The sequence below is a fragment of the Hydrogenophaga sedimenti genome (assembly GCF_051857515.1).
Taxonomy (GTDB): domain Bacteria; phylum Pseudomonadota; class Gammaproteobacteria; order Burkholderiales; family Burkholderiaceae_C; genus Hydrogenophaga.
Genome location: NZ_JBPZHA010000016.1, coordinates 1 through 84,699 on the forward strand (window position 1 = coordinate 1; position 84,699 = coordinate 84,699).

Consider the following 84,699-nt stretch of genomic DNA (forward strand, 5'->3'; position numbering starts at 1 on the left):
TGCGCGTGCGCCGCGTACTCAGATTCAGGCCAAGTTCTCGTTGGGTCATCACGCCATTGTTCCTGTCGTGCCTCGCTCATGCCATTCGGGCTTGACCGGGGGTTTTGAACACCATCCCTAGGCAATGCCTGGAAGTACACCGGCAACCAGGCCGAGGCGCAGATCTCGCTGACACGCACCGGAGAGGCCGACGGCCTGCTGACCTTCTGCGTGCGCGACAACGGGGCCGGTTTCGACATGAAGTATGTCGACCAGCTGTTCCATCCTTTCAAGCGCCTGCACCGGCAGGACGCGTTCGAGGGCACGGGCGTGGGGCTGGCGAGCGTGCAGCGCATCCTGCAGCGGCACGGTGGCGGCGTGCGGGGCGAGGGTGTGGTCGGTCAGGGCGCGGCGTTCCACTTCAGCCTGCCGGTCGAACCGGTGCGGCAGTTCGCGGACTCGACCCCGCCCGGGGGCTGATCCCGACGCCTTCCGGGCTCAGGCCATCGATCGCTCCGGGGCCGACTGGGTGGGCGCTGCCGGAGCTTCCGCGGTGCGGGTGGTTTCTTGCGGGGCTTGCGACCGGGTGTGCGCCGTCTGGTGGGCCTGCGCGAGATGCTGCTCGCTGGTCTGTGACTGCGCCTGGCGCACGCTGAATTCGCTCACCGGCGCGCCCTCCTGCACCATTGCCACGCGCTCACCGTCCTTGCTCAGGTGGAACGCACGCACCTCGCCACGGCGGGTGTGGGCCTGCGCGTGACTGACCGCTGCGGCGTTCACGCGGTCGACGGTCTCGGCGTCGTGGCCCCGGGCGCTCAGCGCGGGCGAGAGCTGTTCCTGCGCCAGGGCGTGGTGGCGCTGCTGTTCGGGCGTGAGCGAGACCTGGCCCGAGCGGGTGGGTGCCGCCTGCGGGTCTCTGGGCCGCAGCTCGACGGGCAGCTCGGGCGGTTGCATGCCGCGCTCCTGCATCGCATCGCGCACCGCACCGAGGTGGCCGGTGTCGCGCCAGAGCTCGTTGAGCCCTTCCTGCACGCGCCCGGCCTGGCGTTGCTGCGCCAGCGACCTGGGCCAGCCCTGGTCGAGGTTGTTCTGCGAGTCCTTGTTGGCCGCGAGGGCCTGCACCGACTGCCGGTCCTGCGCGACCTCGCCGGCAAACCGGCGGTGCTGCTCGCTCAGCTGCCGGCTGTCCATCGCACGGTAGTTCTCCAGCGGCTGGTGCGGCAGCGCACGCGGGTACTTCTCGTGCACCGCGTCGCTCCAGGCGCCACGCACGGCGTCGGCGGGCTTTTTGCCGGCGTCGATGTGCTTGTCCAGAGCGCCGTTGACCTCGTTCTTGTCGACCTTGGGAAAGCGCGCATGCATCTGCTCCCAGTTCTTGTCGATGCCGGCGCGGCCCTCGAAGTAGCGGCCATTGCGTTCGGTCTCCTTGCCGAAGGCCGTGCTGGCTTCGGCAAGGCGCCCTTGAAGCCGCGTGCGTTCGGCCGGGTCGGTGGTCTTCTGGAGTGCTTCGTTCAGTCCGTTGACCTGGCGCAGCAGGCGGCCTTCTTTGGACACGTAGTCGTAGCCGAGTTGACCGGCTTCGCGCCCCAGGTACTTGCTGAACTGCTGCAGTCGCGAGTCTTCGTAGAGCTTCTCGGCACCGTAGGCCGCCGCACCGCCGGTGATCACCCCGCCCGCGATCGGGCCGACGGGGCCGGTGACGGGGCTGGTGAGCGTGCCGGCCGCCGCGCCGGGAATGGCGCCCACGGTCGCGGCGCCGCCGGTGACGGCGGTCTTCATCGCCTGGTTGGCGCTCTCTTCACCCCCGCGCACCCACTGCTCCCGGTTGGAGCGTGCGGTGTCGATGGCGGCATCGACCTGGTGCTTGGCGTCGTAGGCGCCGTAGGCGGCACCGGCGATGCCGACGCCTTTGACGACAGACGGAGCTGCGCGCAGTCCGCCCACCTCGTTGTGCAGCCGTTGCACGCCCCGCTCGACCTGAAGGTGTTGCCGTTCGTTCAGCAGGTTGCGGGCGGTGTCAGGACTCACGCGTTCGTTGGGCACGCGTTCGGGCAGGTCGCGGTGCCACTGGCGCTGGGCGTCGGTGGACTGGTGGAGATCGTTCAGGCGCTCCGGCGTCAGGCGGGCGTTGCGTGCTGTCTCCAGTGCCTGCCCTGGGGAAGCCTTGGGAGAGGTGCGGGAATCGAAGTGCAGCTTGCCTTCGCGGTCGTAGATCTGGACCGGGACGCCGGTCTGTTTGGCGACATCGTCGAGGGCGGCGGGGAGTTTGTTGTAGACCGCTTCACGCACATCTTTGGGGACGTAGCGGCCGTGGCCTTCTTGATCCAAACCGCGACCAAATCTCTCATCCACCCCCAGTTCACTCTCCAATCGGTGAGTGGCGATGGCGCGGATTTCAACGTCGTAGCCCTTGGCTTGCAACTCCTTGATGACATCAGCCCTGGGCATGGTGGTGTCCAGGATGATGTTTTTGCGCTGTGCTATCGCAGCCTCGCGCAGCTCCCCTGCCCATTGGCTGGCATCGCCATGGGTTTCGCTGGACCAGGTGTAGGGGTGTTGCTGGCGAAGGGTGTTGGCTTGGGGATGCTGGCCCCTCAGTTCGTCAGGGTCCACGGTGACTGCATTGCCATGTAATTCGGCTTTGGCATCGCGAACCAGCCTTCCCTTGCCTGCCCCTGGCTGGCCCGCAGTGATGATCGCGCGAGGATTGTCTTGAGGTGTGGCGCTCAGAAACTCTCTTGGATCGCGCAGGATCTTTTCCTGGAGTATTCGCTGATGTTCGTCTGGATCGATCTTGGTGTAGTCGCGTGCCATGCCCTGATCTCCCGTCAGTTCAGACCTTGATCAAAAAATTTGATCAATTCATCGTAGCTGTCACGAAGTCCCCCCCCCCGGCAGCCGACCATCAGCATCTCCTTCTCCCTGGCCTTTTCGATCAGCGCGACATCGCCCGTGGCTTCGGCTTCACGAAGCTCCTGCGCTGTATTGGACAAGTAGGAGTCGAGCCTGTCTTCCAGTGATCCGATGGCCAGTTCCAGCAAGTCCGTGCGTCGGGCCTTGCTCATGCCCGGACGAACTTCAAGATCGCTGATGACCTCTTGGAGACCGTCAATCAACTCCGGATAGTCTTTCAGTGCTTCCCGCAGGACTTGGGGGAGGGGAGGGTATTGCACAGACGAGTTCATGGGTGTGTTTCCTGAACAAAGCGGTTAAAGCCAATGAGCGGTCGTGCAAACAGCCCTTCCTCGGTGTCAATAACCACATTGACGGACCACATCGGGTTTCCGCTCCAGTCCAGCAATTTGGACGCGGACAAGTGCGTCCTTGCGTTGGGAAATTCGACCAGATCCTCGTTGACGAGAAGGGCTTGAAACATCGCGTCGGTGTGTGCCTCCATGCCCTTGATCGAAAAGAAAAAGGTCACCATGCCAATCTGGTCTTGAGCCCAATACTCCGCCCGATACGGGTGTCCATCGGACAAGAACCCCTCTGCCCAGCCAATGTCCAGCACGTCGTTGTCTGCCGTTTTGACGAAGTTGGGAATCAGCTTTGAGCGATCAGGTTTTGGGTACGTTTCTGGATTCATTTGTTCTCCCTTTCAGAGCATCGTCGCAGTCGCCTCGTTCCATGAGCGAGCTCTGCAGTCTGGTCTTCGGTGATTGTGAATAGTCTGGCGAGATGTTCGCATACAGCCCATTTGGCACATATAGGTCTCAGACATCCGGTGTTCTCGATGAGCAGCAAATTGATCGGTTCGTTGGGCCTTGCTCATTCCAGGGTGGTCATGTTGGCTTCCCTGAATACGTGGTTCTGGTGACAAGGCGAGATGTTCGCACAGCCTACGACCTGGTGTTTGGAGCCGTAAGCGCCGTAGGCGGCGCACAGCACCCCGGCGGTTTTGACGGCTGGACCAACGCCATGCCTTTTGACCGGAAGGTGCAGTCTGTTGTCGACGGTCTTGACGAATTCGTGTGGTTCGTAGAGCTGGCGGTTGGGTGTCAAGTATTGGGGAGCCCCTCCAGGCTTGGTGACCTGTCCATGCAATTCGCTGGTGGGTGCGACGGTGTTGACGAAGACCTCGGTGGGAGCCTTGGGCCGGATCCTGTAGACGTCGTACTGTGGCGATTCGCTGCCCACCGGCAATGCGAAGTGTTGCGAGAGATTCTTGCCGTCTTTGATAGCTGCGTTCAGGTCACCTTCTTTTGCCCAGAAGGGCGAATGGGGAGACGGCTGACTGCCTTTCGGAACGATCTTGACCAATGGTTCGTTGATGGTCTCCATGCGCGGGAGTTCGCGGCCGGAGGTGATCTGGTCAACAGCTCGATCATTGAGCTTGTTCAGCGGTGTGCTGGGGGATGCTTCGATCAGTCGCTGCAGATACAGTTTTCCTTCTGGCGTCTCCAGTTAGTCAAGAGCGGCTTGGCGGCTGACCCCTTGAGGTTTGAAAGTCAGCGCTTCCTTGACTGTTTTTTCATCGTATTGCCGCCGGAGTTCATCAGGGGTCAAGCCTGAGTCACTCATGTTGGATTGCCTTTCAGAACGGCTGCCCGCCGTGCTTCCATGTCCGCAAGGATTCGCTGTTCTTGTTCAGACAGGCCGCCTTCCAGTTCAATCCCGAAGTCAACGTAAGCCCCCTCGACGTCTGGTTCAATGAAGTCTCGGTACAGCCCTTCGGAAGAGATAGCCCAGCGAAAGGGCAAGGCAAACCTGTCCGCGATCGGCGTCTGGATTCGGCCGGCCTTGGCATCCTCAATCCAGGAGCGCATGCCCTCCAGCAAGCTTTGCACACGGTCTTCGTTCGGATACTGCTGGCAAACCCATTCCAGATGCACAGCAGCCGCCTTCAACTTGGCGGTGTCGATTTTTCGCGTCATGTTGGCTTCCCTGAATACGTGGTTCTGGTGACAAGGCGAGATGTTCGCGCAGCAACTATTCAGCCGCTATTGGTCTGCGGCAGCGGGCAGTTTGAGCGCGTGCCGCTGTTCTTGCCATGCCGGAGTTTCCGGGGCGCTGTCTGCGATGTTCCGCTTGAATTCAGCGTTGGTTGCCGCAGTCAGATGCCTTTTCTGTCGAGCCTCGCCTCAGGCAAAGAACGCAGCCAACTCGCCGAGCGTGTCTGGAACGCTACTGCGGCAATCGAACATCAGCAGATCGTTGGCCTTGGCATCAGCCATCGCTTCCTCGTCGCCGGTGGCATTGGCACGCGTTCGTTCTTCTGCCGCTCGCATCGCGAACACGCCCAGCCGAGCCTCGAGCACGGCAATGGTCGCTTCGAGTTGATCGGTCAGTTGCGCCTTGCTCATGCCGGGTGCACGACCAACGGTCTTGAGTCCTTCCTGCAACTCCGCGATCAGTTCCGGATAGTCCTTCAGCGCTTCCTGCAGCACCTTGGGCACTGGCGGGTGTTCGGTGAATGTGGTCATGTTGGCTTCCCTGAATATGTGGTTTTGATGGCAAGGCGGAATGTTCGCACACCGCCCGTTCAGCCGGTATAGGTCTCCGGCAGCGGGCAGGTCGAGCGCTTGCCGATGTCCTTGCCATGCCGGTGCAGCCAGTCGTCGGCGGCGTGACGGCCGATCTCGTGCAGCTGCAGCAGGAAGGCGCGACCCGTCTGCAGCTTGCTCGACGCGCCGAACTGGGCGAGTTCGGCGTCGGCGTCCAGCCGGTGCAGGCGCAGGTCGTCGACGCGCTGGAACAGCGGGCGGCGGTAGGCGCTGTCGGGGCGGCCGGCGTCCTTGAGCAGTTCCTTGATCAGTGCGATGGTGCGCAGCTCCTTGAGCAGGCTGGCGTTGAAGGTGACTTCGTTGGCGCGGTCCAGGATGTCGCTGGCCTGGGTCGGCACCTCGTCGCGCCGGCGCGGGTTGATCGGCACCAGCAGCAGGTCGTCGGCGTCGGTCTCGCTGATCAGCGGCATCAGCGTCGGATTGCCGGCGTAGCCGCCGTCCCAGTAGGCCTCACCCCGGATCTCGACCGCCTGGAACAGCAGCGGCAGGCAGGCCGAGGCCAGCACCATCTCGGCCGTCAGCTCGTCCTGCCGGAACACGCGCAGCTCGCCGGTCGAGACGTGGGTGGCAGCGATGAACAGCTGGGTGCGGTGGCAGCCGCGCACGCGTTCGAAGTTGATGGTGTCGGCCAGGATCTCGCGCAGCGGGTTGAGGTTCAGCGGATTGAGCTGGTAGGGCGAAAGCTGGCTGCCCAGCGCCTTGGCGACCTGATGCCAGGGCGCGATCCAGGGCTGCAGCCAGGGGTTGTTCGGTCCGAACATGGCGCCCAGCGGACCATCGTCCAGCGCGGAAAACGGCGAGGCCTCGGAAACCCGTTCCCAGAAGCGGCGCAGCGCGGCGCGCGCTCCCGTGCGGCCGCCCTCCATCAGGCCGGCCGCCAGCGCCACGGCGTTCATCGCGCCGGCGCTGGTGCCGCTGACGCCGGCGATCTCCAGCCATTCCTCCTCCAGCAGCTGGTCCAGCACGCCCCAGGTGAAGGCGCCGTGCGAGCCGCCGCCCTGCAGCGCGAGGTCGATGCGGCGCTTGGGCGCGGGGCGCGTGCGGGTGGTCGCGGGGGTGGCCATGAATCCTCCTGAATCTGGGTGTTCGTGACCATTGTGGCTTGGCGGGGTCGGGTCCTCTGGGAGAATCGCGCTTTGCCTTTCGCGCCCATGTCCGAACCCGACGTCTCCTTCGATCCTTCCAGCCCGCCCCGCGGGCCGCTGGCGCGCGAGGCCCTGGCGCTCGGTGCCTTCGACCACGTGGTCTCGCGGCTGGACGGGTTCCGTTCCCGCGAGGGGCAGCGCGAGATGGCGGCCCACATCGCGCAGACGCTGAGCGTGGTCGACTGGCCGCCCAAGCCGGAAAAAGGCGAAGAGGCCGCCCCCACCGGGCCGCGCGCGATCGCCGTGGTGCAGGCCGGCACGGGCGTGGGCAAGTCGGCCGCTTACGCGGCCACCGTGATTCCGCTGGCGCTGGCACAGCAGAAGCGCGTGCTGATCTCGACCGCGACCGTGGCGCTGCAGGAGCAGCTGATGGCCAAGGACCTGCCCGCGCTGTCGGCGGTGCTGCCGCAGCCTTTTGCGTTCGCACTGGCCAAGGGGCGCGGGCGGTATGTGTGCCGGCTCAAGCTCGACCAGATGTCGGGCGGTGACGCCGGCAGTGCCGACCTGTTTGGCGACAGCGACAGCGACGGCGACGCCGGGCCGGCGCTCAAGGGCGATGCGCTGGAGCGGGTCTGGGCCGAACGCGGCCAGCTCTACGAGCGCTGGGGGCAGATGCTCGACGGCGGCGACTGGGACGGCGACCGCGACCGCCTGGCCGAGCCGCCCGAGGGCGATGTGTGGGGCGCGGTCGCGGCCGAGCGCCACACCTGCACCGCCCGCCACTGCCCGAGCTACAACGGCTGCAGCTATTACCGGGCGCGTGCGAAGCTGGCGCAGGCACAGGTGATCGTGGTCAACCACGACCTGCTGCTGTCCACGCTGGGCCTGCACGCGCTGCCCGATCCGTCCGACTGTTATCTGGTGTTCGACGAGGCCCACCACCTGGGCAGCGTCGCGCAGGGCCAGTTCACCGAGAGCATGGACCTGATGCGTGGCGGCTGGCTGGACAAGCTGCCGCGCGCGGTCACCGATGTGGCCGGCGCGATCGGCCATCCGCTGGGCGCCGATGTGGCGACGCTGGCACGCGAGCTCAAGGCCGCGCAGGCCGAGCTGGCGCGCCGCGCGATGGCGCGGCTGGCCGAGTCGCCCGACTGGCTGGCGATTTCCGGCAGACAGGGCGGCATGCGGCCGCGCAACGGCCGCGACGGCGGCGCCGGTTTCGAGTTCAACCTGCCGAACGCGACCGAGCGGCTGGAAGGTGGTCTGCTGCCGGCCGACTGGGCCGACACCGTGGGCCAGATCGCGCGCCACGCGGGCACCCTGCTCAAGGAGTTCGAACTGCTGGCGGCGCAGCTCAAGGTGCTGGCCCGCGACGACCCGGGCGATGCACCACGCTGCGCCCAGCTCTACAGCCGCATTGGCAGCTTCGCGCCGCGCGTGCAGCACATGGCCGCGACGGCCGAGTTGTGGCTGCAGGAGCCGCCCGCGAAAGACAGCGGCCAGGCGCCGATGGCCAAGTGGCTCGAAGCCGGCATCCAGAACGGCCTGGTCACGCTCAGCGCGCACGCCTGTCCACTCAACCCCGGCGGCCTGCTGCGCGCCCACCTCTGGAGCAAGGTGCGCGCCGCGGTCGCGACCTCGGCCTCGCTGGTGACCTGCGGCGGCTTCGACCATTTCCTGCACGAGAGCGGCCTGGCCTGGGACGACGATGTGCAGACGCGCGAGGTGCAGAGCCCGTTCGACCACGCGAACCAGGGCCGGCTGGTGGTGGTGCAGACGAAGAGCGATCCGAAAGACGTCGAGGGCTATTCGCGCGAGATGCTCGACCTGCTGATGGACGACCTGCGCGAAGTGCGGCGCGGTGCGCTGGTGCTGTTCACCTCGAAGGCGCTGATGAAGCGCGCGCAGGATTTGCTCGAACGCGGTTCGCACAGCGATCTGCGCGGCAAGGTGCTGGTGCAGGGCGAGGCCTCGCGCACGCAGCTGCTGCAGCGCCACGCCGGCCGCGTGGCCGACGGCGAAGCCTCGATCCTGTTCGGTCTGCAGTCCTTCGGCGAAGGCCTGGACCTGCCGGGCGAACTGTGCGAATGGGTGTTCATCACCAAGCTGCCGTTTGCCTCGCCCAGTGACCCGGTGGGTCAGGCGCGCGCCGACTGGCTCAAGGCGCAGGGCCGCGATCCGTTCAGCGAACTGGTGGTGCCCGCCACCGGGGCTCGGCTGCTGCAGTGGACCGGCCGCGCGCTGCGCACCGAGACCGACGAGGCGGTGGTGGTCTGCTACGACGCGCGGCTGTTGCGCCAGTCGTACGGGCGGCGCATGCTCAAGGGCTTGCCGCCGTACAAGCTGCAGCGGCGCGATGCGGGCGGTATGCTGTCCGACGTGTCTCGCTGAATCACCGGGGAAGTTCCATGCTCTACGCCGTCCTCAAACTGCTGCACGTCTTGTCCATCGTCGTCTGGGTCGGCGGCATGGTGTTCGCCGGGTTCTTTCTGCGGCCGGCCGCGATGCAGCTGCCGCCGCCGCAGCGCATCCCGCTGATGCATGGGGCCCTGCAGCGCTTTTTCTCGGCGGTGGTGGTCGCGGTGCTGGTGGTGTTCGTGACCGGCGGCTGGATGATCGGCCGCGCCGCCAAGGACAGCGTGCAGGCCGGGCTGCCGTTCAACATGCCGCTGGACTGGACCATCATGGCCGTGCTGGGCGTGCTGATGATGGCCATCTTCGGTCACATCCGCTTTGCGCTGTTCCGGCGCCTGTCCCGGGCCGTGGCCGCGCAGGACTGGCCGGCCGGCGGCGCCGCCCTGGCGTCGATCCGCACCTGGGTCAGCGTCAACCTCGTGCTCGGCCTGGTGATCATCGCGACCGTGATGCTGATGGCCTGACGCATTCACAGAAAGACCACTGCCATGTTCTCTGTCGAATTCCTCATCACCTCGCTCATCGTGGTGCTCGTGCCGGGCTCCGGCGTGATCTACACCGTCTCGACCGCGCTGCTGCAGGGCCGCCGCGCCGGTGTGCTGGCCTCGCTGGGCGGCACCATCGGCATCGTCCCGCACCTGCTGGCGACGATTTTCGGTCTGGCCGCGGTGATGCACACCAGTGCGCTGGCTTTCGAGGCCCTGCGGTATGCCGGCGTGGCTTACCTGTTCTACCTGGCCTGGGCCACCTGGCGCGACAAGGCCGCGTTCGCGGTGGACCAGGCGGCGGCGCAGCGCACGGGGCGGCAGATCGTGGCCAAGGGCATCCTGCTGAACATTCTCAATCCCAAGCTGACCATCTTCTTCCTGGCTTTCCTGCCGCAGTTTGTCGACCCGGCGGCCCGCTCGCCGCTGGCGCAGCTGGTGGCGCTGTCGGCGGTGTTCATGCTCATGACCTTTGTGGTGTTCGTGGTCTACGCCGCACTGGCGCACGCCTTCCGCCGCGCGGTCATCGAGTCGGCGACGGTGCAGGGCTGGTTGCGGCGCAGCTTCGCCGCCGCGTTCGCCGGCCTGGGCGCGCAGCTCGCCCTGCAGGACCGCTGAGCCCGCCGCCAGCGTTCAGCGCGGGGGCGCCGACAGCTCCAGGGCCACGCAGCGCAGGCCATGGTCGTCCAGGTCGCCCGCCGGGGTGGACTCCTGGAAGCCAAGGGCGCGCGCCAGCGCCAGCATGCCGGTGTTTTCGCTCAGCACGTTGCCGACCATGCGGTGGGTGCCGCGCTGGCGCAGGTGCGCCGCCATCTTCTCCATCAGCTGGCGGCCCAGACCGCCACCCTTGATGTCGCTGCGCACGATGACGCCGAACTCGGCGTCCTGGTTGTCGGGGTCGATCACCACCCGCACCGCGCCCAGCGTTTCCTCCCCGCCGCCCGCGAGCGGCCGCGTGGCCACGAAGGCCATCTCGCGTGCGTAGTCGATCTGCGTGAGCCGGGCCAGTTCGCTGTGTTCGATGTGGCGCCGGCTGTGGAACACACGCAGCCGGATGTCTTCGGGGTCGAGCTTTTCCAGGAAGGCCAGGTGCTGTGCCTCGTCCTCCGGGCGGATCGGCCGCAACGTGAGCGTCTCGCCCTTCCAGGGCCAGGTCTCGACCAGCTCGACCGGGTAGGGCTGGATCGCGAAATGCTCCGCGCCCGCGGGCCGCGCGGCGGACACCCGCACCCGCGCGTCCAGCGCGACCGCGCCTTCGTCGTTGGCCAGCAGCGGGTTGATGTCGAGTTCGGCGATCTCCGGCACGTCGGCCAGCAGCTGCGACACGCAGACCAGCACCTGCGCAACGCCGTCGACGTCGGTCGCCGGCCAGTCGCGAAAGCCCTGCATGAGTTTGTGCACGCGGGTGCGCGCGATCTGCGCCAGCGCCAGCGGCGTGTTCAGCGGCGGCAGCGCCAGCGCGCGATCGGCCAGCACCTCGACCGCCGTGCCGCCGGCGCCGAACAGGATCACCGGGCCGAACAGCCGGTCCACGCTGGCGCCCACGATCAGCTCGTGCGCGTGGCGCTTCTTGACCATCGGCTGCACGGTGAAGCCCTGCACGTCGGCGTCCGGCCGCAGCTCGCGCACGCGCGCCAGCATGCTGGCGCAGACCTGCTGCAGTTCGGCGGCCGAGCCGATGTTCAGGCGCACGCCGCCGACATCGCTCTTGTGCGAAATCGCGTGCGACAGGATCTTGACCACCACCGGGTAGCCCAGCGCGTCGGCCGCGGCCTGCGCGTCGGCCGGGTCCGGTCCGACCACGCGCGTGGGCACCACCGGCAGGCCGGCCGCCGCCAGCAGGGCCTTGGCTTCGGGCTCGGTCAGGATCTCGCGGCCGTCGGCCAGCACCGCGTCGACGATGGCGCGGATGGCGGACAGGTCGGCGGGGCGGCCCGCAGCGCGTGCGGGGGGCGTCTGCAGCAGTTCTTCCTGGTTGCGGCGGTAGGTGCGCAGCAGCGAGAAGGCGCGCACCGCGGCCTCGGGTGTCTCGAAATCGGGCACGCCGGCCGCGCGGCAGCTTTCGCGCGCCTGCTTCACGGCGGTGTCGCCCAGCCAGCAGCCCAGCACCCGGCGCGGCGCGGTGGTCAGCTGCGGCAGCACGGCCTGCGCGATCTGGGCGCTGGGCACGATCGCGGTCGGCGCGTGGATGAACAGCACGGCGCTGGCCGGATCCTGGGCCAGCGCGTCCAGCGCGGCCACGTAGCGTTCGGCCGGCGCGTCGCCGATGATGTCCACCGGATTGGCGTGCGACCAGTTGGCCGGCAGCACGGCGTCCAGCCGTGCCAGCATGGCGGGGTCCAGCGGCGCCAGCGGCACACCCAGGGCCGAGGCCTCGTCGGCGGCCATCACGCCCGCGCCGCCGCCGTTGGTCAGCACCAGCAGCTGTTCCGACGGCCCGTCGCGAAAGCGCGCCAGGGTCTCGGCCGCGAGGAACAGATCGTCCAGCGTCAGCACGCGAAGCATGCCGGCGCGGGCGATGGCGGCGTCGAACACGGCGTCCGACCCTGCGAGCGCACCGGTGTGCGACGCGGCAGCGGCCTGGCCCGCCGCCGAGCGGCCTGCCTTGACCACGATCACCGGCTTGTTGCGCGCGGCGGCGCGCGCGGCCGACATGAACTTGCGGGCCTCGTCGATGCTCTCGATGTACAGCAGGATCGCCCGCGTGTGCGGATCGCTGCCGAGGTAGTCGAGCATGTCGCCGAAATCGACGTCGGCGTGTTCGCCCAGCGAGACGAAGTGCGAGAAACCGATGTTGCGGGCGGCGGCCCAGTCGAGCATGGCGGTGACCAGCGCGCCCGACTGCGAGACGAAGGCGAGTTCGCCGGGCTGGGCGCCGATGTGCGCGAAGCTGGCGTTCAGGCCCAGGTGCGGCACCAGCATGCCGATGCAGTTGGGGCCGAGGATGCGCAGCGTGTGCGGCCGGGCCGCGTCGAGCATGGCCTGCCGGGTGGCCTTGTCCAGACCGGCGGTGACGACGACCGCGGCCCGGGTGCCTCGCTGGCCCAGCTGCGCGATCAGGCCGGGGACCGTGGCGGGCGGCGTGCAGATGACCGCCAGATCGGGCGCTTCGGGCAGTGCGGCGACGTCGCGGTAGGTCTTGCGCCCGCCGAGCGAGCTGTGTTTGGGATTGACCGGGTAGAGCGGACCCTGAAAGCCGTCCACCAGGTTGCGCCAGACGGTGGCGCCCACGCTGGCGGGGCGTTCGGAGGCGCCGAACACGGCGACGGAGGTGGGGGCGAACAGGGCGTCGAGGTGGCGGATGCTCATGGTGTCGAAGTTCCTTGGGTCACCGTTTTTCAGCATAGCAGCGGCGGCCGGCCCGGGCATGTGATCGCGGCGACAGGCGGCGCTTGATTGCGGCCACAATGCCTTCATCTGACAATTTCTTGTGTTGCCTCAAGGGAACCACCGGGCCGGACCGGACTCCCAAATCCGCATGAACCTGATTGCCGACGCCTTCTCGCGGCTTTTGCGCGCCGCCCTCAAACTCGTGCTGCTGCTGGCAGTCACTGTGTTCATCGTGAGCTTCCTGCTCGCGGCCCTGGTGGTCGTGGCCGGGGTGTCGCTCTGGTCGCTGCTGACCGGCCGCAAGCCGGCGCCGGTGGTCATGTTTTCGCGCATGCGCGAGCAGTCGCAGCGCTACACGCAGGGCGTGTGGCCGGGGCGGGTGCCCGAGGGCGAGGTGGTCGACGTCGATGCGACCGTGGTCGACGGGCAGGGCCGGGCGCAGGAGCCGCTGCAGCGCCTGCGCTGAGCCTCAGTCTTCCGGCGCTTCCTGCCGGCGCGCCAGTGCAGCCTGGTACAGCGCGTTGCGCGGCGCGCCGCTGATCTCGGCGCACAGTTTCACCGCGGTCTTGACCGGCAGCTCGGCCAGCAACAGGTCGAGCGTGCGCAGCGTGGTTGCACTGATTTCATCATCGGCGTCGGCAGCAGCCTGCGGATGCACCAGCAACACGAACTCGCCACGCGTGCGGTGCGGCCCCGCCTGCAGCCATGCGGGAAACTCGGCCGCCGCGATCTGCGCCACTTCTTCGAACTGTTTGGTCAGCTCACGCCCGACCGTCACCGGTCGCTCCCCCAGCACAGCGAGGTCGCGCGCCAGCGCCTCGATGCGGTGCGGGGCTTCCAGCAGCACACAGGCCCGCGGGTCGGCGCCGATGGCCTGCACCTCGCGCTGGCGCTCGGTTGCCTTGGGTGAGAGAAAACCGGTGAAGACGAAGCGGCCGTCGTGTCCGCCCGTGCCCGCCACGCTCAGCAGCGCGGTGATGCTGGAGGCGCCCGGCAGCGGCACGGCGCGCAATCCTGCGGCCGTCACCACGACGCACAGCCGCGCGCCCGGATCGCTCACGCCCGGCGTGCCGGCATCGCTCACGTAGGCGATGCGCTGGCCTTCGCGCAGGCGCTGCACCACCGTCTGCGCCGCCTCGGTCTCGTTGTGCTCATGCAGCGCCAGCAGCGGCTTGTGCAGGCCGTAGCTCTGCAGCAGCGCGGCGGTATGGCGGGTGTCTTCGCAGGCGATGGTGTCGACCAGCTCTAGCACGTGCAGCGCGCGCAACCCGATGTCGGCGAGGTTGCCGATCGGGGTCGCGACCATGTAGAGCGTGCCCTGCGGATAATGCTGCAGCCCCGCCAGTTCACGGGCGGCGGACAAGAGCGAAGGGGAGGGTGCGGACAATGTGGGATTCCCGGAAACAGGGGGCAGCGGTCACGACCAAGCAGCGTGGCGATGCGGCCGAGGACGCGGCGCTGGCGCATCTGCAGCGGCACGGCCTGCGGCTGGTGCAGCGCAATTTCCGCACGCCCGGCCGCGGTGGCGGCGAGGTCGACCTGATTATGCGTGAGCCCGATGGCACGCTGGTCTTCGTCGAGGTGCGCCAGCGCGCCAGCGCCAGCCGCGGCGGGGCCGGCAGCAGCATCACCGGCCTCAAGCAGCGGCGCATCGTGTTCGCCGCGCGGCACTTTCTGTTGCGGTTGGGGTCGGAACCTCCGTGTCGTTTTGATGTCGTTCTGTTGCAAGGTGCACAGGACGGCGGAGAAGGGTCACGCATCGAATGGCTGCGCGCGGCCTTTGATGCATCCGGTACGTTTTGACACCCGGCGCGCCGCTATCATCCGACCATGCTTCTGCAACGCATCCAGCAACAGTTCATCGACAGTGCCGATCTCAAGTACCAGTGCGCCCAGTCGCTGGCACCCATGGTGGAAGCCGCCACATCGGCGCTGCTGGCCTGCGTCACTGGCGGCGGCAAGGTGCTGTCCTGTGGCAACGGGGCATCGGCCGCGGCCGCGCAGCACTTCGCTGCCAGCTTCATCGGGCGCCACGAGCGTGAGCGCCCCGAACTGGCGGCGTTTTCCCTCTCGGCCGACGCGTCGGTGCTGACCGCACTGGCGACCGACTTCGATGGCCGCGCGGTGTTCGCGCGCCAGGTGCGCGCGCTCGGCCAGACCGGCGATGTGCTGCTGGTGCTGTCGACCTCCGGCAATTCGCAGAACGTGGTCGCCGCGGTCGAGGCGGCCCATGAGCGCGACATGATCGTGGTCGCCCTCACCGGCGCACGCGGAGGCCGCACGGCCCAGCTGCTGCGCGACACCGATGTCCACATCTGCGTGCCGCACGACGTGCCGGCACGGATTCTCGAAGTGCACCACCTGGTGCTGCACTGCCTTTGCGACGGCGTGGATGCCCAGCTGCTGGGCCTGCCCGAAGCCTTGTCCAATGAAACGGAGAACCCTGCATGAAATCCATTCGTTCCCATGGCCGTCTGACCCTTGCCATCCTGAGCGTGGCCACTGCGGCAGCCGTGTTGCCGGCCTGTGCGCCGCTTGCGGTGGGTGGTGCGGCGCTGACCGGTGCGATGGTGGTCGGTGACCGCCGCAGCTCGGGCACGCAGCTCGACGATCAGGGCATCGAACTGCGCGTCGCCAGCCGCCTGCGCGACCAGATGGGTTCGCGCGCGCGCATCAGCGCCACCAGCTACAACCGCCGTGTCCTGCTGACCGGTGAAGTGGCCAACGCCCGCGACAAGGAACTGGCCGAGTCGATCGTGAAGCAGGTCGACAACGTGCAGGTCGTCAACAACGAACTGGATGTGGCGAACAGCCCTTCATTCACCGAGAAGGCCGAAGACTCGCTGCTCACCGGCAAGGTCAAGGCCGGCCTGCTCGACACCAAGCAGCTCTCGTCCAATGCCTTCAAGGTCGTGACCGAGCGCGGCACCGTGTTCCTGATGGGCCGGGTGACCCAGCGCGAGGCCGACCTCGCCACCCAGGTGGCCCGCACCACCAAGGGCGCGCAGCGCGTGGTGCGTGTGCTCGAAATCATCAGCGAAGAAGAACTGCTGCGCATCGCTCCCAAGAGCGACGCACCCAAGCAGTAAGCGCGACGCGGGACTACTTCAGCCGGCGGATCAGGCTGGAGGTGTCCTGGCGGTGGCCGCCCATGGCCTGCACGTCGGCGTAGAACTGGTCGACCAGCGCGGTCACCGGCAGGCGTGCGCCGTTGCGGCGCGCCTCTTCCATCACCAGCCCCAGGTCCTTGCGCATCCAGTCGACCGCGAAACCGAAGTCGAACTGGCCGGCGACCATGGTCTTGCCGCGGTTGTCGAGCTGCCAGCTCTGGGCCGCGCCCTTGCCGATCACGTCCAGCACCTGGTTCATGTCGAGCCCGGCCTTCTGGCCGAAGGCGATGGCCTCGGCCAGGCCCTGCACCAGTCCGGCGATGCAGATCTGGTTGACCATCTTGGTCAGCTGGCCGGCGCCGCTCTCGCCCATCAGGGTGAAGGCGCGCGAGAACGCCATGGCGACCGGCTTGACGTTCTCGAACGCGACCGCGTCACCGCCGCACATGACGGTCAGCGCACCGTTCTGTGCACCGGCCTGACCGCCCGACACCGGCGCATCGACAAAGGCCAGCCCGGCCTCTTTCGCCGCCACGTACAGTTCGCGCGCCACGTCGGCCGACGCGGTGGTGTGGTCGACGAAGATGGCCCCGGCCTGCATGCCGGCGAAGGCGCCGTCGGCACCCAGCGTGACCGAGCGCAGGTCGTCGTCGTTGCCGACGCAGCAGAACACGATCTCGGCACCCGCAGCCGCCTCGCGCGGGGAGGGCCGGGCGGTGCCGCCAAACTCGGCTACCCAGGCCTGTGCTTTGGCCGGTGAGCGGTTGTAGACCGTGACCGGATGGCCGGCGCGCGCCAGATGGCCGGCCATCGGATAGCCCATCACGCCCAGACCGATGAAGGCGACGCGGCGGGAAGGGGTGGCAGAAGAATCGGAGGAACTCATGGCGGCGGTCAGTCGGTCTTGCCGAGCAGGCGGTCGCGCAGCTGGTGGTCGGCCGGCGAGGGGCCGACCCAGATGCGCAGGACCATGTTGAAGAATTCGGCGTCGCCCACCGGCGCGCCCTGCGGCTGGTCCTGGATGAAGAACTGCGTGCCCTTGCCGGGCACGAACTCCATCGCAAAGGTCTCGCCCGGCATCAGCTTGGGCTTGCCCGAGAAGATCTCGATCAGGCGGTTGGTCGAGACCACGTGCTTCTGCACCTGTTCCTTGGACGCGTTCGACGACAGTCCCTTGAGAAAGGCCAGGCCGAGGTCGGTGCCGGGCAGCTCCCGCAGCGCGACGAAAGACAGGCGCTTGGGCCCCGGCAGGGCCAGCAGCTGTTCGGCCGTGGTGACCGGTTTGCCCGTGTACAGCGCCATCTCGTAGACCTTGAACACCACGCGGTAACGCACACCCTGGCCGTTGAGCACCAGGTCGGTGTCGGCCAGGCGGGCGGTCGAGGGGAACGCGGCCCACGCCATCCAGGGCGTGACCAGAAGCACCAGCGCCAGCAGGGCGCGCCGGAAGTGGGGTTGGCGCACCATGGTCAGACGATCGTGAGGTGTTCGGTGCCGGCCGCCAGATCCTGCGTCTTGGCGCGCTGGCTGTTGAGCTTGATCTGCAGGCGCAGGTCGTTGACCGAATCCGCGTTGCGCAGGGCGTCTTCGTAGCTGATGAGGTTGGCTTCGAAGGCGTTGAACAGCGCCTGGTCGAAGGTCTGCATGCCCATGTTGGTGCTCTTCTTCATGATCTCCTTGATCTCGGAGACCTCGCCCTTGAAGATCAGGTCGGCGATCAGCGGGGAGTTCAGCATGATCTCGACAGCGGCGTGGCGCCCCTTGTTGTCCTGGCGCGGCACCAGGCGCTGGGAGATCAGCGAGCGCAGGTTCAGCGACAGGTCCATCAGCAGCTGCGGGCGCCGTTCTTCGGGGAAGAAGTTGATGATCCGGTCCAGCGCCTGGTTGGCGCTGTTGGCGTGCAGGGTGGCCAGGCAGAGGTGACCGGTTTCCGAGAACTGGATCGCGTACTCCATGGTCTCGCGGTCGCGGATCTCGCCCATCAGGATCACGTCGGGCGCCTGGCGCAGCGTGTTCTTCAGGGCGATGCCCCAGTCGTCGGTGTCCAGCCCGACTTCCCGCTGGGTGATCACGCAGTTCTTGTGCGCATGCACGAACTCGACCGGGTCTTCGATCGTGATGATGTGGCCGTGGGTGTTCTCGTTGCGCCAGTCGACCATGGCCGCCAGCGAGGTCGACTTGCCCGAGCCGGTCGCGCCAACCACGATGCACAGGCCGCGCTTGGACAGCGTGACGTCCTTGAGCACCTGCGGCAGGCCCAGCGAATCGATGGTCGGGAGCACGGCGGGAATCGTCCGCAGCACCATGCCGACCTTGCCCTGCTGGACGAAGGCGCTGACCCGGAAGCGGCCGATCGCCGGCGGCGAGATGGCGAAGTTGCACTCCTTGGTGCGTTCGAACTCGGCGGCCTGCTTGTCGTTCATGATGGCCCGCGCCAGCGCCAGGGTGTGCACACCGTTGAGTGGCTGCGGAGACACCTTGACCACCTTGCCGTCGACCTTGATCGCGGGTGGGAAGTCGGCGGTGATGAACAGGTCACTGCCGCTGCGGCTGAGCATCAGCTTGAGCAGATCGTTGATGAATTTGGATGCCTGATCGCGTTCCATGAAGTTTTACCTTTTTGTGTCTCGACGGGTCACATTGGTCACCGAAGCAAGGTGCTGGTCCAGAACGCGGCGGAACCGGCTTTGCCGGGCCGCACGCGTTGCCCCCTGGGGGGTATGCGGCTACGCGCAGCGAGCAAGCAACGGGGGGGATGCATCTACCCGGGGAAGTTTTCCGGAATCTTCGCCTTGCTGCGCGCCTCGGCGGGGCTGATCAGGTTGCGCTTGACCATCTCGGAGAGGTTCTGGTCCAGCGTCTGCATGCCGACGTTCTGGCCGGTCTGGATCGCAGAGTACATCTGCGCCACCTTGGCTTCGCGGATCAGGTTGCGGATGGCGCTGGTGCCGATCATGATTTCGTGCGCGGCCACCCGACCGCTGCCATCCTTGACCTTGCACAGGGTCTGAGAGATCACGGCCACCAGCGATTCCGACAGCATGGCACGGACCATGTCCTTCTCTTCGGCCGGGAACACGTCGATGATCCGGTCGATGGTCTTGGCGGCGCTGGAGGTGTGCAGCGTGCCAAAGACAAGGTGGCCTGTTTCCGCGGCGGTCATCGCCAGCCGGATGGTTTCCAGGTCGCGCATTTCACCCACCAGGATCGCGTCCGGGTCTTCGCGCAGCGCCGAGCGCAGGGCGTTGGAGAACGACAGGGTGTGCGGCCCGACCTCACGCTGGTTGACCAGGCACTTCTTGGACTCGTGCACGAACTCGACCGGGTCTTCAATGGTCAGGATGTGGCCGTACTCGTTTTCGTTGAGGTGGTTGACCATGCCGGCCAGCGTGGTCGACTTGCCCGAGCCGGTCGGGCCGGTGACCAGCACCAGGCCGCGTGGGCGCAATGCGAGATCCCCGAAGATCTTGGGCGCGTTGAGCTGCTCCAGGGTCAGGATCTTGCTCGGAATGGTCCGGAACACGGCGCCGGCACCGCGGTTGTGGTTGAAGGCATTGACACGGAAACGCGCCAGACCTTCGATTTCGAACGAGAAGTCGCACTCCAGGAACTCTTCGTACTGCTTGCGCTGGCTGTCGTTCATGATGTCGTACACCATGCTGTGCACCATCTTGTGGTCCAGCGGCTCGACGTTGATGCGTCGCACGTCACCGTGCACCCGTATCATGGGTGGGAGCCCGGCCGAGAGATGGAGGTCGGACGCTTTGTTCTTGACGCTGAAGGCGAGCAGTTGGGTGATATCCATCCCGGGGTCCCGTGCAGTGTTGGTGTAACGGACTGATTATGACGACGATTGCAGGCAATCTCCAAGGGGTGAGGGAGCGGCTGGACCAGGCTTGTGCAGCGGCCGGCCGCGATGTGCGGTTGGTCACTTTGCTGGCGGTGTCCAAGACATTCGGCCCCGACGACGTGGCCCAGGCGGTGGACGCCGGGCAACGGGTGTTTGGCGAAAACTACATCCAGGAAGGCGTCGAGAAGGTGCTCGCGTTGCGGCACCTGCGCCCGGACCTTCCGTTGCAGTGGCACTGCATCGGCCCGGTGCAGAGCAACAAGACCAGGCTGGTGGCCGAACACTTCGACTGGGTCCAGTCGGTCGACCGTCTCAAGATTGCACAGCGGCTGAACGACCAGCGTCCGGACGGGTTGCCGCCGCTGCAGGTGTGTCTGCAGGTCAATGTGGACGGTGGGATCAACAAGTCGGGTGTGGCGCCGGAAGAACTGTCCGCCTTGGCACAGGCGGTGGCGGCCCTGCCACGTCTGCGTCTGCGCGGGCTGATGTGCATCCCGGAGCCGGCCGAGGGCTTCGAGGCGCAACGGGACCTGTTTGCCCGCGCCAGGGCGCTGTTCGACCGGCTCAACGCACAAGGGATGGCGCTCGACACCCTGTCCATGGGCATGAGCGACGACCTGGATGCGGCCGTGGCCGCCGGCTCGACCCTGGTGCGGGTGGGCCGGGCGGTGTTCGGCTACCGCGCGCCCAAGCCCGCCGCGGCGGCCTGAGCGCGCCTCGCGCTCATTGCTTGGGTGCGGGTGGCACCTGGATCGGCTTGACCGCGCCGCAATCGGCGCCCAGCCACTTGCCCTGACCGTCCACGGTCATGCTGTGGGGCTTTCCCTCCTGCATCGACTCGATGGTCATGTGGGTCGAGTAGCCGGTGTCGCCCTGCAGGGTGTAGGTGCCCTCGCCCTTGGAGGGCGGGTTCTTGCAGGCGAAGGCCATCTTCATGGTGCTGCCGCTGCGCGAGGTGATGTTGGTGGTGCAGTCGCCCTGGGTCTGGGTCGGCAACTGCTGGCGGGCGGCCATCTCGGGCGTGATGCAGATCTTCATCGTCATGCCGCCGCCGGCGTTGACCGACATGCCCTGCTTGCCCATCATCGCTTCCATCTGCTTGCGCTGGGCGGGCGGCATCGACTCCAGCTGCTTCTGCATCTGGGCCATGGCCTTTTCCATTTCGGGGTTGCCACCCATCTTGCTCTGCACCTCCCAGAGGCCGGGCTTGACGTTCTGGGCGAATGCGGTGGCAGAGCCGAGCAGCAGGATGCTCAGCAGCAGTCGGGAGGGGCGCGCGGTCATGAATAAGCCTTTCGGGTGGTTGAAGACGGGGAGCTTTTCCAGCGATTGTGCTGCGGCCCGGTCGGGGCGGGAATAGGGCATCTGGTGGGTATGGGCGTTGCCGCAGCGGCGTTTGATGGCCGTCAAACGCTCACAGCGGCAGCCGGCTGCTGTTCTTCACTTCTTCCATCACCGCGTAGGTGCGGGTTTCGCGCACGCCGGGCAGTTGCCAGAGCACGCTGCCGGCGAAGTCGCGGTAGGCGGCCATGTCGGCCATGCGGGTCTTGAGCAGGTAATCGAAGCCGCCGGCCACCATGTGGCATTCCATGATCTCGTCGCGCACCTGCACCGCGGCCTTGAACTCGTTGAACACATTGGGGGTGGTGCGGTCCAGCAGCACCTCCACGAACACCATCATCCCGCGGCCGAGTTTGAGCGGGTTCAACCGCGCCTCGTAGCCCAGGATGTAGCCGTCACGCTGCAGGCGCTGGGTGCGCGCCAGCACGGCGGTGGGCGAGAGCGCCACGGCCTCGGCCAGCTTGAGGTTGGCGATGCGGCCGTCGGCCTGCAGGACATTCAGGATGCGCAGGTCGATGCGATCGAGTTCGTGGGTGGCTTCGCTCATGGGTAGTGAATTATCCGGTTGAAGTTGAAAAAACAGCGAAAAATTCATCGCAAGCTTCTTCAGACTCCGGACATTCACCACCTTGTCCCGTTTCAGGAGACCCGCCATGCCCCGCACCACCGACCGCCTGCCCTTTCCCTACCGGCCCGAGGCCGAGACCGTGGCCCAGCGCCTGGCCGCGCTGCAGGGTGCGATGGACTGGGCGGCGGCCGCCCACGTCGCGGCCCCCTGGGTGCGCGCGGTGCGCGAGAACCCGCCGCCCTTCTGGGCGATGGAAAGCCTGCTCAAGGAGTACCCGATCTCCAGCGCCGAGGGCCTGGCACTGATGCGGCTGGCGGAAGCCTTGCTGCGCGTGCCGGACGCCGAAACCGCCATCGCGCTGACCGCCGATCAACTGGGCCGCGCGGACTTCGACGGCGCCGCCGATTCGACGCTGGCGCGCCTGTCGTCCACCGCCATTGCGATGTCCAAGCACTTCCTGCCCGACGCGGGCCACGAGCCAGGCCTGATGGCCAAGCTGGGTGCGCGCACCGTGGTGGCCGCCACGCTGCGCGCGGTGCAGCTGCTGGGTCGCCAGTTCGTGCTCGGCCAGACGATTGGCGAGGGCATGAAGGAAGCGACGGCGGCGCGCAAGAAGCAACCCAACCTCCAGTTCAGCTACGACATGCTGGGCGAGGGCGCGCGCACCCAGGCCGACGCGCTGCGCTACCAGGCCAGTTACGAGAACGCCATCGCCGCCATCGCCCAGGGCGCGGACCCGGCGCGCCACCCGGCGAAAAACGACGGCATCTCCATCAAGCTCAGCGCCCTGCACCCGCGCTACGAAGACGCGCAGCACGAGCGCGTGATGAGCGAACTGGTGCCGCGCGTGTGGACGCTGTGCCGCGCCGCGGCGGCGGCCAACCTCAACCTGACCATCGACGCAGAAGAGGTGGACCGGCTCGAACTCTCGCTGGACGTGTTCGAGGCCCTGGCCGCGCTGGTGGCCGAACATTGCCCGCGCTGGGAAGGCCTGGGCCTGGCCATGCAGGCCTACCAGACCCGCGCGGTGGAACTCATCGGCCACATCGCGGCGCTGGCCCGGCAATACAAGATCAAATTCATGTGCCGCCTGGTCAAGGGCGCCTACTGGGACGCCGAGATCAAGCGCGCGCAGGAACAGGGCTTGGCCGCCTACCCGGTGTTCACCCACAAGCACCACACCGACGTGAGCTACCTGGCCTGCGCCAAGGCCTTGCTGGACGCACCGGATGCGATCTTTCCGCAGTTCGCCACGCACAACGCCGGCACCATCGCCGCCATCCTGCAGATGGGTTCGCGCCAGGCGGTGCCGTTTGAACTGCAGCGCCTGCACGGCATGGGCGAGGGCATCTACCGCGAGGTGCTGAAGAACCCGCTGGTGAGCTGCCGGGTCTACGCGCCGGTGGGCGCGCACCGCGACCTGCTGGCCTACCTGGTGCGCCGTCTGCTGGAGAACGGCGCCAACTCGTCCTTCGTGCACCAGCTGGCCGACGAGTCGGTGGGCATGGATCAGCTGCTGATTTCGCCGCTGCGGCTGGAGCCGATGGCTTCGCTGCCGTTGCCGATGGACCTGTACGGCGCCGCGCGCGCCAACAGCAGCGGGCGCGACCTGACGGTGATCGCCCAGCGCGACGAGCTGCTGGCGGCCCACGCGGCTTGCACCGTGCCCGTGGTGGTGGAAGCGAAGGCCGGTGACGCCACCGAGGCCGTCGCCCGCGCCGTCGGCGCCTTCGGTGCATGGAACCACACGCCGGTGGCGCAGCGCGCGGCTGTGCTGCGCTTCGCCGCCGACGCGCTCGACACGGCTCTGCCGCGCTTCTGCGCCCTGCTGGTGAAAGAGGCGCACAAGACCTGGGGCGACGCCGTGTCCGAGGTGCGCGAGGCGGTGGATTTCCTGCGCTACTACGCCAACGAAGCCGAGCGCATCCAGGCGCCGCAGACCCTGCCCGGCCCCACGGGCGAGAGCAACACCCTGCGCCTCGAAGGCCGCGGTGCCTGGGTCTGCATCAGCCCCTGGAACTTCCCGCTGGCCATCTTCATGGGCCAGGTCGCGGCCGCGCTGGCGACCGGCAACACGGTGCTGGCCAAGCCGGCCGAGCAGACGCCGGCCGTGGCGCTGGAAGCCGTGAAGCTGCTGCACACCGCCGGCATCCCGGCCGACGCGCTGCAACTGCTGCACGGCCCGGGCGAGACCTTGGGCGCGGCGCTGGTGGCGGCGCCCGGTGTGGCCGGCGTGGTGTTCACCGGCTCGACTCAGGTGGCCAAGATCATCCAGCGCGCGCTGGCGGCCAAGGACGGCCCCATCGTGCCGCTGATCGCCGAGACCGGCGGCATCAACGCCATGCTGGTCGACAGCACGGCCCTGCCCGAACAGGTGGCCGACGCGGTGGTGCAAAGCGCCTTCCGCAGCGCCGGCCAGCGCTGCTCGGCCCTGCGCCTGCTGTGCGTGCACGAGGCGATTGCCGACGGCGTGATCGAAATGATCCAGGGCGCGGCGAAGGAGCTGGTGGCGGGCGATCCGTCGCGGCTGACCACCGACCTGGGTCCGGTGATCGACGCCGAGGCCTTCGACAACATCCAGCGCCATGTTGCACGCCTGCGCGGCAGCGCCAAGGCTTTGCTGCCCGAAGCCTCCCCGGCGCAGGCCCTGCCCAACCTGGTGCCGCCGCAGATGTTCGAGGTCGGCGCCATCGCCGAGGTGACGCAGGAAATCTTCGGCCCGGTGCTGCAGGTGGTGCGCTGGGGCGGCGACCCGCTGGACGTGGTCCGCCAGATCAACGCGCTGGGTTATGGCCTGACGCTGGGCATCCAGACCCGCATCGACAGCCGCTCGCAGGCGCTGGCGATGGCGGCGCGCGTGGGCAATGTCTACGTCAACCGCAACATGATCGGCGCGGTGGTGGGCGTGCAGCCCTTCGGCGGCGAAGGTCTGAGCGGCACCGGCCCCAAGGCCGGCGGGCCCAACTACCTGCTGCGCTTCTGCGCCGAACAGACCCTGACCATCAACACCACCGCCGCGGGTGGCAACGTGGCGCTGTTCGCGGGCTGAGCGCCATGGTCTGAGCGCCATGTCGCGCGCTTGACCGGGGGCGGCAAGGCCCGGCGGAACAATGCCGCCATGAACCCCTTTTGCGCTCCGCTGCAGTCCCAGGTCGTTGAGGTGTGCGTTGCCGTGGGCGACACGGTGCGTGCGGGTGACCCGGTGGTGATCGTCGAGGCCATGAAGATGGAACACGAGCTGCGCGCCGACGCGGACGGCTGCGTGGCGGAGGTGTTGTGTGTCGCCGGGGACGTGGTGCACGAGGGTGACGCCCTGCTGGTGCTCGCGCCGGTCGCGGCAGGCACGCCAGCGGGGGAGCCGGCCCGGTCCGACGCGCCTGCCGTCAACGCCGAGCGGGCCGATCTGGCCCGGCTGCGCCAACGTGAGCGATTCCTGCACGACGCCGCGCGACCGGATGCGGTCGCCAAACGCCACGCCCTGGGCCTGCGCACCGCGCGCGAGAACATCGCCGACCTGTGCGACGAGGGTTCGTTCCTCGAATACGGCGCGCTGGCGGTGGCGGCGCAACGCAGCCGCCGCAGCGCCGAGGACCTGATCGCGAACACGCCAGCCGACGGCATGGTCACCGGCATCGGCTCGGTCAACGGGGCGGCGTTCGGCGCCGAGCGCTCGCGCGCCGTGGTCATGGCCTACGACGCCACGGTGCTGGCGGGCACGCAGGGCATGCGCAACCACGCCAAGACCGACCGGCTGCTGGGCATTGCGCTCGAACAGCGGCTGCCGGTGGTGCTGTTCGCCGAAGGCGGCGGCGGCCGGCCCGGCGACACCGACATGCCCATCGTCGCAGGGCTGTACGTCGGCACCTTCGCGGCGTTTGCGCGCCTGTCCGGCCAGGTGCCGGTGGTCGGCATCGCGGCCGGGCGCTGTTTTGCGGGCAACGCGGCCCTGCTGGGCTGCAGCGACGTGGTCATCGCCACGCGCGGCAGCCACATCGGCATGGGCGGCCCGGCGATGGTCGAGGGCGGCGGGCTCGGCGTGTTCCGGCCCGAGCAGATCGGTCCGTCGGACGTGCAGCACGCGAATGGCGTGATCGACATCCTGGTGGACGACGAGGCCGGGGCGGTCGCGGCCGCGAAGCACTATCTGTCGTTTTTCCAGGGGAGCACGACCGGCTGGACCGTCCCCGACGGCGAAGCCTTGCGCGATGTGGTCCCCGAAAACCGGGTGCGCGCCTACGACAGCCGCCCGGCGATGCTGGGCCTGGTCGACGCGGGCAGCCTGCTGCCGTTGCGCACGGGGTTCGGCGTGGGCATCCACACCGCGCTGGGCCGCATCGAAGGCCGGCCGGTGGGCCTGATGGCCAACAACCCGCTGCACCAGGGCGGCGCCATCGACGCCGACGCGGCCGACAAAGCCGCGCGTTTCATGCAGCTGTGCGACGCGCACGGGCTGCCCATCGTCAGCCTGGTCGACACGCCCGGTTTCATGGTCGGGCCGGCCACCGAGGCGACCGCCCAGGTGCGGCACGTCAGCCGGCTGTTCGTGCGCGCGGCGCACCTGCGGGTGCCGGTGTTTGCGGTGGTGCTGCGCAAGGGCTACGGGCTGGGGGCGATGGGCACGACCGCGGGTGGCTTTCACGCACCGGTGTTCACGGTCGCCTGGCCCTCGGCCGAGTTCGGCGCCATGGGGCTGGAGGGCGCGGTGCGGCTGGGTTACCGCAAGGAGCTGGAGGCGCTGCCTGATGGCCCGCAACGCGAGGCCCTGTTCCAGTCGCTGCTGGCGCAGATGGTGGCGCGCGGATCGGCCATCGAGATGGCGACCACGCTGGAAATCGACGCCGTCATCGACCCGGCACACACGCGGCGCTGGCTGGCGCAGGGCCTGGCGGGCGCGCGCGTTCGCGAGCCGCAGGCGCGGGGCGGCATCGATCCCTGGTGAGTGGAGTGCGGGCCGCCCGGTCGGGGCGACCACCGGCTCAGTTCAGTTCGCCGAAGGCGGTGGCGCGCACGCCGGCGCTGGGCGACTGCGGGGCGGTCTGGTTGATGTTGATCCAGAACTCGCAGACATGCTTCATCGCACCGAGGAATTGCGCGAATTCGGTCGGTTTGGCGATGTAGGCGTTGGTGCCGGCGTCGTAGGCGCGCTGCAGGTCGCTCGGTTCCGTCGACGAGGTCAGCACCACCACCGGGATGTTGCGCAACGCGTCGGAGCTCTTGATTTCCTTGAGCACGCCGATGCCGTCGAGCAGGGGCATTTTCAGGTCCAGCAGCACCAGCACCGGGTTGCCGCCGGGCCGGTCGGCGAAGGCGTCGCGGCGGTAGAGGTAGTCCAGGGCTTGCATGCCGTCGGATACGTGGGTGACACGACCGTCCAGACCGTGGCGCGCCAGCGCCAGTTTGGTCAGTTCGGCATCGTCCGGGTTGTCCTCGACGAGCAGGATGGCTTCTGCGTTCTTATTCATGGTTCCAAGGCGGCGGGTATGGAGTCTGGTGACGTCTCTGAAGGGCTGCAGCCTTCAAACGGCAGCGAGAAGTGAAACACGCTGCCCTCCCCCGGTTGGCTTTCTGCCCAAATGCTACCACCGTGCCGTTCCAGAATGCGGCGAGTCAGGGCCAGGCCGATGCCGGTGCCCTCGAAATCGGAGGCACGGTGCAGCCGCTGGAACACGCCAAACAGTTTCTGCGCGTATTTGGTGTCGAAGCCGACACCGTTGTCCTTCACGTAGAAGGTGTAGCCCACCGCGGGATCGACGCTCCAGCCGATCTCGATGCGGGCCCGTTCCCGGGGGCGGGTGTATTTGAAGGCGTTGCCCAGCAGATTGGCCCAGACCTCGCGCAGCAGCAGCGCGTCGCCCTGCACCACAGGCAGGTCGGAGGCGATCACCCAGTCCACGACGCGGCCTTCGGTGTCGTGGGCAATCTGGCTGACCACGGCCTCCACCAGCATGGTGAAGTCCACCGCCATCACATTGACGGCTGCGCGGCCCAGGCGCGAGAAGGCCAGCAGGCCGTCGATCAGCTGGCTCATGTGGCGCGCCGAGTTGCCGATGGTGCCCAGGTAGCGCAGCGTGGTGTCGTCGCCGTTTTGCGCCAGGTGTTCTTCCAGCAGGCTGACGAAGCTGGAGATGTGGCGCAGCGGCGAGCGCAGGTCGTGCGAGACCGAGTAGGAGAAGGACTCCAGGTCCTTGTTGGCGGCCAGCAACTGCTCGGTGCGCTCGACGACCCGGTTTTCCAGTTCGTCGTTGATGTTGCGCATCAGGTCGTCCAGCCGCTTGGCGTCGGTCATGTCGCGGCTGATCTTGGCAAAACCCTTGAGTTCGCCCGCGTCGTCGCGCAGCGCGATCAGCAGAGAGTGTGACCAGTAGCGCGAACCGTCCTTGCGGGACTGCCAGTTGTGCAGCTCGTGCTGCCCGCGCGAAGCGGCCATGCGCAGCATCTGTACCGCGCCTTCCATCGCGCCCTCGGGGTTGTCCTGCTCCAGCAGCTTGGCGTAATGCTGGCCGAGCATTTCGGAGGGCGAGAAGCCTTCCATGCGCTGGGCGCTGTCGGTCCAGTCGGTGACCCGGCCCTGGTCGTCCATGAAGAAGATGCAGTACTCGCGCAGGTTGTCGGCCATCAGCCGGAACCGCTGCTCGCTTTCCAGCAGTTCCATCGAGCGTTCGCGGATGCGCACTTCCAGTTCGTCGTTGTGCTGGTTCACGCGCTCTTCGGCCCGCTTGCGCTCGGTGATGTCGATGATCTGCACGATCACGCCCTGCACCAGCCCGTCGATGGTGTTGGGCAGGAAGGTGCCGCTGATGTAGAACGAACTGCCATCGGGCGCCTTGCGCCAGGCTTCGTAGTGCTGGGTATGGCCGTCCAGCGCACCCTGCAGCCTGGGCTGGATGTCGCGCCAGATCTCTTCCGGCAGGCATTCGCTCGCATGCAGACCCAGGATCTTGGTCGGGTCCATGCCGTAGAGGCGCTTGTGTTCGTCGTTGGCGAAGCGGTACCGCAGCATCGCGTCCAGGTAGGCGATCACGCCCGGGACGTGGTTGGTCACCGTCTGCAGGAACCGCTGGTTCTCGCGCAGGGCCATCTCGGCCTGCTTGCGCTGCGTGATGTCGACCACCGTGGTGTTGCTGCGCAGGAAGTTGCCCTGCTCGTCACACACCGCCGCCGACGACAGCAGGGCATGGAACACCGAGCCGTCCTTGCGGCGCATCTCGTATTCCGCGCCCGAGAGCACGCCGTCGCGGATGAGGGTGTCCATCCGGTTTTCCAGCAGCGGAACCCGGTTGGGCAGCACCACATCGCGGAAGCTGAGCTTGCCGATCACTTCGTCGCGCCGGTACCCCAGCCACTGCAGCTCGGTGTCGTTGATCGACACGTACTTGCCTTCGCGGTCGAGCGAGTGGTAGCCGCAGGGGGCCAGGTTGTAGAGCGTCTGAGCCTGCGACAGGGCCTCGGCCAGCTGCAGGTTGGCCTGCTGCACCCGGTCTTCGGAGGCCTTGCGCTCGGTGATGTCGACCAGCTGGATGAACAGTCCATTGACCTGGCCGTCCTGCCAGTACGGCGTGTACTGGATGCTGGCGTAAAAGCTGTGGCCGTCGGGGAAGGTGCGTGACCCTTCGAAGTGTTGCGCTTCACCGGCCAGTGCGGCCTTCAGCCGCGCCTGCGCACTGGAATACGTCTCGGGGCTGGCGATCTGGCTCAGGTGCAGCCCGACCATGTCTTCGGAGCGGGTGCCTGTCCAGCGCGCGTAGGCCGCGTTGGCGAAGCGGCAGATCAGGCCGGTGTCGAAGAACGCGAACTGGACCGGAATGCTGTTGGTGATGGTCTGCAGGAACTGGCCCTGCGCCACAAAGGCCTGTTCGGCCGCCTTGCGGGCGGTGATGTCCACCAGGGTGTTGTTGGTGCGGACAAACCGGCCTTCGTTGTCGACCACCGCGGTGCTGCTGAGCAGCGCCACGAAGGTGGACCCGTCGCGCCGGAGCATGCCCACTTCGGCCGCATCCAGCTTCTCGCCGGCCACCAGCTTCTTCAGCCGGTCCTGGATCACGTGCTTGTGTGCCGGTTGCACGAAATCGCGGAAGCGCACCTTCCCGATCACCTCGCCCCGCGTGTACCCGAGCCAGTCCAGTTCGGTCTGGTTGATCATCACGTAGAGGCCGGTGGCGTCCACCGAGTGGTAGCCGCAGGGCGCCTGGTTGTAGAGGGTCTGTGCCTCCTGCAGTGTCTGCCGCAGGCGCTCGTTGAGCGCCGCCATCTCGGCCGTGCGCGCCTGCACCCGGGACTCCAGGTCGGTATTGAGCTGCTGGATCTGCTTTTGCTGCTCGTGGGTCTCGGTGACGTCGCGGGACACCGCCAGCAGCATCACCGCCTTGCCCTGGCTGTCGGTGATCTGCGAGACCACGGTGTCCCACCACTTGGGTGTGCCCTTGAAGGTGGTGCCGGCGGCGATGAAGCGGGCACTGCCGGTCCTCTTGGCCTGCTCCAGCGCGTTGCGGGCCAGATGCCGGGTGGCTTCGGGCCACCAGGTGGTCCAGTCGCTGCCGCGCACCTGCTCGAAGTCGTCGACTTCCACCAGCCGGCATCCCTGCGCGGTCATCTGCAGCACATGACCATCCAGATCCAGCACCTTGTTGCAGTCGGGACTGCTGGCAATGATCTGGCGGTTGAGTTCGTCCTTGATCCGGGCCTCGGCTTCGAGCTTGCGCAGCTGGCTGATGTCCTGGACGAAGCCCAGCTGACCGATCAGCGTGCCCTGTGCATCGAACTGGGGGATGTTGCGGGCGACCACATGGGTGACGGCGTCGGTGCCGGGGCGGAGGATCCGGAACTCCAGGCTGGTGCTTTCTCCCACGGCCACACCGTGGGCCCAGTGCTCCTTGAGCCGGGCCAGATCCTCGGGATGTACCCGCTGCATCCAGCCGTAGTCGGTGAACGCTTCCTTCTCCAGCCCGAAGATCTGCTGCAGCATCGTGTCGACGCTCAGCAGCGTGCCGTCCGGCTGGATGCGGAACATGCCGATCGGGAACACGCTGCCCAGGGCCGCGAACAGGGCGCCGTAGGGGTCGGGGGTTTCGGTCTGCACCACCGGGCTGTCGGCCGCACCGGCGCGACCACGCTCCGGCACCCCGTCGTCTGCGGGTGTCTGTCTGGCGGTGTTCCCTGGAAAGCGGTGGATGGCGCTCATCGCTTTCCACTGTACCGCAGGGCGCCCCGGATCAACCGTGAAATGTGGAGGTCAGAACCGGGGCAAATCCGGGTGCTTGAGCTGTCCGCCTCGGACCAGCATCTTTCCGTACTCGGCACATCGTTGCAGGGTCGGGATGACTTTGCCCGGATTGAGTAGCTCTTTGGTATCAAAAGCGCGCTTGACCGCGAACATCTGGGCGTTTTCCTCGGCCGAGAACTGCACGCACATGCTGTTGACTTTTTCCACGCCCACGCCGTGCTCGCCGGTCACGGTACCCCCCATGGCGACGCTGGTTTCCAGGATGTCGGCGCCGAACTGTTCACAGCGGCGCAGCTGGTCGGGGTCGTTGGCATCGAACAGGATCAGCGGGTGCAGGTTGCCGTCGCCGGCGTGGAACACGTTGGCGCAGCGCAGGCCGTATTTCTTTTCCATCTCGCCGATGGCGATCAGGATGTCGGCCAGCCGCTTGCGCGGGATGGTCGAGTCCATGCACATGTAGTCCGGGCTGATGCGGCCCGAGGCGGGGAAGGCGTTCTTGCGGCCGCTCCAGAAACGCAGGCGCTCGGCCTCGTCCTGGCTGACCGCGATCGCGGTGGCGCCGCAGCCGCGCAGCACCGCGCTCATGCGGCCGATCTCTTCTTCCACCTCTTCGGGCGTGCCGTCGCTCTCGCACAGCAGGATGGCTTCGGCGCTCAGGTCGTAGCCGGCTTTCACGAAGTCTTCCACGGCGGCCGTCATCGGCTTGTCCATCATCTCCAGCCCGGCCGGGATGATGCCGGCGGCGATCACCGCCGCGACCGCGTCGCCGGCTTTCTGGATGTCGTCGAAGCTGGCCATGATGCAGCGCGCCAGCAGCGGCTTGGGCACCAGCTTGACCACCACCTCGGTCACGACGGCCAGCATGCCCTCGCTGCCGATCACCAGCGACAGCAGGTCCAGGCCGGGCGTGTCGAGTGTGGTGCCGCCGAACGTGACCGGGTCGCCCTCGACGGTGAAACCACGCACCTGCAGCACGTTGTGCACCGTCAGGCCGTACTTGAGGCAGTGCACGCCACCGGAGTTTTCAGCCACGTTGCCGCCGATGGTGCAGGCGATCTGGCTGCTCGGGTCCGGGGCGTAGTACAGGCCGTGTGGCGCTGCCGCTTCGCTGATGGCGAGGTTGCGCACACCGGCCTGCACGACGGCGGTGCGGGAGCGGGCGTCGACTGACAGGATCTGGTTGAACTTGGCCAGCGACAGCGTCACGCCCAGGGCGTGCGGCATCGCACCGCCCGACAGGCCGGTGCCGGCGCCGCGGGCCACCACCGGCACGTTCAGCGCGTGGCAGGCCTTGAGTGCCGCGGCGACCTGCGCCTCGGTCTCCGGCAGGGCCACCACCAGCGGCCGCTCACGGTAGGCGGTCAGGCCGTCGCATTCGTAGGGCACGGTGTCTTCGGCCTGCCAGAGCAGGGCGTGGGCCGGCAGCACGCCCTGCAGGGCGCGCACCACCTCGGCCTGGCGGGCGGCGCGCTCGGCGCGGGTGACTTCGGTCGGGGTGGTGGGGGCGTTCATGCGCGGCAGTTTACGGCGGCCAGCCCGGTTGCGCATTGAAGAAACTTGCAGCGCCGGTTGAGCGGGTTTGAGTTGGGTCAACTCCGCCGGGTCTTGAAAAGCGCGCGCCAGGTTCTATCTGTTCTGCACGGGGCCGGAACCGCCGGCCCCCCGAATCCACCCACCCGATTTCAGGAGTCCACCATGAACCATCTGATCGCTCGCACCGGCCTGTTCGACGACTTCTTCAAGGACGTCGCGCCCGGTTTCTATGTCCGTCCCCTGCACGGCGACAGCCTGCCCTCGCCCTCGCAGATCAAGATCGACGTGAAGGAAACGCCGTCGGCCTACACCGTGGTGGCCGAGGTGCCGGGCGTGTCCAAGGAAGACATCCATGTGACGGTGGAAGGCAGCGTGGTGACCCTGCGCGCCGAGATCCAGCAGCAGGACAGCCAGGGCCAGGAAGAGAAGGTGTTGCGCACCGAGCGTTACTACGGCGCCGTGGCCCGCAGCTTCCAGCTGGCGACCGACATCGACAACGAGAAGTCGAAGGCGAAGTACGAGAACGGGGTGCTGACGCTGACGCTGCCCAAGAAGGTCGCGCTGGCCGGTCAGCGCTTAAATATCGAGTAACTCCCCGCGCCGCCTGCGGCATCACCCACAGGGGGCGATGCGTGTGGCCCGGCGAAGCCGGTTCCACCGCATCCTTGTTCAGGTGCATTTCGCGCCGGCGTCGCGCGGGTTCAGCTCAGGGAATTCTTGAGCCACTCGGCAAACGCCGCGCATTCCCAGCGGTCCATGGTGCCGGTCCGCCAGCACAGGTAGTGTGCGTGCGGGCTGGGCACGTGGCGCGGGTAGAGCGGCACCAGGGTGCCGTGCTCCAGCCAGGGCGCTGCCAGTTTGAGCCGCACCAGGGCGATGCCCATGCCGGCGGCGGCGGCGTCGCACATCAGGCCGATGTCGTTGAACTGCGAACCGTCGACCGGTTCGGGCCAGTCCAGGTCGTGCGCCGCGAACCAGGTGCGCCAGGGCTCCAGCGGGCTGCGCAGCAGCGGCAGGTCTTCCAGGTCCTGCGCGGTGTCAAAGGGGCCGTGTTCGCGAGCGAACGCGGGCGACGCCAGCGGCGTGATCTCGTCCTTCATCACGCAGACGTGCTCCACGTCGGCGTAGCGGCCGGTGCCGAAGCGGATCATCAGGTCGGCGTCTTCGGCCACCACGTCCAGCAGCGGGATGCTGACCTGCAGCGTGAGATCGATCTCGGGGTAGGCGTCGGAGAACTGCTTGAGGCGCGGCAGCAGGATGGAACGCGCGAACGTGGGCGTCACCGCCAGCTTGAGCTTGCGCCGGCCCGGCGAAGCGGTGTTGCTCGGGAACTTCTGCAGCGCGGTCAGCCCTTCGCGCACCTGGGCCAGGTACTCGATGCCCTCGGTCGTGAGGGAAAAATCCGCCCGCCCGAACAGCTTGGTGCCCAGGATCTGCTCCAGCTGCCGGATGCGGTGGCTCACCGCGCTGGGCGTGACACACAGCTCTTCGCTGGTCTGCGTCACGCTGCGCAGGCGCGCCAGCGCTTCAAACGTCAGCAGACACTGGATGGGCGGGATCCTGATCGTCATCTGGTTACTTGAAGACGACGGTCTTGTGACCGTTCAGCAAGACGCGGTGCTCGCTGTGCCACTTCACCGCGCGGGCCAGCACCTGGCTTTCGGTGTCGCGACCCAGGGCGGTCAGGTCTTCCACGCCATCGGTGTGGTCCACGCGGGCCACGTCCTGCTCGATGATCGGGCCTTCGTCCAGGTCGGCCGTCACGTAGTGGGCGGTGGCGCCGATCAGCTTCACGCCGCGGTCGTGCGCCTGGTAATACGGCTTGGCGCCCTTGAAGCTGGGCAGGAAGCTGTGGTGGATGTTGATCGCCTTGCCCGAGAGTTCGCGGCAGAGGTTGTCCGAGAGGATCTGCATGTAGCGCGCCAGCACCACCAGCTCGGCGCCCTCGCTGCGGATCACCTCCAGCTGTTTCGCCTCGGCCTGCGCCTTGGTGGCGCCCGTCAGCGGGATGTGGTGGAAGGGAATGTTGTAGCTGGCGGCCAGCTGGTAGAAGTCGCGGTGGTTGCTGACGATGGCGCGGATGTCCAGCCGCAGCAGGCCGCTCTTCCAGCGGAACAGCAGATCGTTCAGGCAGTGCCCTTCCTTGCTGACGAAGAGCACGGTCTTCATCGGCTCGGCCAGCGGGTTCAGGCTCCAGCGCATGGCAAACGGCTCGGCGAACGCCGTCAGGTGCGTGCGCAGCTCGTCCGGGCTCAGCGTCGCGCAGGTGAACTGCACGCGCATGAAGAACAGGCCGGTGTCGTGGTCGTTGTACTGGGCGGCTTCTTCGATGTTGCCGCCGCGCTCCAGCAGGAAGCCCGAGACGGCATGCACGATGCCCGGTCGGTCCTGACAGGAGAGGGTGAGGACATGGGTGTGGTTCATGGGTGGCGATTGTCGCAGCCCATGAACCACATCACCCTGGCAGGGGGAAGCGCTTACCGGATGTCGCGCACCAGCCGGATCGCGAAGGGACTGCCGCTGCGTGTGCCCCGGGTGACGTAGCCGCCATTGAACAGCACCGCCCAGGCGTAGCCGGGGTTGGTGGCCAGCATTTCCGGGGTCGACGCCCAGTGGTAGTTCGACTGGTCCGCCGAGAAGACGGTGGGGTCCAGGGCCGCGGGACGGGCGCTGAGGTCCGTCAGACTGGCCAGTTCCTTGATGTTGGGCAGGCGCCAGCCGGCCTTGCTCTGGGCGTAGGCCAGCGCAGACTCGTGGGTGTTGAAATAGCTCACCGTGCCGGTGCAGATGCTGCCATTCCAGGTGCGTCCTTCTTCGCAGCGGCGCCATTGCAGGCCGCTGCGGGTGTCGCTGACGGTGTTGTTGGCGGCGTCGCTGCCATAGGCGACCGTGCTGACGATGGAGCGGGGGCCGGTCTGGGCCGTGCCATGGACCAGGCGGGCACGCTGCGGGTAGCTGTGGTCGTAGACCGCCGAGTCGCCCCAGGTGAAGTCGACGTAGTACGAGCTTTGCGAATATCCGGGTGCCGAGGTGGATGTCCAGTGCTTGTCGAGGCCGGTGTTGGCCAGTTGGGCACGCGGTGCAACGGTCGAGCTGTAGTCGACCAGGCCCAGCAGCTCATCGCGGGTCGGCAGGCGCCAGTCGCTGAATCCGCACAGGTTGCTGGCGTTGACGGCGGCGATGAAGGGGTAGACGTCGGTCGACAGGCCGTTGTTCAGCTTGGTGTACAGCTTGTCCTTGTCGCGAATGCCCCCGTCGGTGGTCTTCGCTTCCCAGATCAGCCCGGTCACGTTGTCCTTGATGCAGGCGGTGGTCGGGTAGGCGCCGTAAGCGCTGTAGCTCATCGTGTTGATGGCCGTGCGGTGGCCATCCTGCTGCGCATTCAGCGACGTGGTGGCCGGCAGGCTGCAGTCGACGGGCGTGTTGAGGGTCGCCTGATAGCACTGCTGGTTGGTCACGCCGGTGTGCGGCACCTTTTCGGCCTTCCATTCGGTGGCCAGCACGTAGTAGGCCGGGCCTTCATAGGTGTAGACCGAAGACAGGGTCGCCACGATGCTGTTCTTCTCGGCTTCGCTCGCAGTGTAGAAGTGGAAGCCCCGGCTGGACACATAAAAGCGGTACAGCGGCGTCAGGCCGGCCCCGGCCACCTGGCTGGCGTGGTAGGCCGGGCCGTCGAGGTGGTATTGCGGCAGGGTGGCCAGGATGTTGTTCTTTTCGGTCTCGCTGATGGTGTAGAAGTGCACGCCGGTCTGCGTGTTGTAGAAGCGGTAGACCGGGCTCAGTCCGGGGGAGAAGGTGTTGGCACCGTGGAACGCCACGCCGTCCAGGTGGAACTGCGGCAGGGTGGCCAGGATGCTGTTCTTCTCGGCCTCGCTGGTGGTGTAGAAGTGCGCGCCGGTCTGGCTGTTGTAGAAGCGGTAGACCGGGATGCGCACCGCCAGCGCCTTGCGCGCCACCTCACCCGAGGTGTAGGCCTGCTTGGCCGCGATCGTGCCGGCCGGCACGTTGTCAAGCGGTGTCGACGGATCCGCCTGCTGCGCCTGTTTTTCGGCCAGTGCGAGCGACTGCGCGGTCAGTGCAGCGTCCGGGGCGTGCGGGGTGGCACTGGCACTGGCGCTGGACGCCGGGCCGGATCGGGTGGTGGCCGGGCTGGTATCGGCGCCGCCGCAGGCCGCGAGGGCCAATGCGATGGCGGCGATCCCCATTGCTCTGAACTGACCGGTGGGGCGTGGCATGACGGGCTCCTGAAGGTGTCGCTGAAATCAGCGGGACAGATCAACGGGACAGGGCGCGAGGCCAGATTCCCGAGGGTGCACGACGGTACAGTGCCCCGCTTTTTGGCGGCAGTGCCAAAAGTCATGGTCGCGTCCTCTCCCGGCGGGAATCACAAGGCCACGCGCTGCGGCGCCGAACCCAGACCGGTGCGCGCCAGCCAGTCGAGCACCGAATCGACCGTCACGGTCTCGATGCGGTCCGAGAAGCGCTTGTCGTTGGGGTGGTCGTCGAAGCGGATGTGGGCCGAACCCGCGCTGGCGCCCATCCGCGTCAGTGGTCCCAGGCGCAGCGTGCTCGGCTGGTAGCCCTTGAAGCCCAGCCAGGCCTGCGCCTGTGCCCGGGTGGTGACGCCGGGTTCGGCCGCCATCGCCATGGTTTCGATGGCCCACTGATTGGACTGCTGGTAGCGCGTGCCCCAGGCGTAGGCCACCATGTTGTAGTCGCGCTCGTGCAGGCGCAGGCTGCGGCTGCGGTCGTTCAGCAGGGCGTACAGCGGCGCCTGCAGTTGCGGCGCCGGCACCGACCACACCGCCTCGTGTCGCCACAGATCGTCGAGAAAGAACTCGCCCAGCCCCTGGCGGTAGATCGAACCGGTGGCCGTGCCGCACTGGTTGAGCTTGTGCAGCACGCGCCACGGCCCCTCGGTCGTCTTGTAGGCCCAGCCCAGGTGCGAATAGCGCAGCTGGTATTTCGAGAGGTCCTGCCCCGCGCGGCCCAGCGCCACCACCCGCGCGCCGCTGCGGGCGAACTCGGCGTCCAGCGCCTGCGCCGTGCGCTGCGCCAGTTCCAGGCCCTGCGTCAGCGTCTGCGGCGTCAGCGGGCGCTGTTCACAGGAGCGGCCGGCGTGGGCGGCCGTGGCGCCGAGCAGGAGCACGGCGAGCGCCAGCCCATGGGGAGCGACAGTCAAGGTCTTCATGATCGCTCCTCAGTAGGTCAGTCGCTCGTTGTGCAGCAGGGCCCGCCCCAGCTCGTTCGGGATGAAGCACAGCACCTCGCCCGCCAACGACAGCAGCACGCCCGCACCGATCACCGTCACCACCGCCGACTGGCCGACCAGCACCGAAGCGCCCGAGGCCGCGCGCCCGGTCAGCTCCACGCTGGCCCGCGCGCCGTCGGACGCCCGCTCCAGCACGATCACCGTGCCACGCGCCGACACCTCGACCGTTTTCACCACCAGCACCGCGCCGCTCACCGTCAAAGCGACCGGCAAGGCACTCAGCGCCACCGCGCCGCCGGCCGCGCTGCCCGCGACCGCCGAACCCGTGCCCACCACCGACGCGACCGGCAAGGCCGACAGCACGAGGGAGGCTTCGCTCTGCGCCCGCGCCGGGGCGCTCACCAGGGCCGCACTCAAGCTGGCGGCCAGCAGCATCTGCTTGAAGAAAACGTGGTTCATGTCATTGCTCCTGCACGTGGGCTTGATGGCGGTGGTGGTCGATCAGGTCGGCCTCGTGGCGGTCGCGCAGTGTCTTGGCCAGCGTGAACGCCGAGGTCACGAGGTAGAGCCAGCTCACGCCCAGGTAAGCCTTGTAGGTCTCGTTGATCTCCATGCGCAGCAAGCCCCAGGCCGTCAGCCCCATCGCCACCGCGAAGCCGCCCCAGACCACGAAGCGCCACATCGGCGTCTCGGGTTCACCCGACAGGCTGGCCTTCTGCGTGTCGCGCACGGCCTTGGACAGCACGAACACCGTCGACAGACAGAACACATAGCCCATCACCATGAACGCACGGTCCAGGTCCTGGCCGGGCAACCAGGCCAGGCCAGTGGCGCAGAGAAAGACGGCGATGCCGAACGAGACCCAGACCTGGAGCTGCCAGGCGCGGGTGTCGCGCATCGCGATGAAGGGAGAACGGGAACCGCTTGCCATGTGAAACCTCGATGGGTTGTTGAACATGGGGCGGATGGTGGGGCGATTGGCTCAGCTTCGAGGCAGAGTTCATCCGCCGGGATCGCAAGATCAATCTCCTAGGCGCGATATCCGATACTTTCCCGCGAACACCAAGTGCGATTTATTTGCGACGGTTGACCAGCCATTGCTCGATATGAGCCATGAATACGGCCAATGATGACCGTCATCACAGCAACGACTCGTCACCAAACCAGATTGGATGGAATGGCAATTTCAAACCAGTGACGTGTTTAACCAGACCATCACCAGGCCGCCAGCGATTGCTGTCAGCTGGCTTCCGAAGGCGTATCCAGGGAGCTCAGTGGAAAAACCTCCAAACTAAAGCCCCTCCCCACACAACCAAAAAGACCACCACAAAGAACTAGTAGATCCGCTTGGCCAGCGGGCTCATTCGTTTCCAAGTTTCCTCGTCAGGACCACCGGGTGCTGCCATCGCTTCCTCCTCTGGTATCGACGTTCAACCCATCAACCCATCAACCCCGCCACCCGCTCCCGCAACCCCTCCGGCGTCACACCTTCCGCCGCCACAGGCTCCCCCACATTCAGCCCCACCCGGTTGAACAGCCCGCGCCTAAACGGCTTGACCATGGCGGTCGGTTGTCCGCCGCTGAGTTCGATGCGGCTGAAGTACGAGCCCCAGAGCTCGGTCAGCGCCATCGGAATCACGGTGACGCCCTGCACGCCGTCGGCCTTGGCCTGTTCAAGGATCTTCATGATGCCGCCCTTGAAGGGTTGCAGGCTGCCGTCCCGCGTGATGCCGCCTTCGGGGAAGATGCCCAGCAGGTCGCCTTCGCGCAGCACCTTCGCCGCCTCGCGGAACGCGGCTTCGTAGGTCGCGGGGTCTTCCTTCTGCGGTGCGATCGGGATCGCCTTGGCCAGCTTGAACAGCCAGCCGAGCACCGGCACCTTGAAGATGCGGTGGTCCATCACGAAGCGGATCGGGCGTGGGCTGGCTGCCATCAGCAGCACGGCGTCGACGAAGCTGACGTGGTTGCAGGCCAGCACGGCCGCGCCTTCGGTCGGGATGTTCAGGTCGCCCGTGACCTTGAAGCGGTAGACGAAACGCGAGGCGATCCAGGCCACGAAGCGCAGCAGGTACTCGGGCACGATCATGAAGATGTAGAACGCAACCACGGCGTTGGCCAGGCCGATGGTCAGGAACAGCTGGCTGATCGTGAAGCCCGCGCTGAGCAGCGCGCCGGCCAGCAGCGAGCTGGCGATCATGAACAGCGCGTTGAGGATGTTGTTGGCCGCGATGATGCGGGCGCGGTGCGTGGGCTGGCTGCGCATCTGGATCAGCGCGTACATCGGCACGCTGTAGATGCCGGCGAACAGCGAGAGCAGCGCGAGGTCGGCCAGCACGCGCCAGTGGGCCGGCTCGCCCAGGAACTGGCCGAGCGTCAACGCGACGGTGTGCGGCGGCAGGCCGCGCGAGGCGAAGTACAGGTCGACCGAAAACACGGTCATCCCGATCGCGCCCATGGGCACGAGGCCGATCTCCACATGGCGGCGGCTCAGGATCTCGCACAGCAGCGCGCCCGCGCCGATGCCGACCGAAAACACCACCAGCAAGAGCGAAGCGACCTGCTCGTCGCCGTGCAGCGTGTCGCGCGCAAAGGCGGGGAAGTTGCTCAGGAAGACCGCGCCGAAGAACCACATCCAGCTGATGCCCAGCAGCGAGCGGAACACGACCAGGTTGCCGTGCGCGAGCTGCAGGTTGCGCCAGGTTTCGGTGAAAGGGTTCCAGTTGATCTGCAGGCTGGGATCGGTCGCAGGCGACACCGGCACGGCCTGCGCCAGCACGCGGCCGAGCACGGCCAGCAGCAGGCAGGCCGCGGCCACATAGCTCGGACCGACCAGGGGCAGTGCAATCAGCAGGCCGCCCGCCACGTTGCCCAGCAGGATGGCCACGAAGGTGCCCATCTCGATCATGCCGTTGCCGCCGGTGAGTTCTCGCTCGGAGAGATGCTGCGGCAGGTAGGCGAACTTGACCGGGCCGAACAGCGTGGAGTGCACGCCCATGAGGAACACGCAACCCAGCAGCATCGGCACGTTCTGCTGCATGAATCCCCAGCCGGCCAGCAGCATGATCGCGATCTCCAGGTTCTTGACGAACCGGATCAGCACTTCCTTGGGGTACTTGTCGGCCAGCTGCCCGCTGGTCGCCGAGAGCAGCAGGAACGGAAAGATGAACAGCGCGCCGATCACCAGCCCCGCCATCGAGGCCGGCAGCCACTGCACCTGCAGCTGGTAGGTGACCAGCACGGTGAAGGCGAACTTGAAGACGTTGTCGTTGCCGGCGCCGAGAAACTGCACCCAGAAGAAGGGGCCGAAGCGCCGCTGCGTGAGCAGGGCGAACTGGCTGGTGTGGCTGGCGTGCGCGACGGCGTCGGCGGTCATCGCGGCTTGCGGGATGGACATTCGGGTCTCCTCCTGTGGGGTCCTGCGGGTGGGGTTCACGCGGCGCGGCCCGCTGCATTCTGCCGCAGGCGCGCTGGCGCCTTGCTGCCTCGCGGGCTGAGCGCGGCAATGACGGGCCAGGCGGCGCAGGCAGCGGCCAGGTGCTTGAGGCTGTGGCCGGAGACCGTCTCGGCGGTCGCATGGAACACGGCCTCGTCGCCCAGCTCCAGCCCCTTGGCCAGCGCATAGAGGCCGATCAGCGCGCCCAGGCGGATGCCGGCTGCGCCGACCACCGGTTGGTGCAGCGCCAGCCAGGCGATGAGCGCCATGCCGCCGAACTGCACCACGGCCCAGGGCAGCACGTTGCCGTTCGCGGCGGGCAGCATGGCCGACAGCACCGCCAGCGGCAGTGCCGTCCAGAGCGCATGGCGGGCTGGCTGCTCGCCCACGCGCCCGGCCACGGCCAGCGCCAGCGCGCCGGCAAAGGTCACGGCCATGCCCAGGCGGTCCCAGACCAGGCCCTCCGCGTCGGGTGCCCGGTGGTACCAGGCCGAGCCGAAACCGGTGAGCAGCAGGCCGACAAAGAACACCTGAGCGGCCTGTCGCGTCGCGCCGGACCAATGGCTGCGCCGCAGCGCCAACAGGCCCCACAGCCCGGCGACCGCGATCGGCGCGTTGCTCAGCACATCCATCGCGTTGGGCAGGCCCAGCAAGGTGCGTGCGTCGACGAAGGGATGGCCATGCGCGTAGAGATGGGAGTGACCGTGCGGGTTCAGCGCGATGCCGGTGGTGGCTTCCAGGGCGGTGAGCAGCAGCGGGCCGGCCCAGAGGGCCATCAGCCACAGAGAGAGCAGGGCGGTGGCCCAGGCGGAAAGCGCGGGATGGGGGCTGGTGGAGGGCAATCGCATGGGGAACTCCGGACGGGGTGGAACGGCGGCCACAGTGTCGCGGTCGGCGGCTTGCCGGGGCTTGTTCTGCGATACAGTGGCCCATCCATTCACCGCCGGTATCGCCATCCGATACCTGATGCGCCATGAGCACCACCCTCGACCTCGTCGCCACCATCAAGAAAGAACTCAAGGCCGCGCAGATGACCTACGCCGATCTGGCGCAGGCGCTGGGCATGGCCGAATCCAGCGTCAAGCGCATGCTGGCCAAGGGCGACATGTCGCTCACGCGGGTGGATGAAATCTGCCGTGCGCTCAAGATCGACTTCGCCGAACTCGCGCGCCGCGTGGCCGACGCGCAACCCCTGCTCAAGGAAATGACGGCCGAGCAGGAGCGGGCGGTGGTGGCCGACAAGAAGCTGCTGCTGGTGGCGATCTGCGTGCTCAGCCAGTGGACGCTGGAGCAGATGACGGCGGCCTACCGGCTGAGCGAGGCCGAGTGCGTGAAGTACCTCGCGCAGCTCGACCGCATCGGCATCATCGAGCTGCGGCCGCTCAACCGCTACCGCCTCAAGCTGGCCAAGACCTTCCGCTGGCGGCCGCACGGGCCGGTGATGAACTACTTCCGCGAGCATGCGCTGCTCGACTACTTCGCGGGCGGCTTCGACGGCAGCGGCGAGGGCCTGATGCTGGTGCACGGTTCGGTCAGCCGGGCGCTGGCGCCGGTGTTCCTCGAACGCCTGCAGCGCGTCGCGCAGGATTTCGCGCAACAGCACCAGACCGACCAGAAGCTGGCCCAGAAGGACCGCGAAGGCTACACGCTGGTGCTGGCGATGCGCAGCTGGGAGTTCGAGGCGTTTTCTATGCTGCGGCGGTGAACACCGTCAGCACGCCGGTGTAGCCGTAGAGCTGCTGGTGCGCGATCTCGCCGCCGGCGAAGAAGCCCACCAGCGGCACGTCGCCCAGCGCGCGGCGCACGATCTGCAGCTCGGCGCTGGGCGCGCCGAAATGCAGGCCGCCCCGGCCCGAGCAGCTCACGTAGACCGCGCCGGTGATGCGCCGTGGTGGCGCCGGGTCCTGTTCCACCGGGTCGGCGTCCATGCCGCCCATGCCCAGGGTCTCGGGCGCCAGTTCCTCTCGGATCTCGCTGCAGACGCGGATCAGGTCGGCGCGCGCGGCCTGAGCGTGGCGTTCGCAGAACGCCAGCCGTGCGCCCAACGGCGGGTGCTCGGCGATCGCGACGCCGCGCCGCGCCGGGTCCAGGCCGATGATGTGGCGCACCATGACTTCCGGGCCGAACTGGCCGTGGCGCTGCACCGGGGCGTCGTCCAGCCGGTGTTGCGGCAGCGTCAGGCCCACCAGGGTGCGGCGCAGCCGCTCCATCGCCTGCTGGGGTTGTGCCAGCGACACCCCCAGTTCGTCCAGCAGCAGGTCCAGCGCAGGTTCACCGTCGAGCGTGAGCACCAGGCTGCCGTCGATCGCGGTGATCTCGCGTTCGCGGTCGATCGGTTGCGCGCCCTGGGTCACGCGCGAAATCAGCGCGACCTCGGGCCCGAAGGCAACGCCGCTGATGCCGCCGGTGAACACGCCGCCGACGGCGCCCTGGCCGCGCAGGTGGCCGGCGCTGCTGGTGGCGAACTGCACGCTGGCCGAGCGGCTGCCGACCAGGCCGCCGAACACGTAGCCCGATTGCGTGCGCTCGGCCATTTCGACGATCAGCTCGCCCAGGTCGTGCGCACCCGGATCGGCGTGCAGCAGCGCGGTGTGGGCCACGAAGCCGGCCGCGTCGCTGCCGCCTGGCGGCAGGGGCGCGACGCCGCTGAACACGCGGTACTGGTCGGGGCTGAGGTCGCAGAGCATGACCGCCAGCGCGGGTTCATCGAAATACTCGACGTTGTTGGCCGCGATGCCGACGCCGACCGTGCCCGCCCAGTCGGTGACTTCGGGCAGCTCGGCGCTCAGGTGGTCGAGGATGTCCTGCGCGTGCGGCGCATAGTGGTCTGTGATGTAGAGCAGGGCCAGCGACGGCGTGGCGGCGTAGCCGGGCAGCGCCATCTGCGCGCGCAGCTGCGCCAGCACCAGGGCCGCGGCCATGCGCCACTGCGGGTGCGTGGCGTGCGCGTGGGCAAAGAGTTGCATGCGGTCGCTGGCCGGATCAGCGGCGGCGGGTGGTGGTCTTCTTGGCCGGCGCCTTGCGCGCGGCAGGGGCCTTGGCTGCCGCGGTTTTCGGGGCGCTCTTGGCCGGCGTGGGCATGAAGCCCGGGAAGAAGGCCGTGGGCAGTGGCCAGTCGCCCGCGCCCATGGGCTGTGCCGCGGCGGGTGCGGCGGGTTTGGCCGGTCGTGCGCTGGCGGTCTTCTTCGCGCGCGGCGGTGGCGCCTTCTTCGGCGCGGCCCTGGCCACCGGCTTCTTCGCTGCGGGTGCGGCCTTCGGACGGCCCGTACCGGTCACGGCCCGCACGGCCGCGGTGCCCATGCCGGCGGCGCGGCCGACGTTGCGGGCCACCGAGCCGCCCACGCTGCGCCCGGCCTTGGCGGCCATGTCCGCGGCGGTCTTCACGGCCTGCTCGGTCAGGTCGCTGGCCACATGGCGCGTGGCATCCAGCGCACCCTGCTTGGCCATGTCTTTCATGGCGGTGCTGGCGATCTGCTGGAACTGCTGCGAGAGCGCGCCCCACCAGGCCATCGGGTCGACCACGCCGGTCGACGCCGCAGCCGCTGCGTCGGCCTTGGGCTCCGCGGTCTTGCGTGGCTTCTTCGGCGGCGCGGGGGCTTCTTCCGGTTCCTCGTCGAGCTCGGCCTCCGCCTCTTCCTCCGCGGGCGCCGCCGCGGGGTTGCCATAGGTGCGGGGCGGAATCTCCAGGCCGGCGAACTGGTTCTTGCCGGCAAAGCCGGACACCGTCTCGGCGGCCTTGACCTTGAGCGCGTTGGCCACGTCGCCCAGGTTGAAGTTCATGGCCTTGAGCGTGGCCAGCGACATCTTCTGGACCTCGAGCGCCTGGATCGTCGCGCTCAGCGCCTTGGCGTTCTGGTCGAGCCAGAACTGCACCGCCTTGAGTTCCTCGATGCGTTTTTCGAGGTCTTCGACATTGAAGGTCGGTGCCACCCAGTGGCCCAGGTTGGGCATCTGCGGCAGGCTCTTGCCCAGGCCTTGCGCGACACCGCCGGCGGCCTGCCCCGCGAGGTTCTGCAGGAACTCGAAACCGGGGACGAACTTGCCGAATCCGCTGGCGTCACTCATGGTTGTCTCCTGAGATAGGGGGATCAGGTGTCGGCGCCGTAACGCGGCGCGCGGCGTTCACGCAAGGATGCCACACCTTCGCGCACATCCGGTCCGGCAAAACCCATGAATTCGAGCGCCAGCGAGGTGTCGAAGGCCGGTCCGGCCTGGCGCAGCCAGTTGTTGAGCGAGTACTTGGTCCAGCGGATGGCGGTCTGGCTGCCCGAGGCCAGGCGGTCGGCGACTTCGTAGGCCTTGGCCAGCAGCGCCTCGTCCTCGACCGCCAGCGAGACCAGGCCGATGCGCTCGGCCTCTTCGCCGCTGATCGGGTCGCACAGCATCAGGTAGTACTTGGCCTTGGCCAGGCCGCACAGCAGCGGCCAGACGATGGCCGCGTGGTCGCCCGCCGCGACACCCAGGCGGGTGTGGCCGTCGACGATCTTGGCGCTCTTCGCGGCGATCGAGATGTCGGCCAGCAGGCCCGCCACCAGCCCCGCGCCCACGGCCGGCCCGTGCATCGCGCTGACGATGGGCTTGTCGCAGTTGATCACGTTGTAGACCAGGTCGCGCGCTTCCTTCCACACCCGCGTGCGGACCTCGAAGTCGGTCGCCATGTCCTGCACCAGCGCCAGGTCGCCGCCGCCCGAGAAGCCCAGGCCGCTGCCGCGCAGCACTGCGCAGCGCACGCTGTCGTCGCGGCCCACGTCGCGCCAAATTTCGGAGAGTTCCCAGTGGCCTTCGTGCCCGGCGGTGGGCAGCTTGCCGTTGCCGCCGGGGCCGTCGGCCCGCATGCGGATGTCGAGCACGGAAGGCACGCCGTCCACCGTCGGCCCTCGCCGGGTGATTTCCAGGGTCTGGTAGCGGCCGTAGTCGACAGCGGACATCGTTGTTTCTCCTTGCAATTCTGGGTGTTTGAGGCGTCCGATTCTGCGGGGAAACCGCTGGAAATCCGCCGGGGATTTGCCCTGAGAGACGGTCTTGTTGCGGACGGCGCTTGACGCCGATCAATGCAAGTGCACGGGCACAGGCGCACCATGAAGTCGTGGTCCCCGGGACCCGAAAGACCGACACCGAAACCCAGAGGAGAACCCATGAACACACCCATCTCCGACACCTACGGCCGTCAGTTGCGCGAGATGCGCGCCGACGTGCTGGCCCAGTTGCGGGCGCAGCGTGGCGGCAAGATCGGTCGCGCCGAAGCGGCCGCCAATGCGCGCGAAACGGAAAGCGACGACTGGGCGCAGGCCGATGCCGAACGCGACTTGGCCTTCGCCCTCGAAGAACGCGAATCGGCCGAGCTGGTCGCCATCGACGAAGCGCTCCAGCGCGTGGCCGACGGCAGCTATGGCCTGTGCGTGGACTGCGGCGACGCGATCGCTGCCGCCCGCCTGCACGCCAACCCGGTGGCCCTGCGCTGCCTGGGCTGCCAGGACAAGGCCGAACACGCCAGCGGCGCCACCAGGCCGGCCGGCTACTGATTTCCTTTTTCCCCTTCCTTTGTTTTTTCAGGAGACTTTTGCATGACCACATTCCACGCCGTCGTCTGGATGGACCACAGCCAAGCCCACGTGATGATGTTCGACCGCGAACACGTTGAAGCCCAGCGCATCAAGGCGCGCCAGCAGCACACACCCAAGCACGGCCATGTCGGCGCCGACAAGGACTTCTTCAAGGCCATCGCGACCTCGCTGGAGGGCGTGTCCGAGGTGCTGCTGACCGGTCCGGCCAACGCCAAGATCGAATTCCGCGACTGGTGCAAGCACAACGCCCACGCCGTCGACAAGTCGGTGGTCGACGTGGTCAACACCGACCACCCGACCGACGCCCAGGTGGTGGCCATGGCGCGGCAATATTTCACCAAGTACGACCAGAAGGCCGTCGATCCCGCGCAGCGCTGACGCGCCAGCGCGCGCCCTGACCGCCCGGCGCTTCGCGCCCGGGCGGTTTTTTCTTTTGGGCCGGGGCGCTTTGATATCCTGACGCGATGAGCACCACCACCCTGCCGGCGCGCAGCCTGTTCCACTTCGCGTTTCACGTCACCGATCTCGACGAGGCGCGGCGTTTCTACGGCGGCGTGCTCGGCTGCACCGAAGGCCGCAGCACCGACACCTGGGTCGACTTCGACTTCTTCAGCCACCAGATCTCGCTGCACCTGGGCGAGCCCTTCAAGACCACGCGCACCGGCAAGGTCGGCGACCACCTGGTGCCGATGCCGCACTTTGGCCTGGTGCTGTTGCTGCCCGCGTGGCGCGCACTGGCCGAGCGGCTGACGGCCGCCGGTGTGGACTTCGTGCTGCCGCCGCAGGTGCGCTTCGAAGGCCAGCCGGGCGAGCAGTGGACGATGTTCTTCTGCGACCCGTTCGGCAACCCGGTCGAGGTCAAGGGCTTCGGCACTACCGACGCCATCTTCGCCTCCTGACACCGTGAACGGCCTGCATCTCACCGCCGACCTGCGGCACTGCCGCTGCGACATGGCCTGGCTGACCGAGGAGGCGCGGCTGCTGGCGGCTTGCGTGCAGCGGGTGCAGGACAGTGGCCTGCAGGCCGTGGCGCAGCTGGGGCACCGCTTCCCCGACACGGCGCACGGCCCCGGCGGCGTGACGGCCACCGTGCTGCTGGCCGAATCGCACCTGTGCGTGCACACCTGGCCCGAGAGCCGCAGCGTCAGTCTCGATGTGTATGTCTGCAATTTCGGCGCCGACCACTCGGCGCGTGCCGCCTTGCTGATGCGCTCGCTGCTCGACCTGTTCGAGCCGGGCGAGGCGCTGCAGCGGGCGGTCGAGCGCGGCGCCACGCCCACCGCGCTCTGAGCCGGTCGCCGTTCAGGCGCGCAGCCGCTGCGCGGCCTGCTGTCCGGCCAGGTGGCCGCGCGTGAAGGCTTCTTCGAACACCGAATAGCCCGCCCAGTCGGCGTGCGCGAAGCACAGGCGGCCGTCTTGCGTCGGGCCTTCGTACAGCGAGCCTGGCGCGGGGATTGCCATCGCGTGGCCGTACCGGGTGACCGAGACCTCGGTCACATGGCCGGGCAGGTCCGGGTGGGGCACCGACAGCTCGGCCAGCGCCTGGTCGCTCCAGTGGGTCCAGGGCTGTTGCAGCAAGTTCTGGCGCCCAGCGGATTCGTCGCCCAGCGGCCGGTACCAGGTCCAGACGCGCGGGCCGGTCACCCGCGCCAGCGACTGGTGGCTGGCGTCGACGTAGCCCAGTCCCGCGCTGCCGTAGACCACGTTGTCCCAGCTCGGGTGCGCGCCGCCGCGGTCTTTCGGTGGTCCGTCCAGCAGCAGGTTCACGACGACCCAGGGCGCCATCGACAGTCCGTTGGCGCGGGCCGCGAGCAGCGGCGGCAGCGGGTCGATCAGGCGTTTCGCGATGAACACCGGCAACGCGACCACGACCGCGCCCGCCTGCCAGCGCGTCACGCGGCCGTCGGCCATCGACAGCGCATCGACGGTCACCCCATGGCGCCCGGGGGTCACGCGCAGCACGCCCTGCCCGGTGTGCAGCCGTTCGCCAAGACCCGCCGCCAGTTGCTGCGTCAGCCAGGCATTGCCTTCGGGCCAGGTCAGCAGCGGCTCGGCCTCGCCGGCTTCGCCCGGCGCCGGGAAGCCGTGGCGGCTGGCGAAGTAGTGGATGCCGGCCCAGGCCGAGACTGCGCGAGCGCTGGCGCCGTAGTCGTCGCGGCAGGCGTAGTCGAGGTACCAGCGCAGCTGCGGGTCGTCGAGCCCGTGGCCGTCGAGCCATTGCGCAAAGCTCTGCGACCACAGCGCGCGGGTGGTGTCGGTCACGGGCAGTCGCAACGCGGGCATGGCCCAGCGCTGTGAGTGCCTTGCCTCACCGATGAGCTGGCTCATGCGGCGGTACTGCTGTAGGGTCGATGCGCTGGCGCCTTCGATCGGCAGCAGTCCGTCCTGCCAGTGGCCGTTCCAGTAGAGGCGCTCCTGCGGGCTGTGGCAGAGGTGGCGCTCGTCCCAGACCCAGCGGCCGGCGATGCGCTGACGCAGGCCGAGTTGTTCCAGCCAGGCCTGCAGTTCGGGTGCGTCGTCCGAGGGCGCGGGCAGGTAGTGCGCGCCCAGCGGGCAGGCCAGCCCGCCGAGCAGGCCGCCGCGCGCATTGCCGCCGGCCGTGTCTTCGAACTCCAGCAAGGCGAAGTCATCGACCCCAGCCAGGGCGAGCGAGCGCGCCGCCGCGAGCCCCGCGACACCACCGCCCAGCACCAGCACGCCCGTGCGCCTCTGCGCAGTCGGTTCGGCGCGCGCCGCGTCGCGCCAGCGGTGACCACGCGCCGGGTCGGGGGCGGTGAAACCGCCAGGGATGTCGTGCGGCGCCGCACGGCAGCCCGCCAGACCGGCGCCCGCGGCACCCATCCAGCCCAGACACTCCCGCCGCGTCAGCGCCATGGGTCCGTCACTTCGCGACCTTTCCCCATTCCTGCTCGTAGGTGTGCACCAGCACCTGGTTCGACAGCCGGTTCACTTCGGCCGGCACCCGCGCCATGTCGGCCGGGAAGTCGAACATCAGCTTGAGCGTGTCGGGCGTGAGGAAGCGCAGGCCGGCGGGCAGGACGCCACCGCCGGGGCTGAAGGGGCGGCGGCTGGCGACGATGAAGCCCCATTCGCCGAAGCTGGGCACGTGCGCGTGGTACGGCGCGGTGCGCAGCCCGGCGGCCTCGATGGTCGCGGCGACGGTCCAGAAACTCTGGCGCGCCACCAGCGGCGAGGTGGTCTGCACCACGGCAAAGCCGCTGGCCGACAGGCGCCGCGCCAGCAGCGCGTAGAACGACTCCGTGTAGAGCTTGCCGACCGCGAAGTTGGTCGGGTCCGGAAAGTCCACCACGATCACGTCGAACGGTTCGCTGCCCTGTTCCAGCCACTGGAAGGCGTCGGTGTTGACCACCTGCACGCGCGGCGCGTTCAGTGCATCGCCGTTGAGCCGGCGCAGCGTCTCGTCGGTGGAGAACAGCCGTGTCATCGCCGGGTCGAGCTCCACCAGCGTCACCTTCTCCACGCCCGGGTACTTGAGGATCTCGCGCACCGCCATGCCGTCGCCGCCGCCGAGCACCGCCACGCGGCGCGGCGCGCCGCCGCCGGTGGCGTAGGCCGACATCACCGGATGGACCAGGGCCTCGTGGTAGCGGTACTCGTCGCTCTCGGCGAACTGCAGGTTGCCGTTGAGGAACAGGCGGTGCCCCTGCGGGCCGCGCGTGACGACGATGCGTTGCCAGGGCGTGGTCTCGGCGCGCACCACCTTGTCCTGGAAAAAACGGTCTTCGGACGCGGAGGTGATGCGCCCGGCCATGGCCCAGGCGCCCAGCAGCGTCGCCAGCACCAGCACCGCCGACAGCGTGTGCGCGGCCCGCGCGCGGATCTCGCCACGGAACAGCCACAGGGTCCAGAACGCCACCGCCACGTTCAGCAGGCCGAACAGCAGGCCGGTGCGCGCCAGCCCCAGCTGCGGCACCAGCCACAGCGGGAAGGCGATCGAGACCGCGAGCGCGCCGAGGTAGTCGAAGGTCAGCACCTGCGACACCAGGTCCTTGAGCTGCACGTGGTGGCGCAGGATGCGCATCACCAGCGGAATCTCCAGCCCGACCAGCGCGCCCACCAGCAGCACCAGGCCATAGAGCAGGCCGCGGAACGCGCCGGGCAGGTAGGCGTTGGCGAGGAACAGCAGGGCCGGCAGCAGGCCGCCGACCAGCGCGATCAGCAGCTCGATGCGCAGGAACTGCGCCGGCAGCTGACGCTCGACATGGCGCGAGAGCCAGCTGCCGATGCCCATGGCGAACAGGTAGGTGCCGATGACGGTCGAGAACTGCAGCACCGAGTCGCCGAGCACATACGACGCCAGCGCCGCCCCCACCAGCTCGTACACCAGCCCGCAGGCCGCGACCAGAAACACGCTGGCCAGCAGCGCGACTTCCACCGGTCCAGGGGAAGCGCGTTGGGGTTCGATGGCAGTGGTCATGAAAGAACGCAGTGGCCGGCGCGCGACCGTTCAAGGTCGTCGCGGAACCGGCTCCGCCGGGCCGCAGACGGCGCCCCCCGGGGGGTGACGCCGCAGGCGGCGCGGGGGGTCACCCATGTATCGCGGCGGCCACGATGATCGAGATGCCCAGGCACATCGCCGCCACCACCATGCCCAGCGCGGTGTTGCGGTTCTCGACCAGTTCCTTCCAGAGGTCGTAGGGCGTGAGCTTGTCGATCACCACGAAGGCGATCCAGAACACCACCACGCCGATCAGCGCGAACAGGATCGATCCCAGAAACGCCGCGGGCCTGAGCCATTCAATGTCCATCTGTCTTCTCCTGTCAGGGTTGTGGGATCGGGACGGGCCCGGAAATCATTTGTGCCAGCCGCCGCTGGAGCTGCCGCCGAAGGAGCCGCTGCCCCAGCGGCCCGAGGTCGAGCTGCAGTTCTCGACCTGCGGATCGCAGTCGTCGCAGCCGCGTTCCAGCAGCACGAAAAACAGCACCACCAGCACGATGAGGATCACCTTGCCGATCGACCAGCTGTCGCTGCTCAACGGTGTCGCGTCGCCGCGCTTGAACAGGTCTTTCTTCTCGTCGAGCTGGAACGCCTTGGCCACGGCCGCGCTGTCCAGCCGCTCGCCGACCGACCAGGTCCACTCGTTGGCCGCCTTTTCCAGCGACAGCAGGTGGTGGCCCTGCGCGTAGTCCACGTTGTCGGTGATCTGGCCGCGTTCGACCTTCCAGTAGAACTCGCCGGCGACGTATTGCGTCTCGGCGCGGTAACTGTACTGGCGCGCATAGCGCTTGCCCAGGTAGGTGGCGGCGGCGCCACCGGAAGCCACCTGCGGCGCGCCGGTGGCGGGCTTGACCAGGCTCCAGCCGTCTTCCGCGTCGACCAGGAACTGAAAACCTGCCTTGCGGTTGTAGAGCAGGTATTCCTGCCAGCCGAACACATCGTCCTCGCCCGGCTCCGTGCCCGAGCGGTGCTGGTAGCCCACGACCTGCCAGTCGATGCCGCGCAGCTGGCCGGTGGTGCCCAGCGGGATCAGCGGCCGCACCGGCTCGTCCTGGATCGCGTGCCTGAGTTCGCCGCCGATGCCCGCCGACAGGTCGATCAGCGCATCGCACGAGGGGCAGCTCATGCTCTTGGTGGTGTCGAGCTTGACCTCCAGCCGCGCGGCGCAGTTCGGGCAGTTGAAGTGCCGGCCTTCGTCCTTGCGCAGCGCGTCGCCGGCCAGGCCGGTCAGCTTCAGGTCGTCGAGCCGGACTTCGCTGCCGGTCCAGACCGCTGGCGGTTCGCTGGCGTAGTCGATGCTGCAGACCTCGCCGCCATCGCTGCGCAACTCGACCACCCCGAAGTGCTGGCCGGCCGCGGGCAGGTGGCCCAGTTCGCCTTGCGCAGCCAGCACCGACACCTCGGTGACCGCGCTGACGGCGAACTGCTTGCCGCCCAGCGGATGGCGCAAGCCCATGCGCCAGTCCTTGAAGCCGGCCACTTTGCCGGGCGCCGACACGGGCCGGCTGAACACGAAGCTGCCGTTGTCTTCGCTCAGGCTGCCCAGGCTCTGGTCGTCGAACACCGCCTGCCAGTCGGTCCAGCGGGCCTGGGCATTGCCCAGCTGCAGGCGGCCGACCAGGGTGAAGGCCTGGCCCTGCCACTGGCCGGTGGCGCCGATCTTGAGCGGGCTGTAGTCGGTGAATTCGTCGGCGATGCGGCCCAGGCGGGCCAGCGCATCGGCCGTGCGCACGACGCTGGAGTGGCAATACGCGCAGACCGCGTGGGTCGACTGCGCGCTCTGGAAGGCGACCGGCGCGCCGCAGCCGGGGCAGGGCGCTTCGTAGCGGCGCTGCGTGCCCTCAGCCACGAACGGCCCCGCAGCGGCTTCGCGTGGATTGGCAGTGAGAGGGGCGCACCGTCTGCATGGTGCGACCGATCATAAATGCGCCGCGGGGGCCGGGCGGGCGGCAGCGACCCGCGAAGCGGTGGAGCGTGGGGGGGCTTATTTCTCCAGGGGGGCGATCGTCTGCTCGATCGCGCCGAACACGCTCTGGCCGTCCTTGCCCTTCATCTCGATGCGGATGGTGTCGCCGAACTTCATGTAGTCGGTTGAGGGCTTGCCGTCGATGATGGTCTCGATCGCGCGCTTCTCGGCGATGCAGGAATAGCCCTTGGGCCAGTCCTTCTTGCCGTCCACCTCGACGCCGCGGTTGCTCACCGTGCCCGAGCCGACGATGGAGCCGGCGCGCACATTGCGGGTCTTGCCGATGTGGGCGATCAGCTGGCCGAAGTGGAAGGTCATGTCGGGACCGGCCTCGCACATGCCGACCTTGCGGCCGTTCCAGGTGCTCTGCATCGTCAGGTGCACCCGGCCGCCTTGCCAGGCATCGCCCAGCTCGTCGGGCGTCACGGCCACCGGGCTGAAGGCGGTGGCGGGCTTGCTCTGGAAGAAGCCAAAGCCCTTGGCCAGCTCGGCCGGGATCAGGTTGCGCAGGCTCACGTCGTTGGCCAGCATCAGCAGGCGCACGCCGTCGATCGCCTGTTCGGGCGTGGTGCACATCGGCACGTCGCCGGTGATGACCGCGATCTCGGCCTCGAAGTCGATGCCGTAGTCCTCGCTGGGCACGACCACGTCGTCGCGCGGGCCGATGAAGTCGTCGCTGCCGCCCTGGTACATCAGCGGGTCTTCGTAGAAGCTGTGCGGCACCTCGGAGTTGCGGGCGGCGCGCACCAGCTCGACGTGGTTGATGTAGGCCGAGCCGTCGGCCCACTGGTAGGCGCGCGGCAGCGGGGCCATGCACAGGGCCGGATCGAAGGGGAAGGCGTGGCGCGCCTTGCCCTGGTTGAGCGTCACATACAGGTCCTGCAGCTGGGGCGCCAGGAAGTTCCAGTCGTCCAGCACCTGCTGCAGCTTGGTGGCGATGCCCGTCGCATAATGGGCGGTCGACAGGTCGCGCGAGACGACCACCAGTTGTCCGTCACGCGAGCCGTCCTTGTAGGTGGCGAGTTTCATGCGAGTCTCCTGCGGGTTGTGTGGGGTGGCTTGATTACGAATAGTGAAATTCGTTAACCTATGCGTAAAAATGACATTCTAGTTCAGCGCGCCAGCCGGCGTGTGAAATCCCCCTGAATTCCCGCCCGTTTTCTGCCCGTTTGCCGATGCCCGCCGCGAAATCCTCCGCCCCCAAGGCCACTGTCCGCCGCGATGCTGCCGATCAGGACACCGAACACCTGCGCGCCGGCATCCAGTCGGTGGAGGTCGGTTTCGAGTTGCTCAACGCGCTGTCGCAGGCGCCCGGCGCGCTGATGCTGCGCGACCTGGCCGCCGCCGCCGGCATGAGCGCGGCCAAGGCGCACCGCTATCTGGTGAGCTTCCAGCGCATGGGGCTGGTGGCGCAGGACCCGGTGAGCACGCGCTACGACCTCGGCCCGGCCGCGTTGCGCCTGGGGCTGGCCAGCCTGAGCCGGCTGGATGCCGTCAAGCTGGCGCGCGACCGCGTGCCCGCGCTGCTCCATGAGACCGGCCACACGCTGGCGATCGCCGTCTGGGGCAACCAGGGGCCGACCATGGTGCACTGGGCCGAAGCGCCGCAGACCGTGCCGGTCACGCTGCGCCTGGGCGACGTGATGCCGCTGCTGACCTCGGCCACCGGCCGCTGCTTTGCCGCTTTCATGGGGCAGGACGGTCCGGACGCCCAGCGCGTCGGACCCATGGTCCGCGAAGAGCTGGCGCGGGTGAAGAAGATGCCACGCAGCGGCGTGCCGCTGGTCGACGTGCCGCAGACGCTGCAGGACGTGCAGGCGATCATGGAGGAAACGCGCACGCAGGGTCTGGGCCGTGTGGTGCACAGCCTGCTGCCGGGCGTCGGCGGTTTCTGCGCGCCGGTGTTCGATGCCCAGGGCCGGCTGGCGCTGGGTCTGGTGGTGCTGGGTTCGGTGGCGACGCTGGACACCGGCTGGAGCGGTGCGCCGGCCCAGGCGTTGCGCCGGTGTGCGCAACAGCTCAGTGCCGACCTGGGATACCGCGTGCAGCCATGAGCGCAGCGCAGGGCCGTTCCCAGGCAAGCTCGCACCGCAGTCCAGAGGGCGAAGGCACACCCGTGAACGCCGTCATGCCTCTGTCCTCTGAACGCGCCGCGCCGCGCCCGCGGGTGCTGTTCGGCCTGGGCGCGGGCGTGCTGCTGGCGCACCTGAGCCTGCTCAGCGGCGGGTTGTCGGGCCTGTCGCTGGACATGTTCGTGTCGACCGCGACCGACGCGTCCGGCGGACCGCCACCGACCACCGTGGCGGCGCAGAACCCCGCGACCGCGGCCGCCCCCTTGCCCGACGAACTGCCTCCACCGGTGCGCACGAGTCGCGTGCGCTGGATCGTTCCCCAGGCGCCCGAACCGGTGAAGGCTCCCGAACCGCCGCCCAAGGTGGTCAAGCCGCCGCCGCCACCGGAGCCTCCGCTGGTGATCGAGCCGCCCGCGCCGCCGCCCGTCGTCGCCGAACCGGTGCCGCCACCGGTCGAGGTCGCGGTGGCCGTGCCCGTGCCGCCGGTGGTCGAGACGCCGCCTCCTGCGGTGCAGGAACCCGCTTCGGACCTTCAGCCCGGCACCGAGGTCGCGGCCGGCACGGTCGTGGGTGCTGGCGCTGGTCTGTCGGAAGCCGGTCTGCCGCCGGCCACGCCGCCGCCCAGCGTGAGCCTGCGTTATGCCGCCACCGCGACGGTCAAGGGCTCGACGTATTCGGGCTCCGGCACGCTGGAATGGCGACACGATGGCCAACAGTACGAGGCCAGGCTGGCGACCCGGGTGCTGGTGTTCACCGTGCTGGAGCAGGGCAGCGCCGGCCGCCTCACCGACAAGGGATTGCTGCCCGACCGTTTCTCGGACAAGCGTCGCAGCAGCGAGCGGGCGGCGCATTTCGACCGCGAAGGCCAGCGCATCCGCTACAGCAGCAACGCGGCAGAGGCCAAGCTGCTGCCGGGCACGCAGGACCGCCTGTCGGTCAACTTCCAGCTCGCCGGCCTGTTCAACGCCCGGCCCGACGCCTATGCCGAGGGGCAGATGCTGCGCCTGCCGGTCACCAGCGTCGACGCCGCCGAGGTCTGGCTGTTCCAGGTCGGCCCGCTCGCCACCGAATCGCTGCCGGCGGGCGAAGCGCCGGCGCGCAAGCTCACCCGCAGCCCGCGCAAGGACTACGACCGCAAGGTCGAGGTCTGGCTGCTGCCGGGGTATGCCCATCTGCCGGGCCGCATCCGCGTCACCGAGCCCAATGGCGATTTCCTGGACATGAAGCTGCAGGAGTTCCCGCCACTGAATTTGGGGCAGGGGCCCGTCAGCGTGCCCTGAAGCCCGGAAATGTGCCGGAAAACACACGCATCTTGAAACTTCCCTTCTCAGTGCCATCTAAATGCACATGGGGCTGAAGCCCGGCTCCCAATTGCCGATATAACGGACAACAGGCGCAGAGTTTGGCCCTGTGGAAGGAAATACATCATGCAGATGCTCTACGACTCGGACAGTTTTGCGGTGGTCCACATCCTGGCCAATGCGCCGGTGGATGGCGAGGCCGAACGCCTGGACGGCCCCCAGATCCCGCGCCACGGTTTTGAAATCGTGGACAAACGCGCGGGCAAGGAGGTCTACCTCGACGGCTCATGGGCCGAGATGTTCCAGATGCAGATCACGGCCTGGCAGCAGAACACCCCTTCGCAGGAAGAGGTGGAAGACACCCTGGAAGGCTACGCCACCCTCGCACAGATGCCTGTGGTGATGCACTGAGGCGCATCCCGCCACGACAGCGACAAAGGCCGATGCCCTGCATCGGCCTTGTTGTTTCTGGCTCCGGGTTGGCGACTTCCCTACACTCAGGGCTCCATACAGTGGAGGAGTATTTTCATGACATCGAGGCAATGGGCTGCGCGTCTGCTGCGTGGCCTGGTGGTCGGGGCGCTGGTGCCTCTGGCGGTCCAGGCGGCCGACGGGGTGAGCGCCAGCCAGATCCTGATCGGGCAGACCCTGACCCTGCAAGCAGGCAAGAACGAATACGGCGCCGCGGTCCGGGCCGGGGTGGAGACCGCGATCGCGCAGGTCAACCGCAGCGGCGGTGTCGGCGGCCGCAAGCTGGTCTTCAAGGTGCTCGACGACGACAACAAGCCCGACCAGGCCGAGGCCAATGCGCGGCAACTGGTGACGCAGGACAAGGTGTTCCTGCTGTTCGGCTCGATCGAGGGCGGGCCGTCCACCGCGGTCATGAAGGCGGCCATCGACCTGAAAGTGCCGTTCTTCGGTCCGATGGCGGGCTCGCCGACCCTGCGTGAGCCGCACCAGCCGCTGGTGTTTCCGGTGCGCGCCGAACACAAGGAAGAGTTCCGTGCCCTGATGGCCCAGGCGAAGAGCCTGGGCATGAGCCGCGTGGCCTTTGTGCGCTCGGATTCCGAAACCGGGCAGCTGCACCTGGCCAATGTCGAGCGCCTGGCCAAGGAGGTCGGCATCGCGGCGGTTACCGACCTGCCGTTCAAGTCGGACATCAGCGATGCCCAGCTGGCGGCGATGGCGCAGAAGATCGCCAGCAGCGGCGCCCAGATGGTGTTCAACCACGGTGGTGCGGGCATGTACGAAAAGCTGATCCGGCAGTCGCGCCAGACCGGCGTGAAGGCGGCGTTCTTCGGCGTCAACTCCGGTTCGACGCAACTGGCCAAGCACTTGGGCGATCAGGCCTACGGCATGATCTTTGCGCAGGTCATGCCCAGCCCCTGGGAACGCAAGACCGCATTGACCCGCGCCTACCAGGACGCGTTCACCAGGGAGCGACCGGGAGAAGCCTTCTCGTACGGCAGCCTGGAGGGATATCTCACGGCGCGCGCGCTGGTGGAGGCGCTCAAGCGGGCCGGTCCCAGCCCCACCCGGGAGTCGTTCGTGAGCGGCCTGCGCAACGCCGAGCTGAGCGTCGAAGGCACCAAGATCGCCTACCGGACCGGCGAACACGCCGGCATGTCGCTGGTCGACCTGTCCATCGTCACCAGCGAAGGGCGTTTCCGCCACTGACGCTGAGTTATGGGCTGGCCGCGGTCTGCCGCGCCGCCCACCAGCGGAACACCGGCTCGGCCAGGATCAGCACCGCGACCAGGCGGCAGACCTGGAAGGCGGTGACCATCGGCACACCCAGCTGCAGCACCTTGGCGGTGATCGACATCTCTGCGATGCCACCGGGCGAGGTGCCCAGCACCATGGTGGCCGGATGCAAGCCGGTCGCCAGCGACAGCAGCCAGGCGAAGCCGGCGCAGATGCTCATCATGAACAGGCTCGCGGCGGCCACCGAACCCAGCCAGCGCGGCGCGGTGTGCACGAAGGCCGGCGTGAAGCGCACCCCCAGACTGACGCCGATCACCAGCTGCGCCGCGGCGCTGAGCGCGGGCGGGATGGCCGAGAGCGTGACGCCCGAGAGGGTCAGCACCATGGTCACCAGCAGCGCGCCCATGAACCAGGGGTTGGCCCGGCCGAGCTGGCGCATCACCAGCGCACCCGCCAGTGTCAGCACGCCCAGCAACACCAGCCCGCCGATCTGCACCTCGCGCGCGCCCGGCGGCGTCGGGTCCAGGCCCGACACCCCCCAGGCCTGCATCGCGAACGGGATCGTGACCGTCACCAGCAGCACGCGCAGGCTGTGCGCCGCCGCGACCAGATCGGTGCGGGCGCCGTGGCGCTCGGCGATCAGGGTCATCTCCGAGGCGCCACCGATGGCGCCGGCGAAGTAGGTGGTGCTGCGCAGCTGTTCCGGGCTCAGGTGTTCGAGCTGGGTGGCGTGCACCCGCCGCAGCCAGGCCCCGAAGCCGAACCCGAGCGCCAGCGCCCAGGCGATGCCCAGCGCGATCGCCCACCACAGGCCCACCACGGCCGCGCCCACGGCGGGCGTGAAATACAGCCCCAGCGCGGTCGCGATCACCCACTGGCCGGCGTTGCGCAGCGGGATCCAGCTCGCGGTGGGAGCGCCCAGCACCGAGGCCAGCGCGGTCGCGACCAGCGGACCGATCATCCAGGGAATGGGGGTGTGCAGCCAGACGCACAGGCGTGCCGCCACGAAAGCCAGGACCAGCGTCAGGAGCACGCGCACAGGAACAACCAGGAAAACAAAGACAGGGCGCGTAGTATCGGCGCATGAACTGTCGACCCGCTGTCACCTGGCGTTGCCTGCTGGCGATCTGTCTGGCCAGTCTGCTCACCGCCTGCGGCACGCTGCCGGCGTCGAACGCCGACCTGCAGGGCCTGCTGCCCACGCCCTTGCTGCTGGTCGGCGAACTGCACGACGCGCCCGAACACCAGGCGCTGCAGCGCGACACGGTGCGCCAGCTGGCGGCGCGTGGCGAACTGGCGGCGGTGGTGATGGAGATGGTCGAGCAGGGCCACCAGACCACGGGGCTGGCTCCCGACACCAGCGAGACCAGGGTGCGCGAGGCGCTGGACTGGTCGGCCGCGCGCAACGCCGGTGCCTGGCCGTGGGCGGTCTATGGTCCGGTCGTGATGGCCGCGGTGCGTGCCGGCGTGCCGGTGCTGGGCGGCAACCTGCCGCGCGCGCAGATGCGGACGGTGATGGGCGAGGCGGCGCTGGACCAGATCCTGCCCGCGGCGGCCCTGCAGCAGCAGCGCGACGCGATCCGCGAAGGGCATTGCCAGTTGCTGCCGGAGGCGCAGGTCGCGCCCATGACGCGCATCCAGCTCGCGCGCGACCGCGCGATGGCGCAGACCGCGCTGGCGGCCCTGCAGCCGGGGCGTACGGTGCTGCTGGTGGCCGGCAACGGCCATGTGCAGAAGGACGTCGGTGTGCCGGGCCACCTGCCCGCGGGGCAGGCGCACCGCGTGGTGATCGCGCTGTCGCAGGACGCCGCGTCGGCGGTGGACGCCGCGCAGGCCGACCGGATCTGGTTCACCCCGGCGCGCCAGCCCCAGGACCACTGCGCGGAAATGCGCCAGCAGATGGGCCGTTGAACGGCCCCGCCTGCGGGAGGCTCAGCGCCCGCCCTGCAGCGACATGAAGATGTAGAGCACCACCAGCGCGGCGATGACCGCCAGCAGGATCTTGACCCAGCTCTTGGGGTACTCGCCGGCCACCTGCCCGGTCGCGCCGTTGACCACCACCTGGTAGTCCTTGGATCCGTAGTTGTAGCCCACCAGCCAGATCGGCAGCAGCACGTGCTTGAAGGTCTGGCGGTCGAAATTGGGCGAGACCTGCAGGTTGCGGTGGGTGTCGGTGCGGATGTCGTTGGCGCACATTTGGCGGATCGCATCGGTCATGCGTTCACGCCCGCGCTGTGCGCCCGCCACCAGATCGAGCTGGTAGCGCTCGACCGTCCAGCCGCTGAGGTAGCCGGGGTCGTAGGGCTTGAGGCGCTCGGAACTCGTCGGGAACGGTTCGACCTCCTCGACCAGCGCGGGATGCACGCCCTTGGAGCCGCAGACCAGGGTGTCGTCGAAGAAGTGCTGCACCTGGCCGCTGACCGGGAACCAGCGCACCTCGCGCTCGCCCTTCTGGTTCTGGTGGTACTCGCCGCCCTCGGCGGTGTAGCTGGCGCTGACATCGGCGTCGAAAGTCCAGTACGGCAGGTAGACGCCCTTGACGGTGTCGGTCAGCGCCTTGCCGCCGAGGTTGTTCGGCGCCCAGAAGCGCGACTTGTACCACTGGCGCAGCTTGTCGCGCGCCGAGGGTTCGTTGATCTCGAACGGCAGCAGGCTCTCGGGCCGGATGATGTCGCCCGTCTCTTCGAACGGCACCAGCGAGGTCGAGCCGCAGAAGTCGCAGGCCTTGCCCTGCTGGGCTGCGGTGAAGGTGCTGATGGCCTGGCAGTGCTGGCAGCGCACCGAGCGGCGCTCGTCCTGCCAGCCGCGCGCGTCTTTGGGGATGGCCTTGAGCGCAGCGACGAGATCGTGCTCGACGATCTCGCCGCTGGTCTTGACTTCGTAGGGTGATTCGGTGCCGCAGAAGGCGCAGATCAGCGCTTTCTTGCCCGGGTTCCACTGGGCCTCACCGCCGCAGGCGGGACAAGCCAGTTTTTTGCTTGCGGTGAGTTCGCTCAGCTGCATGGGTGCGCGCGATCAGCCTTTGAGGAATTCGTCCAGCGCGGCCTGCGGCACGCGCCACTGGCTGCCGATCTTGCGACCCTTGAGGTTGCCGGCCTCCAGTTCCTGCTGCACGTCGGCCGGACTCACGCCCAGTGCCTGCGCCACCTGTTCGGGGGTCAGCAGCGCCACCGGAGCGGCGGCAGGAGCCGCCGCCGGTGCCGGTGCGGGCGGGACCATGCCTTGCTGCGAGGGAGCCTGTGCGGCGCCGCCCATGCCCTGCATCATGGACTGACCCATCGCCAGGCCGGCGGCCAGCTCGGCGCCGATGCCCGCGGTGCCCGCCTTGCCTTCCGCCAGGGCGGTGCCCATGTTGTATTTGACGAAGTCGTTGAGGTTGCCGATCGCGGTCATCGCGCCGCGCTTGTCGATCGCCTGCTCCAGCTCCGGCGGCACGGAGACGTTCTCCACCACGAAGGTGGTCAGCTCGATGCCGTACTTGTCGCGGGTGGCTTCATTGATGCCGGGCAGCAGCGCCTCGCCCAGTTCGCTGTAGCGCATGGCGACGTCCAGCGCCGGCACCTTGGCCTTGGCCAGGGTCTCGCTGAACACGCTCACCAGGCGCGAGCGCATCACGTCGTTGAACTCGTCCAGCCGGAAGTGCTGGTCGGTGCCGGCGACTTCCTTGAGGAACTTGACCGGGTCGACGATCTTGAAGTCGTAGGTGCCGAAGGCGCGCATGCGCACCACGCCGAAATCGGCGTCGCGCATCATGACCGGGTTGGAGGTGCCCCACTTGTTGCCGGAGAAGACGCGGGTGACGACGTAGTAGACATCGGCCTTGAACGGCGTCTGGAACTTGTACTTCCAGCCCAGCAGGTCACCCAGGATCGGGATGTTCTCGGTCTTGAGCGTGTGGCGGCCCGGGCCCAGGGTATCGGCGAACTGGCCGACGTAGACGAACTGCGCGATCTGGCTCTCGCGCACGATCAGCTGGGCCTCGTTCTTGATCTGCTTGTCGTCGTCGGGGTATCGGTACGACAGCGTGTCGCGCGAGTCGTCGACCCACTCGATGACGTCGATGAACTGGCGGTTCAGGAAATCCATGATGGCCATGCGGTGCCTCCGTGCTGCGGGATGGTTCGTCGAAAGGGACGGTCGATCAGGCGTGGCGCCGGATGGCGTCGGCCAGAACATTGATCATCGTATCAATCTGCTCGCGCTCGACGATGTAGGGCGGCGCGAAAACCAGGTTTTCTCCAGCATTTCGCACGAGAACACCGCGCTGGTAGCAGTCCAGGAAGATGTCGTAGGCGCGCTTGCCGGGCAGGCCGGGGATCGACGCCAGCTCGACGCCCACCGCCAGGCCCAGGCTGCGGATGCTGATCACGTTGGGCAGGCCCTTGATCGCACTGTGGGCGGCATCGCCCAGCACGGTGCCCATCTCGCCGGCACGGGCGAACAGGTTTTCCTGCTGGAACAGCTCCAGCGTGGCGATGGCGGCGGCACAGGCGACCGGGTGGCCGGAGTAGGTGTAGCCGTGGAAGAACTCGATCGCGTGATCCGGCGCATTGCCGTGGGCGTTCATCATGGCGTCGTAGATGCGGTCGCTGCAGACCACGCCGCCCATGGGAATCACGCCGTTGGTGACCGCCTTGGCGAAGTTCAGCATGTCGGGCTGCACGCCGTAGTAGTCGGAGGCGAAGGGCGTGCCCAGGCGGCCGAAGCCGGTGATGACCTCGTCGAAGATCAGCAGGATGCCGTGCTTGTCGCAGATCTCGCGCAGGCGCTTGAGGTAGCCCTGCGGCGGGATGTACCAGCCCGCGCTGCCGGCCACCGGCTCGACGATCACCGCCGCCACGTTGCTGGCGTCGTGCAGCGGCAGGATGCGGTTTTCCAGCTCCAACAGCAGGTCCTCGTTCCACACCGGTTCCTGGTTGTGGATGTAGGCGTGGTTCACCGGGTCGTGGATGAAGCGCAGGTGGTCCACGCGCGGCAGCAGCGCGGCGCCGTAGACCTTGCGGTTGGCCGGAATGCCGCCCACGCTCATGCCGCCGAAGTTGACGCCGTGGTAACCGCGCTCGCGGCCGATGAAGAGGTTGCGGTGGCCCTCGCCGCGGGCGCGGTGGTAGGCCAGCGCGACCTTCAGCGAGGTGTCGGCGGCCTCGGAACCCGAGTTGCAGAACAGCACCTTGTTGAGGTCACCGGGCGCCATGGTCGCGATCATCTCGGCGGCGCGGAAGGCCTTGTCGTTGCTGATGCTGAAGGCGGTCGAGTAGTCCAGCGTGTCCAGCTGCTTCTTGATCGCTTCGTTGATCGGTTTGCGGTTGTGGCCGGCGCCCACGCACCAGAGGCTGGAGATGCCGTCGATGACCTGGCGGCCGTCGTGGGTCGTGAAATACATGCCGTCGGCGCCGGTGAAGACCCTCGGGTCTTTCTGAAAAGCGCGGTTGGGCGTGAAGGGCAACCACTGGTTGTCCATGCGGAAGTCGTTGAAGGCCATGGGATCTCCTGGACGGGTGAGCGGCGATTGTGGCACCGGGTCGGTGACGGACCGGTGCCACTGGCGCCCTGCGTTCAGGCGCCGGATGCAGCCTCAGAGGCTGGCCAGCGCCTCGCGCACCTCGGACACGCTGAGCACCTCGGTCAGCACGCGCGCGGGCTGGCCCTTGGCGAGCAGCACATAGACCGGCACGCCATTGCGGCCCAGCTCGGCCAGCGCCGCGGTGACGGCGGGGTCGCGGCGTGTCCAGTCGGCGCGCAGCAGGGCGACGTTCTTGCCGGACAGGTCGCGCAGCAGGCCTTCGTCGGCCAGCGCGTTGCGCTTGTTGAACTGGCAGGTCACGCACCAGGCGGCGGTGAAGTCGACGAACACCGGGCGGCCCTGTGCCACCAGCTCGGCCTGGCGCGCCGCGCTCCAGGCTTCCCAGCGCAGGCCTTCGACGCTGGTGGCGACCGCGGCGCCCGCCGGTTCCGGGGCCTGCAGCCGCGTCACGTGCGGGCCGACGCCGGCCAGCAGGCCCAGCAGCGCCAGCGCCGACAGGCCGCGCACCACCAGGCCGGCCCTGCCCTGCAGGCGCAGCGCCCAGATCAGCAGCGTCAGCGCGACCAGCAGCATCAGCAGCGCGGCCACGCCGTCGATGCCGCTCTGCTGCCCCAGCACCCAGAGCAGCCAGACCACGGTGGCGAACATCGGGAAGGCCATGAACTGGCGGAAGCGCTCCATCCAGGCGCCCGGGCGCGGCAGCGCGCGCGCGATCGCCGGCCACCAGCTGGCGGCCAGGTAGGGCAGCGCCATGCCCAGGCCCAGCAGCGCGAACACCGCCAGCGCCTGCGCCGTCGGCAGCGTGGCGGCCAGGCCCAGCGAGGCGCCCATGAAGGGGGCGGTGCAGGGCGAGGCCACGGCCACCGCGAGCACGCCGGTCAGGAAAGCATCGGCCAGCGGGTGCCGCGCCTGCAGGCTGGCCAGCCCCGAGGGCAGCACCGAGCCGAACTCGAACATCCCGGCCAGGTTCAGGCCGATCACGGTGAACAGCGCGGCCAGCGTGGCGACCACGGCCGGGCTCTGCAGCTGGAAGCCCCAGCCGATCGCCTCGCCCGCCGCCCGCAGGACCAGCAGCAGGCCACCCAGCGCGAGGAACGACAGCACCACGCCGGCGGTGTAGGCCAGACCGTGGCGGCGGTGCGCGGCGCGGTCGTCGGCGTGTCTGGCGAAGGCCAGCACCTTGATCGCCAGCACCGGGAAGACGCAGGGCATGAGGTTGAGGATCAGGCCGCCGAGCAGCGCGCCCAGCAGGGCCGCGAGCAGCGACACCGGGGCGCCACCGCTGCCCACCGGCGCCTTGGCGCGGGCGGTGTTGGCATCCAGCGCGGCCTGCAGCGCCGGCGACACGGCCGCCGGCAGCGCCTTGACTTCGGGCCATGCGCCCTGCACCGGCACCGTCATGCGCGCCCCGGCCAGGCCCGGGCCTTCGCCCGGCGCGTCGGCCAGCGCCACCACCAGGGCGATCTCGGCCGGGCTGCTGCCGCGCTGCGCCGACAGCGGCAGTTGCGCGGTCCAGCGGGCGCCGTCCCACCGCTGGGTCCAGGGCGCGCCCGGGTCGATCAGGCCGGCCGGCTCGGGGAAAAACTCCAGCTTCTGGCCCTTCCAGGCGGCGGGCAGCGCGTCGAGCGCCACCTTGAGATGGCCGGCGTCGGGGCTGGCCTGGCTGGCGCCCGCGGCCTGGTCCCTGGGGGCGGCGGCGAAGGCGGCGTCGAAGGCCGCGCCGTTCAGGCCGGTCGAACCCTGTGCCGGGATCTTCAGCCGGAAGTTGCCTTCTTCCGGAATGCATTCCTTGCGGCAGACCAGCCAGGTGGCGTGCAGCGTCACATCCAGCTGCTGGCCGGCGAAGGCGGGGGCCACCGTCAGCGGCACCGGCAGCAGCACCGTGCCGGTGTAGCCGTAGTTGGCCAGCGAGCCGATCGGGATCTTGCGCGGCGTGGGCCAGGCGATCTCGCCCGCGCTCACGCCCGCGGGCAGGGTCCACTGCAGCTCGGTAGGCAGGCCCGAGTCGCCCGAGTTCTTCCAGTAGGTGTGCCACTCGGGCTGGTGGGTCAGCTGCAGGCCCAGCCAGACCTTGGCGCCCGGGGCGACGCCCTCGGGGGCGTGGGCCAGGAGCTCGGCGCGGACCTGGGGCGTCTGCACCACCGGCGCGCCGGCGGCGCCGAGCAGGTTCTGGGCCTGCGCGGCCAGCGGCCCGGTGAACAGCAACAGGGCCAGCGCGGCAAGGCGGTACCGGGCAGCGGACAGGAAAAGGGGAAGCAGGGGCATCGGGAGGCGGTCGGGGTCGGAGGGCATCACGGCGTTACCGAACGCGTGTGTCCCGCCATAGGAGCGGTCGCGGCAGGCAGAGTTCCCGGCGGTGCGCCGGGGCCAGCCGGCAAATATATGCCAATGCCGCGGCAACTGCGCGCGGCTGGCAGGTGGGCGCCGGGTTCCCATCGGCCCCGAACTTGGGTACAACCCGTTCAGTGATGCAAGAGGTCCGGGGATTCACCGAAGCGACGGGAGATGACCATGGGATCGATGCTGGAACACCGTGTGCAGGCCTGGGCCGGGCGGGTGCGCGCCCAGGCCAATGTGCCGGTGCGGCTGGTGTGGGATGGCGCCGCTGGCGGATCGGTCGATCTCGGCGATGCGGTGCGGGTCGAGGTGCATGTGCGCGATGCCGCGGCCTGGCCGCTGCTGGTCGAGCCCGGGCTGGACACCCTGGGCCAGGCCTATGTCGAGGGGCTGGTCGATGTCGAGGGGCCGCTGGCCGACATCGTCGCGGTGGCGCACGGTCTGGCGGGCAGTGCGCAGCCCCGCGGCGGGCTGCTGGGACGCATCCGGCGCAGCAGCGGCCACACACGCGCCGGCGACAGCGAGGCGGTGCGCTACCACTACGACGTGTCCAACGCCTTCTACCGGCCCTGGCTGGGCGAAGGCATGGTGTATTCGTGCGCCTATTTCGAGCGCGGGGACGAGGGCCTGGAGCAGGCGCAGTGGCAGAAGATCGACCACATCCTGCGCAAGATCCGGCTGCAGCCGGGGCAGCGCCTGCTGGACATCGGCTGCGGCTGGGGGGCGCTGGTGCTGCGCGCGGCCCAGCAGTTCGGGGCCCGCTGCGTGGGCGTGACGCTGTCGCAGAACCAGTTCGACTGGGCGACCGGGCGGGTGCGGGCCGCGGGGCTGCAGGACCGTGTCGAGATCCGGCTGCAGGACTACCGCGAGGTGGCCGACGGACCGTTTGACCGCATCACCAGCGTGGGCATGTTCGAGCACGTGGGGCTGGACCACCTGGCCGGCTATTTCGGCTGCCTGCGCAGTCTGCTCACGCCGGACGGCTGGGCCATGAACCACGGCATCACCAGCACCGATGCGCACGACGGCGAGGCCAGCCACGGTGGGGGCAGTTTCATCCACCGCTATGTGTTTCCGCGCGGCGAGCTGCCGCACATCGCCACCGTGCTGCGCACGATGCAGGAAGGCGGGCTGGAGGCCGTGGATGTGGAGAACCTGCGCCGCCACTACCAGCGCACCACCCGGCTCTGGAGCGAGGCCTACGAGGCGAACGCGGCGCAGATCCGCCCGCAGGTGGACGAGAAGCGCTGGCGCATCTGGCGCATCTACCTGGCCGGTTGCGCCTGGGCCTTCGAGAACGACGAGGTGGCGCTGTTCCAAGTGCTGTGCCGGCCGGCGGGCCGCAGCGCGCAGGAACAGCCGTGGTCGCGGCGCTGGATGTATCCGTAAACTCGGGGCATGAACGCTCCGCACCGCTTCTGGTCCGACCTCGGCACCGCCGACTTCGCCGCGCTCGACCGGTCGCGCGCCATCGCCGTGCTGCCGGTGGCCGCGACCGAGCAGCATGGTCCGCACCTGCCGCTGTCGGTCGACACCGACATCGTCGACGGCGTGGTGAAGGCGGCGCTGCCGCACCTGGCCCACGACCTGCCGGCGCTGTTCCTGCCGACCCAGGCGATCGGGTTTTCGCCCGAACACACCCGCTTTCCCGGCACGCTCACGCTCAAGGCCGAGACGCTGATCCGCGTCTGGACCGAGATCGGCGAATGCGTCGCCGCCAGCGGCGTGAAGAAACTGGTGCTGCTCAACAGCCACGGCGGCCAGGTCGGCGCGCTGGACCTGGTGGCGCGCGACCTGCGGGCCCGGCTGGGCATGCTGGTCTACAGCGTCAACTGGTTTGGCCTGCCGCTGCTGGACTCGACGGGGCAGGATGTGAATGCCCGCTTCAGCGCCGAGGAGCACCGCTTCGGCATCCACGCCGGCGATGTGGAGACCTCGATGCTGCTGGCGCTGCGCCCGGGTCTGGTGCGCATGGACCAGGCCGAGTACTTCCGCTCCACCTCGCAGGACCGCGCCGAACGCTTCGCCACGCTGGGCAACGGCAAAAGCGCCAAGCTCGGCTGGATGATGCAGGACTACAACGCCAATGGTGCGGTCGGAAACGCGTCGGCCGCGACGGCAGACAAAGGCCATGCGCTGCTGGACGCCGCCGGCCGCGCGCTGGCCCGCCTGCTGGCCGAAATCGACCAGCTGCCACCCGACACCCTGACCGAGAAAACCGCTTTCGACTGAGTCGACGGTCAGACCGCTTTTGGGCGCGCCTGCCGTTGACCAGAACGCGGCGGAACTGGCTTCGCCAGGCCGCTTGCGTTGCCCCCTGGGGGGTGACGCCGAAGGCGGCGCGTGGGGGTCAAGCGAACGTCACCCAGTCCCGGCACTCGTCGTTGTCCAGGTGCGGCAGCGTGTTGTAGGTCAGCAGGTGGTGGCGCTTGGGGTTGAACTGGAACTCGGTCACCGCACTGTTGCGGATGCGCATGTTCAGGTCGATGGTGGCGTCCGGGCTCAGGCCCAGCACATGGCCCACCGCGGTCGAGATCGGCCCGCCGCTGGAGACCAGCAGCACGTTCTGGCCGACATGGCCGACGCGCACGTGTTCCAGCGCGCTGGTCACGCCGTGCACGAAGTCGGTGTAGTCGGGCATGCCTTCGGGGCTCACGGTGCCGGCCATCCACTGCCGCAACCCGTCGCGCAGCACGCGAAAGTGCGCCTTGTAGCCCTCGGGGCTCTGCGGGCTGCCCAGCGCGTCTTCATGGCCCCTGGGCAGGATGGCGCGGATCACGGCCTCGCTGTCGTACTCGTTCAGGCCCGGCCACGCCAGCGGTGACAGGTCCAGCCCTGCGCCGCGCGCGATGCCGGCCCAGGTCTGGGCGTGGCGGCGCAGGGTGCCGGTGATCACCGCGTCAAAGCGCAGGCCGCGCGCGGCCCAGTAGCGCCCCAGGCGTTCGCTCTGGCGCTCGCCCAGTTCGCTGAGATGGTCATAGTCGGCGGCGCCGAAAGAGGCTTGTCCGTGGCGGACCAGATAGAGGGTTCCCATGGAGCGCGATTCTGTGTGCGGCCCCCGGGTCGGCTTTGTCCCGGCAGCGACTGGGGGTCGCGGCCATGCCACGCAAGCGGGAAATGGCGGCCTTTTGCACTCGTTTTTTCCGGCACCCGGTGGGCAGCGGCGTGCTCCAATGCGAACATGCCTGTCACTGCCTGGACCCATGCTGCCTGACCTGCCCACCCTCCTGCTGGTCCGGCTGGGAGTCGACCTCCTCACCGCTGTTGCCTTCTGGGGGCAGAAGCGGCGCTACCCGGCCATCGGCGGGCCGGGCTGGTGGGCGCTGGGCGCCGTGATCAGCATCGTCGGCTCGGCCACCCTGATGCTGCGGGTCGCCGGCGAAGGTCCGATTTCGGCGGCCGTGTCCGCCCTGCTGCTGTTTGCCTCCCACGCCTGCTCCTGGGTGGGCCTGCGCAGTTACCTGCGTCTGCCGCTGCCCTGGCGGGTGCTGGGGGTCATGCTTGTCCTCATGGCCGGCCTGCAGCTGGGCATCGCCTTGCTGACCGACCGTCCCGAGCAATACCAGCTGGTGTACGCGCTGATCATGCTGGCGATGGGGCTGATGGTGCTGCGCGACCTGCTCGGGCAGCGCCGCTCCAGCCGGTTTCCCCCGGAGTACCGGGCACTGGCCTCCCTGAGCGCCATCGAGGTGCTCACCCTGCTGGGGATGACCGCATGGATCTCGGTGCGCCATTCCTCGCTGGACGGCGTGGCCGCGGCCTTCATCCTGTTCTTCCTGCTGACCAAGTTCCTGCGGGTGCTGCTGTTCAGTGCGCTGGTGTCGCTGCGCCTGCGCAACGACGCCGACCAGGCGCGGCTGAGCATGGTCGAGCGAGAGGCGGAATCGCGCGCGCTGATCGACCACCTGGGCGCCGGGGTGATGGTGTTCCGGCCCGACCGCTCGCTGATGCGGGTGAACCAGGCGGCGCGCAGCTTCATGGGCTGGCCCGACGACCGGGACCCGCAGGCTACGTTCGACTGGCAGCTGCTGGGTCCGGACGGGCTGCCAATGCCACGCCACGAGGTGCCGTTCGAGCGCGTGCTGGCCACTGGCCAGCCCGTGTCGGACGTGGTGGGTGGGGTGCGCGTCGGTGACGGCAGCGAGATCCGCTGGGCGCTGTGCAACGCCTATCCTGAAAACGATGTGCTCGGCGGACTGCGCCATGTGGTGTTCACCTTTGTCGACATCACCGCGCTGCGCCAGATGCAGCACCAGCAGCGCACGCTGGAACAGCAGCTCGCCCAGTCGCAGAAGATGGAGGCGCTGGGTACGCTGGCCGGCGGTGTGGCGCACGACTTCAACAACATCCTGGCGGCCATCCTGGGCAACGCCGATCTGGCCCGGCAGGACCTCGCGCCCGAAGCACCCTCGCGCCAGAGCCTGCACGAGATCAGCGCCGCCGCCCGCCGCGGGCGCGAACTGGTGCGCCAGATCCTGGCCTTCAGCCGCCAGCAGCCGCTGGCGCGCGCGCCGGTCGACCCGGGCACGATCGTGGCCGAAACCTGCAGCCTGCTGCGGACCGCGATTGCGCCGCAGGTGCAGCTGGTGCAGTCGGTGGCGCCCGGCATGCCTGCCATCCTGGCCGACCCGACCCGGCTGGGACAGGTGCTGCTCAACCTCGGGACCAATGCGGTGCACGCCCTGCAGGGGCGACCGGGCCACATCGAGTTCGTCGTCGACCTGGTGGACGCCGGCGATCCGTCCCTGCCCGACGAGGTGGCGGTGCACTGCCGTCGCTCGGGGCACGGCGCCGTGCGCATCCTGGTGCGCGACGACGGCTGCGGCATGGACGCGGCCACGCGCAGCCGCATCTTCGAACCGTTCTTCACCACCAAGGGCGTCGGCCAGGGCACCGGCCTGGGCCTGCCGGTGGTGCTCGGCATCGTGGAAGCGCACGGCGGTGCCATCCAGGTCGACAGCCGGCCCGGTGCGGGAACGACCTTCACCCTGTTCTTTCCGTCGACGGGCGAGCCCGTCCCTGCAGATCCCCTCGCCGCCGATGCGTCTGGCGGCACAATGTCTGAAAACACCCGTGGCGACAACCCCTTGTCCGCCATGCACCCAGCGGAGTCCATCGCCATGTCCGACACGAGCAGCGCCGAACCTCGACACATCCTCTACCTGGACGACGACGACACCCTGGTGTTTCTGGTGCGCCGGTTGCTGGAGCGGCGCGGCTACAAGGTGACGGCGCTGTGCGACCAGCAGGCGGCGATCGACGCGGTGCGCAGCCAGCCGCAGGGCTTCCACCTGCTGATGACCGACTACAACATGCCCGGCATGTCGGGCATCGATGTGGCGCGCCAGGTGCAGGCGATCAATCCCCAGCTGCCGGTGGCGGTGGCCTCCGGCTACATCAGCGACGAGCTGCAGGCCGAAGCCGCGGCGGCGGGCGTGGTCGAGGTGGTGTTCAAGACCGACGCGGTCGAAGCCTTCTGTGAAATTGTCGCGAGGCTGGTGGGCGCAGCCCCGCAGGCTCGGTAGGCCCACCCCCGCGCCGCCTGCGGCGTCACCCCCTCAAGGGGGCGATGCCTGCGGCCTGGCAAAGCCAGTTCCGCGGCATCCTGGAATCAGAGACTGGCGCCGGACAGGACCTTCGCGAACATTTCGCTGTCGACGTTGCCGCCGGACAGGCTGAGGCCGACGGTCTGGCCTTTCAGCGATTCTTTTTCCTGCATGGCGGCCGCCAAGGCGGCGGCGCCCGCGCCTTCGGCGACGTTGTGGGTGTCGGCGAAGATCTGGCGCATCGCTTGCGCGACCTCGTCGTCGGTCACTTTCACCACATGGTCCAGCTGCGGCGCCAGCACCGCGAGCGCTTCGGCGTCGGCGACGCGGCAGGCCATGCCGTCGGCCAGCAGGGTGGTCACCGGCGCTTCGACCACGCGTCCGGCGGCGATCGAGTCGGCATAGGTGGTCGCGTGGGCGCTGACCACGCCGACGATGCGCGTCTGGCGGCCCAGCGCCAGCTTGGCGGCCACGGCCGAGCAGGCGCCCGAGCCCTGACCGATCGGCACATAGACCACGTCCAGCGCCGGCACTGCGCGCAAGAATTCCCACCAGTAGGTGCTCACGCCGCGCAGCAGGTCGCGGTGGAAGCTGGGCACCATGTGCGCGCCGCGTTCGGCCGCCAGTTGCATCGCGTGTTCGCGCGCTTCCTGGAAGTCGCTCCCGTGTTCGATCAGGTCGACACCGAGCGCGCGCATGGCGGCGTTTTTCTCCACCGAGTTGCCGTGTGGCACGACGATGGTGCAACGCACGCCGTGTTCGCGCGCGGCCCAGCCGATGCTCTGGCCGTGGTTGCCGCGTGTGGCGCTGATGACTTCGCGCGGCGTCTCGCCGCGTTGCCGCAGCTGGTCGAAGTAGGTCAGGCCGCCCCGGATCTTGAACGCGCCCACCGGCGTGTGGTTCTCGTGTTTGACCCAGCACGGTGTGCCCAGCCGCTCGCCCAGCAGGCCCCAGCGGTATTGCGGCGTGGGCGGGAACACGCGGTAGACCACCTCGGCGGCGGCTTCAATGTCGGTCAGGCTGGGCAGGTGCATGGGGCTTGCGGTGGGGAGGGGGTGTCAGAGCGTGCGGGGCGGCTGGTGGTCAGGCGGGTCGATCACGGCCGACAGCCCGGCCGCGCCTTCGGTGACCGTCACGCCGCCCAGGCCGATCGCCGCCAATGCCTGCTGCAGCGCCTCGGCCTGCGGGTGCTGCAGTTGCAGGCTGCGCAGGGAGAGGCCGGCGTCGGTGACGCGGGCGGACGGGTGCGTCGCGCCCCACTGGATCAGTGTCGGCAGCGTGCCGCCGAACAGGCGCTGTCCGTCTTCGCGCACCGTGATCTGCCACTGCAGCAGGCCGTCCGGTGTGGGGCGCGAGGCCGCGAGGATGGGGCCACGCTCGATGCCCAGTGCGCGCCAGGCCGCCGTGGCCGCGGCGAGGTCGGGCACCGCCGCCACCCAGTGGATCGGTTGCGGGCCCTGTTGGGCGAGTTGGGCCTGCAGGGCGGGGTCGTCCAGATCGAACCAGCGCTTGCTGCCGGGGGCGCAACGGGGCACGGCCGCCGGGTCAATGGCGATGATTTCCAGGTAGGCCCGGGGCGCGAAGGTGCAACCCAGCCGCAGCAGCCGGTTGTGGGTGCCGAACAGCGGATGCTCGCCGCCGGGGCCGGGGGTCACGCCGAGCGTGGCTTCGCACCAGGCCACGCCTTCGTCCAGCGTGCGCGCGGCGATGACCAGGTGGTCCAGCTGGGCCTGGGTGGGCGTCTGTCCGTCGCTCATGGGTAGGGCGTTCCGTCTTTGTGCTGGAAGCGCCAGCCGCCTTCACCCATGACGGCCCTCAGATCGTCGTCGGGATAGTGACCCTCGTCCCCAGGCGTGCGGTCGCCCACTTCCAGGTACACCACGGGTCTGTCGGTGTCGTTGCTCAGGCAATGGCCATTGCCGGTGCCCGCCCTGAACCCGGCGCAATCGCCAGGCTGGAGCCGGGTCGGGCCCTCGTCGGTGTGCAGGGTGGGGCTGCCTTCCAGGATGTAGACAAACTCGTCCTGTCGCGTGTGCGAGTGCCTCAGGCTGGACACGCTGCCCGCGGCCAGACGCACGAGGTTGACGCCGAAGTGGCTCAGGCCAAACAGGTCGCCCAGGACCCGTTTTTCGCGCCCGGCCATCCGCGAAGCGAACGGTTCCGGGTAGGTCGACGGTTTGGTGCGCGCGGGCACAGCGGCGGCACGGACGGCGACAGGGTGCGGTGCAGGATGGGACATGGACGCTCCGGATGGCCGTGTTTCAGAGACGCACGGAGCCTTCGATGCAGGTCACGGACTGACCGCCGACCCAGATCGTGCCGCTGGCGTCGCGTTCGATGTGCACGCGGCCTTCGCGCGCCATCGCCGTGCCCTGCGCGGCCACGTAGCGCTCGGGCGCGAGCCCCGCGCCGATCAGCCATTGCGCCACCGCGGCGTTCAGGCTGCCGGTCACCGGGTCTTCGGCCAGGCCGTTGTTGCCCGGGAAGAAGGCGCGCACCTCGAACTGCGTGTCGACGGCTTCGCGGGCGCCGACCACACCGACCTTGCCGCGCGGCCCGACCACGCCGATGTCCAGCCCGGCCAGGATGGCCGCGTCGGGCTGGAGCGCCAGCACCTGCTCGGCGCTGCGCAGCATCACACCGCGCCAGTTCGGTCCGTTGTCGCACCAGGCGTGCGCGGTGATGTCCTCGCGTGCGACGCCCAGACCGCGGGCGATGAGCGCGACATCCTCTTCGGGCAGCGGACCGCTCTTGATCAGCGGCGGCGCGGCGAATGCGAGGCGTTCGCCATCCCGTCGCAGCTTCACCAGCCCCACGCCGCATTCCTGCACCACGTGTTCGGTGCGCGGCACGCCACCGGCTTCCAGCCAGGCGTGGCAGCTGCCCAGGGTCGGGTGGCCGGCGAAGGGCAGTTCACGGCCCGGGCAGAAGATGCGCACGCGGTAGTCGGCGCCAGCGGCCGCGCCCTCGGGCGTCGGCGGCAGCAGGAAGGTGCACTCCGACAGGTTGGTCCAGTTGGTGAAGTGCTGCATCTCGGCGATCGAGAGGCCGCTGCCATCGAGCACCACCGCCAGCGGGTTGCCGCGGTAGGGCGTGGTGGTGAAGACGTCGACCTGTTTGAAGTGGCGTGACTGCATGGGATCGGTTTCCGGATCAGGACAGGGGAAGGTCGAGCACACCGCGGCTGGCCGGATGGGCGAGCCACTGCGCGTACCAGCGTTCGAGGTGCGGCCAGGCGGGCCGCGGCTGCGGCAGACCCCACCAGCGGTGCACCTCGCAGGCGATCGGGATGTCGGCCATGGTCAGCGCGTCACCGGCCATGAAGGCCTGCTTCGACAGATGCTCGTCCAGTCGCGCGAACAGTGGCTCGGTCGCGGCCACCGACGCGGCGATCAGCGACGGGTTGCGCTGCTCGGCCGGTGTCCGGATCCACTGCTTGAACGCCGGGCTGCCGGCCGGGTTCAGCTCGGTCTGCTGCCAGTCCATCCAGCGCTCGGCGTTGAAGCGCTCCCGCAGGTCTTGCGGGCACAGCGGCGAGCCTTCACGGCAACAGAGGTAACGCACGATCACGTTGGATTCCCAGAGCGTGAAGTCGCCGTCTTCGAGCAGCGGCACCAGGCCGTTGGGGTTCTTCGCCCGGTAGTCGGGCGTGCCCACGACGCCGTAGGACAGGCCGGCGTCGATGCGCTCGAACGGCAGGCCGAGCACCTGCGCGCACAGCACCACCTTGCGCACGTTGATCGAGCTGATGCGGCCCCAGAGACGCAGCATGGCGTCAGCCCTTCACCGCGCTGCGGATGGTCTCCGCCAGGGCTTTGATGCCGATGCGGATCTGTTCTTCGCTGGCGGTGACGAAGGACAGGCGCAGCGTGCGCGGATCGGGTTCGTCGGCGTAGAAGGCGGCGCCCGGCACGAAGGCCACGCCCTGGTCCACCGCCTTGGGCAGCAGCTCGATCGCGCTCAGACCCTCGGGCAGGCGGGCCCAGAGGAACATGCCGCCGTCGGGCGAATTCCACTGCACGTCCAGCCCGGCCATCTCCTTCGACAGCGCGTCCAGCATGGCGTGGCACTGGGCCTTGTAGAGCGCGCGGATGGTGGGCACGTGGCGGTCGATGAAGCCGTCCTTGAGCACCTCGGCCACCATGCGCTGGTTGAAGCTGGGGCTGTGCAGGTCGGCCGCCTGCTTGGCCTGCAGCAGCTTGGGCATGATGGCCTTGGGCGCGATCACATAGCCCAGGCGCAGGCCGGGCGCCAGCACCTTGGAGAACGAGCCCAGGTAGATGCAGCCCTCGGGGTTGCGCGCGGTCAGCGGCTTCGGCGGCGGCTGGTCGAACCAGAGGTCGCCGTAGGGGTTGTCTTCGACGATGGGCAGGCCGGCGGCCTTCGCCGCGTCCACCAGGGACTGGCGGCGCGCCTCGCTCATGCTGCGGCCGGTCGGGTTCTGGAAATTGGGCAGCACGTAGAGGAAGCGCGCACCGGTGGCCTTCGCGACCAGGTCGGCCACGTCGATGCCTTCCGCGTCGCTGTCCACGCTCACGATGACCGGCTCCATCGGCGTGAAGGCCTGCAGCGCGCCGAGGTAGGTCGGCGTCTCGACCAGCACCTTGCTGCCTTCGTCGATCAGCACCTTGGCCACCAGGTCCAGACCCTGCTGGCTGCCGGTGGTGATCAGCACCTGGTCGGGCGACACGTCCCAGGGCAGCTGCCCGGCGATCCATTCGCGCAGCGCCAGCAGGCCTTCGCTGGACGCGTACTGCAGCGCGGCGCTGCCGTCGGTGCGCAGGACGGTCTCGCAGGCGGCGGCGAAGGCGTCGACCGGGAAGGTCTTGGGCGAGGGCAGGCCGCCGGCAAAACTGATGATGCCGGGCTTCTCGGTCACCTTCAGGATCTCGCGGATCACCGACGGGTTCATCTTGTGGGCGCGTTGCGCGAGCGTCCAGGTCATGGTTTTTCTCCTTCTGGGGGGCCGTAGAACACGACCCAGGTGACAAAGTCTGGGCTGAATTGGTCGAAGCGGTGCGGCGCACCGGCCGGCACGAACAGCACATCGCCGGTCTGCACCTCGGTGCGTTCGTCCCGCAGCCAGAACGCCGAATGGCCGCGCTGCACGATGTACAGCTCGTCCTGCAAGTGTGGCTGCTGGATGTCGCGCCCGAGGCCCGAGGTGGCGGGCGCGAACAGCTCGACGCTCATGCTGCCATGCGCCAGCGCCCGGATGAATGGGGTGCCGTGCGGATAGTCGCCGGCGGGCGCCTGTGGCAGGGCGGCGAGATGGTGCAGGAAGTCGGCCTTCATGCGCGCTCCTGCGGCCGGGGCGGGGCGGCCATGCGCCGGCCCATGAACACGGTGGCGACCACGGCCAGCGCAAACATCAGCGTCAGCGGGTCCAGCGTTTCACCCAGCAGCGGCACGGCGGCCAGGATGCTGATGAAGGGCTGCAGCAGCTGGGTCTGGCTCACGCGCAGGGCGCCGCCGAGCGCCAGACCGCGGAACCAGGCGAAGAAGCCGGCCCACATCGAAAACACCCCCACATAGAGCAGCGCCAGCCAGGCCGATGTGGCCACCGGCTGCGACGGCCAGGTCAGCAGCGCACCCGGCACCGACACGGGCAGGGCCATCACGCAGACCCAGCTGATCACGCGCTCGGCGCCCAGCGTGGGCGTGGCCTGGGCGCCGCCCACGTAGCCCAGCGACGCGGCGATCACGGCGCCGACCAGCAGCGCGTCGGCCCATTCGAAGCCGAAGCCGTGGCCGGCCTGCGCGGCGCGGATCAGGCTGTAGGCGATGACCAGGCCGCTGCCCAGCACCGCGAACAGCCAGAAGCCCAGGCGGGCGCGCTGGTGCAGCAGCCAGGCCGCCACGGCGGCGGTGGCCAGCGGCAGCAGCGCGTTGATGACGGCGGCGTGGCTGGCCGTGACGTGGCGCAGCGCCCAGCCCAGCAGCAGCGGAAAGCCGATGGCGTTGCCCGCCAGCGAGAGCAGCAGCGGACCGCGTTCGGCGCGCGCCGGCAGGCGCGAGCGCGTGGCCAGCAGGTACACCGCCGACAGCCCGCCGGCCAGCGCGGCGCGGGCCCAGGTGACGAACCAGGGCGAGAGCTGCGGCGCGTCGGCGGTGCCGGTGGCCAGCCGCGTCATGGGCAGGGTCAGGCCGAACACCACCACACCCAGCAGGCCCAGCCAGAGGCCGAGCTTGGCGTCGCTCATGCGGTGCGGCTGCAGGGCCGCTGTCTGCGTCATGCCGTGCCCCCGAACGACAGGCCCGCGCCGCCGGCCAGCATCCAGCCGGCGGTGAGCAGCAGGGCCAGTGCCATGCCGCGGTTGAACACCAGCAGCCGGGCGCCGGTGGCCTGGCCATCCACCACCGGGCCGGCCAGCCAGTGCCGCAGCAGCGAGCCGACCAGGGCGTAGCTGAGGTTGCTGAAGAAAGCGAAGGCCAGCAGCACCGGCAGCACGGCCACGAAGCGCTGCGGCGCGTCGGGCTGGCCGGCGATCCAGCCCGCCACGATGGACAGCGCCAGCATCCAGGCCTTGATGTTCAGGAACTGCAGACCCACGCCTTGCCAGAAACCGACGGCCAGGCGGGAGGCGTCCACCGTGGACAGCGACCGGCTGCCCCAGAGCCGCCGCGCCAGCCACAGCAGGTAACCCGAGCCGCCCAGCAGGATGGCCCCGCGCAGCAGGGGCGCCGCCACCACCAGCGATCCCACGCCCGCCGCGCACAGCGCAAACAGCAGCCCCCAGCCCACCGGCACCGCGGCGATGAATCGCAGCGCGCGCGGCAGGCCGCCGTTGGCCGCCAGCGCGGTGGACAGCGTGGTGTTCGGCCCCGGCGTGAAGCTGGTGGCCGTGGCCAGCACCAGCAGGGCGCTGAACTCGCTGGCGGTCATGCGGTTTCCATGGGGGCTTGTGGGCACATGGGGAACACTTTATCCTTTCATATCCATACACAAGCCATACAGATCATCGGTTCAGATGCGGTTTCTGTATGGCTCTCGACGCCCATACACAGCCATGCTGAATCCCGCCGTTCCCGCCGACGAAGACTCGCCGCTGAGCCAGCCCGCGCTCACCCGCACCGCCGCGCAGACCCTGACCGAACAGCTGGCCGAGCGGTTTGCCGCGCGCATCCGCGACCGGCTGCTGGCGCCCGGTGCGCGCCTGCCCAGCGTGCGCCAGTGTGCGGCCCAGCACGGGCTCAACCCCTCGACCGTGGTGGCGGCCTACGACCTGCTGCTGGCGCAGGGGCTGGTCGAGGCGCGGCGCAACCGCGGTTTCTTCGTGCGCGAGCGCGCCCCGCTGCGCAGCGAGGCCGCGGTCTCGCCCGCGCCGGCCGAAGCCTCGCGCATCGCCGCGCCGATCAGCGCCGCCATGCTGATCCGCGGCATGTTCCACCCCACCGGCGGCAAGCCGCAGCCGGGCATGGGCGTGTTCCCGCCGGAGTGGCTGGAGTCGACCTTCATGGCCGCGGCGGTGCGCAAGGTGACCGGCAGCGCGGCGCTGTCCGACAGCTCGCTGCGCTACGGCGAACCGCAGGGCGACGGCCACCTGCGGCGCGTGCTGGCCGCGCGCCTGCAGGGCATGGGCCTGCCGGCCGATCCGGCGCAGATCATCACCACCGTCGGCGCCACGCACGCGCTGGACATCGTCAGCCGCACCCTGCTCAAGCCGGGCGACGCGGTGATGGTCGAGGAGCCGGGCTGGGCGGTGGAGTTCGCGCGGCTGGACGCGCTGGGCATGCGCATCCTGCCGGTGCCGCGCGGGCCGCTGGGGCCGGACCTGGCGGTGATGGCGCGCTACTGCGAGGCGCATGCGCCCAAGCTGTTCGTCAGCGTCAGCGTGCTGCACAACCCGACCGGCTACTGCCTGTCGCCGGCCAGCGCGCACCGCGTCCTGCAGCTGGCGCAGCAGCACGACTTCCACATCGTCGAGGACGACACCTACAGCCACATCGCACCCGAACACGCCACCCGCATGAGCGTGCTCGACGGCCTGCAGCGCACGATCTACGTCAGCGGCTTCGCCAAGATCCTGGCGCCGAACTGGCGGGTCGGTTTTCTGGTCGCGCCGCCGGCCTGGAACGAGCGCCTGCTCGACACCAAGCTGCTGGCCACGCTGACCACGCCCAGCCTGCTGGAGCGCGCGATGGCGCTGTGCATCGAGAGTGGCCAGCTGCGGCGCCATGCCGATCGCATCCGGGCCCGGCTGGACGCGGCACGCAGCCGCAGCGTGAAGCTGGCGCAGGCGGCGGGCTGCCGCTTCGTGGCCGAACCCTCGGGCCTGTTTGGCTGGGTCGACACCGGTGTGGACACCGAGGCCCTGGCGCAGCGCATGCTGGACGAGGGCTACCTGATCGCGCCGGGCGCCCTGTTCCACGCCGCGCGCGCGCCCACCACGCTGATGCGCATCAACTTCGCGACCACGCAGGACGCGGTCTTCTGGAAGGTGTTCAGGCGGCTGGCGGCCGCCCGTTGAGCAGCGCGCCGAGGGCGGCGTCGAGCGAGCGGGCCTCGGCCTGCATCAGCGGCATGGCGCGCTCGAACAGGCTCCAGTCTTTCGCCCGTGCCGCCAGCTCCAGACCCTTGGCCAGCCGTGCGCCGCGTTCGGCCGTCATGCTGCCCAGCGAACCCTTCAGGCCGTGCGCGTGGGCCACGGCGTGGTCGGCATCCCGCCGCTGCAGGGCCATGCCCAGCTGCTGCAGCCGCTCCGCCAGATCGGTGCGCATGGCCAGGGCCAGCTGGCGCAGCGTCTCTTCGTCGCCGTCCAGGCGCCGGCGCAGCTTGTCGACGTCCAGCGCCCCGGCCGCGGCCGGCGTGTGGTGTTTCGCCGTGGTCGGCACCGGTTCGGACGCCAGCAGGCGCGAGGGCATGCCGGAGGCCCGCAGCAGCGCGTCGTCCATTTCGCGAATGAGGGCGAGCGGGCTGACGGGTTTGGGTGTGTAGCCGTCCATGCCAGCCGCCAGGCAGGCCTCGCGGTCGCCGTTCATGGCATTGGCCGTCACCGCCACGATCGGCGTGTGCGGCAGACTGCGCCGGATCTCCTGGTCGCGGATCAGCCGGGTCGCTTCCAGGCCGCTGGTACCCGGCATCTGCACGTCCATCAGCACGATGTCCACGTCGCCCTCCGACCACTGCGCGACCGCCTGCTGTCCGTCGCGCGCGTGGCGCACGGTGAAGCCCAGGCGCTGCAGCATCTGCGTCATCAGCAGCTCGTTGACCGGGTGGTCCTCGGCCACCAGGGCGCACTTGCCCGCAAAGCGCTGGCCCGCCTGCGCGAGCTCGTCCAGCTCGGCCGGCGCGGTCATCGGGGCGTGGTCGGACGGCGAAGCCTCGCCCAGCGGCAGGCTCACCGTGAAGGTGCTGCCCTGGCCGAGCGCGCTTTGCAGCTCCAGGCGCCCGCCCATGAGCTTGACCAGGCGCGAGCAGATCGCCAGGCCGAGCCCGCTGCCGCCGTAGCGGCGTGCGGTCGACGCGTCGGCCTGCGTGAAGGCATCGAAGATGGTGGCCTGCTGCTTGGGCGAGATGCCGACGCCGCTGTCCTGCACTTGCAGCCGCAGCTGGCGCGCGCCCCCGACGGAGTTGGCCAGGTCGGCGGTGATCTGGATGCGGCCGCCGCGCGGCGTGAATTTCAGCGCATTGGACAGCAGGTTGGTCAGCACCTGGCGCAGCCGGCCGGGGTCGCCCTGCATCTGCGCCGGCAACGCGGGCGACAGCTCCATCGACCATCCCAGCGGCTTGGCGCGCGCCTGTTCGGCGTAGAGCGCACCCACCTCGCGCAATGCCTGGTGCAGGTCAAAGCGCACCTGCTCGACGCTGAGCTTGCCCGCCTCGATGCGCGAGAGATCGAGCACATCGTTGAGCAGGCTCAGCAGGGCGTGGGCCGAACTGTCCATCAGCTCCAGCCAGTTCTTCTGCTCCGGGTTGAGCGGCGAATCCATCAGCAGCCGCGTCAGCCCCATCAGCGCGTTCAGCGGTGTGCGCACCTCGTGGCTGATGTTGGCCAGGAACTCGCTCTTGGCGCGGCTGGCCTGCTCGGCACTGGCGCGCGCCTGCTCGGATTCGTTTTCCGCCAGCTTGCGTTCGCTGATGTCGGCCAGGGTGCCCATCAGGCGCAGTGGTCGGCCCTGGGCATCGTGTTCGGCGACCATGCCGTGGCTTTCGACCCAGAGCCAGCCGTCGGCCGTGCGCACCCGGTACTGCGACACCGCGTGCTGCTGCACGCCGCTGAGCAGGTCGTGGTTGAGGGCGTCGATCCGGTCGCGGTCTTCGGGGTGGATGCGCTCCTGCAGGTCGGCGCTGCTCCAGTAGCCCTCCATCGCGATGTCGCCCAGCATCTCGCCCCAGCGGGCGGTCAGGAACACCTGCTGCGTGGCCAGTTGCCAGTCCCACAGCGCCAGCCGGGCGGCGTCGACCGCCAGTTGCAGGTGGTCGCGCGTTTCGTCCAGCGCTTCTTCGGCCAGCAGGCGGCTGTTCGACTCGCGGTGCACCGAGCTGCGTAGGCGGTCCAGCTCGGCGTTCTGCCGGTCCAGCTCAGCCATCAGTTTCTGGGTGCGCTCACGCTCGCGCTGCAGCTCCTGCCGGGTTCGCTGCAGATCCAGGGCGAGACGTTGGGGAATGTCGGACATGTCGAAGGCGGGCGCGGTGCGGCTGCCCGGTGTTCAGGAGCCGCCCAGCGCCTCCCAGCGCTCCAGGGCCAGCATCCATTCCTCTTCTATTTCGGCATGGCGGGCGCTCAGTTGAGCCGCGCGCGCGGGATCGGAGGCGAAAAGCTGGCCGTTGTCGAGCGTCCGGTCGATCTCGGCCTGCTCGGCTTCCAGCGCCTTGATGCGTTCGGGCAGGGCGTCGAACTCGCGCTGCTCCTTGTAGCTGAGCTTGCGTCTGGTCGCGGCCGGGGTGGCGGGTGCCGGGGCCGCGGGGGTGTTCGCGGCGGGCGCCGGGGCTGCGGTGCCGGCCGCCGGTGCGCCCTTGCGCTGCAGTTCCTGAGCCCGTGCCGACTGGGTCAGCCAGTCCTGCACATCGCCCACATATTCCCGCCAGGCGCCATCGCCCTCGCTCACCAGCGTGCTGGTGACCACGTTGTCCAGGAAGCGCCGGTCGTGGCTGACCAGGAACACCGTGCCCTCGAACTGCTGCAACAGGTCTTCCAGCAGCTCCAGCGTGTCGATGTCCAGATCGTTGGTCGGTTCGTCCAGCACCAGCACATTGGCCGGGCGCGCGAACAGCCGGGCCAGCAGCAGGCGGTTGCGCTCGCCGCCAGAGAGGGTGCGCACCGGGGCATTGGCCCGTGCCGGCGAGAACAGGAAGTCCGACAGGTAGCTCTTGACGTGGGTACGGCGGTTGCCAATCTCGATCCACTCGCTGCCCGGGCTGATGAAGTCCTCCAGCGTCGCGTCCAGGTCCACCTGGTCACGCATCTGGTCGAAATAGGCGACATTCATCTGGCTGCCCTGGCGCACCGTGCCGCTGTCCGGAGCCAGTTCACCCAGGATGATCTTGAGCAGCGTGGTCTTGCCCGCGCCGTTGGGGCCGATCAGGCCGATCTTGTCGCCGCGCAGGATGGTGGCGCTGAAATCGCGGATCACGGTGCGCTGGCCGCCGTCGGACGTGGCGAAGGCCTTGCTCACCCGGTCCAGCTCGGCAACGATCTTGCCGCTGGCGCCACCGCTGGCGACTTCCATGCGGACCCGGCCCACCGCGTCGCGGCGCTGGGCGCGCTGCTCGCGCAGCCGCTCCAGCCGGGTGATGCGGCCCTGGGCGCGGGTGCGCCGCGCTTCCACACCCTTGCGGATCCAGACCTCTTCCTGCGCCAGCAGCTTGTCGGCACGGGCGTTGATCACCGCTTCCTGCGCCATCTGTTCCTCTTTGAGCAGCTGGTACTGGGCAAAGTTGCCCGGGTAGCTCAGCAGACGCCCGCGATCAAGCTCCACCATGCGGGTGACCACCCGGTCCAGGAAGGCGCGGTCGTGGCTCACGGTCACGACGCTGCCGCGGTATTCCAGCAGCAGGTCTTCCAGCCAGGTGATGCTGTCCATGTCCAGATGGTTGGTCGGCTCGTCCAGCAGGAGCACGTCCGGGCGGCTGACCAGCGCCTGGGCCAACGCCACGCGCTTGCGGTTTCCGCCGGAAAGCTGTCCCACGGTGTTGGTGCCGTCCAGATGCAGGCGGTGCAGGGTCTCTTCGACGCGCTGTTCCCAATTCCAGGCGTCCAGCGCCTCGATGCGGCTCTGCAGGGCGTCCAGGTCCAGGCCATCCGCGTGGCTCAGGTACAGGTCGCGAGCCTGCCTTGCCTCCGCCAGCCCGAGAGCCGCCGCTTCGAACACCGTGTCCGCAGGGTTGAGATCCGGTTCCTGGGGCACGTACGCCACGCGCAGTCCGCCCTGCATCAGCAAGGTGCCGTCGTCGGGCTTCTCCTGGCCGGCAAGGATTTTGAGCAGGGAGGATTTGCCGGTGCCGTTGCGTCCGATGAGCCCGACACGCTCCTGCGTTTCCAGTGCAAAGTCGGCATGGTCCAGCAGGGCGACGTGGCCAAAAGCCAGCTGCGCGTCTTGCAAGGTGATGAGCGCCATATATATAGAGAAGTCAAAAGGGCATTATCACTAGGGCCCTCAAGAGGATGGCGAGGGGCTCGCCCAGGACCGGCATTCCGGGCGGCGTGGCAGGACAGCTCGAGCCCCCTCAAAAATTTTCGAGTCACGTTGACGCTGGCCCAAAAACTGTCGTATACTGCAAGGCTTCGCTGCTCGCTGAGTTGCTTCTGAGAAGAAACAAAAAAGCAGGTGGCGAACGCGGCGCCAGTCGCGGCAGTCAGTCAGAAATTTCGGGTTAACCCTAAAAATTTTGACGCGACGCCAAAAACTGGTGTATACTGCAAGGCTCCGCTGATCGCAGCGAGTCGAACAAGAAGACGGGTCAAGCGGCCTGTGATTCTTGAGGTTCATTAAAAACATACAGCCGATAAGCGTGGGCGTTTGAAGGCGATTGCCAAAGAGTTCGCAAGGACTCGAGTCGCAAGACTTTAAACGCTCATGAGAATAGAAGTGAAGTTCACTTCAATTCCGTTTTTATGAGTAATTCAAGATCGAACTAAAGAGTTTGATCCTGGCTCAGATTGAACGCTGGCGGCATGCTTTACACATGCAAGTCGAACGGTAACAGGCCGCAAGGTG

The 84,699-nt window shown here is 68.5% G+C and carries 75 protein-coding genes, 1 rRNA gene and 2 pseudogenes; 27 read left to right on the forward strand and 51 right to left on the reverse strand.

Annotated elements, in window-relative coordinates:
• Nucleotides 1-129: 129 nt before the first annotated feature.
• Nucleotides 130-459, forward strand: a pseudogene (locus tag ACS5NL_RS20610) (ATP-binding protein); the annotation flags it as partial.
• Nucleotides 460-477: 18 nt separating this feature from the next.
• On the opposite strand, the gene ACS5NL_RS20615 reads toward ACS5NL_RS20610, so the two are convergent.
• From ACS5NL_RS20615 to ACS5NL_RS20645, 7 genes are all read right to left on the reverse strand, one after another.
• Complete coding sequence (locus tag ACS5NL_RS20615; RefSeq protein ID WP_439355840.1) at nt 478-2,793, reverse strand: zeta toxin family protein; 2,316 nt, start codon at nt 2,791-2,793, stop codon at nt 478-480.
• Between the two features lie 14 nt (nt 2,794-2,807).
• Nucleotides 2,808-3,164 (reverse strand): hypothetical protein, encoded by a 357-nt coding sequence (locus ACS5NL_RS20620; RefSeq protein ID WP_439355841.1) that lies wholly within the window; start codon nt 3,162-3,164, stop codon nt 2,808-2,810.
• Nucleotides 3,161-3,565, reverse strand: a complete 405-nt coding sequence (locus ACS5NL_RS20625) for a hypothetical protein (RefSeq protein WP_439355842.1) — start codon at nt 3,563-3,565, stop codon at nt 3,161-3,163. The genes ACS5NL_RS20620 and ACS5NL_RS20625 overlap by 4 nt, the downstream gene beginning before the upstream one ends.
• Nucleotides 3,566-3,747: 182 nt before the next feature.
• Nucleotides 3,748-4,260, reverse strand: a complete 513-nt coding sequence (locus ACS5NL_RS20630; RefSeq protein ID WP_439355843.1) for a hypothetical protein — start codon at nt 4,258-4,260, stop codon at nt 3,748-3,750.
• A 236-nt stretch (nt 4,261-4,496) separates the two neighbouring features.
• The gene (locus ACS5NL_RS20635) at nt 4,497-4,853 is read right to left on the reverse strand and encodes a hypothetical protein (protein WP_439355844.1); all 357 of its coding nucleotides are present in this window, start codon (nt 4,851-4,853) and stop codon (nt 4,497-4,499) included.
• A gap of 207 nt (nt 4,854-5,060) precedes the next feature.
• Entirely contained in the window at nt 5,061-5,402 is a 342-nt protein-coding gene (locus ACS5NL_RS20640; RefSeq protein ID WP_439355845.1) for a hypothetical protein, read from the reverse strand.
• Nucleotides 5,403-5,461: 59 nt separating this feature from the next.
• Nucleotides 5,462-6,547, reverse strand: coding sequence for a patatin-like phospholipase family protein (locus ACS5NL_RS20645; protein WP_439355846.1), 1,086 nt, complete (start codon nt 6,545-6,547; stop codon nt 5,462-5,464).
• An 87-nt stretch (nt 6,548-6,634) separates the two neighbouring features.
• Here ACS5NL_RS20645 and dinG point away from each other — a divergent pair, with 87 nt between their 5' ends.
• Genes dinG through ACS5NL_RS20660 form a run of 3 tightly spaced genes read left to right on the forward strand, consistent with a single transcriptional unit; the run spans nt 6,635 to nt 10,086 of the window.
• Nucleotides 6,635-8,959: an ATP-dependent DNA helicase DinG gene (gene dinG, locus ACS5NL_RS20650; RefSeq protein ID WP_439355847.1), complete on the forward strand. Its 2,325-nt coding sequence runs from the start codon at nt 6,635-6,637 to the stop codon at nt 8,957-8,959.
• Between the two features lie 17 nt (nt 8,960-8,976).
• Nucleotides 8,977-9,447, forward strand: coding sequence for a CopD family protein (locus ACS5NL_RS20655; protein ID WP_439355848.1), 471 nt, complete (start codon nt 8,977-8,979; stop codon nt 9,445-9,447).
• 24 nt (nt 9,448-9,471) lie between these two features.
• The gene (locus ACS5NL_RS20660; protein ID WP_439355849.1) at nt 9,472-10,086 is read left to right on the forward strand and encodes a LysE family translocator; all 615 of its coding nucleotides are present in this window, start codon (nt 9,472-9,474) and stop codon (nt 10,084-10,086) included.
• A gap of 15 nt (nt 10,087-10,101) precedes the next feature.
• Here the strand turns inward: ACS5NL_RS20660 and ACS5NL_RS20665 are convergent, their stop codons facing one another.
• Nucleotides 10,102-12,777, reverse strand: coding sequence for a bifunctional acetate--CoA ligase family protein/GNAT family N-acetyltransferase (locus tag ACS5NL_RS20665; protein ID WP_439355850.1), 2,676 nt, complete (start codon nt 12,775-12,777; stop codon nt 10,102-10,104).
• 169 nt (nt 12,778-12,946) lie between these two features.
• Between ACS5NL_RS20665 and ACS5NL_RS20670 the strand changes: the two genes are divergently transcribed.
• The gene (locus tag ACS5NL_RS20670) at nt 12,947-13,264 is read left to right on the forward strand and encodes a hypothetical protein (protein WP_439355851.1); all 318 of its coding nucleotides are present in this window, start codon (nt 12,947-12,949) and stop codon (nt 13,262-13,264) included.
• A gap of 3 nt (nt 13,265-13,267) precedes the next feature.
• On the opposite strand, the gene rsmI is transcribed toward ACS5NL_RS20670, so the two are convergent.
• A complete protein-coding gene (rsmI, locus tag ACS5NL_RS20675) occupies nt 13,268-14,185 on the reverse strand; it encodes a 16S rRNA (cytidine(1402)-2'-O)-methyltransferase (RefSeq protein ID WP_439355852.1) in 918 nt (305 codons plus the stop codon).
• Between rsmI and ACS5NL_RS20680 the strand changes: the two genes are divergently transcribed.
• Genes ACS5NL_RS20680 through ACS5NL_RS20690 form a run of 3 tightly spaced genes read left to right on the forward strand, consistent with a single transcriptional unit; the run spans nt 14,185 to nt 15,887 of the window.
• Complete coding sequence (locus ACS5NL_RS20680) at nt 14,185-14,601, forward strand: YraN family protein (RefSeq protein WP_439355853.1); 417 nt, start codon at nt 14,185-14,187, stop codon at nt 14,599-14,601. The genes rsmI and ACS5NL_RS20680 overlap by 1 nt on opposite strands.
• A 27-nt stretch (nt 14,602-14,628) precedes the next feature.
• The gene (locus ACS5NL_RS20685) at nt 14,629-15,249 is read left to right on the forward strand and encodes an SIS domain-containing protein (protein ID WP_439355854.1); all 621 of its coding nucleotides are present in this window, start codon (nt 14,629-14,631) and stop codon (nt 15,247-15,249) included.
• Entirely contained in the window at nt 15,246-15,887 is a 642-nt protein-coding gene (locus tag ACS5NL_RS20690) for a BON domain-containing protein (protein WP_439355855.1), read from the forward strand. Before ACS5NL_RS20685 ends, ACS5NL_RS20690 begins: the two co-directional genes overlap by 4 nt.
• 13 nt (nt 15,888-15,900) lie before the next feature.
• Here ACS5NL_RS20690 and ACS5NL_RS20695 read toward each other — a convergent pair whose 3' ends face one another.
• The 4 genes from ACS5NL_RS20695 to ACS5NL_RS20710 form a co-directional block, all read right to left on the reverse strand.
• Entirely contained in the window at nt 15,901-16,794 is an 894-nt protein-coding gene (locus ACS5NL_RS20695) for an NAD(P)-dependent oxidoreductase (RefSeq protein ID WP_439355856.1), read from the reverse strand.
• A gap of 8 nt (nt 16,795-16,802) precedes the next feature.
• Nucleotides 16,803-17,375, reverse strand: a complete 573-nt coding sequence (locus tag ACS5NL_RS20700) for a chalcone isomerase family protein (RefSeq protein ID WP_439355857.1) — start codon at nt 17,373-17,375, stop codon at nt 16,803-16,805.
• A gap of 2 nt (nt 17,376-17,377) precedes the next feature.
• On the reverse strand, nt 17,378-18,514 hold the full coding sequence (locus ACS5NL_RS20705; protein WP_439355858.1) for a PilT/PilU family type 4a pilus ATPase: 1,137 nt from the start codon (nt 18,512-18,514) through the stop codon (nt 17,378-17,380).
• Between the two features lie 155 nt (nt 18,515-18,669).
• Complete coding sequence (locus tag ACS5NL_RS20710; RefSeq protein ID WP_439355859.1) at nt 18,670-19,713, reverse strand: type IV pilus twitching motility protein PilT; 1,044 nt, start codon at nt 19,711-19,713, stop codon at nt 18,670-18,672.
• Nucleotides 19,714-19,751: 38 nt separating this feature from the next.
• On the opposite strand from ACS5NL_RS20710, the gene ACS5NL_RS20715 reads away from it, so the two are divergent.
• The gene (locus ACS5NL_RS20715) at nt 19,752-20,468 is read left to right on the forward strand and encodes a YggS family pyridoxal phosphate-dependent enzyme (protein ID WP_439355860.1); all 717 of its coding nucleotides are present in this window, start codon (nt 19,752-19,754) and stop codon (nt 20,466-20,468) included.
• Nucleotides 20,469-20,481: 13 nt separating this feature from the next.
• Here ACS5NL_RS20715 and ACS5NL_RS20720 read toward each other — a convergent pair whose 3' ends face one another.
• Both ACS5NL_RS20720 and ACS5NL_RS20725 read right to left on the reverse strand, forming a co-directional pair.
• Nucleotides 20,482-21,042 (reverse strand): DUF3617 domain-containing protein, encoded by a 561-nt coding sequence (locus tag ACS5NL_RS20720; RefSeq protein ID WP_439355861.1) that lies wholly within the window; start codon nt 21,040-21,042, stop codon nt 20,482-20,484.
• Nucleotides 21,043-21,172: 130 nt separating this feature from the next.
• Entirely contained in the window at nt 21,173-21,646 is a 474-nt protein-coding gene (locus tag ACS5NL_RS20725; protein ID WP_439355862.1) for an Lrp/AsnC ligand binding domain-containing protein, read from the reverse strand.
• A gap of 106 nt (nt 21,647-21,752) precedes the next feature.
• On the opposite strand from ACS5NL_RS20725, the gene ACS5NL_RS20730 reads away from it, so the two are divergent.
• Complete coding sequence (locus ACS5NL_RS20730) at nt 21,753-24,716, forward strand: L-glutamate gamma-semialdehyde dehydrogenase (RefSeq protein WP_439355863.1); 2,964 nt, start codon at nt 21,753-21,755, stop codon at nt 24,714-24,716.
• A 51-nt stretch (nt 24,717-24,767) separates the two neighbouring features.
• A pseudogene (locus ACS5NL_RS20735) lies at nt 24,768-26,606 on the forward strand (carboxyl transferase domain-containing protein); the annotation flags it as partial.
• 37 nt (nt 26,607-26,643) lie between these two features.
• On the opposite strand, the gene ACS5NL_RS20740 reads toward ACS5NL_RS20735, so the two are convergent.
• The 3 genes from ACS5NL_RS20740 to ACS5NL_RS20750 are packed head-to-tail and all read right to left on the reverse strand — an operon-like array spanning nt 26,644 to nt 32,399.
• The gene (locus ACS5NL_RS20740; RefSeq protein WP_439355864.1) at nt 26,644-27,129 is read right to left on the reverse strand and encodes a response regulator; all 486 of its coding nucleotides are present in this window, start codon (nt 27,127-27,129) and stop codon (nt 26,644-26,646) included.
• A complete protein-coding gene (locus tag ACS5NL_RS20745) occupies nt 27,126-30,845 on the reverse strand; it encodes a PAS domain-containing sensor histidine kinase (protein ID WP_439355865.1) in 3,720 nt (1,239 codons plus the stop codon). The genes ACS5NL_RS20740 and ACS5NL_RS20745 overlap by 4 nt, the downstream gene beginning before the upstream one ends.
• Nucleotides 30,846-30,896: 51 nt before the next feature.
• A complete protein-coding gene (locus ACS5NL_RS20750) occupies nt 30,897-32,399 on the reverse strand; it encodes an FAD-linked oxidase C-terminal domain-containing protein (protein WP_439355866.1) in 1,503 nt (500 codons plus the stop codon).
• 183 nt (nt 32,400-32,582) lie between these two features.
• Between ACS5NL_RS20750 and ACS5NL_RS20755 the strand changes: the two genes are divergently transcribed.
• A complete protein-coding gene (locus ACS5NL_RS20755; RefSeq protein ID WP_439355867.1) occupies nt 32,583-33,011 on the forward strand; it encodes an Hsp20/alpha crystallin family protein in 429 nt (142 codons plus the stop codon).
• Nucleotides 33,012-33,121: 110 nt separating this feature from the next.
• On the opposite strand, the gene ACS5NL_RS20760 is transcribed toward ACS5NL_RS20755, so the two are convergent.
• From ACS5NL_RS20760 to ACS5NL_RS20795, 8 genes are all read right to left on the reverse strand, one after another.
• Complete coding sequence (locus ACS5NL_RS20760; RefSeq protein ID WP_439355868.1) at nt 33,122-33,991, reverse strand: LysR substrate-binding domain-containing protein; 870 nt, start codon at nt 33,989-33,991, stop codon at nt 33,122-33,124.
• 4 nt (nt 33,992-33,995) lie between these two features.
• Nucleotides 33,996-34,844: a formyltetrahydrofolate deformylase gene (gene purU / locus ACS5NL_RS20765; protein WP_439355869.1), complete on the reverse strand. Its 849-nt coding sequence runs from the start codon at nt 34,842-34,844 to the stop codon at nt 33,996-33,998.
• 53 nt (nt 34,845-34,897) lie between these two features.
• Nucleotides 34,898-36,655 carry a DUF1566 domain-containing protein gene (locus ACS5NL_RS20770; RefSeq protein WP_439355870.1) on the reverse strand — a complete coding sequence of 586 codons (1,758 nt, stop codon included), beginning with the start codon at nt 36,653-36,655 and terminating at the stop codon, nt 34,898-34,900.
• 149 nt (nt 36,656-36,804) lie between these two features.
• On the reverse strand, nt 36,805-37,611 hold the full coding sequence (locus ACS5NL_RS20775; protein ID WP_439355871.1) for a DUF2145 domain-containing protein: 807 nt from the start codon (nt 37,609-37,611) through the stop codon (nt 36,805-36,807).
• Nucleotides 37,612-37,620: 9 nt separating this feature from the next.
• On the reverse strand, nt 37,621-38,091 hold the full coding sequence (locus ACS5NL_RS20780) for a hypothetical protein (protein WP_439355872.1): 471 nt from the start codon (nt 38,089-38,091) through the stop codon (nt 37,621-37,623).
• Nucleotide 38,092: 1 nt separating this feature from the next.
• The gene (locus ACS5NL_RS20785) at nt 38,093-38,563 is read right to left on the reverse strand and encodes a YiaA/YiaB family inner membrane protein (protein ID WP_439355873.1); all 471 of its coding nucleotides are present in this window, start codon (nt 38,561-38,563) and stop codon (nt 38,093-38,095) included.
• 507 nt (nt 38,564-39,070) lie between these two features.
• Complete coding sequence (locus tag ACS5NL_RS20790) at nt 39,071-41,026, reverse strand: MFS transporter (protein ID WP_439355874.1); 1,956 nt, start codon at nt 41,024-41,026, stop codon at nt 39,071-39,073.
• Between the two features lie 35 nt (nt 41,027-41,061).
• A complete protein-coding gene (locus tag ACS5NL_RS20795; protein WP_439355875.1) occupies nt 41,062-41,913 on the reverse strand; it encodes a hypothetical protein in 852 nt (283 codons plus the stop codon).
• A 125-nt stretch (nt 41,914-42,038) separates the two neighbouring features.
• Here ACS5NL_RS20795 and ACS5NL_RS20800 point away from each other — a divergent pair, with 125 nt between their 5' ends.
• A complete protein-coding gene (locus ACS5NL_RS20800) occupies nt 42,039-42,770 on the forward strand; it encodes a helix-turn-helix domain-containing protein (protein ID WP_439355876.1) in 732 nt (243 codons plus the stop codon).
• Here ACS5NL_RS20800 and ACS5NL_RS20805 read toward each other — a convergent pair.
• The 3 genes from ACS5NL_RS20805 to ACS5NL_RS20815 are packed head-to-tail and all read right to left on the reverse strand — an operon-like array spanning nt 42,754 to nt 45,993.
• Complete coding sequence (locus ACS5NL_RS20805; RefSeq protein ID WP_439355877.1) at nt 42,754-44,031, reverse strand: FIST signal transduction protein; 1,278 nt, start codon at nt 44,029-44,031, stop codon at nt 42,754-42,756. The two genes, ACS5NL_RS20800 and ACS5NL_RS20805, sit on opposite strands and share 17 nt — an antisense overlap.
• A gap of 16 nt (nt 44,032-44,047) precedes the next feature.
• Nucleotides 44,048-45,130 carry a PhaM family polyhydroxyalkanoate granule multifunctional regulatory protein gene (locus ACS5NL_RS20810; RefSeq protein ID WP_439355878.1) on the reverse strand — a complete coding sequence of 361 codons (1,083 nt, stop codon included), beginning with the start codon at nt 45,128-45,130 and terminating at the stop codon, nt 44,048-44,050.
• A gap of 23 nt (nt 45,131-45,153) precedes the next feature.
• Nucleotides 45,154-45,993 carry an enoyl-CoA hydratase/isomerase family protein gene (locus tag ACS5NL_RS20815; protein WP_439355879.1) on the reverse strand — a complete coding sequence of 280 codons (840 nt, stop codon included), beginning with the start codon at nt 45,991-45,993 and terminating at the stop codon, nt 45,154-45,156.
• 207 nt (nt 45,994-46,200) lie between these two features.
• Here ACS5NL_RS20815 and ACS5NL_RS20820 point away from each other — a divergent pair, with 207 nt between their 5' ends.
• From ACS5NL_RS20820 to ACS5NL_RS20835, 4 genes are all read left to right on the forward strand, one after another.
• Complete coding sequence (locus ACS5NL_RS20820) at nt 46,201-46,587, forward strand: TraR/DksA family transcriptional regulator (protein WP_439355880.1); 387 nt, start codon at nt 46,201-46,203, stop codon at nt 46,585-46,587.
• 42 nt (nt 46,588-46,629) lie between these two features.
• A complete protein-coding gene (locus ACS5NL_RS20825; protein ID WP_439355881.1) occupies nt 46,630-47,007 on the forward strand; it encodes a hypothetical protein in 378 nt (125 codons plus the stop codon).
• A gap of 86 nt (nt 47,008-47,093) precedes the next feature.
• Complete coding sequence (locus tag ACS5NL_RS20830; RefSeq protein WP_439355882.1) at nt 47,094-47,528, forward strand: VOC family protein; 435 nt, start codon at nt 47,094-47,096, stop codon at nt 47,526-47,528.
• 4 nt (nt 47,529-47,532) lie between these two features.
• The gene (locus ACS5NL_RS20835; RefSeq protein WP_439355883.1) at nt 47,533-47,919 is read left to right on the forward strand and encodes an S-adenosylmethionine decarboxylase family protein; all 387 of its coding nucleotides are present in this window, start codon (nt 47,533-47,535) and stop codon (nt 47,917-47,919) included.
• A 12-nt stretch (nt 47,920-47,931) separates the two neighbouring features.
• Here the strand turns inward: ACS5NL_RS20835 and ACS5NL_RS20840 are convergent, their stop codons facing one another.
• The 5 genes from ACS5NL_RS20840 to ACS5NL_RS20860 form a co-directional block, all read right to left on the reverse strand.
• A complete protein-coding gene (locus ACS5NL_RS20840; protein WP_439355884.1) occupies nt 47,932-49,503 on the reverse strand; it encodes an FAD-dependent oxidoreductase in 1,572 nt (523 codons plus the stop codon).
• Between the two features lie 7 nt (nt 49,504-49,510).
• Complete coding sequence (locus tag ACS5NL_RS20845) at nt 49,511-51,067, reverse strand: polyamine aminopropyltransferase (RefSeq protein ID WP_439355885.1); 1,557 nt, start codon at nt 51,065-51,067, stop codon at nt 49,511-49,513.
• A 109-nt stretch (nt 51,068-51,176) separates the two neighbouring features.
• Entirely contained in the window at nt 51,177-51,398 is a 222-nt protein-coding gene (locus ACS5NL_RS20850) for a DUF350 domain-containing protein (protein ID WP_411366173.1), read from the reverse strand.
• 45 nt (nt 51,399-51,443) lie between these two features.
• Complete coding sequence (locus tag ACS5NL_RS20855) at nt 51,444-52,937, reverse strand: DUF4178 domain-containing protein (RefSeq protein ID WP_439355886.1); 1,494 nt, start codon at nt 52,935-52,937, stop codon at nt 51,444-51,446.
• A 135-nt stretch (nt 52,938-53,072) separates the two neighbouring features.
• On the reverse strand, nt 53,073-54,083 hold the full coding sequence (locus tag ACS5NL_RS20860) for a fumarylacetoacetate hydrolase family protein (RefSeq protein ID WP_439355887.1): 1,011 nt from the start codon (nt 54,081-54,083) through the stop codon (nt 53,073-53,075).
• A 146-nt stretch (nt 54,084-54,229) separates the two neighbouring features.
• Here ACS5NL_RS20860 and ACS5NL_RS20865 point away from each other — a divergent pair, with 146 nt between their 5' ends.
• The 4 genes from ACS5NL_RS20865 (at nt 54,230) to ACS5NL_RS20880 (ending at nt 58,104) form a co-directional block, all read left to right on the forward strand.
• Nucleotides 54,230-55,108 (forward strand): IclR family transcriptional regulator, encoded by an 879-nt coding sequence (locus ACS5NL_RS20865; protein WP_439355888.1) that lies wholly within the window; start codon nt 54,230-54,232, stop codon nt 55,106-55,108.
• Nucleotides 55,109-55,182: 74 nt separating this feature from the next.
• Nucleotides 55,183-56,406, forward strand: coding sequence for a DUF3108 domain-containing protein (locus tag ACS5NL_RS20870; protein WP_439355889.1), 1,224 nt, complete (start codon nt 55,183-55,185; stop codon nt 56,404-56,406).
• Between the two features lie 147 nt (nt 56,407-56,553).
• Complete coding sequence (locus tag ACS5NL_RS20875) at nt 56,554-56,838, forward strand: BTH_I0359 family protein (RefSeq protein WP_411366168.1); 285 nt, start codon at nt 56,554-56,556, stop codon at nt 56,836-56,838.
• Nucleotides 56,839-56,955: 117 nt separating this feature from the next.
• Nucleotides 56,956-58,104, forward strand: coding sequence for an ABC transporter substrate-binding protein (locus ACS5NL_RS20880; RefSeq protein ID WP_439355890.1), 1,149 nt, complete (start codon nt 56,956-56,958; stop codon nt 58,102-58,104).
• Between the two features lie 7 nt (nt 58,105-58,111).
• Here ACS5NL_RS20880 and ACS5NL_RS20885 read toward each other — a convergent pair whose 3' ends face one another.
• Complete coding sequence (locus ACS5NL_RS20885) at nt 58,112-59,158, reverse strand: AbrB family transcriptional regulator (protein WP_439355912.1); 1,047 nt, start codon at nt 59,156-59,158, stop codon at nt 58,112-58,114.
• 56 nt (nt 59,159-59,214) lie between these two features.
• On the opposite strand from ACS5NL_RS20885, the gene ACS5NL_RS20890 reads away from it, so the two are divergent.
• Nucleotides 59,215-60,042: a ChaN family lipoprotein gene (locus ACS5NL_RS20890; protein WP_439355891.1), complete on the forward strand. Its 828-nt coding sequence runs from the start codon at nt 59,215-59,217 to the stop codon at nt 60,040-60,042.
• A gap of 21 nt (nt 60,043-60,063) precedes the next feature.
• On the opposite strand, the gene ACS5NL_RS20895 is transcribed toward ACS5NL_RS20890, so the two are convergent.
• The 4 genes from ACS5NL_RS20895 to ACS5NL_RS20910 all read right to left on the reverse strand — a co-directional run bounded on the left by ACS5NL_RS20895 (nt 60,064) and on the right by ACS5NL_RS20910 (nt 65,920).
• Nucleotides 60,064-61,134 (reverse strand): zinc ribbon domain-containing protein, encoded by a 1,071-nt coding sequence (locus ACS5NL_RS20895; RefSeq protein ID WP_439355892.1) that lies wholly within the window; start codon nt 61,132-61,134, stop codon nt 60,064-60,066.
• Between the two features lie 12 nt (nt 61,135-61,146).
• The gene (locus ACS5NL_RS20900; RefSeq protein ID WP_439355893.1) at nt 61,147-62,226 is read right to left on the reverse strand and encodes an SPFH domain-containing protein; all 1,080 of its coding nucleotides are present in this window, start codon (nt 62,224-62,226) and stop codon (nt 61,147-61,149) included.
• Nucleotides 62,227-62,272: 46 nt separating this feature from the next.
• Nucleotides 62,273-63,613, reverse strand: coding sequence for an omega-aminotransferase AptA (gene aptA / locus ACS5NL_RS20905; RefSeq protein WP_439355894.1), 1,341 nt, complete (start codon nt 63,611-63,613; stop codon nt 62,273-62,275).
• A gap of 93 nt (nt 63,614-63,706) precedes the next feature.
• Nucleotides 63,707-65,920 (reverse strand): protein-disulfide reductase DsbD family protein, encoded by a 2,214-nt coding sequence (locus ACS5NL_RS20910; RefSeq protein WP_439355895.1) that lies wholly within the window; start codon nt 65,918-65,920, stop codon nt 63,707-63,709.
• A 246-nt stretch (nt 65,921-66,166) separates the two neighbouring features.
• On the opposite strand from ACS5NL_RS20910, the gene ACS5NL_RS20915 reads away from it, so the two are divergent.
• Both ACS5NL_RS20915 and ACS5NL_RS20920 read left to right on the forward strand, forming a co-directional pair.
• A complete protein-coding gene (locus ACS5NL_RS20915; protein ID WP_439355896.1) occupies nt 66,167-67,381 on the forward strand; it encodes a class I SAM-dependent methyltransferase in 1,215 nt (404 codons plus the stop codon).
• Between the two features lie 9 nt (nt 67,382-67,390).
• Entirely contained in the window at nt 67,391-68,224 is an 834-nt protein-coding gene (locus tag ACS5NL_RS20920) for a creatininase family protein (RefSeq protein WP_439355897.1), read from the forward strand.
• 118 nt (nt 68,225-68,342) lie between these two features.
• Here the strand turns inward: ACS5NL_RS20920 and ACS5NL_RS20925 are convergent, their stop codons facing one another.
• Complete coding sequence (locus ACS5NL_RS20925; protein ID WP_439355898.1) at nt 68,343-69,026, reverse strand: histidine phosphatase family protein; 684 nt, start codon at nt 69,024-69,026, stop codon at nt 68,343-68,345.
• Between the two features lie 169 nt (nt 69,027-69,195).
• On the opposite strand from ACS5NL_RS20925, the gene ACS5NL_RS20930 reads away from it, so the two are divergent.
• Complete coding sequence (locus ACS5NL_RS20930; protein WP_439355899.1) at nt 69,196-71,517, forward strand: hybrid sensor histidine kinase/response regulator; 2,322 nt, start codon at nt 69,196-69,198, stop codon at nt 71,515-71,517.
• Nucleotides 71,518-71,603: 86 nt separating this feature from the next.
• Here ACS5NL_RS20930 and ACS5NL_RS20935 read toward each other — a convergent pair whose 3' ends face one another.
• The 9 genes from ACS5NL_RS20935 to ACS5NL_RS20975 are packed head-to-tail and all read right to left on the reverse strand — an operon-like array spanning nt 71,604 to nt 78,424.
• Nucleotides 71,604-72,572, reverse strand: coding sequence for a threonine dehydratase (locus ACS5NL_RS20935; RefSeq protein WP_439355900.1), 969 nt, complete (start codon nt 72,570-72,572; stop codon nt 71,604-71,606).
• Nucleotides 72,573-72,596: 24 nt separating this feature from the next.
• Entirely contained in the window at nt 72,597-73,295 is a 699-nt protein-coding gene (locus ACS5NL_RS20940; protein WP_439355901.1) for a VOC family protein, read from the reverse strand.
• A complete protein-coding gene (locus ACS5NL_RS20945; RefSeq protein WP_439355902.1) occupies nt 73,292-73,777 on the reverse strand; it encodes a cupin domain-containing protein in 486 nt (161 codons plus the stop codon). The genes ACS5NL_RS20940 and ACS5NL_RS20945 overlap by 4 nt, the downstream gene beginning before the upstream one ends.
• A 22-nt stretch (nt 73,778-73,799) precedes the next feature.
• On the reverse strand, nt 73,800-74,675 hold the full coding sequence (locus ACS5NL_RS20950) for a PhzF family phenazine biosynthesis protein (RefSeq protein WP_439355903.1): 876 nt from the start codon (nt 74,673-74,675) through the stop codon (nt 73,800-73,802).
• Nucleotides 74,676-74,691: 16 nt separating this feature from the next.
• Entirely contained in the window at nt 74,692-75,309 is a 618-nt protein-coding gene (locus tag ACS5NL_RS20955) for a glutathione S-transferase family protein (RefSeq protein ID WP_439355904.1), read from the reverse strand.
• A 4-nt stretch (nt 75,310-75,313) separates the two neighbouring features.
• Complete coding sequence (locus ACS5NL_RS20960; RefSeq protein WP_439355905.1) at nt 75,314-76,483, reverse strand: aminotransferase-like domain-containing protein; 1,170 nt, start codon at nt 76,481-76,483, stop codon at nt 75,314-75,316.
• Nucleotides 76,480-76,833 (reverse strand): cupin domain-containing protein, encoded by a 354-nt coding sequence (locus tag ACS5NL_RS20965; RefSeq protein WP_439355906.1) that lies wholly within the window; start codon nt 76,831-76,833, stop codon nt 76,480-76,482. The genes ACS5NL_RS20960 and ACS5NL_RS20965 overlap by 4 nt, the downstream gene beginning before the upstream one ends.
• Nucleotides 76,830-77,774, reverse strand: a complete 945-nt coding sequence (locus tag ACS5NL_RS20970) for a DMT family transporter (RefSeq protein ID WP_439355907.1) — start codon at nt 77,772-77,774, stop codon at nt 76,830-76,832. Before ACS5NL_RS20970 ends, ACS5NL_RS20965 begins: the two co-directional genes overlap by 4 nt.
• Complete coding sequence (locus ACS5NL_RS20975) at nt 77,771-78,424, reverse strand: LysE family translocator (protein WP_439355908.1); 654 nt, start codon at nt 78,422-78,424, stop codon at nt 77,771-77,773. The genes ACS5NL_RS20970 and ACS5NL_RS20975 overlap by 4 nt, the downstream gene beginning before the upstream one ends.
• A gap of 124 nt (nt 78,425-78,548) precedes the next feature.
• On the opposite strand from ACS5NL_RS20975, the gene ACS5NL_RS20980 reads away from it, so the two are divergent.
• Entirely contained in the window at nt 78,549-80,009 is a 1,461-nt protein-coding gene (locus ACS5NL_RS20980; RefSeq protein WP_439355909.1) for an aminotransferase-like domain-containing protein, read from the forward strand.
• Here ACS5NL_RS20980 and ACS5NL_RS20985 read toward each other — a convergent pair.
• Both ACS5NL_RS20985 and ACS5NL_RS20990 read right to left on the reverse strand, forming a co-directional pair.
• Nucleotides 79,984-82,158: an ATP-binding protein gene (locus tag ACS5NL_RS20985; protein WP_439355910.1), complete on the reverse strand. Its 2,175-nt coding sequence runs from the start codon at nt 82,156-82,158 to the stop codon at nt 79,984-79,986. The two genes, ACS5NL_RS20980 and ACS5NL_RS20985, sit on opposite strands and share 26 nt — an antisense overlap.
• A gap of 33 nt (nt 82,159-82,191) precedes the next feature.
• The gene (locus tag ACS5NL_RS20990) at nt 82,192-84,099 is read right to left on the reverse strand and encodes an ABC-F family ATP-binding cassette domain-containing protein (RefSeq protein ID WP_439355911.1); all 1,908 of its coding nucleotides are present in this window, start codon (nt 84,097-84,099) and stop codon (nt 82,192-82,194) included.
• A 514-nt stretch (nt 84,100-84,613) separates the two neighbouring features.
• On the opposite strand from ACS5NL_RS20990, the gene ACS5NL_RS20995 reads away from it, so the two are divergent.
• A 16S ribosomal RNA gene (locus tag ACS5NL_RS20995) occupies nt 84,614-84,699 on the forward strand; the annotation flags it as partial.

Bases quoted from the DNA above. Each gene is read 5' to 3' on its own strand.
- ACS5NL_RS20975 (WP_439355908.1), bottom strand. From the start codon at position 78,424: ATGACCGCCAGCGAGTTCAGCGCCCTGCTGGTGCTGGCCACGGCCACC.
- ACS5NL_RS20830 (WP_439355882.1), top strand. From the start codon at position 47,094: ATGAGCACCACCACCCTGCCGGCGCGCAGCCTGTTCCACTTCGCGTTT.
- ACS5NL_RS20810 (WP_439355878.1), bottom strand. From the start codon at position 45,130: ATGAGTGACGCCAGCGGATTCGGCAAGTTCGTCCCCGGTTTCGAGTTC.
- ACS5NL_RS20950 (WP_439355903.1), bottom strand. From the start codon at position 74,675: ATGCAGTCACGCCACTTCAAACAGGTCGACGTCTTCACCACCACGCCC.
- ACS5NL_RS20880 (WP_439355890.1), top strand. From the start codon at position 56,956: ATGACATCGAGGCAATGGGCTGCGCGTCTGCTGCGTGGCCTGGTGGTC.
- ACS5NL_RS20730 (WP_439355863.1), top strand. From the start codon at position 21,753: ATGCCCCGCACCACCGACCGCCTGCCCTTTCCCTACCGGCCCGAGGCC.
- ACS5NL_RS20800 (WP_439355876.1), top strand. From the start codon at position 42,039: ATGAGCACCACCCTCGACCTCGTCGCCACCATCAAGAAAGAACTCAAG.
- ACS5NL_RS20760 (WP_439355868.1), bottom strand. From the start codon at position 33,991: ATGACGATCAGGATCCCGCCCATCCAGTGTCTGCTGACGTTTGAAGCG.
- ACS5NL_RS20925 (WP_439355898.1), bottom strand. From the start codon at position 69,026: ATGGGAACCCTCTATCTGGTCCGCCACGGACAAGCCTCTTTCGGCGCC.
- ACS5NL_RS20680 (WP_439355853.1), top strand. From the start codon at position 14,185: ATGTGGGATTCCCGGAAACAGGGGGCAGCGGTCACGACCAAGCAGCGT.
- ACS5NL_RS20870 (WP_439355889.1), top strand. From the start codon at position 55,183: ATGCCTCTGTCCTCTGAACGCGCCGCGCCGCGCCCGCGGGTGCTGTTC.
- ACS5NL_RS20745 (WP_439355865.1), bottom strand. From the start codon at position 30,845: ATGAGCGCCATCCACCGCTTTCCAGGGAACACCGCCAGACAGACACCC.
- ACS5NL_RS20750 (WP_439355866.1), bottom strand. From the start codon at position 32,399: ATGAACGCCCCCACCACCCCGACCGAAGTCACCCGCGCCGAGCGCGCC.
- ACS5NL_RS20645 (WP_439355846.1), bottom strand. From the start codon at position 6,547: ATGGCCACCCCCGCGACCACCCGCACGCGCCCCGCGCCCAAGCGCCGC.
- ACS5NL_RS20630 (WP_439355843.1), bottom strand. From the start codon at position 4,260: ATGGAGACCATCAACGAACCATTGGTCAAGATCGTTCCGAAAGGCAGT.
- ACS5NL_RS20625 (WP_439355842.1), bottom strand. From the start codon at position 3,565: ATGAATCCAGAAACGTACCCAAAACCTGATCGCTCAAAGCTGATTCCC.
- ACS5NL_RS20820 (WP_439355880.1), top strand. From the start codon at position 46,201: ATGAACACACCCATCTCCGACACCTACGGCCGTCAGTTGCGCGAGATG.
- dinG (WP_439355847.1), top strand. From the start codon at position 6,635: ATGTCCGAACCCGACGTCTCCTTCGATCCTTCCAGCCCGCCCCGCGGG.
- ACS5NL_RS20900 (WP_439355893.1), bottom strand. From the start codon at position 62,226: ATGGCCATCATGGATTTCCTGAACCGCCAGTTCATCGACGTCATCGAG.
- ACS5NL_RS20660 (WP_439355849.1), top strand. From the start codon at position 9,472: ATGTTCTCTGTCGAATTCCTCATCACCTCGCTCATCGTGGTGCTCGTG.
- ACS5NL_RS20640 (WP_439355845.1), bottom strand. From the start codon at position 5,402: ATGACCACATTCACCGAACACCCGCCAGTGCCCAAGGTGCTGCAGGAA.
- ACS5NL_RS20785 (WP_439355873.1), bottom strand. From the start codon at position 38,563: ATGGCAAGCGGTTCCCGTTCTCCCTTCATCGCGATGCGCGACACCCGC.
- ACS5NL_RS20720 (WP_439355861.1), bottom strand. From the start codon at position 21,042: ATGACCGCGCGCCCCTCCCGACTGCTGCTGAGCATCCTGCTGCTCGGC.
- ACS5NL_RS20635 (WP_439355844.1), bottom strand. From the start codon at position 4,853: ATGACGCGAAAAATCGACACCGCCAAGTTGAAGGCGGCTGCTGTGCAT.
- ACS5NL_RS20620 (WP_439355841.1), bottom strand. From the start codon at position 3,164: ATGAACTCGTCTGTGCAATACCCTCCCCTCCCCCAAGTCCTGCGGGAA.
- ACS5NL_RS20875 (WP_411366168.1), top strand. From the start codon at position 56,554: ATGCAGATGCTCTACGACTCGGACAGTTTTGCGGTGGTCCACATCCTG.
- ACS5NL_RS20615 (WP_439355840.1), bottom strand. From the start codon at position 2,793: ATGGCACGCGACTACACCAAGATCGATCCAGACGAACATCAGCGAATA.
- ACS5NL_RS20825 (WP_439355881.1), top strand. From the start codon at position 46,630: ATGACCACATTCCACGCCGTCGTCTGGATGGACCACAGCCAAGCCCAC.
- ACS5NL_RS20955 (WP_439355904.1), bottom strand. From the start codon at position 75,309: ATGCTGCGTCTCTGGGGCCGCATCAGCTCGATCAACGTGCGCAAGGTG.
- ACS5NL_RS20840 (WP_439355884.1), bottom strand. From the start codon at position 49,503: ATGGCGCTGACGCGGCGGGAGTGTCTGGGCTGGATGGGTGCCGCGGGC.
- ACS5NL_RS20795 (WP_439355875.1), bottom strand. From the start codon at position 41,913: ATGCGATTGCCCTCCACCAGCCCCCATCCCGCGCTTTCCGCCTGGGCC.
- ACS5NL_RS20920 (WP_439355897.1), top strand. From the start codon at position 67,391: ATGAACGCTCCGCACCGCTTCTGGTCCGACCTCGGCACCGCCGACTTC.
- ACS5NL_RS20700 (WP_439355857.1), bottom strand. From the start codon at position 17,375: ATGGTGCGCCAACCCCACTTCCGGCGCGCCCTGCTGGCGCTGGTGCTT.
- ACS5NL_RS20890 (WP_439355891.1), top strand. From the start codon at position 59,215: ATGAACTGTCGACCCGCTGTCACCTGGCGTTGCCTGCTGGCGATCTGT.
- ACS5NL_RS20935 (WP_439355900.1), bottom strand. From the start codon at position 72,572: ATGCACCTGCCCAGCCTGACCGACATTGAAGCCGCCGCCGAGGTGGTC.
- ACS5NL_RS20685 (WP_439355854.1), top strand. From the start codon at position 14,629: ATGCTTCTGCAACGCATCCAGCAACAGTTCATCGACAGTGCCGATCTC.
- ACS5NL_RS20965 (WP_439355906.1), bottom strand. From the start codon at position 76,833: ATGAAGGCCGACTTCCTGCACCATCTCGCCGCCCTGCCACAGGCGCCC.
- ACS5NL_RS20770 (WP_439355870.1), bottom strand. From the start codon at position 36,655: ATGCCACGCCCCACCGGTCAGTTCAGAGCAATGGGGATCGCCGCCATC.
- ACS5NL_RS20985 (WP_439355910.1), bottom strand. From the start codon at position 82,158: ATGTCCGACATTCCCCAACGTCTCGCCCTGGATCTGCAGCGAACCCGG.
- ACS5NL_RS20865 (WP_439355888.1), top strand. From the start codon at position 54,230: ATGCCCGCCGCGAAATCCTCCGCCCCCAAGGCCACTGTCCGCCGCGAT.
- ACS5NL_RS20740 (WP_439355864.1), bottom strand. From the start codon at position 27,129: ATGAATAAGAACGCAGAAGCCATCCTGCTCGTCGAGGACAACCCGGAC.
- ACS5NL_RS20790 (WP_439355874.1), bottom strand. From the start codon at position 41,026: ATGTCCATCCCGCAAGCCGCGATGACCGCCGACGCCGTCGCGCACGCC.
- ACS5NL_RS20715 (WP_439355860.1), top strand. From the start codon at position 19,752: ATGACGACGATTGCAGGCAATCTCCAAGGGGTGAGGGAGCGGCTGGAC.
- ACS5NL_RS20815 (WP_439355879.1), bottom strand. From the start codon at position 45,993: ATGTCCGCTGTCGACTACGGCCGCTACCAGACCCTGGAAATCACCCGG.
- ACS5NL_RS20940 (WP_439355901.1), bottom strand. From the start codon at position 73,295: ATGAGCGACGGACAGACGCCCACCCAGGCCCAGCTGGACCACCTGGTC.
- ACS5NL_RS20860 (WP_439355887.1), bottom strand. From the start codon at position 54,083: ATGAAACTCGCCACCTACAAGGACGGCTCGCGTGACGGACAACTGGTG.
- ACS5NL_RS20725 (WP_439355862.1), bottom strand. From the start codon at position 21,646: ATGAGCGAAGCCACCCACGAACTCGATCGCATCGACCTGCGCATCCTG.
- ACS5NL_RS20930 (WP_439355899.1), top strand. From the start codon at position 69,196: ATGCTGCCTGACCTGCCCACCCTCCTGCTGGTCCGGCTGGGAGTCGAC.
- ACS5NL_RS20910 (WP_439355895.1), bottom strand. From the start codon at position 65,920: ATGCCCCTGCTTCCCCTTTTCCTGTCCGCTGCCCGGTACCGCCTTGCC.
- ACS5NL_RS20805 (WP_439355877.1), bottom strand. From the start codon at position 44,031: ATGCAACTCTTTGCCCACGCGCACGCCACGCACCCGCAGTGGCGCATG.
- ACS5NL_RS20945 (WP_439355902.1), bottom strand. From the start codon at position 73,777: ATGTCCCATCCTGCACCGCACCCTGTCGCCGTCCGTGCCGCCGCTGTG.
- ACS5NL_RS20990 (WP_439355911.1), bottom strand. From the start codon at position 84,099: ATGGCGCTCATCACCTTGCAAGACGCGCAGCTGGCTTTTGGCCACGTC.
- ACS5NL_RS20845 (WP_439355885.1), bottom strand. From the start codon at position 51,067: ATGACCACTGCCATCGAACCCCAACGCGCTTCCCCTGGACCGGTGGAA.
- ACS5NL_RS20655 (WP_439355848.1), top strand. From the start codon at position 8,977: ATGCTCTACGCCGTCCTCAAACTGCTGCACGTCTTGTCCATCGTCGTC.
- ACS5NL_RS20710 (WP_439355859.1), bottom strand. From the start codon at position 19,713: ATGGATATCACCCAACTGCTCGCCTTCAGCGTCAAGAACAAAGCGTCC.
- ACS5NL_RS20690 (WP_439355855.1), top strand. From the start codon at position 15,246: ATGAAATCCATTCGTTCCCATGGCCGTCTGACCCTTGCCATCCTGAGC.
- ACS5NL_RS20970 (WP_439355907.1), bottom strand. From the start codon at position 77,774: ATGACGCAGACAGCGGCCCTGCAGCCGCACCGCATGAGCGACGCCAAG.
- ACS5NL_RS20665 (WP_439355850.1), bottom strand. From the start codon at position 12,777: ATGAGCATCCGCCACCTCGACGCCCTGTTCGCCCCCACCTCCGTCGCC.
- ACS5NL_RS20895 (WP_439355892.1), bottom strand. From the start codon at position 61,134: ATGCAGCTGAGCGAACTCACCGCAAGCAAAAAACTGGCTTGTCCCGCC.
- ACS5NL_RS20775 (WP_439355871.1), bottom strand. From the start codon at position 37,611: ATGAAGACCTTGACTGTCGCTCCCCATGGGCTGGCGCTCGCCGTGCTC.
- ACS5NL_RS20670 (WP_439355851.1), top strand. From the start codon at position 12,947: ATGAACCTGATTGCCGACGCCTTCTCGCGGCTTTTGCGCGCCGCCCTC.
- ACS5NL_RS20695 (WP_439355856.1), bottom strand. From the start codon at position 16,794: ATGAGTTCCTCCGATTCTTCTGCCACCCCTTCCCGCCGCGTCGCCTTC.
- ACS5NL_RS20755 (WP_439355867.1), top strand. From the start codon at position 32,583: ATGAACCATCTGATCGCTCGCACCGGCCTGTTCGACGACTTCTTCAAG.
- ACS5NL_RS20980 (WP_439355909.1), top strand. From the start codon at position 78,549: ATGCTGAATCCCGCCGTTCCCGCCGACGAAGACTCGCCGCTGAGCCAG.
- ACS5NL_RS20850 (WP_411366173.1), bottom strand. From the start codon at position 51,398: ATGGACATTGAATGGCTCAGGCCCGCGGCGTTTCTGGGATCGATCCTG.
- ACS5NL_RS20960 (WP_439355905.1), bottom strand. From the start codon at position 76,483: ATGACCTGGACGCTCGCGCAACGCGCCCACAAGATGAACCCGTCGGTG.
- ACS5NL_RS20780 (WP_439355872.1), bottom strand. From the start codon at position 38,091: ATGAACCACGTTTTCTTCAAGCAGATGCTGCTGGCCGCCAGCTTGAGT.
- aptA (WP_439355894.1), bottom strand. From the start codon at position 63,613: ATGGCCTTCAACGACTTCCGCATGGACAACCAGTGGTTGCCCTTCACG.
- purU (WP_439355869.1), bottom strand. From the start codon at position 34,844: ATGAACCACACCCATGTCCTCACCCTCTCCTGTCAGGACCGACCGGGC.
- ACS5NL_RS20705 (WP_439355858.1), bottom strand. From the start codon at position 18,514: ATGGAACGCGATCAGGCATCCAAATTCATCAACGATCTGCTCAAGCTG.
- ACS5NL_RS20915 (WP_439355896.1), top strand. From the start codon at position 66,167: ATGGGATCGATGCTGGAACACCGTGTGCAGGCCTGGGCCGGGCGGGTG.